112 protein-coding genes, 5 tRNA genes and 1 pseudogene (2 of these 118 running past the window's edge) are annotated in these 111,990 nt (G+C 64.2%); 48 read left to right on the top strand and 70 right to left on the bottom strand.

Annotated features, from left to right (window positions below):
• Together L2Y97_RS07160 and L2Y97_RS07155 are read left to right on the top strand one after the other, a co-directional pair.
• Window positions 1-227 carry the final stretch of a hypothetical protein gene (locus L2Y97_RS07160; RefSeq protein ID WP_247434832.1) on the top strand. 802 nt of this gene lie to the left of the window's left edge, so the window shows 227 of its 1,029 coding nt (coding positions 803-1,029); the start codon falls outside the window, past its left edge; it ends in the stop codon at window positions 225-227.
• Window positions 228-526: 299 nt separating this feature from the next.
• The gene (locus L2Y97_RS07155; protein ID WP_247434829.1) at window positions 527-775 is read left to right on the top strand and encodes a DUF2834 domain-containing protein; all 249 of its coding nucleotides are present in this window, start codon (window positions 527-529) and stop codon (window positions 773-775) included.
• 980 nt (window positions 776-1,755) lie between these two features.
• Here the strand turns inward: L2Y97_RS07155 and L2Y97_RS07150 are convergent.
• From L2Y97_RS07150 to L2Y97_RS07100, 11 genes are all read right to left on the bottom strand, one after another.
• Window positions 1,756-1,842: transfer RNA gene (locus tag L2Y97_RS07150), tRNA-Leu, on the bottom strand.
• Between the two features lie 48 nt (window positions 1,843-1,890).
• Window positions 1,891-1,964, bottom strand: a tRNA-Cys gene (locus tag L2Y97_RS07145).
• 76 nt (window positions 1,965-2,040) lie between these two features.
• Window positions 2,041-2,116 (bottom strand) — tRNA-Gly (locus L2Y97_RS07140).
• 38 nt (window positions 2,117-2,154) lie between these two features.
• Window positions 2,155-2,733 carry a CDP-diacylglycerol--glycerol-3-phosphate 3-phosphatidyltransferase gene (pgsA, locus tag L2Y97_RS07135; RefSeq protein ID WP_247434827.1) on the bottom strand — a complete coding sequence of 193 codons (579 nt, stop codon included), beginning with the start codon at window positions 2,731-2,733 and terminating at the stop codon, window positions 2,155-2,157.
• Window positions 2,734-2,783: 50 nt separating this feature from the next.
• Window positions 2,784-4,607 carry an excinuclease ABC subunit UvrC gene (gene uvrC, locus L2Y97_RS07130; RefSeq protein ID WP_247434825.1) on the bottom strand — a complete coding sequence of 608 codons (1,824 nt, stop codon included), beginning with the start codon at window positions 4,605-4,607 and terminating at the stop codon, window positions 2,784-2,786.
• Window positions 4,608-4,820: 213 nt separating this feature from the next.
• The gene (kdsB, locus tag L2Y97_RS07125) at window positions 4,821-5,609 is read right to left on the bottom strand and encodes a 3-deoxy-manno-octulosonate cytidylyltransferase (RefSeq protein ID WP_247434823.1); all 789 of its coding nucleotides are present in this window, start codon (window positions 5,607-5,609) and stop codon (window positions 4,821-4,823) included.
• A gap of 101 nt (window positions 5,610-5,710) precedes the next feature.
• Complete coding sequence (gene aroA / locus L2Y97_RS07120) at window positions 5,711-7,018, bottom strand: 3-phosphoshikimate 1-carboxyvinyltransferase (RefSeq protein WP_247434820.1); 1,308 nt, start codon at window positions 7,016-7,018, stop codon at window positions 5,711-5,713.
• Entirely contained in the window at window positions 7,015-8,127 is a 1,113-nt protein-coding gene (gene hisC, locus L2Y97_RS07115) for a histidinol-phosphate transaminase (RefSeq protein WP_247434817.1), read from the bottom strand. Before hisC (L2Y97_RS07115) ends, aroA begins: the two co-directional genes overlap by 4 nt.
• Window positions 8,124-9,227, bottom strand: a complete 1,104-nt coding sequence (gene pheA, locus L2Y97_RS07110) for a prephenate dehydratase (RefSeq protein ID WP_247434814.1) — start codon at window positions 9,225-9,227, stop codon at window positions 8,124-8,126. Before pheA ends, hisC (L2Y97_RS07115) begins: the two co-directional genes overlap by 4 nt.
• Before the next feature lie 80 nt (window positions 9,228-9,307).
• Window positions 9,308-10,393 (bottom strand): 3-phosphoserine/phosphohydroxythreonine transaminase, encoded by a 1,086-nt coding sequence (gene serC, locus L2Y97_RS07105; RefSeq protein WP_247434811.1) that lies wholly within the window; start codon window positions 10,391-10,393, stop codon window positions 9,308-9,310.
• Window positions 10,394-10,454: 61 nt separating this feature from the next.
• On the bottom strand, window positions 10,455-11,222 hold the full coding sequence (locus L2Y97_RS07100) for an FHA domain-containing protein (RefSeq protein WP_247434808.1): 768 nt from the start codon (window positions 11,220-11,222) through the stop codon (window positions 10,455-10,457).
• A 126-nt stretch (window positions 11,223-11,348) separates the two neighbouring features.
• Between L2Y97_RS07100 and L2Y97_RS07095 the strand changes: the two genes are divergently transcribed.
• Both L2Y97_RS07095 and infA read left to right on the top strand, forming a co-directional pair.
• Window positions 11,349-11,624: a polyhydroxyalkanoic acid system family protein gene (locus tag L2Y97_RS07095; protein WP_247434805.1), complete on the top strand. Its 276-nt coding sequence runs from the start codon at window positions 11,349-11,351 to the stop codon at window positions 11,622-11,624.
• 87 nt (window positions 11,625-11,711) lie between these two features.
• The gene (gene infA, locus L2Y97_RS07090; protein WP_019466733.1) at window positions 11,712-11,930 is read left to right on the top strand and encodes a translation initiation factor IF-1; all 219 of its coding nucleotides are present in this window, start codon (window positions 11,712-11,714) and stop codon (window positions 11,928-11,930) included.
• A gap of 223 nt (window positions 11,931-12,153) precedes the next feature.
• Here infA and clpA read toward each other — a convergent pair whose 3' ends face one another.
• A complete protein-coding gene (gene clpA / locus L2Y97_RS07085) occupies window positions 12,154-14,421 on the bottom strand; it encodes an ATP-dependent Clp protease ATP-binding subunit ClpA (RefSeq protein WP_247434803.1) in 2,268 nt (755 codons plus the stop codon).
• A 78-nt stretch (window positions 14,422-14,499) separates the two neighbouring features.
• On the bottom strand, window positions 14,500-14,832 hold the full coding sequence (gene clpS / locus L2Y97_RS07080) for an ATP-dependent Clp protease adapter ClpS (protein ID WP_247434800.1): 333 nt from the start codon (window positions 14,830-14,832) through the stop codon (window positions 14,500-14,502).
• Window positions 14,833-14,955: 123 nt separating this feature from the next.
• Between clpS and L2Y97_RS07075 the strand changes: the two genes are divergently transcribed.
• The 3 genes from L2Y97_RS07075 (at window position 14,956) to hflD (ending at window position 17,325) form a co-directional block, all read left to right on the top strand.
• Complete coding sequence (locus tag L2Y97_RS07075) at window positions 14,956-15,444, top strand: NUDIX hydrolase (protein WP_247434797.1); 489 nt, start codon at window positions 14,956-14,958, stop codon at window positions 15,442-15,444.
• Window positions 15,441-16,535: a tRNA 2-thiouridine(34) synthase MnmA gene (mnmA, locus tag L2Y97_RS07070; RefSeq protein ID WP_247434795.1), complete on the top strand. Its 1,095-nt coding sequence runs from the start codon at window positions 15,441-15,443 to the stop codon at window positions 16,533-16,535. The genes L2Y97_RS07075 and mnmA overlap by 4 nt, the downstream gene beginning before the upstream one ends.
• Window positions 16,536-16,698: 163 nt before the next feature.
• Window positions 16,699-17,325, top strand: coding sequence for a high frequency lysogenization protein HflD (gene hflD, locus L2Y97_RS07065; protein ID WP_247434792.1), 627 nt, complete (start codon window positions 16,699-16,701; stop codon window positions 17,323-17,325).
• Window positions 17,326-17,469: 144 nt separating this feature from the next.
• Here the strand turns inward: hflD and L2Y97_RS07060 are convergent, their stop codons facing one another.
• Window positions 17,470-18,432, bottom strand: a complete 963-nt coding sequence (locus L2Y97_RS07060) for a LysR family transcriptional regulator (RefSeq protein ID WP_247434789.1) — start codon at window positions 18,430-18,432, stop codon at window positions 17,470-17,472.
• Between the two features lie 189 nt (window positions 18,433-18,621).
• On the opposite strand from L2Y97_RS07060, the gene acnA reads away from it, so the two are divergent.
• Window positions 18,622-21,366, top strand: a complete 2,745-nt coding sequence (acnA, locus tag L2Y97_RS07055) for an aconitate hydratase AcnA (RefSeq protein WP_247434787.1) — start codon at window positions 18,622-18,624, stop codon at window positions 21,364-21,366.
• 130 nt (window positions 21,367-21,496) lie between these two features.
• Here acnA and L2Y97_RS07050 read toward each other — a convergent pair whose 3' ends face one another.
• Window positions 21,497-21,934, bottom strand: a complete 438-nt coding sequence (locus L2Y97_RS07050) for a hypothetical protein (RefSeq protein WP_247434784.1) — start codon at window positions 21,932-21,934, stop codon at window positions 21,497-21,499.
• 126 nt (window positions 21,935-22,060) lie between these two features.
• On the opposite strand from L2Y97_RS07050, the gene L2Y97_RS07045 reads away from it, so the two are divergent.
• On the top strand, window positions 22,061-23,758 hold the full coding sequence (locus L2Y97_RS07045; RefSeq protein WP_247434781.1) for an AMP-binding protein: 1,698 nt from the start codon (window positions 22,061-22,063) through the stop codon (window positions 23,756-23,758).
• Window positions 23,759-23,792: 34 nt separating this feature from the next.
• Here L2Y97_RS07045 and L2Y97_RS07040 read toward each other — a convergent pair whose 3' ends face one another.
• Together L2Y97_RS07040 and dinB are read right to left on the bottom strand one after the other, a co-directional pair.
• Window positions 23,793-24,197 (bottom strand): PilZ domain-containing protein, encoded by a 405-nt coding sequence (locus tag L2Y97_RS07040; protein ID WP_343218392.1) that lies wholly within the window; start codon window positions 24,195-24,197, stop codon window positions 23,793-23,795.
• 59 nt (window positions 24,198-24,256) lie between these two features.
• A complete protein-coding gene (dinB, locus tag L2Y97_RS07035; RefSeq protein WP_247434778.1) occupies window positions 24,257-25,444 on the bottom strand; it encodes a DNA polymerase IV in 1,188 nt (395 codons plus the stop codon).
• 399 nt (window positions 25,445-25,843) lie between these two features.
• Between dinB and L2Y97_RS07030 the strand changes: the two genes are divergently transcribed.
• The 4 genes from L2Y97_RS07030 to arsC all read left to right on the top strand — a co-directional run bounded on the left by L2Y97_RS07030 (window position 25,844) and on the right by arsC (window position 29,397).
• The gene (locus tag L2Y97_RS07030; RefSeq protein ID WP_247436728.1) at window positions 25,844-26,647 is read left to right on the top strand and encodes a segregation and condensation protein A; all 804 of its coding nucleotides are present in this window, start codon (window positions 25,844-25,846) and stop codon (window positions 26,645-26,647) included.
• Between the two features lie 97 nt (window positions 26,648-26,744).
• A complete protein-coding gene (scpB, locus tag L2Y97_RS07025) occupies window positions 26,745-27,506 on the top strand; it encodes an SMC-Scp complex subunit ScpB (protein ID WP_247434777.1) in 762 nt (253 codons plus the stop codon).
• Window positions 27,503-29,059 (top strand): pseudouridine synthase, encoded by a 1,557-nt coding sequence (locus tag L2Y97_RS07020; RefSeq protein WP_247434774.1) that lies wholly within the window; start codon window positions 27,503-27,505, stop codon window positions 29,057-29,059. The genes scpB and L2Y97_RS07020 overlap by 4 nt, the downstream gene beginning before the upstream one ends.
• Window positions 29,056-29,397, top strand: coding sequence for an arsenate reductase (glutaredoxin) (gene arsC, locus L2Y97_RS07015; RefSeq protein ID WP_247434771.1), 342 nt, complete (start codon window positions 29,056-29,058; stop codon window positions 29,395-29,397). The genes L2Y97_RS07020 and arsC overlap by 4 nt, the downstream gene beginning before the upstream one ends.
• A gap of 195 nt (window positions 29,398-29,592) precedes the next feature.
• On the opposite strand, the gene hisIE is transcribed toward arsC, so the two are convergent.
• Genes hisIE through L2Y97_RS06970 form a run of 9 tightly spaced genes read right to left on the bottom strand, consistent with a single transcriptional unit; the run spans window position 29,593 to window position 36,919 of the window.
• Window positions 29,593-30,186 (bottom strand): bifunctional phosphoribosyl-AMP cyclohydrolase/phosphoribosyl-ATP diphosphatase HisIE, encoded by a 594-nt coding sequence (hisIE, locus tag L2Y97_RS07010; protein WP_247434768.1) that lies wholly within the window; start codon window positions 30,184-30,186, stop codon window positions 29,593-29,595.
• Window positions 30,183-30,953 carry an imidazole glycerol phosphate synthase subunit HisF gene (gene hisF / locus L2Y97_RS07005; RefSeq protein ID WP_247434766.1) on the bottom strand — a complete coding sequence of 257 codons (771 nt, stop codon included), beginning with the start codon at window positions 30,951-30,953 and terminating at the stop codon, window positions 30,183-30,185. The genes hisIE and hisF overlap by 4 nt, the downstream gene beginning before the upstream one ends.
• Window positions 30,947-31,699, bottom strand: a complete 753-nt coding sequence (hisA, locus tag L2Y97_RS07000; protein WP_247434763.1) for a 1-(5-phosphoribosyl)-5-[(5-phosphoribosylamino)methylideneamino]imidazole-4-carboxamide isomerase — start codon at window positions 31,697-31,699, stop codon at window positions 30,947-30,949. The genes hisF and hisA overlap by 7 nt, the downstream gene beginning before the upstream one ends.
• Window positions 31,696-32,286 (bottom strand): imidazole glycerol phosphate synthase subunit HisH, encoded by a 591-nt coding sequence (hisH, locus tag L2Y97_RS06995; protein WP_247434760.1) that lies wholly within the window; start codon window positions 32,284-32,286, stop codon window positions 31,696-31,698. The genes hisA and hisH overlap by 4 nt, the downstream gene beginning before the upstream one ends.
• On the bottom strand, window positions 32,286-33,350 hold the full coding sequence (hisB, locus tag L2Y97_RS06990) for a bifunctional histidinol-phosphatase/imidazoleglycerol-phosphate dehydratase HisB (RefSeq protein WP_247434757.1): 1,065 nt from the start codon (window positions 33,348-33,350) through the stop codon (window positions 32,286-32,288). The genes hisH and hisB overlap by 1 nt, the downstream gene beginning before the upstream one ends.
• Window positions 33,347-34,411: a histidinol-phosphate transaminase gene (gene hisC / locus L2Y97_RS06985; RefSeq protein ID WP_247434754.1), complete on the bottom strand. Its 1,065-nt coding sequence runs from the start codon at window positions 34,409-34,411 to the stop codon at window positions 33,347-33,349. The genes hisB and hisC (L2Y97_RS06985) overlap by 4 nt, the downstream gene beginning before the upstream one ends.
• Complete coding sequence (hisD, locus tag L2Y97_RS06980; protein WP_247434751.1) at window positions 34,408-35,715, bottom strand: histidinol dehydrogenase; 1,308 nt, start codon at window positions 35,713-35,715, stop codon at window positions 34,408-34,410. Before hisD ends, hisC (L2Y97_RS06985) begins: the two co-directional genes overlap by 4 nt.
• Window positions 35,712-36,605 carry an ATP phosphoribosyltransferase gene (gene hisG / locus L2Y97_RS06975; RefSeq protein WP_247434748.1) on the bottom strand — a complete coding sequence of 298 codons (894 nt, stop codon included), beginning with the start codon at window positions 36,603-36,605 and terminating at the stop codon, window positions 35,712-35,714. Before hisG ends, hisD begins: the two co-directional genes overlap by 4 nt.
• The gene (locus L2Y97_RS06970; protein WP_247434745.1) at window positions 36,602-36,919 is read right to left on the bottom strand and encodes a YerC/YecD family TrpR-related protein; all 318 of its coding nucleotides are present in this window, start codon (window positions 36,917-36,919) and stop codon (window positions 36,602-36,604) included. Before L2Y97_RS06970 ends, hisG begins: the two co-directional genes overlap by 4 nt.
• Before the next feature lie 165 nt (window positions 36,920-37,084).
• On the opposite strand from L2Y97_RS06970, the gene L2Y97_RS06965 reads away from it, so the two are divergent.
• Window positions 37,085-37,918 carry a response regulator gene (locus L2Y97_RS06965; protein WP_247434743.1) on the top strand — a complete coding sequence of 278 codons (834 nt, stop codon included), beginning with the start codon at window positions 37,085-37,087 and terminating at the stop codon, window positions 37,916-37,918.
• On the opposite strand, the gene L2Y97_RS06960 is transcribed toward L2Y97_RS06965, so the two are convergent.
• Together L2Y97_RS06960 and hisS are read right to left on the bottom strand one after the other, a co-directional pair.
• On the bottom strand, window positions 37,915-39,813 hold the full coding sequence (locus tag L2Y97_RS06960) for an HAL/PAL/TAL family ammonia-lyase (protein WP_247434740.1): 1,899 nt from the start codon (window positions 39,811-39,813) through the stop codon (window positions 37,915-37,917). The genes L2Y97_RS06965 and L2Y97_RS06960 overlap by 4 nt on opposite strands.
• Window positions 39,814-39,956: 143 nt before the next feature.
• Window positions 39,957-41,345: a histidine--tRNA ligase gene (gene hisS, locus L2Y97_RS06955; RefSeq protein WP_247434739.1), complete on the bottom strand. Its 1,389-nt coding sequence runs from the start codon at window positions 41,343-41,345 to the stop codon at window positions 39,957-39,959.
• 150 nt (window positions 41,346-41,495) lie between these two features.
• Here hisS and L2Y97_RS06950 point away from each other — a divergent pair.
• Window positions 41,496-41,572: transfer RNA gene (locus tag L2Y97_RS06950), tRNA-Pro, on the top strand.
• 92 nt (window positions 41,573-41,664) lie between these two features.
• Here the strand turns inward: L2Y97_RS06950 and L2Y97_RS06945 are convergent.
• The 9 genes from L2Y97_RS06945 to L2Y97_RS06905 all read right to left on the bottom strand — a co-directional run bounded on the left by L2Y97_RS06945 (window position 41,665) and on the right by L2Y97_RS06905 (window position 45,965).
• Window positions 41,665-42,732 (bottom strand): hypothetical protein, encoded by a 1,068-nt coding sequence (locus tag L2Y97_RS06945; protein ID WP_247434737.1) that lies wholly within the window; start codon window positions 42,730-42,732, stop codon window positions 41,665-41,667.
• Between the two features lie 100 nt (window positions 42,733-42,832).
• The gene (locus L2Y97_RS06940) at window positions 42,833-43,516 is read right to left on the bottom strand and encodes a hypothetical protein (RefSeq protein ID WP_247434734.1); all 684 of its coding nucleotides are present in this window, start codon (window positions 43,514-43,516) and stop codon (window positions 42,833-42,835) included.
• Between the two features lie 5 nt (window positions 43,517-43,521).
• On the bottom strand, window positions 43,522-43,746 hold the full coding sequence (locus tag L2Y97_RS06935; RefSeq protein WP_247434731.1) for a hypothetical protein: 225 nt from the start codon (window positions 43,744-43,746) through the stop codon (window positions 43,522-43,524).
• A 1-nt stretch (window position 43,747) separates the two neighbouring features.
• Window positions 43,748-43,951 (bottom strand): Ras family protein, encoded by a 204-nt coding sequence (locus L2Y97_RS06930; protein ID WP_247434728.1) that lies wholly within the window; start codon window positions 43,949-43,951, stop codon window positions 43,748-43,750.
• The gene (locus tag L2Y97_RS06925; protein ID WP_247434725.1) at window positions 43,948-44,232 is read right to left on the bottom strand and encodes a hypothetical protein; all 285 of its coding nucleotides are present in this window, start codon (window positions 44,230-44,232) and stop codon (window positions 43,948-43,950) included. The genes L2Y97_RS06930 and L2Y97_RS06925 overlap by 4 nt, the downstream gene beginning before the upstream one ends.
• A 13-nt stretch (window positions 44,233-44,245) precedes the next feature.
• A complete protein-coding gene (locus L2Y97_RS06920) occupies window positions 44,246-44,602 on the bottom strand; it encodes a hypothetical protein (RefSeq protein ID WP_247434723.1) in 357 nt (118 codons plus the stop codon).
• A gap of 66 nt (window positions 44,603-44,668) precedes the next feature.
• Entirely contained in the window at window positions 44,669-45,172 is a 504-nt protein-coding gene (locus tag L2Y97_RS06915) for a RebB family R body protein (protein WP_247434720.1), read from the bottom strand.
• Between the two features lie 35 nt (window positions 45,173-45,207).
• A complete protein-coding gene (locus L2Y97_RS06910) occupies window positions 45,208-45,525 on the bottom strand; it encodes a R body protein (protein WP_247434718.1) in 318 nt (105 codons plus the stop codon).
• Window positions 45,526-45,632: 107 nt separating this feature from the next.
• A complete protein-coding gene (locus L2Y97_RS06905) occupies window positions 45,633-45,965 on the bottom strand; it encodes an FAD-binding monooxygenase (RefSeq protein WP_247434715.1) in 333 nt (110 codons plus the stop codon).
• Between the two features lie 36 nt (window positions 45,966-46,001).
• Between L2Y97_RS06905 and L2Y97_RS06900 the strand changes: the two genes are divergently transcribed.
• On the top strand, window positions 46,002-46,931 hold the full coding sequence (locus L2Y97_RS06900) for a hypothetical protein (protein ID WP_247434713.1): 930 nt from the start codon (window positions 46,002-46,004) through the stop codon (window positions 46,929-46,931).
• A 3-nt stretch (window positions 46,932-46,934) separates the two neighbouring features.
• Here the strand turns inward: L2Y97_RS06900 and L2Y97_RS06895 are convergent, their stop codons facing one another.
• From L2Y97_RS06895 to L2Y97_RS06865, 7 genes are all read right to left on the bottom strand, one after another.
• Window positions 46,935-47,339 (bottom strand): globin, encoded by a 405-nt coding sequence (locus L2Y97_RS06895; protein ID WP_247434710.1) that lies wholly within the window; start codon window positions 47,337-47,339, stop codon window positions 46,935-46,937.
• A gap of 117 nt (window positions 47,340-47,456) precedes the next feature.
• A tRNA-Ser gene (locus tag L2Y97_RS06890) sits at window positions 47,457-47,549 on the bottom strand.
• A gap of 80 nt (window positions 47,550-47,629) precedes the next feature.
• Window positions 47,630-47,833: a carbon storage regulator CsrA gene (gene csrA / locus L2Y97_RS06885; protein WP_247434707.1), complete on the bottom strand. Its 204-nt coding sequence runs from the start codon at window positions 47,831-47,833 to the stop codon at window positions 47,630-47,632.
• Window positions 47,834-48,135: 302 nt separating this feature from the next.
• On the bottom strand, window positions 48,136-50,769 hold the full coding sequence (gene alaS / locus L2Y97_RS06880) for an alanine--tRNA ligase (protein ID WP_247434704.1): 2,634 nt from the start codon (window positions 50,767-50,769) through the stop codon (window positions 48,136-48,138).
• A 70-nt stretch (window positions 50,770-50,839) separates the two neighbouring features.
• Window positions 50,840-51,358: a regulatory protein RecX gene (locus tag L2Y97_RS06875; RefSeq protein WP_247434702.1), complete on the bottom strand. Its 519-nt coding sequence runs from the start codon at window positions 51,356-51,358 to the stop codon at window positions 50,840-50,842.
• Window positions 51,339-52,382 carry a recombinase RecA gene (gene recA, locus L2Y97_RS06870; RefSeq protein WP_247434699.1) on the bottom strand — a complete coding sequence of 348 codons (1,044 nt, stop codon included), beginning with the start codon at window positions 52,380-52,382 and terminating at the stop codon, window positions 51,339-51,341. Before recA ends, L2Y97_RS06875 begins: the two co-directional genes overlap by 20 nt.
• Window positions 52,383-52,483: 101 nt before the next feature.
• Window positions 52,484-52,993: a CinA family protein gene (locus L2Y97_RS06865; protein WP_247434696.1), complete on the bottom strand. Its 510-nt coding sequence runs from the start codon at window positions 52,991-52,993 to the stop codon at window positions 52,484-52,486.
• A gap of 1,016 nt (window positions 52,994-54,009) precedes the next feature.
• Here L2Y97_RS06865 and L2Y97_RS06860 point away from each other — a divergent pair.
• From L2Y97_RS06860 to L2Y97_RS22510, 12 genes are all read left to right on the top strand, one after another.
• The gene (locus L2Y97_RS06860; protein ID WP_247434693.1) at window positions 54,010-54,510 is read left to right on the top strand and encodes a toxin co-regulated pilus biosynthesis Q family protein; all 501 of its coding nucleotides are present in this window, start codon (window positions 54,010-54,012) and stop codon (window positions 54,508-54,510) included.
• Between the two features lie 20 nt (window positions 54,511-54,530).
• Window positions 54,531-55,559, top strand: a complete 1,029-nt coding sequence (locus L2Y97_RS06855) for a VirB8 family type IV secretion system protein (RefSeq protein ID WP_247434690.1) — start codon at window positions 54,531-54,533, stop codon at window positions 55,557-55,559.
• Window positions 55,559-56,371 carry a TrbG/VirB9 family P-type conjugative transfer protein gene (locus L2Y97_RS06850; RefSeq protein ID WP_247434687.1) on the top strand — a complete coding sequence of 271 codons (813 nt, stop codon included), beginning with the start codon at window positions 55,559-55,561 and terminating at the stop codon, window positions 56,369-56,371. The genes L2Y97_RS06855 and L2Y97_RS06850 overlap by 1 nt, the downstream gene beginning before the upstream one ends.
• Complete coding sequence (locus tag L2Y97_RS06845) at window positions 56,368-57,645, top strand: TrbI/VirB10 family protein (protein WP_247434685.1); 1,278 nt, start codon at window positions 56,368-56,370, stop codon at window positions 57,643-57,645. Before L2Y97_RS06850 ends, L2Y97_RS06845 begins: the two co-directional genes overlap by 4 nt.
• A 7-nt stretch (window positions 57,646-57,652) precedes the next feature.
• A complete protein-coding gene (gene virB11 / locus L2Y97_RS06840; RefSeq protein WP_247434682.1) occupies window positions 57,653-58,690 on the top strand; it encodes a P-type DNA transfer ATPase VirB11 in 1,038 nt (345 codons plus the stop codon).
• Window positions 58,691-58,747: 57 nt separating this feature from the next.
• A complete protein-coding gene (locus L2Y97_RS22515; protein WP_425492832.1) occupies window positions 58,748-59,860 on the top strand; it encodes a lytic transglycosylase domain-containing protein in 1,113 nt (370 codons plus the stop codon).
• A 67-nt stretch (window positions 59,861-59,927) separates the two neighbouring features.
• Complete coding sequence (locus L2Y97_RS06830) at window positions 59,928-60,350, top strand: TrbC/VirB2 family protein (RefSeq protein WP_247434680.1); 423 nt, start codon at window positions 59,928-59,930, stop codon at window positions 60,348-60,350.
• Window positions 60,343-60,657: a VirB3 family type IV secretion system protein gene (locus L2Y97_RS06825; protein WP_247434678.1), complete on the top strand. Its 315-nt coding sequence runs from the start codon at window positions 60,343-60,345 to the stop codon at window positions 60,655-60,657. Before L2Y97_RS06830 ends, L2Y97_RS06825 begins: the two co-directional genes overlap by 8 nt.
• A gap of 57 nt (window positions 60,658-60,714) precedes the next feature.
• Window positions 60,715-63,177, top strand: a complete 2,463-nt coding sequence (locus tag L2Y97_RS06820; protein ID WP_247434675.1) for a VirB4 family type IV secretion/conjugal transfer ATPase — start codon at window positions 60,715-60,717, stop codon at window positions 63,175-63,177.
• Between the two features lie 21 nt (window positions 63,178-63,198).
• Window positions 63,199-63,996: a hypothetical protein gene (locus L2Y97_RS06815; RefSeq protein WP_247434672.1), complete on the top strand. Its 798-nt coding sequence runs from the start codon at window positions 63,199-63,201 to the stop codon at window positions 63,994-63,996.
• A gap of 82 nt (window positions 63,997-64,078) precedes the next feature.
• Window positions 64,079-65,149, top strand: coding sequence for a TrbL/VirB6 family protein (locus tag L2Y97_RS06810; RefSeq protein ID WP_247434669.1), 1,071 nt, complete (start codon window positions 64,079-64,081; stop codon window positions 65,147-65,149).
• A gap of 17 nt (window positions 65,150-65,166) precedes the next feature.
• Window positions 65,167-65,682 (top strand): DUF4189 domain-containing protein, encoded by a 516-nt coding sequence (locus L2Y97_RS22510; protein ID WP_425492831.1) that lies wholly within the window; start codon window positions 65,167-65,169, stop codon window positions 65,680-65,682.
• Here the strand turns inward: L2Y97_RS22510 and L2Y97_RS06805 are convergent.
• Window positions 65,646-65,804 (bottom strand): hypothetical protein, encoded by a 159-nt coding sequence (locus tag L2Y97_RS06805; protein WP_247434666.1) that lies wholly within the window; start codon window positions 65,802-65,804, stop codon window positions 65,646-65,648. The genes L2Y97_RS22510 and L2Y97_RS06805 overlap by 37 nt on opposite strands.
• 238 nt (window positions 65,805-66,042) lie before the next feature.
• On the opposite strand from L2Y97_RS06805, the gene L2Y97_RS22505 reads away from it, so the two are divergent.
• The 15 genes from L2Y97_RS22505 (at window position 66,043) to L2Y97_RS06740 (ending at window position 80,959) form a co-directional block, all read left to right on the top strand.
• A complete protein-coding gene (locus L2Y97_RS22505) occupies window positions 66,043-66,528 on the top strand; it encodes a DUF4189 domain-containing protein (RefSeq protein ID WP_425492830.1) in 486 nt (161 codons plus the stop codon).
• 280 nt (window positions 66,529-66,808) lie between these two features.
• Window positions 66,809-67,303: a DUF4189 domain-containing protein gene (locus tag L2Y97_RS22500; protein ID WP_425492829.1), complete on the top strand. Its 495-nt coding sequence runs from the start codon at window positions 66,809-66,811 to the stop codon at window positions 67,301-67,303.
• Window positions 67,304-67,438: 135 nt separating this feature from the next.
• A complete protein-coding gene (locus L2Y97_RS06800; RefSeq protein WP_247434664.1) occupies window positions 67,439-68,011 on the top strand; it encodes a hypothetical protein in 573 nt (190 codons plus the stop codon).
• A 28-nt stretch (window positions 68,012-68,039) separates the two neighbouring features.
• Window positions 68,040-69,218 carry an XVIPCD domain-containing protein gene (locus L2Y97_RS06795; protein ID WP_247434661.1) on the top strand — a complete coding sequence of 393 codons (1,179 nt, stop codon included), beginning with the start codon at window positions 68,040-68,042 and terminating at the stop codon, window positions 69,216-69,218.
• Between the two features lie 128 nt (window positions 69,219-69,346).
• Window positions 69,347-69,991, top strand: a complete 645-nt coding sequence (locus L2Y97_RS06790; RefSeq protein WP_247434658.1) for a hypothetical protein — start codon at window positions 69,347-69,349, stop codon at window positions 69,989-69,991.
• Window positions 69,992-70,073: 82 nt separating this feature from the next.
• On the top strand, window positions 70,074-71,336 hold the full coding sequence (locus L2Y97_RS06785) for an XVIPCD domain-containing protein (protein WP_247434655.1): 1,263 nt from the start codon (window positions 70,074-70,076) through the stop codon (window positions 71,334-71,336).
• A 46-nt stretch (window positions 71,337-71,382) separates the two neighbouring features.
• On the top strand, window positions 71,383-71,910 hold the full coding sequence (locus L2Y97_RS06780; RefSeq protein ID WP_247434652.1) for a hypothetical protein: 528 nt from the start codon (window positions 71,383-71,385) through the stop codon (window positions 71,908-71,910).
• Between the two features lie 11 nt (window positions 71,911-71,921).
• Window positions 71,922-72,425 carry a hypothetical protein gene (locus L2Y97_RS06775; RefSeq protein WP_247434650.1) on the top strand — a complete coding sequence of 168 codons (504 nt, stop codon included), beginning with the start codon at window positions 71,922-71,924 and terminating at the stop codon, window positions 72,423-72,425.
• Between the two features lie 51 nt (window positions 72,426-72,476).
• Entirely contained in the window at window positions 72,477-73,055 is a 579-nt protein-coding gene (locus tag L2Y97_RS06770) for a hypothetical protein (RefSeq protein ID WP_247434647.1), read from the top strand.
• A gap of 25 nt (window positions 73,056-73,080) precedes the next feature.
• Window positions 73,081-74,367: a peptidoglycan-binding domain-containing protein gene (locus L2Y97_RS06765; protein ID WP_247434644.1), complete on the top strand. Its 1,287-nt coding sequence runs from the start codon at window positions 73,081-73,083 to the stop codon at window positions 74,365-74,367.
• A 94-nt stretch (window positions 74,368-74,461) separates the two neighbouring features.
• A complete protein-coding gene (locus L2Y97_RS06760; protein ID WP_247434642.1) occupies window positions 74,462-75,061 on the top strand; it encodes a hypothetical protein in 600 nt (199 codons plus the stop codon).
• Window positions 75,058-76,530, top strand: coding sequence for an XVIPCD domain-containing protein (locus L2Y97_RS06755; protein ID WP_247434639.1), 1,473 nt, complete (start codon window positions 75,058-75,060; stop codon window positions 76,528-76,530). Before L2Y97_RS06760 ends, L2Y97_RS06755 begins: the two co-directional genes overlap by 4 nt.
• Before the next feature lie 20 nt (window positions 76,531-76,550).
• A complete protein-coding gene (locus tag L2Y97_RS06750; protein ID WP_247434637.1) occupies window positions 76,551-78,230 on the top strand; it encodes a type IV secretory system conjugative DNA transfer family protein in 1,680 nt (559 codons plus the stop codon).
• Window positions 78,231-78,489: 259 nt separating this feature from the next.
• On the top strand, window positions 78,490-78,837 hold the full coding sequence (locus L2Y97_RS06745) for a hypothetical protein (RefSeq protein ID WP_247434634.1): 348 nt from the start codon (window positions 78,490-78,492) through the stop codon (window positions 78,835-78,837).
• A gap of 652 nt (window positions 78,838-79,489) precedes the next feature.
• Window positions 79,490-80,959 (top strand): XVIPCD domain-containing protein, encoded by a 1,470-nt coding sequence (locus tag L2Y97_RS06740; protein WP_247434631.1) that lies wholly within the window; start codon window positions 79,490-79,492, stop codon window positions 80,957-80,959.
• A gap of 143 nt (window positions 80,960-81,102) precedes the next feature.
• Here the strand turns inward: L2Y97_RS06740 and L2Y97_RS06735 are convergent, their stop codons facing one another.
• From L2Y97_RS06735 to L2Y97_RS06725, 3 genes are all read right to left on the bottom strand, one after another.
• Window positions 81,103-81,351 carry an XVIPCD domain-containing protein gene (locus L2Y97_RS06735; protein ID WP_247434629.1) on the bottom strand — a complete coding sequence of 83 codons (249 nt, stop codon included), beginning with the start codon at window positions 81,349-81,351 and terminating at the stop codon, window positions 81,103-81,105.
• A 97-nt stretch (window positions 81,352-81,448) separates the two neighbouring features.
• Window positions 81,449-81,862 carry a lysozyme inhibitor LprI family protein gene (locus tag L2Y97_RS06730; protein WP_247434626.1) on the bottom strand — a complete coding sequence of 138 codons (414 nt, stop codon included), beginning with the start codon at window positions 81,860-81,862 and terminating at the stop codon, window positions 81,449-81,451.
• A gap of 73 nt (window positions 81,863-81,935) precedes the next feature.
• Window positions 81,936-82,691, bottom strand: a complete 756-nt coding sequence (locus tag L2Y97_RS06725; RefSeq protein WP_247434624.1) for a lysozyme inhibitor LprI family protein — start codon at window positions 82,689-82,691, stop codon at window positions 81,936-81,938.
• A 218-nt stretch (window positions 82,692-82,909) separates the two neighbouring features.
• On the opposite strand from L2Y97_RS06725, the gene mutS reads away from it, so the two are divergent.
• Window positions 82,910-85,495: a DNA mismatch repair protein MutS gene (gene mutS / locus L2Y97_RS06720; protein WP_247434621.1), complete on the top strand. Its 2,586-nt coding sequence runs from the start codon at window positions 82,910-82,912 to the stop codon at window positions 85,493-85,495.
• A gap of 276 nt (window positions 85,496-85,771) precedes the next feature.
• Here the strand turns inward: mutS and L2Y97_RS06715 are convergent, their stop codons facing one another.
• The 4 genes and pseudogenes from L2Y97_RS06715 to L2Y97_RS06700 form a co-directional block, all read right to left on the bottom strand.
• On the bottom strand, window positions 85,772-86,614 hold the full coding sequence (locus L2Y97_RS06715) for a hypothetical protein (RefSeq protein ID WP_247434618.1): 843 nt from the start codon (window positions 86,612-86,614) through the stop codon (window positions 85,772-85,774).
• A 204-nt stretch (window positions 86,615-86,818) separates the two neighbouring features.
• Window positions 86,819-87,217: an RNA-binding S4 domain-containing protein gene (locus tag L2Y97_RS06710; RefSeq protein WP_247434615.1), complete on the bottom strand. Its 399-nt coding sequence runs from the start codon at window positions 87,215-87,217 to the stop codon at window positions 86,819-86,821.
• 39 nt (window positions 87,218-87,256) lie between these two features.
• The gene (locus tag L2Y97_RS06705; protein WP_247434612.1) at window positions 87,257-88,159 is read right to left on the bottom strand and encodes an AEC family transporter; all 903 of its coding nucleotides are present in this window, start codon (window positions 88,157-88,159) and stop codon (window positions 87,257-87,259) included.
• A 164-nt stretch (window positions 88,160-88,323) separates the two neighbouring features.
• Window positions 88,324-88,497: pseudogene (locus L2Y97_RS06700) on the bottom strand (hypothetical protein); the annotation flags it as partial.
• A 158-nt stretch (window positions 88,498-88,655) separates the two neighbouring features.
• Between L2Y97_RS06700 and L2Y97_RS06695 the strand changes: the two are divergent.
• Window positions 88,656-89,084 carry a lysozyme inhibitor LprI family protein gene (locus L2Y97_RS06695; RefSeq protein WP_247434606.1) on the top strand — a complete coding sequence of 143 codons (429 nt, stop codon included), beginning with the start codon at window positions 88,656-88,658 and terminating at the stop codon, window positions 89,082-89,084.
• Window positions 89,085-89,245: 161 nt separating this feature from the next.
• On the opposite strand, the gene htpG is transcribed toward L2Y97_RS06695, so the two are convergent.
• Both htpG and htpX read right to left on the bottom strand, forming a co-directional pair.
• Window positions 89,246-91,114: a molecular chaperone HtpG gene (gene htpG, locus L2Y97_RS06690; protein ID WP_247434603.1), complete on the bottom strand. Its 1,869-nt coding sequence runs from the start codon at window positions 91,112-91,114 to the stop codon at window positions 89,246-89,248.
• A gap of 123 nt (window positions 91,115-91,237) precedes the next feature.
• Entirely contained in the window at window positions 91,238-92,128 is an 891-nt protein-coding gene (htpX, locus tag L2Y97_RS06685) for a protease HtpX (RefSeq protein ID WP_247434601.1), read from the bottom strand.
• A gap of 195 nt (window positions 92,129-92,323) precedes the next feature.
• Here htpX and gluQRS point away from each other — a divergent pair, with 195 nt between their 5' ends.
• The gene (gene gluQRS / locus L2Y97_RS06680; protein ID WP_247434598.1) at window positions 92,324-93,193 is read left to right on the top strand and encodes a tRNA glutamyl-Q(34) synthetase GluQRS; all 870 of its coding nucleotides are present in this window, start codon (window positions 92,324-92,326) and stop codon (window positions 93,191-93,193) included.
• A gap of 50 nt (window positions 93,194-93,243) precedes the next feature.
• On the top strand, window positions 93,244-93,996 hold the full coding sequence (gene phbB / locus L2Y97_RS06675; protein WP_247434595.1) for an acetoacetyl-CoA reductase: 753 nt from the start codon (window positions 93,244-93,246) through the stop codon (window positions 93,994-93,996).
• 114 nt (window positions 93,997-94,110) lie between these two features.
• Here phbB and L2Y97_RS06670 read toward each other — a convergent pair whose 3' ends face one another.
• From L2Y97_RS06670 to L2Y97_RS06595, 16 genes are all read right to left on the bottom strand, one after another.
• Window positions 94,111-95,220 carry a catalase family protein gene (locus L2Y97_RS06670; protein WP_247434593.1) on the bottom strand — a complete coding sequence of 370 codons (1,110 nt, stop codon included), beginning with the start codon at window positions 95,218-95,220 and terminating at the stop codon, window positions 94,111-94,113.
• A gap of 83 nt (window positions 95,221-95,303) precedes the next feature.
• Complete coding sequence (locus tag L2Y97_RS06665; protein WP_247434590.1) at window positions 95,304-96,968, bottom strand: ShlB/FhaC/HecB family hemolysin secretion/activation protein; 1,665 nt, start codon at window positions 96,966-96,968, stop codon at window positions 95,304-95,306.
• Between the two features lie 105 nt (window positions 96,969-97,073).
• Window positions 97,074-98,564, bottom strand: a complete 1,491-nt coding sequence (locus L2Y97_RS06660) for a collagen-like triple helix repeat-containing protein (RefSeq protein WP_247434587.1) — start codon at window positions 98,562-98,564, stop codon at window positions 97,074-97,076.
• 284 nt (window positions 98,565-98,848) lie between these two features.
• A complete protein-coding gene (locus tag L2Y97_RS06655; protein WP_247434585.1) occupies window positions 98,849-99,127 on the bottom strand; it encodes a hypothetical protein in 279 nt (92 codons plus the stop codon).
• A gap of 918 nt (window positions 99,128-100,045) precedes the next feature.
• Entirely contained in the window at window positions 100,046-100,351 is a 306-nt protein-coding gene (locus tag L2Y97_RS06650; protein ID WP_247434582.1) for an STAS domain-containing protein, read from the bottom strand.
• A gap of 11 nt (window positions 100,352-100,362) precedes the next feature.
• Window positions 100,363-101,547, bottom strand: a complete 1,185-nt coding sequence (locus tag L2Y97_RS06645; RefSeq protein WP_247434579.1) for a methyl-accepting chemotaxis protein — start codon at window positions 101,545-101,547, stop codon at window positions 100,363-100,365.
• Between the two features lie 19 nt (window positions 101,548-101,566).
• The gene (locus L2Y97_RS06640; RefSeq protein WP_247434576.1) at window positions 101,567-102,697 is read right to left on the bottom strand and encodes a protein-glutamate methylesterase/protein-glutamine glutaminase; all 1,131 of its coding nucleotides are present in this window, start codon (window positions 102,695-102,697) and stop codon (window positions 101,567-101,569) included.
• Window positions 102,698-102,784: 87 nt separating this feature from the next.
• Window positions 102,785-103,447, bottom strand: a complete 663-nt coding sequence (gene cheD, locus L2Y97_RS06635; protein ID WP_247434573.1) for a chemoreceptor glutamine deamidase CheD — start codon at window positions 103,445-103,447, stop codon at window positions 102,785-102,787.
• Complete coding sequence (locus L2Y97_RS06630) at window positions 103,444-104,322, bottom strand: CheR family methyltransferase (RefSeq protein ID WP_247434571.1); 879 nt, start codon at window positions 104,320-104,322, stop codon at window positions 103,444-103,446. The genes cheD and L2Y97_RS06630 overlap by 4 nt, the downstream gene beginning before the upstream one ends.
• Before the next feature lie 3 nt (window positions 104,323-104,325).
• Window positions 104,326-106,038, bottom strand: coding sequence for a methyl-accepting chemotaxis protein (locus tag L2Y97_RS06625; RefSeq protein ID WP_247434569.1), 1,713 nt, complete (start codon window positions 106,036-106,038; stop codon window positions 104,326-104,328).
• Between the two features lie 45 nt (window positions 106,039-106,083).
• Window positions 106,084-106,596 carry a chemotaxis protein CheW gene (locus L2Y97_RS06620; protein WP_247434566.1) on the bottom strand — a complete coding sequence of 171 codons (513 nt, stop codon included), beginning with the start codon at window positions 106,594-106,596 and terminating at the stop codon, window positions 106,084-106,086.
• Window positions 106,597-106,799: 203 nt separating this feature from the next.
• Complete coding sequence (locus L2Y97_RS06615; RefSeq protein WP_247434563.1) at window positions 106,800-108,782, bottom strand: chemotaxis protein CheA; 1,983 nt, start codon at window positions 108,780-108,782, stop codon at window positions 106,800-106,802.
• Between the two features lie 41 nt (window positions 108,783-108,823).
• On the bottom strand, window positions 108,824-109,186 hold the full coding sequence (locus L2Y97_RS06610; RefSeq protein ID WP_247434560.1) for a response regulator: 363 nt from the start codon (window positions 109,184-109,186) through the stop codon (window positions 108,824-108,826).
• A gap of 15 nt (window positions 109,187-109,201) precedes the next feature.
• Window positions 109,202-109,519 carry an STAS domain-containing protein gene (locus tag L2Y97_RS06605; protein WP_247434558.1) on the bottom strand — a complete coding sequence of 106 codons (318 nt, stop codon included), beginning with the start codon at window positions 109,517-109,519 and terminating at the stop codon, window positions 109,202-109,204.
• Between the two features lie 105 nt (window positions 109,520-109,624).
• Entirely contained in the window at window positions 109,625-110,242 is a 618-nt protein-coding gene (locus L2Y97_RS06600; RefSeq protein ID WP_247434555.1) for an FMN-dependent NADH-azoreductase, read from the bottom strand.
• Between the two features lie 165 nt (window positions 110,243-110,407).
• Complete coding sequence (locus tag L2Y97_RS06595; RefSeq protein ID WP_247434552.1) at window positions 110,408-110,839, bottom strand: GNAT family N-acetyltransferase; 432 nt, start codon at window positions 110,837-110,839, stop codon at window positions 110,408-110,410.
• A 72-nt stretch (window positions 110,840-110,911) separates the two neighbouring features.
• Here L2Y97_RS06595 and pdxR point away from each other — a divergent pair, with 72 nt between their 5' ends.
• On the top strand, window positions 110,912-111,990 hold the 5' portion of the coding sequence (pdxR, locus tag L2Y97_RS06590) for a MocR-like pyridoxine biosynthesis transcription factor PdxR (RefSeq protein ID WP_247434550.1). Its footprint extends 364 nt past the window's final position; the window shows 1,079 of its 1,443 coding nt (coding positions 1-1,079); it begins with the start codon at window positions 110,912-110,914; the stop codon falls past the right edge of the window.

The following is a 111,990-nucleotide window of genomic DNA, read 5'->3' as shown; positions in this document are numbered from 1 at the left end:
TCGAGAACGATCCTGATGTGACATGGCTGGCGCCTTTCGTCTGGTTCTCGGGGCTCGACGGAACTACAAGCTGTAAGGGTGTCCGCGACTTGCCTGCCACGCGAGCAGCCTATACGGCGGAGGGCCTGAAGATTCGTGCCTTGCAATGCAATAGCTCTCCCGGCGACGCAGCCTTCTGCCGCGGCTCAGCTGGTGTCACTGCCGCGATCAATTTGCTGCTGCAGTGATCATGCCCCTTAGCGGGATGCACCGGCGAGCACGGCTCAGCCAGGCTAACAGCGCATCGTTTGATACACCGGGGTTGCTATGGGCATCGGAGTAATTGCCTAGCCGAGAGCCGCAAGGAAGCGGCTCGCTGCCTCAGTCAGCTACCTTTGTCGTAATAGGCGGATCTCGGTGTACGACTTCCGCGCCTGGCGCGCGCGGATCCGGTGTCCCAAAATTCAAACCCACATACCCTTTCGGATGAGAGACCGCTCGCTCCTAGCGCCGGTTACCGCTTATCATGAAAGTGCAAAGGGGGCACATGGATCTGTCAGGACCGCTAGCAATGGGCGCTTGCGCCCTCACCCGTCTGGGCCCTTGCCGCACGCCTTGGTGTGTCGCGTGGTATTCGGGCATCGATGCGGCCATCCTCATCGTCTTCTTCGTATTCCTCTTTTTGGATACCGTCAGGCATGAGGGGCGCGCCAAGGCGATTCGCGTCTTCTTGCCACTCGCGACCTTTGTAGGTCTCGCGATCACGCTGGCCGTGTACCTTGCGCTGCGAGGCTAGACAGCAGCCGGGCGTGTCCAGCCTGAGCCCACGATCTGAGACAATGGGATCAAATGCGATTGACTGAATGCCCCACCCTAGCGTGCCTGATGACCTTCTTTCAGCGAGGCCAAGTGATCGACTCGTGGTGCCGAAGCATTGATCGAGAGGTCTTGTTTTGGGATCTCGATGAACTTGAATCGACCAACAGGCTCAATGGGTATCCGGAGACAAGCCCAGGTTACTTTGGCTTTGCATCGGATGGGCTTGGAAATATGTTCGCCGTTCTCCTGAATTCTGGAGCAGTCGTAAATGTTCCCCTGATTGGCACAGAAGAGGTAGTGACCCAATTCGTCGCTACCTCGATGAGCGACTTCATCGCATTGCTTGAACCGCTTCCCTCCGAATCATAGGCATTACCCAGAAGCCATCAATTGAACGTCCCATAGAGCAACGCCGCATGCCGCCATGTCCACCAGTCATTCCGTCCGTCGACTATGTCTCGGTCCGAGATACGGGGCTTTGGATCACCTGCACCGTGTCGTTTGTACCGGGCGATGAAGCGACTCAGCTGACGAACATTGTCAAACACATGAAAGTGTACGACTCGGTGGGGACGCCTCTCCCAGGAGAAGACGGTTTACTCGAACTCCGAAAGACGTGGCTCGGTTATCAGAAAAAGCTGGGACGACACGGTTGCCACGGCACGTGGACACGGATCTCTGTACGGGATGCGGTGGAGTGGTTGCTTCCTGGTGCCGTTTACGCGTCGCGCTTTTCGCAGCACGGGTACGTAGGGGTGATAGATTTTCGGAAGCGCTCGTTCTGGCGAATAACTCAGAGGCGTTTGTCCAAGAATGATCGGCCAATCGCGCGGCGTCCAAAACGGTAAGCGCTCGTGGTCGTAAAGTGACCACATGCACTCGCCGCCATTTTTCCTGCAGTCGGCACGCGATTGCATCGCCAGCGACGTCGTGCCTGGCGATTCGCGCTGACACATCTGGTGCCCGGAGTGGGACTCGAACCCACATACCCTTTCGGATGAGGGATTTTAAGTCCCTTGCGTCTACCGATTTCGCCATCCGGGCGGAAAGAAAAAAGGCGCAACCGCTTACACGGTGCGCCTTGGAATGCGATGGAGGCCGAGGTCGGAATCGAACCGGCGTACGCGGATTTGCAGTCCGCTGCATGACCACTCTGCCACCCGGCCATCGCTTGCGCAGGCGGAGAGTATCCGCATAGCGCTTAAAAAACAAAACCTCGGTCACCCGAGGCTTTGTGGAATCTGGAGCGGGAAACGAGACTCGAACTCGCGACCCCGACCTTGGCAAGGTCGTGCTCTACCAACTGAGCTATTCCCGCGTCGTAGTCCGGTTATTTTAGGGATCTGGAGGAATGTGTCAACTGTTTTTATCACCGCGCAGCGCAGGCCATGCAGCGCGCAGATAATCCAGCCCCGACCAGATCGTGAGGATGCCCGCCACGACCAGCAGGGCCTCGCCAATGTGGTACAGGCGCAGGGTTTCGGCGTCGTGCTGAAGCAGAAGCACCACCAGGGCCACCATCTGCATCATGGTCTTCAGCTTGCCCAGGAAGGCCACCTTCACCTTGGAGCGCGCGCCGATCTCGGCCATCCACTCGCGCAGGGCCGAGACGCTGATCTCACGGCCCACGATCACGGCGGCGGTGATGGCCAGCAGGATGCCCGGCCAGCCCGTGGGTGCCGACTGCACCAGCAGGAACAGGGTGATGGCCACCATGAGCTTGTCGGCCACCGGATCGAGGAACGCACCGAAGGCCGAGGTCATGTCCAGGCGGCGGGCCAGGTACCCGTCGAGCCAGTCGGTGAACGCGGCGAGCACGAACACCACCGCGGCAGCCAGGTTGGCCCCGCGAAACGGGAGGTAAAAGACGACCACCATCACCGGCAGGAGCAGCACACGGAAAAGGGTAAGCCAGGTAGGCAGGTTGATACGCATGGATTCAGCCGGTTGCGGGAGGCGTCGCGCTGGCAGGCGCTTCCGTTCGATCAGGGGTGCAGCATGGCATAGATGCGTTCTGCCAGGCCGCGATCAATACCCTTTACGCTCATCAATTCTTCAACGCCCGCGGCCTCGACGCCGGATAGACCGCCAAACGCCTTCAACAAGGCCGCCCGGCGGCGTGCGCCCACGCCAGCCACGTCTTCCAGCGTACTGCGTTCGCGGGCCGCCTCGCGCTTGCGGCGGTGGCCGCTGATCGCAAAACGGTGCGCTTCGTCACGCACGGCGGCGACGAGGTGCAACGCCGGCGATGAGGTGCCCGGGTGCAGCATCTTGCCGCTCTCGGCCAGCACGAGGGTTTCCTCGCCCGCGCGCCGGCCGGGGCCCTTCGCCACGCCCACTACGCGAATACCTTCCACGCCCAGCTCGCGCAGCACATCCATGGCCTGCGCGACCTGGCCCAGGCCACCATCGATCAGGAGGATGTCCGGCTTCGCCCCACCCTCCACCACCTTCTTGAAGCGGCGGGTCAGGGCCTGGTGCATGGCGGCGTAGTCGTCGCCCGGCGTGATGCCGGTGATGTTGAAGCGGCGGTAGTGCGACTTCTCCGGCCCCTCGGGGCCAAACACCACGCACGACGCCACGGTGGCTTCGCCGCGCGTATGGCTGATATCGAAGCACTCGATCCGGCGCGGCGGCTCGCTGAGTTCCAGCACCTTCTGCAGGTCATCGAAGCGCGCCAGCAGCGTATGCCGGCTCGCGAGCCGCGAAGTAAGCGCGGCGCTGGCATTGCGCTGGGCCATTTCCAGAAAGCGCGCCCGGTCGCCGCGCACGCTCGGCTTCAACTGGACGGCGTAACCCGCGTGCTGCGAGAGCACGTCGGCCAGGATCTCCATGTCCTCCACCGGGTCGCTCAGCACCAGCTCGCGCGGCACCTGGCGCTCCAGGTAGTACTGCGCGATGAACTGCGCCAGCACGTCGCCGACGGAGGCATCGGTGGGCAGGCGCGGGAAAAAGTCGCGCGAACCCAGGCTCACGCCATTGCGGAAGAACAGCACGCTGACACACGCCATGCCGCCATCGAGGCAACAGGCGATCACATCCATGTCGGCGCTCGCGCCCTGCACGAAGTGCTGTGCCTGCAGCTTGCGCAACGCGGCGACCTGGTCGCGCAGTGACGCGGCGCGCTCGAAGTTCAGCGCGGCACTGGCCTGCTCCATCGATTTCGCCAGTTCATCGATCACCGCGCTGCTGCGGCCCTCGAGGAACATCTCCGCATGGCGCACATCGCTCCTGTAGTCGTCGACGCTGATCAGCTGCACGCACGGCGCACTGCATCGGCCGATCTGGTGCTGCAGGCACGGGCGGGAGCGGTTCTTGAAATAGCTGTCCTCGCATTGGCGCACCTTGAACAGCTTCTGCATCAGGCCGAGGCTTTCGCGCACCGCGAAGGTGCTGGGATACGGGCCGAAGTAACGCCCTGCCCCGGTCTTGGCGCCACGGTGGAACGCCAGGCGCGGGTAGTCCTCCCCGCCCGAGAGGTAGATGTAGGGGTAGCTCTTGTCGTCGCGAAGGACAATGTTGTAGCGCGGCTTCAGCGACTTGATCAGCTGCGATTCGAGCAGCAGGGCTTCGCCGGCGGTGCGTGTCAGCGTGACTTCCGCGCGATCGATCTGCGACACCATGGAGGCGATGCGCGGATCCATGGGGGGCTTGAGGAAGTAGTTGCTGACCCGCTTCTTCAGGTTGGCGGCTTTACCGACGTACAGCAGCTCGCCGTCGGCATCGAAATACCGATAGACGCCGGGCGAGGTGGTGAGGTGGCGGACGAAGGCCTTGCCGTCGAACGGGTGCGACTCAGTGTGCTCCATCGGGGCATTTTAGCCGGTGATGGGCAACCGGGAATGAAAAACGCCGGCATGGAGGGGGACCATGCCGGCGCGACCTTCCTTGGGGGAGTGTCGCCTTCATCCTTGAGGTGTTTCCGGCGACAGGGATAGGTTACGGCGGCGCCCTCGTCGGCGCGCCCGGCGAAGTCCGGCGAACGGTGTAGGCACCGCCCGCGCCCCCTTGTGGGTGAAACCTTACAAACCGGGCTGATTTTTCAGCCAACGCTCCGCCCGGGCGAGATCTTCGGGGGTATCGATGCCCGGCGGGAACGGTTCCGGCGTGAGGTTCACCGAGATCGCATACCCGTGCTCAAGCGCCCGCAGTTGCTCCAGCGACTCGGCCTGTTCGAGCGGGGTGCGCGGCAAGGCCGCCATGCGGCGCAGGAAACCCGCACGGTAGGCGTAGATGCCGATGTGGCGCAGGAACGGCACCCCGGCCGGGAGCACATGGCGATCCATGGCGAACGCGTCGCGGGCCCACGGCGCGGGGGCACGAGTGAAGTACAGCGCCCGGCCGTTACCACCCCGCACCACCTTGACTATGTTTGGATCGAACAACTCTTCCGCGTCCGTGATGGGCGTGGCGAGGGTCGCCATGGGTGCCTCGTCGCCCGCCAGCGTATCCACCACCGCGCGAATGCCGGCCGCTGGTGCGAACGGTTCATCGCCCTGCAGGTTCACGACCACCGTGTCCTCGGGCCAGCCGAAGTGGCTGGCGACCTCGGCGATGCGGTCGGTGCCCGAGGCGTGGTCCTCGCGGGTCATGCAGACCAGGATATCGCCCTCGCAGCCGCGCATTTCCGCGGCGACTCGGCTGTCATCGGTGGCGACCACTACCTGGGCCGCCCCGGCGGTGGCCGCACGGGCGGCGACCCGGCGCACCATCGACAGGCCACCGATCGGCAGCAGTGGCTTACCCGGCAGCCGGGTGGAGGCGTAGCGGGCCGGGACGACCACGACGAAGGGGGGTGTTTTGGGGGCCATGATGTGCGGTCCGTAGCCTGGGCAGGTGCACATTATGGGGGGTGTGGCGAACGGCGTCGCCCACAGGGCGGGCTCCTACAGGGAGCCCACCTGATTCCAGCTCACGCGGTGCCTAGGTGGAAGCCTACGCCGTTGGCCAGCTCCGTGAAGCCCGGGAACGATGTCGCCACATTCGCGCAATCACCAATCGTGATGGGCGCCGTCGCGACCAGGCCCGCGATGGCGAAGCTCATGGCGATGCGATGGTCGCCGTGGCTATCAACCGTACCGCCGCCGATGGGGCCACCACGGATGATCGCGCCATCGGGGAGTTCATCGATCAGCACGCCGCACGCCTTCAGGCCGTTCGCCATGGTGGCGATCCGGTCGGATTCCTTCACGCGCAGCTCGGCCGCGCCGCGGATGGTGGTCATGCCCTCGGCGCAAGCGGCGGCCACGAACAGCGCGGGGAACTCGTCGATCATGTCCGGCACGATATCCAGCGGCAACGCCACGCCGTGCAGCGGGCGGTAGCGCACCACCAGGTCGGCAATGTCTTCGCCGCCGCTATGGCGTTCGTTCTCCACGCCGATGTCGGCACCCATCAGCTCCAGCGCGGCGAGCAAGCCAGTGCGGCGCGGGTTGAGGCCCACGCCCTTCAGGCGCAGCACCGAACCCGGTACGACACAGGCGGCCACGATGAAGAACGCCGCCGAGGAAAAGTCCGCGGGCACATCGACATCGACCGCGCGCAGGACGTGGCCGCCCTCGACCTTCGCCTTGCCAGGCGAATACTCGATGGGCCAGCCAAACGCCTTGAGCATGCTTTCGGTGTAGTCGCGCGTCGGGTGCGGCTCGATCACCTCGGTAGTGCCTTCGGCGTACAGGCCGGCCAGCAGTAGCGCGGACTTGATCTGCGCGCTGGCCACGGGCGACCTGTAGGTGATGCCCTTGAGCTTGCGGCCCCCATGGATACGCAGCGGCGGCTTGCCATCGTTCGTATCGATCTGCGCACCCATCTCACCGAGCGGATCGGTCACACGGCGCATGGGCCGGCCAGAGAGCGAGGCATCGCCCACCAGGGTCGCATCGAAGCCCTGCCCCGCCAGCAGGCCGGCCAGCAGGCGCATGCCGGTGCCGGCGTTGCCACAGTCGAGGGGTTCATCGCTACCGCGCAGGCCGTGCAGCCCCACGCCGTGCACGACACGCTCGCCGGGTGCCGGTGTGTCGAACCGCACACCGAGCTTGCCGAGAATGGCCGCGGTGGCGCGGGTGTCTTCACCCTCGAGGAAACCACGGATATGCGTGGTGCCCTCGGCAAGCGCACCGAACATCAGTGCACGATGGGACACGGATTTGTCGCCGGGTACGACGAGGTCGCCGTGCAGCGCGCCCTCGGCGCGGCGGCTTACCCAATCCAGGCGGGTCATGGCAGGTTCTCCAGAAGACGTTGCAGCTCGGCGCGGCTACCGATGCTGACGCGCACGGTGTGCGGCAAGCCGTAGCCCCCCATGGGGCGGACGATGACGCCGCGTTCGAACAGATGTTTTTCGAAGGCGACAGCGTCCTGGCCCAGGTCGACGAGCAGGAAGTTGGTTTGCGATGGCAGTACGCGGAAGCCGCGCGCCGTGAGTTCTTCGGCGAACCACGCACGATCACGATGATTCGTTTCCCGCACGCGCGCCCTGTGCTCGTGATCGCCGAGCGAGGCTTCCGCGGCGGCCAGTGCCACGCCGTTGACGTTGAACGATTCGCGCAGGCGTTCCGCCACCGCAGCCACCGACGGATGGCTCAACATGTAGCCGATCCGCAGGCCAGCCAGCGCGTAAGCCTTGGAGAACGTACGCGTCACGATCAGGTTCGGGTAGCGGCCCAGCAGATGCAGCGCCGTGCTCAGGCCCGGGGCATCCACGTATTCGTGATAGGCCTCGTCCACCACTACCAGCGTCTCCGTCGGCACGCTCGCGAGGAACTGTTCCAGTTCGGCATCGGTGAACCAGGTGCCGGTCGGATTGTTCGGATTGGCGAGGTAGACAATGCGGGTGGCGGGCGTGACGGCTTTCGCGATCGCTACCAGATCGTGCCCGTAGGGCGCCGTCGGGTGATCCGCAGGCAATGCGGGCACCGCGATCGAGCGCGCACCCGCCGCGGCGGCGGCGATCGGAAACACCGCGAACCCGTATTGCGAATGCACGACCGGATGGTCGGCATCGGCGAAACACTGCGCCAGCAGCATGAGCAACTCGTGCGAACCGTTGCCCAGCGTAATGCTGCGCACGGGCACGCCGAGTTCGCCCGAAAGGCGCTGCTTCAGCGCCGCGGCAAGCGGATCCGGATAACGCCAGATATCTTCCAGCACGCGGGTGGCCGCACGCATGGCCAGCGGGCTGGGACCCAGCGGGTTCTCGTTGGAGCCGAGTTCGGAAAGCACAGCCCCAAAACGCAGGCGCAGCGCAGGCAGGTCGTGACCCGGATCGTAGGCACGGAGGGCCGACGTCGCCCGATTGGCGAGCGCGGCAGCATCGAACAGTTCAGTCATGGCAATGCGACAGGGTAAGCGCCGAGCACGCGCACATCGGCGGCGGCAGGTTTCATTTCGTCGAGGGCGGCCTGCAGGGCCGGGTCTTCAACATGGCCGGAGACATCGATGAAGAACGCGTACTGCCACTTGCCCGTATGCGCGGGGCGCGACTCGATGCGGTTCATGCTGATGCCGTGCTCGGCAAGCGGCTTGAGCACATCGAAAAGCGCGCCCGGCTTGTCGCGCACGGACACCAGCAGCGAGGTGCGGTCGTTACCCGAGGGCGGGAAGATGGTGCGGCCGATCACGAGGAAGCGGGTGGTGTTATCGCTGCGATCCTCGATGGGGCCGGCAATGATCTTCAGGCCGTACACACGCGCCGCGGATTCACCGGCGATGGCGGCGGATTCCGGCGACAGGCGCGCCATGCGCGCCGCCTCGGCGTTGCTCGAAACCGCAATGCGCTCCACGTTCGGCAGGTTCACGCGCAGCCATGCCTGGCACTGCTGCAGCGACTGCGGGTGCGAGTAGATGCGCTTGATGTCCTTCATCTCGCCGGTGAGCGAAAGCAGGTTCTGGTGAACGCGCAATTCCACTTCGCCGCAGATCGTGGCCTTGGAGGTGAGGAACATATCCAGGGTCATCTGGATCATGCCCTGCCCCGAGTTTTCCACCGGCACGACGCCAAAATCGGCGTTGCCCGCGGCCACTTCCTGGAACACCTCTTCGATGCTGCCCAACGGCAAGCCGTAGGCGGCGTGGCCGAACTGCTTGCGCACGGCCTGCTCGCTGAAGGTGCCTTCGGGACCGAGGTAACCGATCTTCAGCGGCTGCTGCTGGGAAAGGCACGACGACATGATTTCGCGGAACAGGCGCACGAGTTCCGCATGCGGCAGCGGGCCATCGTTGCGATCGATGACGCCACGTAATACCTGAGCTTCCCGTTCGGGTCGGTAATAGTCCACCGCCGCCTTCAACGGGCCCTTGGCCCGGCCGACCTGCTGTGCCCAACGGGCGCGCTCGCTGATGAGCGACTGCAGTTGCTGGTCGATGCTGTCGATGCGCTGGCGCGCCTCGGTCAGCGTGGCTTGCTTATCGGTGGAACTACTTTTGCTCATGGACATCCAGGCGGCTAAGTGGTTGCAAATGAAACAGTTACCACCGCAAATGCATTGCTGCACTGCGGTGATCCCCGACTTTAACCGTGCCGCGCTGCAAAGTCCCGCATGAAATTCACAAGCACCTCCACCGCCTCCAGTGGAACGGCGTTGTAGAGCGATGCGCGCATGCCGCCGACGGCCTTGTGACCCTTGAGCGCGAGCAGGCCCGCGGCCTCGGATTCCTTGAGAAACGCGGCATCCAGCGCGCTGTCGTGCAACGTGAATGGCACGTTCATGCGCGAGCGCGAGGCCACTTCCACCGGGCTGCGATAGTAACCATTGGAACTATCGATCGCGTCGTAGAGCAGCGCGGCCTTCGCCGCATTGCGTGCGCCCATGGCCTTGAGCCCACCCTGCTCTTCCAGCCATTCGAACGTGAGGCCGGCGAGGTACCACCCCCACGTGTTCGGTGTGTTGAGCATGGAATCGTTCGCGGCGTGCTCGGCGTAGCGGAAGATTTTCGCCATCGGCCGCCCCGCACGCGCCAGCAGATCGTCGCGAATGATCATGATGACCAGACCGGACGGGCCGATGTTCTTCTGCGCACCCGCGTAGATCAGGCCGAAGCGCGACACATCCACGGGCTCGCTGAGGATGTTCGACGACATGTCGGCGACCAGTGGCGCGTTGTCTACCGAGGGAATGTCGTGGAACTCCACGCCGTGGATCGTCTCGTTCGGCGTGTAGTGCACGTAGGCCGCGCCCTCGCTGAGCTGCCAGGTATCGCGCGCGGGAAGCTTCAGGTAGTGGTCGGCTTCCGAGGTGGCCGCCACGCGGGCGTCGAGATACGGCGCGGCTTCGCGCACCGCCTTCTCGCCCCAGTGGCCGGTCACGATGTAATCCGCGTGATCGCCGGGGCCGGCAAGGTTCATGGGAATCTGCGCGAAATGCTGCGTGGCGCCGCCTTGCAGGAACAGCACCTTGTAGTTCGCCGGCACGCCCATGAGGCTGCGCAGGCGCTGCTCGGCAGCGGCGGCCAGTGCCATGAACGGCTTGCCACGGTGGGACAGCTCCATCACGGAGGCGCCGGAACCGTTCCAGTCGAGGAGCTCAGCCTGCGCGCGTTTCAGTACCGCTTCCGGCAGCGCCGCGGGTCCGGCGCTGAAATTCCAGGCTCTGCTCACGTCTCGTCCTCTCGCATGGGTGAACCGGCATTATGCCGCCGCATGCGGGCAAAACGGGGGCTTAGAACGGCGCGAACAGCACCACGGCAATGCCTGCCGCGAGGAGCGCGGCGGTAAGGATCAACCACCACACATCGCCGCGCGAGCCGGCAGGCTCGTCCGCTTCGGGTTCGGCCTCGGGCTCCGGCATGACGACCACGGGCTCGGCCGACCAGCCCGGTGCTTCCAGGATGAAGCGGTGCGTCGCCAGGCCGATCTGGTCGCCGGGCTGGAGCGCGGCGCGCACCGTGCGCACGCCGTTGACCCGCACCGCATGGCGGGCGGGAACGCGTGAGGCATCCAGGATCAGCTCACCATCAACCCACGCCACCGTGAGCAATGCAGCGTCGTTGCCGGGCAATTCCAGTGGCAGCGCGCCATGCGTGGCCCCCAGCTCGAGCCGGTCGCCAATGGCAACAAGCCGGCCCGACAAGGGGCCCGCCACCGGGCGCAAGGCCGCGGTGCAACGCGCATCGGTGGGCTCATGCAGCTCGCGCGCCTCCAGGTCCTCATCATCCCGGATGAGCATGCGGCAGTCCCCAAGGGAAAGGCTGTCTCCGGGACGAAGCAAGGCTTTCTCGCGCACGGGGCGCGCATTCACGTACACGCGGCCCACGCCTGCCGCCACGTCCAGCACCATGCCGCGACGATCGCGATAGATGGTGACGTGCTGCGGCGCGACCTGGCCTTCGGACACGACAAGGTCGTTATCCTCCGCCCGGCCGATCGTGAGCACGGGTCGGGACCAGTGGAAATCACCACGAGCCGAGCTGACGAATTCGATACGCATGGAAGGACCGGACAGATGACGACGCGACTTTAGCAGAGTGCGGTATCTGTTTGAACGTAAAGACATCGGGTCGGTTCAGGCGAGGTGCCTGCTAGACTCCCCCTCCCTTTTCACTCGGAGACCCCCATGGCCAAGATCGATATCCGCCGTGAGCACGGCAAAAGCATCGCCGAAGCACGTGCTGTCGTGGACAAGGTCGCCGAGCGCATGGCCGAGAAGTTCGGCACCAAGGGCGCCTGGCAGGGCGACGCCTACGCGTTCTCGGGCTCCGGGGTAAAGGGCGCGATTACGGTGTCCGACCACGATGTGCACGTGGGCGCCGAGCTCGGCATGCTGCTCTCCGCGTTCAAGGGCAAGATCGAGGAAGAAATCCGCGGGAAGCTGGACCAGTACTTCGCCTGAAACCACCCGGGTGGCCTTGCCCGGGTGGGCATGGCATAATAGGGGACTTATGTGGCCACGCTGGCCCCTTACTCCGACCCGGAACACATGGCAAAAGACGACGTCATCGAAATGGAAGGCACGGTCCAGGAGACCCTGCCCAACACCATGTTCCGCGTGCAGCTCGAGAACGGGCACGTCATTACTGCCCACATCTCCGGCCGTATGCGCAAGCATTACATCCGCATCCTCACCGGCGACAAGGTGAAGGTCGAGATGACCCCGTACGACCTGACCAAGGGTCGTATCACGTACCGTATGAAGTAAGCGCGCGCCCGGCGCCGCCCTTTCGCGAATAGAAAAAGCCGCGGCACGCCGCGGCTTTTTTGTTGCCAGAATTTGTAGGAGCCCACCCTGTGGGCGACGTCTTTCGCCGGGGAGCCACAGGGCCTGCCGCGGGATCGCGAAAGATGTCGCCCACAGGGTGGGCTCCTACAAAAAAAGGCCGCCCTGGAGGGCGGCCCTTTCGTACATCACGAACCGAAGGTACTCAGGCTTCCGCCGTTGCCGGCTCGGCCGACTCGGTTTCCACGTGCAGTTCGTCGCCATCCACCGAGAGGGTGACCTTGCCGCCCTCGGCCAGCTTGCCGAACAGCAGCTCGTCGGCGAGCGCGCGCTTGACCTTGTCCTGGATGACGCGTGCCATCGGGCGCGCACCCATCTGCGGATCGAAGCCATGCTCGGCCAACCAGCGGCGGGCCTCCGGGGTCACGTCCACGCTGACCTTCTTCTCGGCCAGCTGCGATTCCAGCTCGATCAGGAACTTGTCGACCACGCGCAGGATGTGGTCGAAGTCCAGCGCGTTGAACTGGATCACCGCATCCAGGCGGTTGCGGAACTCCGGCGTGAACATGCGGCGGATGGTCTCCATCGCATCCGGCGAATGGTTCTGCTTGACGAAGCCGATGCCGCGACGCGAGGCCAGCTGGGCGCCGGCGTTCGTCGTCATGATCACGATGACGTTCTTGAAGTTCGCCTCGCGACCGTTGGTATCGGTCAGCACGCCACGATCCATGACCTGCAACAGGATGTTGTACACATCCGGATGCGCCTTCTCGATTTCATCCAGCAGCAGCACGCAGTGCGGGTGCTTGGTGATCTGCTCGGTGAGTAGGCCACCCTGGTCGAAACCGACGTACCCCGGAGGGGCACCGACCAGGCGCGACACCGAGTGCGCTTCCATGTACTCGGACATGTCGAAGCGGACCATCTCGATACCGAGCTGCATGGCGAGCTGGCGGGTCACTTCCGTCTTGCCGACGCCCGTGGGGCCGGCGAGCAGGAAGCTGCCGATCGGCTTGGACGGGTCGCCCAGGCCCGAACGCGCCATCTTGATCGACGATGCCAGGGCCTCGATCGCTGCATCCTGGCCGAACACGACCATCTTCAGGTTGCGCTCGAGGTTGCGCAGCACATCGCGATCCGAGGCGGACACCTGCTTGGCAGGAATGCGCGCCATCTTGGCCACGATGTACTCGATCTCGGCCACATCGACCTTGCCGGTGCGTTCTTCTTCCGGCAGCAGGCGCTGGCGGGCACCGGCCTCATCGATCACGTCGATGGCCTTGTCCGGCAGCAGGCGGTCGGGGATGTGCTTCACCGACAGATCCACCGCCGCGCGCAGGGCCTCACCGGTGTATTCCACCGAGTGGTGCTCTTCGAAGCGGGTCTTCAGGCCCTTCAGGATCTCGATCGAATCGGCCACGGTGGGCTCGACCACGTCGATCTTCTGGAAGCGGCGAGCCAGGGCGCGGTCCTTCTCGAAGATGCCGCGGAATTCCTGGAACGTGGTGGAACCGATGCAGCGCAGCTCACCCGAGGCCAGCATGGGCTTGATCAGGTTCGAGGCATCCATGGTGCCGCCCGACGCCGAACCCGCACCGATGATGGTGTGGATCTCGTCGATGAACAGGATGGCGTTCGGCTGCTTCTTGAGCTGGCCGATCACCGCCTTCAGGCGCTTTTCGAAATCGCCACGGTACTTGGTGCCCGCGACCAGGGCGCCCAGATCCAGCGACCAGATGGTGCAATCTTCCAGCACCTCAGGGACCTGGCCCTCGACAATGCGCTTGGCCAGGCCCTCGGCGAGCGCGGTCTTGCCCACGCCGGCTTCACCGACGTAGAGCGGGTTGTTCTTGCGGCGGCGGCAGAGCACCTGGATGGTGCGCTCCACTTCATCCTGGCGACCGATCAGCGGATCGATCTTGCCCTGGATGGCCAGCTCGTTGAGGTTGGAGGCGTACTCGCTGAGCGGGTTGCCCTTGCCCTCACCGCCTTCCTCGCCATCGCGCTCGGCGCTGGAGGGGGCCGCGGAGGACTCATCGCTGATCTTGGCGATGCCGTGGGAGATGTAGTTGACCACATCCAGGCGGGTAATCTCCTGCTGGTGCAGGAAATAGACCGCGTGGCTGTCCTTTTCGCCGAAGATCGCGACCAGGACGTTGGCGCCGGTCACTTCCTTACGGCCTGAGGACTGCACGTGGTACACGGCGCGCTGGAGCACGCGCTGGAAGCCCAGGGTGGGCTGGGTGTCACGCTCGTCGCCGGCCGGCAGTACCGGCACGGTTTCGGCGATGATCCGCTGCAAATCCGCCGCCAGGCGGGGCAGATCGACGCCACAGGCACGCAGGGCGGCCAGGGCTGAGGTGTTTTCCGTGAGGGCGAGCAGGAGGTGCTCCACGGTCATGAACTCGTGGCGCTGCTCCCGGGCCTGCTTATAGCAGTGCCCAATGGTGACTTCGAGATCCTTGCTGAACATACGGACCGTCTCCGATAGCTGTGGGCGGCGGGGTCATTGCCCTTGTTAGTGCCGCATGAACTCCAGATGGGGCACTGGCTACATCTTTTCCATAGTGCACAACAGTGGGTGCTGATGAGACCGTGAGTATTCGTTGACCTGTGTCACCTTGGTTTCTGCCACCTCGCGGGTGAACACGCCGCACACGCCCTTCCCCCGGGTGTGAACGTGGAGCATCACCTGGACCGCCCGCTCCTGGTCCATGCCAAAAAAGCTACGCAAAACCTCAACCACAAAATCCATCGGTGTGAAGTCGTCGTTCAGCAGGACGACCTGGAACAGGGGTGGGCGGGCCGTTTCCGGGCGGGCTGTCTCGATGGCCAGCCCGTGTCCGCGCTCGCTTTCCTGATCGTGTTCGTGTTCCTGGGACATTAATTAAGAACCTTCGGTACGCGATTCGATTATATACACCGGATTTCGAGCCCCTACGGGGTCGATTTCCACAGGTGATGGCACAATATGTCTTTTTCCAGAGCCACCCCTCCCATAAGTAAGATGACCCAGACCGACGCTGCGGCCGAAAACGTGTGGTGCCCCCGTGTGACCGTCGCCTGCGTCATCGCGGAGGGCGATCGCTACCTGATCGTGGAAGAAGAGATCTTCGGCGAGCTGGCCTACAACCAGCCTGCGGGCCACCTGGACCCGGGTGAAAGCCTGCAGGCGGCGGCCGTGCGCGAGGCCCTGGAAGAAACCGGACATACGGTCGAGCTCGATGCCTTCCTTGGCGTGTGGCAGTGGATGAGCCACGAACACGGCGAGCAGGTGCTTCGGTTCGCCTTCAGCGGCCGCTCCGTGGCCCACGATGCCACGCGCACGCTCGATACCGGCATCCGCCGCACGCTTTGGCTGCGCCGTGACGAGATCGAGGCCCTGGGCCCGCGCCTGCGCAGCCCGCTCATTCTCGACACCATCGACGCCTGGCTGGACGGCCGCCGCTACCCGCTGGATACCGTGGCCAGCCTGCTGCCGGGGTCCCGGTCGTGAAAGTCATCCTCGGCGTGTCCGGCGGCGTGGATTCCTCCGTCGCCGCCATCCTCCTGCAGCAGGCCGGCCACGACGTGGAAGGCATGTTCATGCAGAACTGGGAGGAAGACGACCGCTCCGGGCCCTGCACCACCGATGATGACCGCCGCGATGCGGTGGCCGTCTGCGGCCGCCTGGGCATCCCCTTCCACACCCGCAACTTCGCCGGCGAGTACTGGGATGGCGTGTTCGAGCACTTCCTCGCCGAATACGCGGCGGGTCGCACGCCGAACCCGGATGTGCTGTGCAACCGTGAAATCAAGTTCAAGACCTTCCTGGAGCACGCCCAGGCCCTGGGCGCGGAAAAGATCGCGACCGGCCACTACGCGCGCGTAGATTTTTACGAAGGGCGTTACCGCCTGCTCCGCGCCGTGGATGCGGCCAAGGACCAGACGTATTTCCTTCACGCGCTGGGCCAGCGCCAGCTCTCGGCCACGCTGTTCCCGGTCGGCGAGATCGAGAAGCCCGTGGTGCGCGAGATGGCCCGCGAGGCCAGCCTGCCCACGGCGGCCAAGAAGGATTCCACCGGCATCTGCTTCATCGGCGAGCGCGATTTCCGCGCGTTCCTGGCCCAGTACCTGCCCGCGAAGCCGGGCGTGATGGTGGATCCGGAGGGCCGCACCGTCGGCGAGCACCAGGGCGTGATGTATTACACGCTGGGCCAGCGCAACGGCCTGGGCATCGGCGGCCGCGCGGATGCGCCCAACGAGCCCTGGTACGTGGTCGGCAAGGATGTCGCTGCCAACACGCTGATCGTGGCGCAGGGCGGCGAGAACCGCTGGCTGCAATCCACCCGGCTCGTTGCCACCGACGCCACGTGGGTTGCGGGTGCACCGCCCGCCCTGTCGTTCCGCTGTACAGCGAAAACGCGCTACCGCCAGGCCGACCAGGCCTGCACGGTGGATGTGAACGGCGATGCCATCCACGTCACCTTCGATGAACCACAGCGCGCCGTCACCCCCGGCCAGTCCGTTGTGCTGTACGACGGCGACGAATGCCTCGGCGGCGCCGTGATCTCCGCCACCGATGCCGCCTACGGTGGCCTCGCATGAGCCCAGGCCAAGGTTTCGCTACGCCCGCTCCCCGTAGGAGCCCACCCTGTGGGCGACAGCTTTCGCCACGACGCGGCAGGCCCCGTCGCGTCGCCACGAGCGTCGCGCACAGGGTGCACTCCTGCACGTCTTTACCCTTGCGTCCCCATACGAGCTGTTTTTCATGAACGAAGAGCGCGTCCTGGCCCTGGCCGGCGTTTTCCAGGGTGCCGCCCTGGCCCAGCAGCTGGCGACCGAAGGCCGCTGCGACGAGACGGCGTACGAGGCCAGCCTGGGCAGCGTGTTCCGCATCGATGCGGATTCGGTGGCGGGTGTCTACGGCAATGTCGCTGGCGTGCGCCGTGGCCTGCGCACGCTGGTGAACCAGTTCGAAGAGCAAACCCGCGATGTGGCCGTGATGCGCATGGGCGTGACCGTGCTGCGCCTTGAGCGTTCGCTATCGCGACAGAAAGCCCTGCTGAATCGCCTGCATGATGGCATCGTCGCGGCGCAGCGCCAGGTCGAGCATTTTGGCCTTGGCCACCCCAACGTCGCCGCGCGCCTGGCGGAGCTTTACGCCACCACGCTCTCCACGCTGAAGCCGCGCGTGATGGTCACCGGAAACCCTACCCATCTCCAGCAGAAGGCGAACGTCGATCGCGTTCGTGCGTGCCTGCTCGCGTCGGTGCGCTCGGCGGTGCTGTGGCACCAGCTCGGCGGCCGGCAATGGCACATGCTGTTCCAGGGCAAGCAAACCGCCATGCTGGCCCGCGGCCTGCTCACCGGCTCCACGCTGGATAACGGCTTCTAAGCCCCGCCCTCAATGGACCGCACCGCGCCGTAGGAGCCCACCCTGTGGGCGACGCCGTTCGCGAAGCGCAACAGGCCCTGCAACGTGATCGCGAAAGATGTCGCCCACAGGGTGGGCTCCTACGGCGGTCGTGGGGCCGGTATGTCAGCTCGCGGCGTCGAGGCCGGGGATCGTGCCGGCCAGGGTGCGTAGCAGCTCGGCGAAGCCCAGCAGGTCATCGCGCCAGGGCGAGGCACTGCGCCAGTAGAGCGCGATGTGGCGGCCCGGGCGTGCGCCCTCCACCGCCGCAAGCACCACATTGGGAATGGACTGCAGGCGCTCGTGGGCCAGGATCGGCACCAGCGTGTAACCGCCACGCAGCGCCACCAGCGTGGCAAGGCTTTCGATCGAAAGATCCTGGATGCGCTCTGGCCGCGCGGCGCCAGGCATGCCCAGGTCGGATACGCCATTGCCGTGGCTCTCGGCCATCAACGTGGCATCGGAGGCATCCAGGTCGGTCAACGCCACGGTCGTACGGTCGGCCAGCGGGTGCCCCTTGTGCAGCATCAACTCGTAGGGTTCGAAGAACAGGGCGGTGGATTCCAGCCCGGTGACCGTGGCACTGGGCGGGGCCAGCACGGCATCCAGCTCGCCTTCGCCCAGCCGGCGCAGCAGGCCACGCGGCTTGCCCTCGGAAATGGTCAGCCGCGCCCCGGGGAACCGTTGCGGGAACGGCTCGATCACATGCGGCAGCAGATACGGCCCCAGTGTGGACGGCACGCCCAGGCGAAATTCCCCGCCAAAGGCCACATCGCCGGCACGCGCCGCATGCTCCAGGTGCTCGGCCGCGGCCAGCACGCCCTCGATATAACCCAACAGACGCTGACCGGCCGAGGTGGGCACGACCCGGCGGCCGCCGCGCTCGAACAGCGGCATGCCCAGCGCCTGCTCCACTTTCTGCACCTGGTGGGAAAGGCCCGAGGCGCTGATGTACATGGCCCGGGCGGCGCTATTGAAGCTGCCTTCGCGGGCGACGGCCTGGACCAGGGCAAGGTCACGCAGGGAGACCGACGACAGGGCCATCGAAATCATCGAACGCTGCGTGCCATCAAATACGTTTGCGCCCATCCGCCCCCGCCCTCATCCTTTTGCCGCCTGATTTCGCGTGGCCTGCGCCATGAACGGTCCATTCTAGCGGACCCAAGGTCTCACGGCGGTCGCATACCGGCCGCAGACTGCGCGATAATCGACGCTTTGGCGCGCCCCGTTGGGGCCGCCCAGCCTCCCCAGCTAAGCAAGCCACGCCAGGAGTACAGCATGAAAGACTCGTTCTCAGTCGCAGACAAAATCGAAGTCAACGGCAAGAGCCACAAGATCGCCAGCCTGGCGAAGCTGGGTCAGAAGTTCGACCTGAAGCGCCTGCCCTACTCGATGAAGATCCTGCTGGAGAACCTGCTCCGCCAGGAAGACGGCGTGAACGTGACGGCCAGGGAAATCGAAGCCGTGGCGAACTGGAACGCCAAGGCCGAGCCGGACACCGAAATCTCCTTCATGCCCGCCCGCGTGGTCCTGCAGGATTTCACCGGCGTGCCCTGCGTGGTCGACCTGGCCGCCATGCGCGATGCCGTGAAGAAGCTCGGCGGCAACCCCGACAAGATCAACCCGCTGGCGCCGGCCGAACTGGTCATCGACCACTCGGTGCAGGTCGACGCGTTCGGTTCGGAAAGCGCGCTTGAGCAGAACGTCGAAATCGAGTTCGAGCGTAACCAGGAGCGTTACTCGTTCCTGCGCTGGGGCCAGAAGGCGTTCAACAACTTCAAGGTCGTGCCGCCGCGCACCGGCATCGTCCACCAGGTGAACCTGGAGAACCTCGCCCGCGTCGTGTTCACCAACGAAGTGAACGGTGAGTCGTTCGCCTACCCGGATACCGTGTTCGGTACCGATTCGCACACCACCATGATCAACGGCATCGGCGTGCTGGGCTGGGGCGTGGGCGGTATCGAAGCCGAAGCCGCCATGCTCGGCCAGCCGTCGTCCATGCTCATCCCGCAGGTCGTCGGCTTCCGCCTGAAGGGCAAGCTGTCGGAAGGCGTCACCGCCACCGACCTCGTGCTCACCGTTACCCAGATGCTGCGCAAGCTCGGCGTCGTCGGCAAGTTCGTCGAGTTCTTCGGCCCGGGCCTGCAAAACCTGCCGCTGGCCGATCGCGCCACCATCGCCAACATGGCCCCGGAATACGGCGCCACCTGCGGCATCTTCCCGATCGACCAGGAAGCGCTGAACTACCTGCGCCTGTCGGGTCGCGACGAAGAGCAGATCAAGCTCGTCGAGACCTACGCCAAGGCCCAGAACCTGTGGCACGACGCGAACACGCCGGAAGCCGAGTTCACCACCGTGCTCGACCTCGACATGGCCGATGTGAAGCCGTCGCTGGCCGGCCCGAAGCGTCCGCAGGATCGCGTGCTGCTGGAAGGCGTGCAGCAGAGCTTCCTCGACGTGGTCGGCCCGCTCACCGCCAACCGCAAGACCAAGAACGGCGACACCTCGCGCTTCAGCAACGAAGGTGGCGGCACCGCCATCGGCAACGAAGCCAACGGCATTAATGAGGAAGGCGTGCTCGTCCACAAGGATGGCCAGAACTTCCGCATCAACGACGGCTCGGTCGTGATCGCCGCCATCACCTCGTGCACCAACACCTCCAACCCGGCCGTCATGCTCGCTGCCGGCCTGGTGGCGAAGAAGGCGGCCGCCCGCGGCCTCACCTCCAAGCCGTGGGTGAAGCCGTCGCTCGGCCCGGGCTCGCTCGTGGTGACCGATTACCTGAAGAAGACCGGCCTGCTCGAAGAACTCGAGAAGGTGAACTTCTACGTGGTGGGCTACGGCTGCACCACCTGCATCGGCAACTCCGGCCCGCTGCCGGCCGAGATCAGCAAGGGTATCGCCGAGGGCGACCTGGCCGTGGCATCGGTGCTTTCGGGCAACCGCAACTTCGAAGGCCGCGTGCACCCGGAAGTGAAGATGAACTACCTGGCCTCGCCGCCGCTGGTGGTCGCCTACGCCCTGGCCGGTACGCTCAACATCGACCTGACCAAGGATGCGATCGGCACGGGCAGCGATGGCCAGCCGGTGTACCTGAAGGACATCTGGCCGAGCAACCAGGAAATCTCCGACCTCATCGCCGGCGCCATCAGCCCGGAGATGTTCAAGGAGAGCTACGCCGACGTGTTCAAGGGCGACAGCCGCTGGAACCAGATCGCCTCGCCGGATGGCCAGACCTACGCATGGGACGATTCCACCTACATCAAGAACCCGCCCTACTTCGACGGCATGTCCGCTGAAGCCGGCACCATCGAAGACATCCACGGTGCGCGCGCCATGGGCATCTTCGGTGACTCGATCACCACCGACCACATCTCGCCGGCCGGCTCGATCAAGAAGGACAGCCCGGCGGGCCGCTTCCTGATCTCGCGTGGCGTGGAGCCGAAGGACTTCAACTCCTACGGTTCGCGTCGCGGCAACGACGATGTGATGGTGCGTGGCACGTTCGCCAACATCCGCATCAAGAACCTGATGCTCGACGGCGTCGAGGGTGGCTACACCAAGTACATCCCGACCGGCGAGCAGATGGCGATCTACGACGCCGCCATGAAGTACAAGGCCGACGGCACCCCGCTGGTTGTTCTGGGTGGCAAGGAATACGGCACCGGTTCGTCGCGTGACTGGGCGGCCAAGGGCACGCTGCTGCTGGGCGTCAAGGCCGTGATCACCGAGAGCTTCGAGCGCATCCACCGCTCCAACCTGGTCGGCATGGGCGTGCTGCCCTGCCAGTTCCAGGATGGCGAGAACGCGCAGACGCTCGGCCTGAAGGGCGATGAAGTGTTCGATATCACCGGCCTGAACGGCGGCGAATCGAAGACGGCCAACGTCAAGGCCACGCGTCCGGATGGTTCGGTCAAGGAGTTCACCGTGAAGGTGCTGCTGCTGACCCCGAAGGAGCGCGAGTTCTTCCGCCACGGCGGCATCCTGCAGTACGTGCTCCGCCAGCTGGCGAAGGCAGCGTAAGAAAAAAGGCCCGGGCAACCGGGCCTTTTTTTCGTCCCCTGTAGGAGCCCACCCTGTGGGCGACATCTTTCGCGATGAGCTCCACGGCCTGTGGCGTGTACGCGAACGGCGTCGCCCACAGGGTGGGCTCCTACAGCGCTCGCTTCCAGCTTGCCGTGAAGCACACCCACTTGCCGCCGTCCTTCCGCCACCCGGTTTCCACCTGGTAGGCACCGGCGTTATCCGGCAATACGCCCGCGCCAGCGGTCAGCGTGGCCGTAAACGTGGCGACCATGCGTTCGCCGCGTGGCTCCACCGACACCGGCCCCAGCAGCACGTGGATCTTTTGCCCGCGCAGGGCGAACACCCGTACCAGGTTCGCCAGGGCCGGCTTGTTGAGGTCACCGCTGTTGCCATCGAAATCATCGGAGAGGCCCGCCACGGCGGCGCTGCCGCTGCCCGTCTCCGCGCCCGCCGCTGCCGCCGTGATCGCCTTGCGTACCTGCGCATCATCCGGCGCGTGGTGACAGCCGGCGAGGACGGCAGAGGCGATCAGGAGTAAGGTGGCGAGGGTCGTGCGGAACGGCATGGTTTTCCCCTTTTGTATCTCGCTGCGATGCGGCTTGCTGCTATACGCGCGCGTATGCTCCAATCCTTCCGATCGTACGACGGGTTTGCCGTGCGAGCGTCACATTTCCAGGAGTCCGTCCCGTACATGAGCAACGAGCGCCCGTGGCTTGACCACTACCCGGCCGGCGTGCCCGCCGACATCGATGTCAACGCGTACCGCTCCGTTGCGGCGGTCTTCGAGGAATCGTTTCAGAAATTTCGTGACCGTCCCGCGTACAAGAACTTCGGGAAGGTACTGACCTACGGGCAGATCGACCAGCTCTCCGCCGCCTTCGCCGGCTTCCTGTCCGGCGAGCTCGGCCTGAAGAAAGGCGACCGCGTCGCCATCATGCTGCCCAACCTGCTGCAGTACCCCGCGGTCCTGTTCGGCGCCCTGCGCCTTGGCCTCACGGTGGTCAACACCAACCCGCTGTACACCACGCGTGAGCTGCACCACCAGTTGGAAGATTCCGGCGCCAAGGCGCTGGTCGTGCTGGATAACTTCGCACACACCGTGCAGGAGGCCCTGCCCGGCACGCGCGTGGAGCACGTGGTCACCACGGCCGTGGGCGATCTGATCGGCTTCCCCAAGGGCAGCATCATCAACTTCGTGGTCAAGCACGTCCGCAAGGAAGTGCCTGCCTACACGCTGCCGAAGGAAACCCGCTTCAACGACGCCATCGCGCGTGGCAAGGCGCACGCCCTTCCCAAGGTGGACGTGGGCCACGACGACATCGCGTTCCTGCAGTACACCGGCGGCACCACGGGCGTGGCCAAGGGCGCCATGCTCACCCACCGCAACATGATCGCGAACATGCTGCAGGCGGATGCCTGGATCAGCGGTTCGGCGGTCGCGGGCGAAGAGATCATCGTCACGGCGCTGCCGCTGTATCACATCTTCTCGCTTACCGCGAACGGGCTGGTGTTCACCCGCATGGGTGCCATGAACCTGCTCATCACGAACCCGCGCGACATGAAGGGCTTCGTGAAGGAACTGGCGAAGGAGAAGTTCACGGCCATCACCGGCGTCAACACGCTGTTCAACGGCCTGCTGAATACCCCGGGTTTCGCGGAGCTCGATTTCTCCCGCCTGCACCTGTCGCTGGGCGGCGGCATGGCCGTGCAGCGCCCGGTTGCCGAACGCTGGAAGAAGACCACCGGCGTGACCCTGGCTGAAGCGTACGGCCTCACCGAGACCTCGCCCGCCGCCTGCATCAATCCGCTGGACCTTAAGGAATACAACGGCTCCATCGGCCTGCCCATTCCGTCGACGTATGTGCAGATCTGGTCCGATGACGGCACGCCATTGCCCGTGGGCGAAGTGGGCGAACTGTGCATCAAGGGCCCGCAGGTGATGAAGGGCTACTGGAACCGCCCCGACGAGACCGCCAAGGTGCTCGATGCCAACGGCTGGCTGCGCACAGGCGACATCGCGAAGATGGATGCCAACGGCTACTTCTACATCGTGGACCGCAAGAAGGACATGATCCTCGTCTCGGGCTTCAACGTGTACCCGAACGAGATCGAAGACATCGTCATGAGCCACCCGGGCGTGGCCGAAGTGGCTGCGGTGGGCATCGATGATGAGCACTCGGGCGAAGTGGTGAAGCTGTTCGTGGTGCGCAAGGATCCGTCGCTCACCGAGGAAGCCCTGCGCGAGTTCTGCCGCGAGAAGCTCACCGGCTACAAGCGCCCCAAGCAGATCGAGTTCCGCGATGCGCTGCCTAAGACGAACGTAGGCAAGATCCTCCGCCGCGAATTGCGAGACGAGGACCGGGCCAAGCGCAAGGCTGCGCAGGCCTGATAGACAAGAACGCCGCCATCAAGGCGGCGTTCTTTTATTCGTCGGTCCAGGCTTCCAGCGTATCCGCGTAGCCACCCAGCAGCTCCCACAGCGGGGCCTGCTTCTCTTCCGGGATCAGCGAATACTCCATCCCGATCTGGCGGCTGCCGACGCGCACCACGCGCGCCTCCACGTTGATGTGGAGATCGTGGCCAAACACCATATCCAGGATCCAGGTCTGGCCCGGTTCACCGCGCCAGCCCGACGGGCGGCGCAGCAAGGCGCCGGTCGCGGAAATATCCACCAGATCAGTAGGGTGAGCCTCACCGCCGCGGCTCATCAGCACCGCGGTCTGCACCTTCATCCTTGCGTGGCGATATCGCACGTTCGGGCCTTCCTTGTCAGCCATCAGCTGTTCTACCCATCCTGCCTGCCGGCGGTTAACGATCACGGTCGGCATGACCGCACCCCACGAAACTTACCTTCCGTGTCACAAACGGACACATTAGCGCAGTCTGGTCATTCCCGCCCACGCGTCTTAAGCACGCCCGCCCTCACCAGCGCCCCGGCTCCGAAGCGCTCATTAATGCGGTCCTGCACGCCATCGGAGCGTATTTCCCCGGAAGGTGCGGCGAACATGTCCTGTTGTTCATCGCCGTGCCGGGCATCGAACCCCGAAAGCGTGACCCCAAGCAGGCGCAAACGAGGCCGCGGATGCTGGTGCCACCAGACGTTTAGCAAGCGTCGTGCCACCGCGTAGATATCCGGCGTGGCGTTGCCGGGAACGGGCAGCTGGGCCTGCCGGCTATGGGTCACGAAGGGCGGCTCACGTAATTTGACCGACACCGTCCGTGCCTTCACGTCCCGGCCGCGTGCCCGGGCGCCCACCCGCTCGCACTGGCGCAGCAGCCATGCCTCGGCAATGGCCAGGTCATCGACATCCACGTCGAATGTCCATTCGGAGCCGATCGAGACCTCGGGGGCATCCGTTACGACCGGCCGGTTGTCTTCGCCCAGGCACAACAAGCGCAGGGACGCGGCGTGCCGCTCGCCCACCGCCTTGTTCAGGCGCCACGCATCGGCCCGCAACAGGTCACCGATGGTACGGATGCCGACCTTGTGCAGGGCTTCTTCGGCCACCTTGCCTACGGTCCACATGCGGCCGATCGGTAAGGGGTCCAGGTAGCCCCGCACCTCGTCCGGGCGGATATGCAGGAAGCCGTTGGGCTTGGAGAGCTCACTGCCCAGCTTGGCCAGCAGTTTGTTGTGGGCCATGCCGACGGAGGCATTCAGGCCGGTGCGCTCGCGGATCGTCTCTTTCACCTTGAGACCTATCGCCTCGATGGATGAGAAAAGCCGCAGGCTTGCAGTCACGTCGAGGAAGGCCTCATCAAGGGAAAGGCCTTCGATCATCGGCGTCACTTCGGCAAATACGGCAAAGACGATGGCCGAGATCTCGGCATAGCGATCGTGGCGGGGGTGGATGAAGATGCCCTGCGGGCAGCGCCGGTGGGCCTCCGCGGAGGGCATGGCCGAGCGCACACCGTATTTGCGGGCCTCATAATTGGCCGTGGACACGACCCCGCGGCGGCCCAGGCCGCCCACGATCACGGGTTTGCCCACCAGCGAGGGATCATCCAGCTCCTCCACGGACGCGTAGAAAGCGTCCATGTCGACATGGATGATGGCGCGCGGGTCGAGGGGCATGGGAGTATTTTGCCGTAATGGCGGGCCCGGCACAGGGCCGCCCGCTGGACTTGCGAAGGCTCACGCTATACCCTGTATGTCAATCGGGTGAACTTATTCGGGCGTGCCGCCCTCCCGGCCTGCAGTCAGGGCCGCTGGTGGTGTGCTTCCGGCGATTTCTCACAGACGGTGGCCCTCCTGGGGTGTCCTGCGGCCATGCCTTCCGCTCGTCGGCGACGATGCGCGGCATGCCCGGCGAGGTGGCGGTACGAACCGCCGGACGGCATCGATTTGTTGCTTGCGTTCCTGGTCGCTTGAAGGCGGCCCTTCTGACGTGTGCCGATGACTAACGAGACAACCGAAGCTCAGGTGGTCGAACAAACGCGGAATGCCTTTGCCGGTGTTCCCCAGCAGCAGGAAATGCCCCTCGCGCTCGTGCGCGGGCAGCCCGTGCTGCAAATGCCCCAGGACCTGTACATCCCGCCGGATGCGCTCGAGGTCATCCTCGAATCGTTTGAAGGCCCGCTCGACCTGCTGCTGTACCTCATCCGCAGGCAAAACCTGGACATCCTCGATATCCCTGTCGCCGAAATCACCCGGCAGTACATGGATTACATCGAGATGATGCGCGAAGTGATGCGGCTGGAGCTGGCCGCGGAATACCTCCTGATGGCCGCCATCCTGGCGGAGATCAAATCCCGGCTGTTGCTGCCCCGGCCCCCGGCCGAGGAAGGCCTGGAAGAAGATCCGCGAGCGGAACTGGTCCGCCGCCTGCAGGAATACGAACGTTTCAAGAAAGCTGCACAGGATATTGAAGACCTGCCGCGGCTGGAACGCGACACGACCGTGGTGCATGCCTTTGTCGGCGAACACAACGTGGTGCGCGTGCCGCCCCCGCTCGATCTGAAGGAGTTGCTGCTCGCGCTCAAGGATGTGCTCAAGCGTGCCGATCTGTTTACGCACCATGCGATCCAGCGCGAACCCCTGAGTGTTCGCCAGCGCATGGGCGACCTGCTCAACACGTTGGGTACGGGCGGGTTCCAACGCTTTGAAACGCTGTTCGATATCAGCGAAGGCCGGCTCGGTGTGGTGGTCACGTTCCTGGCCATGCTCGAGCTCGCGAAGGAAATGCTCGTCGAGATCGTCCAGGAAGAAGCCCTGGGGCCGATCTACCTGAAGACGAAGGTACAGACGGAGGCCGCGCGCGAAGAAGCGCTCGCCTGACGGCCCAGCCGGGCCACGAACGGGGGGCGCTGCGCTAGCGGCCGCTCCCGCGCACGAACCGATCCGCGCCCTCCGGGGGCGGCACACGCCAAGGCCTATGCAACCCGAACAACTCAAACCCATCGTGGAAGCGGCGCTGCTGGCGTCGACCCAGCCGATGACGATCGTGCAGCTCAAGGCGATCTTCGGCGAGGACGAGGACATCGGCCCGGACGAACTCAAGGCCGCCCTGGATGCCCTGGCCGCCGATAGTGAGGGCCGTGGCGTGGAGCTGGTGGAGGTCGCCTCCGGCTGGCGCTACCAGGTCAAGCGCGATGTGCACCCCTGGGTCTCGCGCATGTGGGCGGAAAAGCCCAGCCGCTACTCCCGTGCCCTGCTCGAAACGCTGGCGCTCATCGCGTACCGCCAGCCCATCACCCGCCCCGAGATTGAACAGATTCGCGGCGTGGTGGTCTCCTCCAACATCATCAAGACGATGGAGGAACGCGAATGGATCCGCGTGGTGGGTTATCGCGATGTCCCGGGCCGCCCGGCCCTGTTCGGCACCACCCGCACGTTCCTGGATTACTTCAACCTCAAGTCGCTGGATAACCTCCCTCCGCTCTCGGAGATCCGCGACCTTGAAGAGCTCAACCCGCAGCTACGCCTCGAAGGCGATGCGGATGGCGTACCGGCCCGAGCCGCCCTGCCCGATCCGGGCATCGAGGGCGATGACGGCGACGAGGCCGCCAACGAACCGCCCGCCGGCGATGACGACATCGCCGCGGCTTCCCACACTGCCGATGAGGCAGAGAACCCCGACGGTGCCGCCGAAGAAGACGAAGGCGCCGGGCAGAACCCCGAGGAGTCACGCGCATGAATGCGCCACAACGTTCCGTACTTAGCCTGAAGCGCAACGACGCCCCCACCGGTGAGGCCGCGCAGCTCGAAGAGCGCCTGCACAAGGTGCTGGCCAACGCCGGGCTCGGCTCGCGCCGCATGCTCGAGCAGCGCATCCAGGCCGGCGAGGTCGAAGTCAACGGCACCGCCGCCACCATTGGCGCCAGCGTCCACGCCGGCGACCGCGTCGTGCTCGACGGCAAGCAGTTCGTCGTCGCCACCGATAACCGCAGCGATGCCGAAGTGCTGGTCTACCACAAGCCGGAAGGCGTGGTGACCACCCGCGAAGACACCGAAGGCCGCCCCACCGTGTTCGAACAGCTGCCGCGCCTGAAGGGTGCGCGCTGGGTCGCCGTGGGCCGCCTCGATATCAACACCACCGGCCTGCTCCTGCTCACCACCGATGGCGAGCTCGCCAACGCGCTGATGCACCCCAAGAGCGGCCTGGAGCGTGAATACCTCTGCCGCGTGCACGGCGAAGTGCCCGATGAAGTGATCGAGCGCCTCAAGGCTGGCGTGGAGCTGGAAGACGGCCCCGCCCGCTTCGACGAGATCGCCACGATCAGCCGCGGCGGCAGCCACAGCTGGTTCCGCGTCACCATCCGCGAGGGCCGTAACCGCGAAGTGCGCCGCCTTTGGGATTCCCAGGGTTTCCTGGTAAGCCGCCTGAAGCGCATCCGCTACGGCACCGTGGAACTGCCGCGCGCCCTGCGCCGCGGCGATTGCGAAAACCTCGACGAGGCCGCGATCAAGGCCCTGCGCGAGCGTTCGGGCCTGGGCGCACCCGCTCCCGTCCTCACGCTGAGCGCCGTGGTGCACCAGCGCCGCGCGCCGCGCCACGTCACCGAATACCGCCCGGACAAGGCATCCACCGGTGCGTGGAGCTCGGCCCGTCACGATGAAGCCCGCGAGCTCACCGCGTTCGATCGCTTGCGCGACGACACGCCGGGCCGTGGTGGCAAGGGTGGCCGTGGTGGTCGCCCGGGTGGCGGCCAGGGTGGCCGTCGCGAAGTGAACGGCAATGTCGATCGTCCGGATCGCGCCAACAAGCCGCGCAAGCCTTCCTCGCGCCGCGTCGCGCCCGGGCAGGAACTGCCGGCGATGCGCACGTGGTTCGCGGGCGATAGCCGCACCGGCGGCGGCAACGCGAACGGCAACGTGGCGGGCAACCCCAATGGCAACCGCAGCGGCGGCAACCGTGGCCCGCGTACCGGCGGCCAGGGTGGCCAGGGCGGTGGCAACCGTTCGATGGGCCAGGGTGGCGGCGGTAACCGCGCTGCTGGCGGCCAGGGCGGCGGGAACCGTGCCTACGGCGCCCCGGGCGGCGGCAACCGCGCCCAGGGCCAGGGCGGCCCGAGCCGCGCCGGTGGCAACCGCGCGTCGGGTGGTCCCGGCGGTGGCGGTAACCGTGGCCCGCGTGGCCAGGGTGGCGCCGGCGGCGGCAACCGTGGTGGCCAGGGCGGCAATCGCGGCCCGCGCGGTGGCAACCGTGGTGGTAACGGCGGTGGCGGCAACCGCGGCGGCAACTTTTGAGTTTGCCCACCCTTTGGCATAACCCGCGATGTTCCAAATCGCGGGAGACGCTCGCGCTGCTCCAGCAGCGCGGCGTTACGCCTGTAATTGTCGAATACCTGAAGACGCCGCCCTCGGCGGCCGAGCTGGATCGCGTGCTGAAACTGCTCGGCCGTGAGCCGCGTGAGTTGATGCGCAAAGGTGAGGATGAGTACGCCGGTGTTCCGGCCGATGCGGACCGCGCCACGCTGATCCGTTACATGGTGGAACACCCGAAGCTGATTGAGCGGCCGGTGTTCATCAACGGCAAGAGGGCCGCCGTCGGCCGCCCGCCCGAGGCGGTGCTCGATATCGTTTGATTCGGCGCTACGTCGCTGCGTATCGGCGTCATCGCGCCGTAGGGATCGCGAGCAAGCTCGCTCCTACCGTAGGAGCCCACCCTGTGGGCGACATCTTTCGCGCAAAGCTACGGTTATGGCGGCGTGACGCGAAAGATGTCGCGCACAAGGTGCGCTCCTACAGGACGGCATGCTGTTGCGGCATGCCGTTGTTGTTTACCGGTGCCGCGAGGCCAGCTTCGCCACCACCTGCTCAAAGCCGATGCCGCGCGCACGCAGCACCACCATCAGGTGGAACACCAGGTCGGCGGCTTCCCCGAGCAACGCGTCATCGTCTTCAGCGACCGCGGCGAGCGCGGTTTCAACGCCCTCCTCGCCCACCTTCTGCGCCATGCGGCGAATGCCGCCTTCGAACAGCTTCGTGGTGTAGCTGCCCTTCGGCCGCTCATCATGGCGTGATGCGACAAGCGCATTGAGCTCTGCCAGGAAGCCCAGCGCCGGCACCACATCGTTACCAAAGCAGCTCGTGGTGCCCGTGTGGCACGTCGGGCCCGCAGGCAATGCGCGCACCAGCAGCGTATCCGCGTCGCAATCGATCTTCAGGTCCACCAGCGTCAGCGTGTCGCCGGAGGTCTCGCCCTTCGTCCACAAACGCTGCTTGCTGCGGCTGAAAAACGTGACGAGACCGGTTTCACGCGTCTTCGCCAGCGCCGCTTCATCCATGTACCCCAACATCAGCACCTCGCCCGTGCGGGCGTGCTGGACGATGGCGGGTACCAGGCCATCGCCTTTGGCGAAATCAGGGTTCATGCACGTACCTCGATGCCCCGCGCGCGCAGTTCGCGCTTCAGGGCGGGAATGGCGATATCGCCGGAGTGGAACACGCTCGCGGCCAGCGCCGCGTCCACATCGGCATCGCGGAAGACATCCGTGAAATGCGCAGGTATACCGGCGCCACCGGAGGCCACGAGCGGCACGTTCGTTACCGCGCGCGCGGCGCGCAGCTGTTCGATATCGTAGCCGCGGCGCACGCCATCGGTGCCCATGCAATTGAGCACGATTTCGCCCGCACCCAGCGTCTGGACCTCTTCGATCCAGTCCAGCGTGCGCTTGCGCAGTGCCTGCGTGCGCGAGGGATCGCCGGTGTACTGGCGCACGCGCCACTCACCATCGTCGTCGCGCAGGCTATCCACGCCGACCACGACGCACTGCACGCCAAACGCATCGGCCAGCTCGCGAACCAGCGCCGGGCGCTCAAGCGCCGGGGAGTTGATCGACACCTTGTCGGCACCCGCGTGCAGCACCTCGCGCGCATCCTCCACGGAACGGATGCCACCGGCCACGCAGAACGGGATATCGATTTCGCGCGCCACGCGCTCCACCCAGTCACGATCGACCCGCCGCCCTTCCGGGCTCGCTGTGATGTCGTAGAAGACCAGTTCGTCGGCACCTTCATCACGGTAGCGAAGGGCGAGCTCCACGATTTCACCGACCACGATGTGGTCGCGAAAGCGCACGCCCTTCACCACCTGACCATCGCGTACATCAAGGCAGGGAATAATCCGCCGGCTCAGCATGAGGCATCCGCCTTCGTCGTCGTGGCCAGCGCTTCAGCCATCGTGAACTCGCCCTGCAGCAACGAGCGCCCCAGGATCACACCCGCCACGCCCTGCAACGCCAGCGCCGCCACATCGGCCAGCGAACGCACGCCACCGGATGCCTGGACATCCAGGTTCGGGGCGATCGCCGCGACATGGCGGTAAAGCGCCGTATTCGGCCCGGTCATGGTGCCGTCGCGATCGATATCGGTACACAGCAGGTGACGCGCACCGGCCGCTTCGTAAAACGGCAACAGATCGCCCAGCGTGCGGTCCTCGTCGGCCGTCCAGCCCGCGCTGGGCAGGCGCCACTGGCCGTCACGGAAACGCGTATCCAGCGCCAGCACGATGCGATCAGGGCCGTAACGCCCGATCCATGCGGCCACCGACTCCGGCTCACGAATAGCGATGCTGCCCACCACCACCCGCGATACACCTGCATCGAGCAAGCGGCGCACGCCCTCTTCGTTACGCACGCCGCCGCCCGCTTGCACGGCCAGGCCGGCCGCGGCGGCGATCGCCGTGAGCGTGGGCAGGTTTTCAAAGCGCCCGGATCGCGCACCGTCCAGGTCGACGACGTGCAACCAGGTCGCGCCATCGGCCGCGTAGCGCTGGGCGAGTTCGACCGGATCGAAGGCAAACGTGGTCTGTTGCTCGTAGTCGCCCTTGAACAGACGCACTACCTTGCCGTCGCGTAGATCAATGGCAGGAATGGGTAAGGTCATAGCAGTAGAAAATTCCGCAGGAGCTGGGCGCCGACGCTGGCCGAGCGCTCGGGATGAAACTGCATGCCCATGAAGTTGCCCGCCGCGACCACGGCCGAGAACGGCGTGCCGTGCTCACTGGTCACCAGCGTGTAATCGCCCACGGGCACCGCGTAGCTGTGCACGAAGTACGCCGTATCGCCCTCACGCAAACCGGAGGTGAGGCAATGGCCGCCCGTGCTGTGCAAGGTATTCCAGCCCATGTGCGGCACGCGCAGGCCTGGGGCCGTCGGCAAGTGGCGCACGGTAGCCGGCACCACGCCCAGGCATGCGGTATCCGCCTCTTCCGAGCGTTCGCAAAGTAGCTGCATGCCCAGGCATACGCCGAGCACCGGCTGGGTCAGGCCGCGCAACACCTCCACCAGACCCGCCTCGCGCAGGCGGCGCATACCGGGGCCGGCGGCGCCGACACCGGGCAGGATCACATGGCTGGCGGCGCGGATCCGGGCCGGATCCGCGGTGAGTTCCGCATCCGTACCGAGCCGCTGCAACGCATAGCGGACGGAGCCGATGTTGGTGCCACCGGCATCGACAAGCACGACGCTCATTACAGGCTTCCCTTGGTACTGGGCAGCTCGGCGCCCTCGCGGCGGATGGCCTGGCGCAATGTGCGCGCCACGACCTTGAAGCAGCCTTCGACCATGTGGTGCGCGTTCTCGCCGACCACGGTGAGGTGCAGGTTGGCGCCCAGCGTTTCGCACAGTGAGCGGAAGAAGTGCGGCACCAGTTCGGTCGGTACATCGCCGACGCGCTCGCGCGGGAACGTGCCTTCGAACACGAAGTACGGGCGGCCCGAGAGATCCAGTTCGGCACGGGCGGCGCTTTCATCCATCGGCAGCGCGAACCCGTAACGGCCGATGCCACGCTTGTCGCCCAGGGCCTGGCGCAGTGCCTGGCCGAGCGCCAGCGCGCAGTCTTCGATCGTGTGGTGTTCGTCGATGTGCGTGTCGCCGTCGCACTTAAGGCTCAGTGCGAACCCGCCGTGTTTGCCGATCTGCTCCAGCATGTGGTCGAAGAAGCCCAGGCCGGTGTGGACCACGGGATCCGCCACGCGATCGAGGTCCACGCTCACTCGGATCGCAGTTTCCCTGGTCTTGCGCACGACGTTGGCGATACGCGGTGCATCGAGCACTGCATGGGCCACGTTGGCCCAGCTTTCGCCCTGCTCGCCCACGCGGAACCCGCGCACGCCCATGTTGGCGGCGAAGGCGATATCGGTATCGCGATCGCCCACCATGGCCGACTGCGCGCGGCTCCAGCTATCGTCGGCGAGCCAGTGCCGGGCCAGCCCTGTGTTCGGCTTGCGTGTATCGCGGTGCTCGTGCGGGAAGCTGCGATCGATCAGCTGTTCGCGAAAGGTGATGCCCTGCGATGACAGGATCCGCAGCAACAGGTTGTGCGGCCCGTCGAAGGTTTCCTGCGGAAACGATGGCGTGCCGAGCCCGTCCTGGTTGGTCACCAGCACCAGCTCGTACCCTGCGCCGACGAAGCGCTGCAAGGCCGCCACCACGCCAGGCAGCAGCGCCAGCTTCTCGTAGCTATCGATCTGCTGGTCGGCCGGCTCCTCGATGATGCAGCCATCGCGATCGACAAAAAGAATCTTCCGGCTCATGCCGCCACCCCTGCGCGCAGGACAGCCAGCACGCGATCGTTTTCGTTGCCCGTGCCGATGGTGATGCGCAACGCATCGCCCAGGCCCGGGTACTTCGTGATATCGCGCACGACCACGCCCGCGGCGAGCAGCCGCTTGTAGGTGCCGGGTGCGTCGTCGAAACGGACGGCCAGGAAGTTCGCGTGCGAGGGAAGCACTTCGCGCACGCCCGGCAGTGTCGCCAGCGCCACGGCCATGCGGGCGCGCTCATTCAATATCTCGTGCACATGGTGGCGCTGCACGCGGCGCCCTTCATAGGAAAGGGCGGCCAGCGCGGCATCCACGCACGGCGACGGCAACGGGTACGGCGCGATGATCCGGCGCAACAGGCCGATCACCTCGGCCCGCGCGACGAGCGCACCGACGCGTGCACCCGCCAGCGACCACGCCTTCGAAAGCGTGCGCAGCACCGCCACGTGGTCGTACGCGTCGATGAGCTGCGTGGCGCTGGGCGTGCCGGAAAACTCGGCATACGCCTCGTCCACCACCAGCAGCGCCCTGCCCTGTAGCGCCTGGGCCAGGCGCTCCAGCGTGGCCAGCGGCACCAGGTTGCCGGTCGGGTTGTTCGGCGTGCAGACGTATACGATTTTTGTCGCCGGCGTCACCGCTGCTAGGAGCTTGTCTGCGTCCAGCGAGCCGTCGGCCTCGAGCGGCGCTTCCACCACGGCAGCGCCCTGGATACGCGCCGACACGGCGTACATGCCGAACGTGGGCGGAGAGATCACGATGCCATCCTGGCCTGCGCGGCAGAATGCACGGGTCAGTAGATCGATCGCTTCGTCGCTGCCGCGCGTCACCAGCACGCGATCGGGCGTGGTGTCGTACAGCTCGGCCAGCACATCGACCAGGCCACGCGGTTGCGGATCGGGATAGCGGTTCAGGCCATCACCGCCGGGGAAGCTTGGCGGGCGGGCCGATTCATTGGCGTTGAGCAGCACGGTGCCACCGGAGGCCTCCATGCGCGCGCTGGAATACGGCGACAAGGCGCGGATATCGGGGCGGGCCAGATCGAGCACACTCATGCGTCCGCTCCCATCGCTTCAAGGCGCAAGGTCACCGCACGGCGATGCGCATCCAGTTGCTCGGCTGCCGCGAGCGTCGCGGCGCACGGCCCGATCGCGCGCAAGCCTTCCGCCGATGCTTCCTGCACGGTCACCTGCTTCTGGAAGCTGGCCACCGATACGCCGCTGTAACTGCGCGCGTAACCGTAGGTCGGCAGCACATGATTGCTGCCACTGCAGTAATCCCCCAGGGATTCTGGCGTCCATTCGCCAAGGAACACCGAGCCGGCGGAGGCGACGCCATCGAGCAGGTCACGCGGCTTCGCCGTCTGGATGATGAGGTGCTCGGGCGCGTAGCGGTTGCTCACGCGCAACGCCTCCTCCAGGTCGCTGACCAGCACGAGTCGACTCTCGGCCAATGCCCTGGCGGCGACATCGGCACGCGGCAGTTCAAGGCGCTGGCGCTCTACTTCGGCTTCCACGCGATCGAGCAGAGTGGCCGAGGGGCTCACGAGCAACACCTGTGAATCGGGCCCGTGTTCGGCCTGCGACAACAGATCGGCGGCGATGAAGCGCGGATCCGCATCGGCGTCCGCGATCACAAGCACTTCGGACGGACCGGCAGGCATGTCGATGGCCGCGCCCTCAGGGTCGCCGGAAACCTGCAACTTGGCTTCGGTGACCCACGAATTGCCCGGGCCAAACAGCTTGTCGCAGCGGGGCACGCTCTCGGTGCCGTAGGCCATGGCGGCGATCGCCTGCGCACCGCCTAGCTTGAATACCTTGTGCACACCCGTGGCGCGTGCGGCGAACAGCACGGCGTCATCGCACCGGCCGTTGGCTTGCACCGGCGTGCATAGAACGACTTCCTGGCAGCCGGCGATGGCCGCCGGGACGCCGAGCATGATGGCGGTGGAAGGCAGTGGCGCGCCGCCGGCGGGGACGTAGAGGCCCACGCGGCGGATCGGTCGCAGGACACGCTCGACGCGCACACCCGGCGCGGTCTCCACGCTGACGGGGGCGGGAGCAGCGGCGCGGTGGAAGCGCTCGATCCGCTCAGCGGCTTCGCGCACGGCGGCTTTCAGTTCAGGGGCGAGGCGTGCTTCCGCAGCGTCGAATTCTTCATCGGTCACGGCGAGCGCATCGAGCGTGGTGCCATCGTAGCGCGCCGTCAGCTCACGCAGCGCTTCGTCGCCACGTGCGCGCACATCGGCCACGATCGCTTCCACGCCGGTGCGCAACGAGGGCGAACGCGACTGCGCCGGCCGTGCAAGCGCGGCGGCGCGGCCCGGCTCATCCAGGGTGTTCCAATCGATCCGCTTCATGCCAGCATCTTCTCCACCGGCAGCACCAGCATGTCGCGGGCGCCAGCGCGCTTCATGTCTTCCAGCTGCCGCCAGCTCACGCTGCCGGCGCAAAGTGCCTGCAACACCACCTGGTCCGGCGCGCCATCGACGGCCGTGAGCGTGGGTACGGGCAGGCCCGGCAACAGGCGGGTGATCGCATCCAGTGCATCACGCGGGGCCTGCATCAGGATCAGGCGCGAATCGCGCACCTGGATCACGCCATCCAGACGGCGCAGGAGCAGTTCGGCGATCTCACCGCGCTCATCGCTGGGCAGCACCTTGTGGCCGGCGAGCACCGCTTCGCTCTCGACCACCACGGCTGCTTCGCGCAGCTGGTTCGCGACGAGTGTGGCGCCGCTGGACACCAGGTCGCAGATGGCATCGGCGGTGCCCAGGCGCGGGGCGATCTCCACCGAGCCGGCAAGGAAGACCACCTTGGCATCGACGTTGTTCACGCGCAGCCAGTCACCGAGCAACCCAGGATAGGACGTGGCGATGCGCTGGCCGTCCAACTGGGCCGGGCTGTCGTACGGTTCGTCGTGCGGCAGCGCGATGGAAAGGCGGCAGCTGCCAAACCCGAGCGGGCGCAGCTCATCGAGCCCCGTGCCTGCTTCCGGGTTGGACAACTGGAATTCGCGCAGCACGTTGCGGCCGACGATACCCAGGTCACACACGCCCTCGGCGATCAAGCCGGGAATATCGTCGTCGCGGACCAGCAGCAGGTCCACGGGCTCGCCTTCGCCAAAGCAGAACAGCTTGTCGCGGCTCTGGCGGAACTTGAGGCCGCAGCGGGCCAGCAGTTCCTGGGCGGGTTCGGTCAGGCGCCCGGATTTCTGCATCGCGATGCGCAGGCGGTCACGAGGCTTCATGCGGTGGGCTCCCGGTTACGGCGGGCGGCAGCGGCCATGTAGCCGCCTGCCCCCTGGTTCAGATAGCGGGCGACGCGCCCGATGGTGGTGATGCTGACGGCGGTGCGCTCGTGGATCTCCCGGTACGAGAGCTTGTCCAGCAGGTACGGCACCACCCGCCAGCGGTCGACCATGACCTCGATCTCGGCCGGGGTGCACAGGTCATGGAGGAAGGCCCGCATCTCATCCACCGTTGAGAGCGCCAGCAGCGCCTCGCACAGGCTGGTTTCGGCCGAGTCGGCCGGGGTTTCGGGGTCCAGGGAGCGTCGCTTCATAATGTACTAACGCGTTAATACGATAGCCCATTGTAGGCCGGCAACTACACCGTGGCAACACACCCCGGAATTCGCCGACAGAAGATTGCGCTTTTGTTCCATATACCCGGCGCCGCGCGGTCGCCAAGATGAAAGGCACATCCGCTGGAGCCAAGAGCCGTACGCATGACGTGTCCCGTTGTCATCGCCGACGATCAGCCGGTCGTCGTCGCCGGAGTCGAAACCATCCTCAAGAAGCATCGGTATACCGTCGTCGCCCGTGTCCACGATACCGATACCCTCCTCCAGGTCATGGAGGATGTGGATTGCGAGGTGCTGGTCACCGACCTCTGCCTGCCCGATGGCCGCCAGGCCGATGGCGTGGCGCTGATTCGCCGCATCCGCATCATCCGCCCCGATGTCGGCATCGTGGTCATGACCCACCTCGCCAACGTCGCCACGCTGCGGCTGTTGCTCGACCTGGGCGTGGCGGCCTTGTTCGATAAGCGCGCGAACCTGCGCGATATGCCGTCGGCCGTGCATTCGGCGAGCCTGGGCCGCACGTTCCTCAGCCCGGCCATCCGGCGGGCGTTCCTGGCGGCCGATCGGGCGAACGCATGCCGGAACAACAGCCTGTCACCGCGCGAAGTCGCGGTCCTGCGTGCGTATTCGCAAGGGCTTTCACTGGCCGATATCGGCGCGCGGATGCTCCGTAGCATCAAGACCATCAGCCGGCAGAAGCGCTCGGCCATGACCAAGCTGGGCCTGCAGAACGATGCGCAGCTCTACCAGTACCTGGCCAACATGCGCGCCGGACTGATCGATGGTTTCACCGAGTTTGACGACGAGGAGGACGCCTTCGATCCCGAGGCCAGCTCGCTTGGGCCGGATGAGGATGAAGACATGGTCGCCGCTGCGCTCGCGGCACCGCCTGCGGCCGGGGCACCCGGGGCGGCGGCGAAGACAACCTCCGCGCCGGCAGACAGGGAGCCCACCGGCGCGCTGGCGGGCAGCGCTTAGGCGTCGCCCGCCACCAGGCGGCCCGAGGCCACCAGATCGCACATCAGGCGCACCTCACCATCCATCGCGCGGTCGCGCTGCATGAAGGCGATGTGCTCGCGCAGGTTCGCCAACGCGCGGCGCACCGTGACGCCGCCATGGAAATCCTCCGCCGATGCCAGCGCATCCATCAGGGCGCGCACCTCTTCTTCGAAGCGCGGGTAATGCGGCGAATCGGCGCGCGGCGCACCGGAAATCTTCGAGGCCAGCGCCTGCCAGTCGCCACGCAGTGCAAGCGTACGGGCTGCGTTGAGCATGTCCTGGCGGTACTCCAGGGCCTGCGCCGCCGTGTACAGCTCCATGGCCAGCACATGGCCGAGGTCCTCGGTCATCTCCAGCACGTGGCGGGCCTCGTTCGCGCCCATGGAGACGTGATCTTCCGCGTTCGCACTGGTCGGCACCGAGTACACCGATGCCGGGTGCGCGCGCGTCGCCAGGTCGTTCACCAGCGCCGCCGCGGTGTACTGCACGATCATGAAACCGGAATCGGTGGCGTCTTCGTTACCGATGAGGAACGCCGGCAGGCCATCGTTATTCGCCGGATCCACCAGCTTCGCGGTACGGCGCTCGGAGATCGAGGCGAGCACCGGAATGGCGGCCTTCACGTAGCTCATGGCGAGCGCCAGCGGCATGCCGTGGAAGTGGCCTGCGGAGATCACCTGGTCTTCGATGACTTCGGCATTTTCCGCATCCGGGAACACCAGCGGGTTATCCGTCACCGCATTGAGTTCCACATCGAACACGCGGCAGGCCTGCTCCCACGCATCGCGCACGGCGCCGTGCACCTGCGGTGCGCAGCGCAGGCAGTAGGCATCCTGCGGCTGGTGCTTCTTGCCACCCTTGAACGGCAGGAAGCGCGAGTAGAACGCCTCCTTGCCATGGCGCTGCGTGGCCGGGACCCAATCCCAGCCGATATCGAAGCGGTAGGCCTGCTCCGCCGGGTCCGCCCACGAATCCGACAGCCACGGACGGAAGCGCGGCACCAGGTGGTACGCGATATCGGCGAGCGTGGAGCCCTCGAGCAGGCGGCGGAACTCAGCGGCCGAGGCGACCTGCCCCGGGTGCGGGCGCAGCGCGTGCACCTCTTCCGCATAAGCGCCGGTACGACCAGCGAACGCATCGAGCGTCATGGCCAGCGCCAGGTCGGCGGTCTTGATCAGGGTTTCCAGGGTGGCCAGCGCGAGCACACCCGTGGCGAGCATCTGCGTGGTGCCGTTGTTCAGCGCCAGGCCTTCCTTGAACGAGAGACGCACCGGCTCGAGGCCCGCACGCTTAAGGGCTTCCGCGCCGGGGATACGCTCGCCTTCGTAGAAGGCTTCACCACCACCGAGCAGCACGATGGCCAGATGCGAAAGCGGCGCGAGGTCGCCACTGGCGCCCACCGAGCCCTTCTCGGGAATGACCGGGATGACGTTGCGGTTGAGCAGCTCAGCGAGCGCGCGCAGCGTTTCGACGCGGATACCCGAATGGCCACGCATCAGCGTGTTCACGCGGATGGCGAGCATGGCGCGCACCACGTCCACGGCGAACGGCTTACCCACGCACACGGCATGGGTGATGATCAGGTTGTGCTGCAGCTCCTCCATCAGCGTGCCTTCGCGCGCCTCGGGGTTGCCGCCCGGCAGCTCATCGCGCACGCGGTGCGCGCCCAGCAGCTTGTCCGCATTGCTGCCGAAGCCGGTGGTCACGCCGTAGATCGGCTCACCACCACCCACCTTCTCCGCGAGGAAATCCGCGGCGCGCTTTACCTTGACCAGCTGCGTCTCATCGAGGGTGATGGAGGCGCCCTGGCGGGCGATGGCGACAACCTGGGCGCGGGTGAGGCTGCGGCCGTCGAGGAGGATGCTGGTGGTCATGGCGTACTACCGTGGGGGTGAGGTGCAACCAAACAAATGAATGTAGGAGCGCGCTTGCGCGCGATGGGGGTTCGCGGCGAGCACCCAATCGCGCGCAAGCACGCTCCTACAGGTTCCGGGAACGCCCCGGCGTTACCGCACAATCAACGGCCGATTTCGGCCTGGGCCAGCTCGACGCGGAGCGTCTTCACCAGATCGGCGCGCGCGACCTCGAACTGGTCTTCGCGGCGCAGGTCCTTCACGGTGACGACGCCCTTGGCGATTTCGTCCTCGCCCAGCACGATCACGAAGCGGATGCCTGCGCGGTCGGCGTACTTGAACTGCTTGCCCAGCTTGCCGCCTTCGAGCACCACTTCCGTGGCGATACCGGCGGTACGAAGCTCGTTGGCCACCGCCAGGTAGGCCGGCATCTGCGCCGCATCCATCTGGGTGACCAGCACGTCCACGGTGCTTTGCGCGGTGGAGACCAGACCCGCGTCGCGCAGCTGCCAGTAAAGGCGGGTAAGGCCAATGGAAATGCCCACGCCCGGCAGGTGCGACTTGGTGTACTGGCCGGCCAGGTTCTCGTAGCGGCCGCCGGAGCAGATCGAACCGATGCCCAGGTGTTCATTGAGCGTGGTTTCGTACACGGTACCCGTGTAGTAATCCAGGCCGCGCGCGATCGAGAGGTTCAGCGCGAAATGCGTTTCGGGCACGCCGAAATCGCGAATGAGGCCGAGGACTTCCTTCAGTTCCGCCTTGCCTTGCTCGAAGGTTTCCGAGCCGCTACCGAGGGCATCGAGCTTGGCGAACGCATCGTCGACCGAGGTGGAACGTACCTGCACGAAGGCAAGGATCTTTGCGGCGACATCCTGCGACAGGCCGAAGGCCTCGCCGGTCAGCGTATCGCGCACGTAATCGGCGCCGCGCTTGTCCAGCTTGTCCACTTCGCGCAGCACCAGCATCTGCTGCTCGGGATCGGCCACGCCCAGGTTCTCGAAGTAACCGCGCATGAGCTTGCGGTTATTCAGCTGGATGGTGAACGCGCCGATGTTCAGCTCGCGGAACACGCTGTAGATCACGGCCGGGATCTCGGCGTCGTAACGCACCGAGAGGCTGTCCTTGCCGATCACATCGATATCGCACTGGTAGAACTCGCGGAAGCGGCCGCGCTGGGCGCGCTCGCCGCGGTACACGCGCTGCATCTGGTAGCGGCGGAACGGGAAGCTCAGGTCGTGCTCGTGCTCGGCCACGTAGCGGGCGAGCGGCACGGTCAGGTCAAAGCGCAGTGCCAGCTCGGGCACACCGCCCTGCTCCTTGTCGGCCGCGTTGAGCGAGCCGGTGGACTGCACGAAATACACCTGGCGCTCGGTCTCACCGCCGGTCTTGGTCAGCAGGACATCGCTATGCTCGATCACCGGCGTTTCGATAGGCAGGAAACCGAACCGCTCGTAGTTACGGCGGATGGTATCGAGCATGCGCTGGAAGGCGATCTGGTCGAGCGGCAGGAGCTCGAGGACACCAGGCATCGTGCGGGCCGGGGTGAGTGCCATGCAATTCCTCTTGGGGCTGTACGTAGGCCGCCATGCGGCAGCCCCATAGAGTAACAGATGGCCGCGGACGGCCCCGCGCGCGGTTTGTAAAAAAAGTGAGACAACCTGTTGCCAAGGGTGCCGGTCATGGCTAATATACGCGGCTCCCGTCGGGGTGTAGCTCAGCCTGGTAGAGCGCTACGTTCGGGACGTAGAAGTCGCAGGTTCGAATCCTGTCTCCCCGACCAATCGATTCATCAAAAACACCGGCCATTGGCCGGTGTTTTTGTTTGTGCGTGCGGTAGCGCCGGGGTCTCAACCTACCCGCGACACCGGGAAATCAGGGCGGGCTGGACAGGGCGAAACGGGATTGCCCTGCCCACACTCCCTGATGACGTCCCTCGCCCGTGTACAAGCCACCGGCGTAGTCCAGCACCTGATAGCTGGGATCCACCGGCAAAGCGGCAAAATCGAACTGACTATCGTCCACCAGGCGCACCTTCCCCTTACCCGCGTCGAAGCGGCCAAGCTGGAAATCGGGCTCCGGCAGGCCAGGCATATCCGACATGCCATCGGTCAACATGACAAGGCCACCGGGCTTTACGGCGGCCGCCGGGTTAGTGATGGACATGCCGCACGATGTCACCAGCTGCAGATCCAGCCGGGAGGCGGGGCCGCCGAGCGCTCGCCGCAACCTGGCCAACGCATTGCGCAGCACCTGCTCGTCGTGATCCAGGCACACCTCGAGCCCCACACTCATGCCATCCCAGTACACCAGGTTATCCAGGAACTGGTCGGGGTTCAGGTTGTAACTGTAAACGGTCGTCGGATCGCGGTTGGCATGCCACTGCTTCGGCGGCCCATCGATCCGCGAGATGTAATGCTTCTCCATCAGCACGTAACGGGCACTGTCATCGATGGGATCGCGCAGGCCACGCAGCATGATCGCGGTGTTCAGCAGGTTCGGGCGGCCGGTGACATGTTGATCCGGCAACGCGGAACAAATGGTCCCCGCCACGATGGTCCAATCCTTGAACAGCGATGTCCCGCTTATGACCCGATCCAATTCTTGCGCGAGATCCTGCCGCGCGGATTCAGGATACGAGCCGAAACTGGTGGCGGGCTCGAACGCGCTTGCACCGACCTCTTCGGGTGACGCCTTGCGGAAATAAAACTCCGGCGCGATGAATACCTTCAGGGTACCGGGATCCTGCATACCATCCTGGTTCTGGTATTTCTCTGCGGTCCAGTAAAGCACGTTCACCAGGCGCTGTGCGCGCGCCTGCAAATCACCATCCGCGAGCGTGATACGCGGTGCGCCGCTCATCGGCTGAACGATGCCCGGGGATGTGGGATAAAACGTCGGCACCATGTAACTCAAAGGCAAAAGCGAGGTGTATCGGGACATGGCTGCATGCTCCGTCATGGGTGGAATGAAGGACGACCCATGAGGCGCGGAGTGGGCTGGGGCTCCGCCGGGTCCATCCGGGTTGGCCGGGTGCCGGCCGCTAGCCCACTTCCTCGATCAGCCAGTAGATTTCCTGGACTGTCTGTAATGCGATGGTCTGGTCTTCCGCGGCGATGGCGGCCAGCGGAAGCAACCCGGGCACGGTGACGCCGGGAAACAGCGTGATGGGCACGCCGTTGGTATCGGGGGAAAGCGGCTTCGGCTCGGGCACGTTCGCAAAGCCGTGGCGCAATGCCGATACCGCGAAGCCCAACGCGATCAGCGCAAGGATCACGACGATCGTCACGATGAGCTTGATCGGTGGCAGCGGGATCTTCTGGATAAGGCTCGCAATGAAGCCAATCGCGATCAGGCAATCGATGTTGAGCGGGCTACTCAATGTGCGCGCAAGCTCCGTCTGCACGAGCTCGCCCGCCTGCTGGCGAATCATCACGCCGTAGCGCTTGCCCTTCACCACCACCGGCACATCGACATGCCGCGCCAGGCGCGTGTTATCGGTCGCGCTATAAGCTATGCGGCACATGCCGGGCACGATGGGCGCCGGGGGCGATACCGTCAGCCAGGGTGCGTCATGCCCGGGCAACGACACCTCGCTGGCGTCCGCGCGCACGATGAAGAAATCGCCCGGCGGTGCTTGCGGCGTGCCCGCCTGCGTGTAGGCACCGGGGAATGCGACGATCGCCAGTTGCTCCGGTAAGGGGCGCGGTGCGGCGTTGTCATTCATGCCGATCACCCTGCGCCGGCCGCAGCGATCGCGGTGGTTTCATAGGCGGCCAGTCCTTCGATGATCGCGCCCGCGCTGAGCACCAGCGAACCGAATATCAGTGGCGTCGCCTGGTTGCCCAGTATCTCCATCATGAAGGTGTAGCCCGCTTCGGCCTCGGGCAGCGCTACTGCATTGAGAGCGTTCGCGGCGGCGAGCGGCGTATCGACGATGGAACCACTGGCGGCCATGTCAGCGCCCCGGTGCCGGCGGCAGGTGGTAGAGCGTGCGGATGCGATCGAGCACCTTGTTGTTCTCTTCCGTGATGATGCGCATCTGTTCGTCGGCATTGCCTTCCACGCCCAGCAACGCGATGTTCGTGGCGACTTTGGTCATCGATTCGGCGATGTCTTCCACCACCTTGCCGAGTTGCGCAATGGTTTCCGGCTGGCTCATGGCGTCTCTCCGGGCGGTGGCGTGGCGTGATGTGGCGGCGCGGGATCGCGCAGCAGGAACGGTTCGTTGACGAAGCGGCCGTTGATATAAGCAATGCAATCCGCGAACGATGCCGGACCACAGACGGCATCGTCACCAGCCGCCGCGGCGGGCAGCACCGAAAGCACACCCTGCACGCGCGCCCTTACGACGCAGTACTCGCCGGCCTGCAGGTTGGCATCAAAACTTTGCTTCAATCGATCATTGATCTGGTCGATGAGCATGCGGTTGAACTCTTCCATGCGGCGTCTCCGCTCATTTCGTGTCGCCGAATGCGGCAGTGGACGCCTTGAGATCGGCGATATCCTGGGCAAGCGCACTGGACGTCAGCACGACGGTCGTAGAGCGCGCGAGCTTCGGCCCCGGTGTATCCACGGTCATCACCGCGCGGCTGAGGATCATTTGCCGCAGACGGTTCAGCGCATCCTGGTGGGATACCTGCGCGCGTGCGGCCACGGCACTGGCGCTCACCTGGTTACCAAGGGCAAGGTCAGTGATCGCCGCGCCCTGTTGCGCAGCCGCCAGTGCATTCATGGTCAACACACTGGGCAAGGGGCCGTTATCCGGGCCACCTTCGGTAATGCTGATCTCGACCGCCTCAACCGTATCCATGTAGCGCATACCCCCTTGGTTGCGGGGCGGCACCGTTGCCGCCCCGCCCTTCTTCCCGCATCACGGTTACCGGGCTTTCCTGATCCGGATGTACGCACCCCGGCTGGTATCCACCCGAACATCCACCGACTCCCGCGTGAAGCTGCCCGGCACGAAGATCTCCGGCAGCTCACCCCTGAGCACGACGATGACCAGGCGGCCGTTTTCGTCGATGGTCAGTTCGAGATCCCGCAGCCGGTGGTGGTGGCGGTGGCCACCCTCACCCTTGGCGAAAGCCTCAATGACCGACTTCAGATCAGCGATGGAATCCGCCAGCTCGTTGTTGGTGAGCACATCCACCGCCGAACGAGCCGCCAGCGGGCCCGGGTCGCTCACGGTAGACACGGCCTTGGCGACCAGTGGCAGCGTGATCTCGTTACCCGCCTGCTGGTTCGCCACCGCGTTTTGCCGACCGAGGTTGTTAGTGGAAACCACGTTCGAATAAGCGAGGTTGGATAACAGGGCGGGCTGCTCGGCGATCGCCTTGAGGTTGCCCGTCGCCACGGCGGTGACAATCTGTTCATCAAGCATGTTCTGCACTCCGATGTGACGGCCGACCTACCGGCTTACTTGCTCGCGAACGCCTGCACCGTCGCCTTCAGGTCGGCAATGGTTTCGGCCAGCTCGTTGTTGGTGAGGATGTCCACCGCCGAGCGCGCCTCGAGGGGGCCGAGGTTGCTGATGGTGTTCGAGGCCTTCGCGACGATGGACAGGCCCAGCTCGTTCATCGCCTGCTGGTTGGCCACCGCGTTCTGCTGCGAGAGGTTGGTGACGGCCACCGTGTTCGAGTAGGCCAGGTTGGAGAGCATCGCCGGCTGTTCGGAGATGGACTTGAGGTTGCCGATCGCAACGGCGGTAACGACTTCTTCGGGCAGAGCGGCCATGGTGTGGCTCCTTAGTGAGTGACGTGATTAATGGAAACGACTTGCCTGCTTGGGCCCCTGTGAAGGGCATCCAGCGCACTCATGCACGATGAATGCGCATGAATTCGCTATGCACCGCCGGAAGGGTTGCTCCCGCTGTCCTTGAACAGCTTTCCCATTTCCTGGGTGATCTTTTCGATGTCCTTGCCCATCTGGTCGATGGACGCCTGGTTCTTGCAGCCACCGGCGGTTTCGATCATCGCGACACACTTGGCCGCGGCCGCCATCTGCACCTGGTTCATCGCCTGCTGCTGGCTCAGGCTGATCTGCTGCTGCATGTTCTGGTTGAAGATCTGCTGGGCCAGGGCCAGGTTCGCCAGGATGGCCGGCTGCTCGCCAATGGACTTGGCGTTGGAAATTGCGATTGCCTGGACGATGTCGTCAGGAAGCTGGCCGGCCATTGGTATCCCCCATGAAGTGGCGATCGCGATGGCGCCATGCATCGCGTCGATGGGGGGATGCTAGGCACGCCGAGGGGGCGGCATAAGTATCGTTACGGTAACGATTTGCCCGTTGTTACGGTAACAACCACGGCGCCCGGGCGCCGTGCGGTTATCGTCGGAGCCCGCGCGATCGCAGGATTGGATTGGCAGGGGGACGTGGTGAAAACGGAAATCGACGAAAGCCAGGATATCGACGAAGGGGAAATACGATCAGCGTGCGCCTCGATCATGGCCAGCGACGCTTTCCAGAAGGCTCACCGGATGAGGCGGCTACTCGATTTCCTCATCCACCAGGCGCTGGCCGGCGAAAAAGCCATCAGTGAGTACGCGATCGGCATAGCCGTTTTCGGCCGGGACCCGGCCGATTACCTCTCCGAAGACCCGTCGGTGCGGGTCCAGGTGGGGCGTCTTCGCCACCGGCTAGCGGCTTATTACACCGATAACGCCATGACCGGCGATGTGGAGATCACCATCCCGGTGGGCCGCTACACGCCCACCTTCCGCCGGGTGGTACGGCACGAGCGGCCACGACTGAAAGGCACGCACCTGATGGTGCAACCCATCCGGCACATTACCGAGCGTGCCGAGGGGCAGGCTTTTGCGAGCGGGTTGTACGAGGAGCTGCTGAACCAGCTCGTCTCGTCGTTCGGCGATGTGTTCACCTGGAGCGCGCCGCCCCTCGTGCTACCCGCCCATATCACCTTCACCGACGGCGACGACACGCCGGCACCACGTCGGTTGATTGAAGGCAGCGTTCGCGTGGATGCGGAGCGTATGCGCACATCGATCCGGTTGATCGATGCCTCGATCAGCAAGGTGACCTGGGCCCGGCATTTCGATCGCTCGGCGCAGTTTGGCATTCGCGAGCAGGAAGAGCTTGCGGTGTCGATCTGCCGGGCGTTGAAGGAGGTGGTTTCGATGTAGCCGTTAATAGGCCTCAGCGAAAGCGCGAACCACTTTGCCCATGGCTTCGCGCCAGCGTGCTTCCAATGCTGGGGTCAGTTGGTCGTCGCGCTCCTTGATCGCCTGCATCAGGCTCTCGAGCCAGTGATCGTGGATAGCTGGTGGCACGGGCGCCCTGCCCTTGCGTGCGTGGACGCGGATCATCTCGTTTACCGGCCCCTGGGCCATGCCGTCGCCGGCAGCCCAGGAGATGGCCAGGCTGATACCGCGGCGCAGGGCCATATGCTGCTTCTGGAAATCGGTTTTGGCGAACAGCGGCGGGATGCCTTCGTCGCGGGCGAGAAGGATGTCGTAGAAGCGGCCGATGAAGCCGCGCGAGCGGAGGCACCGGCCGAAGCTGGTGTGGAGGTCGTTGTAGCCGATGGACATGCGGGGCCTGCGGGTAAAACGGGGAGCGTAGGCAGGCGGGGCGCCGGGGCCGTTGAGCGCGGTCAATTTTGCGGACGCAGAAACGCAAAACGCCCCGTTAGGGGCGTCTTGCGTAACTGGCGGAGAGTGAGGGATTCGAACCCTCGATAAGGCTTTTGACCCTATACTCCCTTAGCAGGGGAGCCCCTTCGGCCTCTCGGGCAACTCTCCATTTTGATCGTTCGCGAGGCTAGTGCCCGAACGAGCCAGCAAGGATACTGATCCTTGCGTCGGCCGTAAAGCTTTTACTGTTACTGGTCGTCACCGGTATGGCCGGCAGGATCCTGGTCGTGTTCGTTCTTGATGCGCTGGTAAATCTCTTCGCGATGGACTGCGACATTCTTAGGCGCGTTGATACCAATGCGCACCTGGTTACCTTTGACACCCAGAACGGTGACCGTCACCTCGTCGCCGATCATAAGGGTTTCACCGACCCGGCGGGTCAGAATCAGCATGATTGATACTCCATAAAATCAGGTATTGGCTTCCCCACCAACGACAACTCACCCCGAGTCTTGCCGCCGATGGATTGACTTATCGACCATCGAAGGCCGATCTGCCTTCCCCGGCGTATTGTGTGCGTGTCGCTGACCAGCTGTCCTGCCTATGTCGACCCGACTGACCGATGCCGAAAAATGCGTTTCGACATTCGGATCATACTAGCTGAGCCAATCAAGGTGGTGCAACGCAGGAACGGCTGAATCCGTGTACAGGGGCGCCTTTACGGCAGCCCCTTTAGGGTCCAGCGGGGGTTCGTTCAGCGAAGCTTGCCTTCGACCCAGGCAGGGATGCCGGCCAGGATGCCGGGCAAGGCCGGGCTATCCACGCCACCGCCCTGCGCCATATCCGGGCGGCCGCCGCCCTTGCCATCGATCTTCGAGGCTACCTCGGCGACCAGGTCGCCCGCCTTGACGCGGCCCAGGGCCGAGCCGCCAACGCCTGCCACCAACGATACGCGGCCGTCGGCCGCGCCCGCCAGGATGACGGCGCAGTCGCCCAGCTTCTGCTTCAGCACGTCCAGGCTGTCGCGGAGGGACTTGGCGTCGAGGCCTTCCAGGCGCGCGGCAACGACCTTGATACCGGCGACATCCGTGGCGGTATCGACCAGATCGGCCGAGGCCGAGCTGGCGGCCTTGGCCTTGAAGGATTCAACCTCTTTTTCGAGTTTCTTCTGCTTATCGAACAGCTGGCGCAGCTTTTCGACCACATCGTCGCCCGTGGCGGCGAGCAGGCCCGACACCTCGCTGAGGATGCGCTCTTCATCGGCCACACGTGCCATGGCGCCCGCACCGGTCACCGCCTCAATACGGCGGATGCCCGCGGCCACGCCCGACTCGGAGACGATCTTGAACAGGCCGATGTCGCCCGTGCGGCCTACGTGCGTGCCGCCGCAGAGTTCGGTCGAGAAATCGCCCATCTTCAGCACACGGACTTCGGCGCCGTATTTTTCGCCGAACAGGGCCATGGCGCCGAATTCAATGGCGTCGTCGTAGCCCATGTGGTGAACCTCGGCGGCCGCATTGCGGCGCACCTCGTCGTTCACCATGCGCTCGATCTCGGCCAGTTCCTCACCGGTGACCGGCTTGAAGTGGGAGAAGTCGAAGCGCAGGCGCTCCGGTGCCACCAGCGAGCCCTTCTGGGTCACGTGGTCACCCAGCACGGTGCGCAGGGCGGCATGGAGCAGATGGGTGGCCGAGTGGTTCAGCACGGTGGCCTGGCGCTGGGCGCCGTCCACCGAAGCACTGACCACGGCGCCCTTCAGCAACGGGGCCGAGCCCTGCCAGGTGCCGAAGTGGGCAAAGAACGCGCCGCCGACCTTCTGGGTGTCTTCCACCGCGAGGGCACCCGACGGGTTGCGAATCATGCCGGTATCACCGACCTGGCCGCCCGATTCCGCATAGAACGGGGTGCGGTCGAGCAGGAGGAAGCCCTCCTCGCCATCGGCCAGCTGATCCACGGACTTACCGTCGCGCACGATGGCCACCGCCTTGGCATCAGCCAGGTCGAGGGCGTCGTAGCCGGTAAAGATCGTCGGCTGCAGCGCGCTGGCCACTTCGGCCGGCAGCTGCGCCTTGGTCGAGAAGTTGCTGGCGGCGCGGGCACGGGCACGCTGCTCGCCCATGGCGCGCTCGAAGCCTTCCATATCGACGGTCATGTCGCGCTCGCGCGCAATGTCCGCCGTGAGGTCGACCGGGAAGCCATAGGTGTCGTACAGACGGAACGCGTCGGCGCCCGGGATGATCTTGCCGGACTTCGAGGCGATGTCATCGAACAGGCGCATGCCGTGCTCGAGCGTTTCACCAAAGCGCTCCTCTTCCACCTTCAGCGCCTGCTCGACGAACGCGCGCTTGGCTGCGATTTCCGGGTAGGCCTCGCCCATCTCTTCAACGAGCGGCGCGACCATCTTCCAGAAGAAGTCACCACGCACGCCGAGCATCCAGCCATGGCGCAGGGCGCGGCGGATGATGCGGCGGAGCACGTAGCCACGGCCCTCGTTCGACGGAAGCACGCCATCGACGATAAGGAACGATGCGGCACGGATGTGATCGGCGATGACGCGCAGCGACTTGTTGCCCAGGTCGGCCGTGTTCGTCAGGCGCGAGGCCTCACGGATGAGGTACGCGAACAGGTCGATCTCGTAGTTGGAGTGCACGTGCTGCAGCACGGCCGCCAGGCGCTCCAGGCCCATGCCGGTATCGACGCAAGGCGCCGGCAGCGGGCTGAGCGTGCCATCGGGCGCGCGATCGAACTGCATGAACACGAGGTTCCAGATCTCGATATAGCGATCGCCATCTTCATCCGGCGAACCGGGCGGGCCACCGGCCACATCCGGGCCATGGTCGTAGAAGATTTCCGTGCACGGGCCGCAGGGGCCGGTGTCGGCCATCTGCCAGAAGTTATCCGAAGCGAACGGCGCGCCCTTGTTATCGCCAATGCGCACGATGCGCTCGGCCGGGACGCCCATCTCCTTGTTCCACAGGTCGTAGGCCTCGTCATCGGTGTGGTACACGGTGACCCACAGGCGCTCGGCCGGCAGCTTGTAGACCTCGGTGAGCAGCTCCCACGCGTAGCGGATGGCATCGCGCTTGAAGTAGTCGCCGAACGACCAGTTGCCCAGCATTTCGAAGAAGGTGTGGTGGCGGGCCGTGTAGCCCACCTGGTCAAGGTCGTTGTGCTTGCCGCCAGCGCGCAGGCAGCGCTGCACGTCGGCCGCACGGACGTAGCCCGGCTTTTCGCTGCCGAGGAACACGTTCTTGAAGGGGACCATGCCCGAGTTGGTGAACAGGAGCGTGGGGTCGTTCGACGGCACCAACGATGCCGAGGGCACGATGGTGTGGTCCTTTTTGCGGAAGAAATCCAGGAAGGTCGAACGGATGTCGGCGGTTTTCATGTGCGATCGTGGCTTGGGGCTGCGAGGATCGCGAAAGGCGCCCAGTCACGAATAGCAAGGCTAGCTGCCTTCAGTCGTCGTCGGGGTCTTCCGCATCGGCGTGGGTAAGAACACGTACTGTGGCGGCGGCGAAGCCGCGACGCAAGAGGAATTGCGCCCGCCGTGCCCGTTCCGCCGGGTCGGCGGAGGCCGATCCGTAGCGTCGGCGGAGCTGATTCGCGGCCAGGTCGTGCCAATCGACGTCCGCGTTTTCAAGGAGTTCGCGGATCCGGGCATCGCTAATGCCCTGGCTGCGCAGCTCGGCGCGGATGCGGGCCGGCCCGTAACCCTGCCCTACCCGGCTACGGACCAGCGCCTCGGCGAAGCGCCCGTCATCCTGGTAGCCCTGGCCTTCCAGCCGCTCGATGGCATCGGCGGCCTCATCACGCGCAAAACCGCCGCGATCCAGCTTTTGCCGGAGTTCGCGGCGAGAGTGCTCGCGCCGGGCCAGCAGGCCCAGCGCCTTGTCGTAAGCCGTGCGGGCCGGGCGATCCGGGGTGTTTTCGCCACCCTGCTCGCCCGCCCCGGGATTACGCCTCCTCGACCTCATCCTGCTCGGCGTCGGCCTTGGCGGCACCCGTGCCCGGCTTCACCAGCAGGCGGGCGCGCAGCTCGGTATCGATCTCGTTGGCGATGGCCGGGTTATCACGCAGGAACTGGCGGACGTTTTCCTTGCCCTGGCCGATGCGATCGCCCTTGTAGCTGTACCAGGCGCCCGACTTGTCGATCAGGTTCTCGCGCACGCCCAGTTCGATGATCTCGCCTTCGCGCGAGGTGCCCTCGCCGTAGAGGATCTCGAACTCGGTCTGGCGGAACGGCGGGGCCACCTTGTTCTTCACGACCTTGACGCGGGTCTCCGAACCGATGACTTCCTCGCCCTTCTTCACCGCGCCGATGCGGCGGATATCCAGGCGCACCGAGGCGTAGAACTTCAGCGCGTTACCACCGGTGGTGGTTTCCGGGCTGCCGAACATCACACCGATCTTCATGCGGATCTGGTTGATGAAGATGACCAGGCAGTTCGACTTCTTGATGTTGGCCGTGAGCTTGCGCAGGGCCTGGCTCATGAGGCGGGCGTGCAGGCCGACGTGGGAATCACCCATTTCGCCCTCGATTTCGGCCTTGGGCGTGAGCGCCGCGACCGAGTCGACCACCACCATGTCGACCGCGCCGGAGCGCACGAGCATGTCGGCGATTTCCAGCGCCTGTTCGCCGGTATCCGGCTGGCTGACAAGCAGATCGGCCACGTTCACGCCAAGCTTTTCGGCGTAGGTGGGATCCAGCGCGTGCTCGGCATCGACGAACGCGGCGGTACCGCCGTTGCGCTGGCACGAGGCGATGGCCTGCAGGGTGAGCGTGGTCTTACCGGACGACTCCGGACCGTAGATTTCCACGATACGGCCGCGCGGCAGGCCGCCGATGCCCAGGGCGATATCCAGGCCCAGGGAGCCGGTGGAGACGGTGTCGATCTGGTCGTCCACGCGGTCGCCAAGACGCATGACGGCACCCTTGCCGAACTGCTTTTCAATCTGGCCGAGGGCACTCGCCAGCGCCTTGCGCTTATTGTCGTCCATCGTAGTTTCCGGTGTGCTTGTGTATAGGTAGGTATCTTGCCGGAGCGGGGTCTCAGGGACTGCGATCCGTCAGACGGTGATTTTGCCACAGCCGGCCGGGCTTACCCGTTCAGCTCGGTGACTATTCCAGCGAGCGCCGCGGCCACCGTCTGTCGGCGCACCGCCTCGCGGTCGCCACCGAAATGGAACACCTTCGCGTGGGCGTAGCCCCCGCGCCGCTTCCAGCCAATCCACACGGTGCCCACGGGCTTGTCGGCCGTGCCACCGGACGGGCCGGCGATGCCGGTGACCGCCACGGCCACGCCGGCGCCGTAGCGCGCCAGCGCACCCGACACCATCTCGAGGACCGTTTCCTCGCTGACCGCGCCGGTGCGCTCAAGCGTCCTAGGGTTCACGCCGAGCAGTGATTCCTTCGCGCTATAGCTATAGGTCACGACGCCCGCCTCGAACCACGCCGAGCTGCCGGCCAGGTCGGTGAGCGCCTTGGAGATCCAGCCACCCGTGCATGACTCGGCGGTGGCGACCATCACGCGCTTGTCGAGCGCCGCGGCGGCCACCTGCTGCGCCAGCGCGTTCAGCGCCGCGTCGTTGTAAGGGGAGTGCGAGTCCATCGAGGTTCCTGACGGTAAAGGGGACGGTTCTACCTTAGCCCCGCCCACCCTGTCGATGCGGCGTAGGGCTTTTCCTACGTCACGACGTGGGCGCCGCCCAATTGCGCAACCGCCGCGAGACGTTCACAGTATCTTTTCGCACGTTGGGCTAGCCATCTGGCTACGCAACCCCACCGCCGCGAAATCGCCCCTCCCGGGATACTCGCACACAGGAAGATCCACGCATGGATGACACCTCCCAGGCATACGCCGCCACTTGCCTATCGCGGCCTCTAGCGATGTCGCACATCATCCTTTTCGCGATGCATGCGCAACGATGTCGGACCGTATCGCGACATTGATCGTCGCTCATGGCGCTCGACTTACCGCGCCCTGCACTGGTCAAAGATTGATCAATCAGCACGCTTCATCGGCACGAACGATCGCTGTCAACTTTTCGTCTTGGGTTTTGTGTTCTAATAAACGTACGCATCCGCATGGTTGCGTGTGCAACCATGTTCGTCGTGTTTTTTCCGTGAAACGCGTCACTTTAATGCGTATCGAATGTGCTGGTCATTTGCACGTTCATGAGCTATTTTTTTGACGCGGTTCTCGAATCGCACCGATGAAGGGGGAACACCTGCAGACCAAAGGCTCGAGCCGATGTCGACGACATCTGTGCTCGCAGGGTTGTGCAGGGGCCACTTCGCTACATCGATTGGCAGGGCGGCAGTCTCGCCCGGAACAGGAAGTTTGAATGGATAGCTTGCACGAAGCGCGGGGTGCCGTTGCCCTCCGCATGTACGGACAACCAGGGGCCAGGCTCGAAGTATCGCCACCCTCACCGGAGCCTCGCTGGCCAGCGCATGCACGTTTTCGTGCGCGCGGCAGCGCTCTGTTGCCGATTACGCATTAACTGACTTTGCCGGGCCCAGGCTCGACGCGGGGCGGATAGCCATGTCCGCCTTTCGAACCATTGTTATTGCTTTTCAACAAGTTATGAGCGCAACGTGAAAATAGGCCAGACCAACCTTGCCATGATTGGCATCATAGTGGTGTTTTCCGCAGCCCTTTCGGGTTGCGGTACAACGCCTGCCCGCGACTTTGGCGGCTCGTGGAAGCCCGTCAACCACTTCGAAGACAAGACCACCGAGATTCCACTCGCGGTCCCGTACACGTATTACGCGGCCCCAATGGACGGCACGCTCAAGACCATGCTCACGCGGTGGACCACCGACAACGGCATGAAGCTTCAGTACAAGCTGCGCTCGGACTTCACGCTGACCAAGTCGGCCTCCGCGATTCATACCTCGGAGCTGCGTGATGCGGCGTCGCAGTTGAGTTCGATTTACTCGGCGCAAGGGGTGGCTGTCGTCGTGAGTGGTCCCGACCTTATCGTCGATGAGATCAGCAGCATCGCACCGCCGCCCGCGCCTGTTGCGGCTCCCGCTGCACCGCCCGCCCAGGCAAAGGCGTCCGATACGCCGGCAGCACCGGCGCCCGAAAACCCCGTCGCCGCTAGCGCGGATACGAAGTAAGCGACTGACGAGGCAGGGGCATGCTTAAGAAAAAGAACTCACCGAAGATCGACGACGTCATTTCGAGCAGCGTCAACTTCGAAGTCACCATCGCGGACGAAGCAAGGCGAAGCGCAAAGCGTGCATGGATGGTCGCTTCGTGCTCGCTGGTCGTTTCGCTGTGCCTTATTGGCGGCTATTTCTACGTCCTTCCCCTTAAAGAGAAGGTGCCGTACATCGTGCTTGCCGATCCGTACTCCGGCACGAGCCAGCTGGCACGCCTGACGGATGACCTGCTGAACCGCCAGGTCACCAGCAGCGAAGCGGTGAACCGCAGCAACATTGCGCACTTCATCCTCGCCCGCGAGTCGTACGACCTGGCGCTGACGAACCTGCGTGACTGGCCGACGGTCATGACCATGGCGGCGCCGAACGTGGCGACGCCATACCGTGCCCTGCACTCGCCGGCGAATCCGAACAGCCCGTACAAGCTGTACGGCACCAACAAGGCCATTCGCGTCAAGATCCTCAGCATCGTGCTGGTGGGTGGCGGCGTTAACGCGACACCCAAGGGCGCCACGGTGCGTTTCCAGCGCACGGTATACGACAAGTCGACCGGCGGCTCCGTGCCGCTCGATAGCAAGATCGCCACGATGGAGTTCGTCTACAAGGCGAACCTGCTCATGGATGATCAGAGCCGCGTCGAGAACCCGCTCGGCTTCCAGGTGACGACCTATCGCGTCGACAACGACTACGGTACGGCCGTGCCCACGGAGGTCCCGCAGCAAGGGGCCGCCGCGCCGCAACCGGCTGCGCCCGCACCGGGCGAGCCCGGCGTCGATCCCGACGACATGCCCGCTGCAGGTGCCGCCGCGCCCCAGGCTGCCGCGCCCGGCGCCGCGCCGGTGCAGGAGACCCTTCAGAACGGTGCCATCCCGCCGGCACCCATGCCTGCCGGCGCTGGCTACCCCGGTGCCGTCCCGCTCGCACAGCCTGCCGCCCAACCGGCTGCAGCAGCCCCTGCCGCCCGTTCCACTGCCCCAAGCGCCGCCAATGGAGGGCGCCGTTGATGAACCGTTCAAGCCTTATGCGCCTCAAGCGCGTCGCCGGGGCCTTCGCCGTATGCGTAGCGCCCCTCGCCGCGGCGGAAACCGCGCCCCCTCTTCCGCCGCCTGCGCTCGTCGGCCAACCCGCTGCCGTCACGACCTATGAATACGCTCCCGATCGCGTCTTCCAGATTCGCACGGGCCTGGGTATCGCAACGCAGATCGAGCTCAGCCCGAACGAGAAGATCCTCGACTACAGCACGGGCTTCAGCAGCGGCTGGGACCTGACGCGTCGAGAGAACGTCTTCTACGTGAAGCCGAAGAACGTCGATGTCGATACGAACATGATGATTCGTACCGCCACGCACTCGTACATCTTCGAACTCAAGGTCGTCGCCACGGACTGGAAGACGCTCGACCAGGCCCGCCGCGCCGGCGTGCAATACAAGGTGGTCTTCACCTACCCGGCCGATACGAGCTTCATGTCGGAAACGAAGAAAGTGGCAGACGCACCCATGCTCGATACCGAGCTGGTCAAAGGCCGTGACTACAACTTCGATTACGACTACTCGAAGACGCGCAAGACCGCGGTGTGGCTGGTGCCGATCAACGTCTACGACGATGGCCGCTTCACGTACATCAAGATGCCTGATCTGAAGCAGTTTCCCACGGGAAACTTCCCGACGATCTATATGCGCGAAAAGGAACACGGTGAGGACTCGGTGGTGAACACCACGGTGGAGGGCAGCACCATCGTCGTCCACGGCACGTATCCGTATCTGGTTATTCGCCACGGTGACAACGCCGTCGGTCTGCGAAGGAACACGAAGAAGTGAGCCCGAACAATCCTTATCACCCGGAAGACGAATCGAACGACGGCCAGGTGCCGCCGTCGGATCATCGCGCCGAACAGCACGATCCACTCGCAGGCAATCCGTATGCCTCGCAGACGCGCCAATCCGCTGCACCCGATCTCGACGGCAATGCACCGCGCCTGACCTCCAACGACATGCAGCGAATGAACCGCCGCGCGCTTGGGTTGCTCGGCGCCATTGCGCTCCTCCTCATCGTGATCGGCTTCTGGGCATTTGGCGGCCTTACGACACCTAAGGAAAAGCCGAAGCCTCGAGAAGAGACTGTCACCGTTCCAGATGCGCCCATGGCCCCTCCGGTGCAACCACTTCCCGCGCCTGCGCCTGCGCTCGCACCTACGCCACCAGCGGAGGCAATTCAGCTGGCTCCCGCACCATTGCCGCGAGATACCCGCCCTCAGCAGCCCGAGGGCCCGCGTGGGCCAACGTTGCTCGAGCGCCGAATTGCAGCTGCGGGCATGGGGACCACCGGCGTAGCGACCGGTGAGGGAGCGGGAGGCGACGCAGGTGGCCCGGGAGGCGGGACCGGATTCAATCTCCCGCCGAATCCGGAAGCGCCAGTAGCGCCCGTTCCGCGAATGAGCAACAACAACAATCTCGCTTACACGGCGAAATCACCGGATGTGGCGTCAAGCGCATCCCCGCTCACGCATCCGGACACGCTGATGCTGCGCGGTACGTTCATTCGCTGCGTGCTGGAAACCCGCATCATCACCGACATCCCGGGCTTCACCTCGTGTGTCGTCACGGAGCCGGTGTACTCGTTCAGCGGCAAGCGCTTGCTGCTGCCGAAGGGTTCGAAGGTGATGGGCAAGTACGAGATGGAACCCGATGGTCCGCGCGTCGCGGTCATCTGGGATCGCATCGTCACGCCCACCGGCATCGACGTGAACATGGCCAGCCCGGGTATCGATACGCTCGGCGGTGCCGGCCACCCAGGCCAGTACAACGCGCACTGGGGTAGCCGCATCGGTGCGGCCCTGCTGATCAGCCTGCTCAGCGATGCCTTCAAGTACGAGGCAGCCGAGCACGGTCCGAGCCAGACGACCATCAGCAATGGCGTCGTGACCCAGACCCCGTTCGAAAGCAACACCGCGGCAACGATCCAGATGCTGGCGAACCAGGCGGTGCAGCGTGCTGCGAACCGTCCTGCCACGGTCACGATCAACCAGGGCACCGTCCTCGCCATTTACGTGGCCAAGGATGTGGATTTCAACGGCGTCGTGGCGCGGTACTGAGGCACGCATGGAAAGCGCACTGGCCGCCGTCGGCAACGACTTCCTTGACTACCAGTACGAAGTGCTGGGGGTGAAGGATTTCCTTGCCGAGCCGGACGTCACTGAAATTTGCATCAACCGCCCCGGCGAGCTCTACCTCGAGCGCCGCGGTGGCTGGCAGAAAGTGGAAGTGCCTTCGCTCACGTTCGAGCGGGCGCGCCAGTTCTGTACAGCCGTGGTGAACGAAAGCAACACCGGCCAGCGCATCACGGATGTGGATCCCGTGGTGTCGCTGACCTTCCCCACCGGCCAGCGCGCACAGTTCGTCATTCCACCAGCCTGCGAAGCCGGCCGCGTATCGATCACCATCCGTCTGCCCTCCAAGCAGACCCGTACGCTGGCGCAGTACAGCGATGACGGCTTCTTCAACGAGATCCTGGAAGGCGCGAACACCATCAGCCAGGCGGACCAGGAGCTGCTGGACCTGCGCGCCGAGCGCCGCTACGCGGATTTCTTCCGCCATGCGGTGCTTAACAAAAAGAACATTGTCGTCGCTGGCGCCACCGGCAGCGGCAAAACGACGTTCATGAAGTCGCTGGTGAACCACATTCCGGCCGATGAGCGGCTGGTCACCATCGAAGACGCCCGCGAGCTGTTCATCGACCAGCCCAACGTCGTTCACCTGCTCTATTCCAAGGGCGGCCAGAGCGCGGCCAATGTCACGGCCAAAAGCTGCATGGAAGCCTGCCTGCGCATGAAGCCGGACCGAATCATCCTTGCCGAGCTACGCGGCGATGAATCGTTCTACTTCATCCGTAATTGTGCGTCCGGCCACCCAGGTTCGATCACAAGCTGCCATGCAGGCAGCGTGGAACAAACCTGGGACCAGCTAGCGCTGATGGTGAAGGCCTCCGCGGAAGGCGCCGGACTCGAGTTCAACACGATCAAACGGCTCCTGATGCTAACCATCGACATCGTGGTTCACATCAAGGCGCATGCAGGCCGACGCTACATCACCGGCATCGATTTCAACCCGGCTCGCGCGCTAAGTGCGGACGGGGGGTAACACAGAAAAACCATTGGTCATGAGACAGGAGTTGTAAAGGTGCTACCAGGACTTGAAATGATGGGCTGTCAAAACCTTGCCGTGCCGGCCGAGGTGATGCAGCACGTCGTCAATGTCGAATCGAGCCGAAACCCATTCGCCATCGGCGTGGTGGGCGGGCAGCTCGTGCGCCAGCCTCAGAATCTTCCTGAGGCGGTAGCGACCGTGCGCATGCTGGAAGACAAGGGCTACAACTACTCACTCGGCGTTGCGCAGGTGAACCGCTCCAACCTGGGCAAGTTCGGGCTGGATACGCCGGAAAAGGCGTTCGCGCTCTGCCCCAACCTCTCGGCCGGCTCCAAAATCCTGGCCCAGTGCTACGCCAGCGCCAACAAGGATTGGGGCAAGGCCTTTAGCTGTTACTACTCCGGGAACTTCACCACCGGCTACCAGCACGGCTATGTCCAACGCGTTTTTGCCTCCATGGCAAAGAGCGGCATGATCGCTGGCGCACGCGCCATCCCAGTGGTGGCAAGCCAGCCAGTGAAGGTCGTCGGCGCCGATGGCAAAGTGAAGACGATTTCCGCCGATGGCGATGCCTACCGGATCGCGATGCGCAGCGTCGCCGATTCCGCGTTGGCCGCGGCGATCGGTCCCGCTGTCGCACAGGCGGCGGGCCAGCCGGCCTACGGGCAGGGCGCCGGGGATCTACAAACGGCACAGGCAGTACAAGCCGCCCAGGCCGCGATGCAGGCACAGCAGGCGCAAGGCGGGCAGTACGCCTATCCGGCCGGTGCTTACGGGGCGAACCAGGGCATCCCTGGTGCCATGCCAATCACCAATCCAGCGCTGACCAGTACGCCGCAGCCGCTGCCTGGCCCCATCCCGACGGATCCGGCCACTGCGGCACTAATGCAACAGATCGGCGCACAACTTCCGCAGGGCAACGTGCCGACGGCCGGGCGTATTCGCACCGATCCCGGTACCGCGGCCGTGATGTCACAGATCGGCGTGTCCGCCGCGTCACCGGCAGGCAACCAAGCCGCCCCCGGTCCCAACGATGTGTTCGTGCCGCAGGTCACCGGCCCCAACGATCCGCCGCCGCAGGCACAACCTGCGGCACCCGTACAACCGCAGAGAGATAACGCCGATCTGCGCAATGGCACCAAGGACGACGCGTTCGTTTTTTAGGAGCTACCCCACCGCGGGCTGCGCGGCTTGCAGCCAACCCTAGCAACCGTAACAAAGGAACTGAAAGATGCCCCTGTCCAACCTCAGCACCACCATCGCGAAGTCCAAGCATCCGCTGCTGAACACGATGCTGCTCTTCGCCATGGTCGCCCTCTGCTTCATGCCCGAGCTTGCCTTCGCCCAGGACGATACCCAGGGCAAGGTCTGCGGGTTCTTCGGCAGCATCAAGACCATCCTGAACGCGGCGTCGATCGTCGTGGTGACCGTGGCAGTGATCTTCTCCGGCTATCAGATCGCCTTTGCGCACAAGCGCATCTCGGACGTGACCCCCGCCCTCATCGGTGGCGTGCTCATCGGCGCGGCTGCCCAGATCGCCAAGACCGTGGTCGGCAACGGCGACGCCAGCGGCACCTCGGGCTCGTGCCCGGAAGTGGGCGTGGTCATGCACACCCTGCAGGTCGCCCTGAACTTCCTGCACATCCATGCATAAGAACGTACTGTTCCGCGGCTGCACGCGCCCACCCATGTTCATGGGCGTGCCCTACGTCCCGTTCTTCATGGGCGCGGGCTCGTGCCTGCTGATGGCCATGTACTTCAACTACTTCTTCTTGCTCCTCATCCCCGTGGTGATCTTCATCATGCGGATGATGGCCAAGCGCGACGAAATGATCTTTCGCCTGCTCGGCCTGCGCCTGCAGTTCAGAACCCGTATCAGGAACGTCCAGGAACACGATGGCATGTGGGTATTCACGCCCAACAACTATCGTGATCGCGCGAAGGAAAAGCGCAAAAAGTAGGCACCCGCCCTGGCACACCGTGCCAGGGCCTTTTCGAGAACCCACGGTACCGCCGCCATGTTCACCCCAGACGCACCCATCGCTACGCACATCACGTTGTCGAGCCATGTCTCCCCGACGGTCGTAAAGACGACCGGCGGCGATTACCTATTGGTGTGGCGCATGGATGGTCTGCCCTTCGTCGGCCGGGAAGAGTGGGAAATCGAACACCGGCACAATTCGTTCAACCGCATGCTGCAGACGCTGCGTGCACCGGATTACCCGAACCTGGCGTTCTGGGTGCACGACGTGCGCCGTCGCCGGCCCATCCGTGATACCTCCAAGTTTGGCCAGGACTTCAACCAGACCCTCTCCGATGCCTACTTCTCCTCGCTGACCAGCCAGAAGCTGATGCAGAACGAGCTGTACCTGACCATGATCTATCGCCCGATCGTGGAAGGTAAGCGCTGGGTCGAGAAAAGCGCCAACATCGAACGGCTCGAGCAGGAGCAGGCGCAAGCCGTCTCCACCATCCTTGAACTAGCCGGCAACGTCGAGGCCGTACTCAAGGACTACGCGCCCTACCGTCTCGGGTTATACGAAGCATCCAACGGTGTGGTGTTCTCGGAGATCCTCGAGCACTTCGCGTACATCCTCAACCGTACCGATGAGCCGGTCCCGGCGCTCAAGGCGCCGATCTACGATTACCTGCCCGTCAGCCGCCAGCGCTTCTCCGCGAAGACGGGCGACTTTGTCCTGACCACCCCCAGCGGCCAGAATCACTTCGGCGCCATCCTGAATCTGAAGGAATACGTCGAAGGTACCTACCCGGGCATCCTGAATGGCCTGAAGTACCTCGATTTCGAGTACGTCATCACCCACTCGTTCTCGCCGATGGGGCGCCAGAACGCGCTCTCTGCGCTGGAACGTACCAAGGGCATGATGATCTCCTCGGGTGACAAGGCCGTCAGCCAGATCATCGAGCTCGACCATGCCATGGACCAGCTCGCCTCGGGCAACTTCGTGCTCGGCGAGTACCACTTCACGATGGCCGTGTATGCCGCGAGCCAGGAGCAGTTATCGCAGAACCTGGCCGCCACGCGCGCCGAACTTTCCAATGCCGGCTTCGTTACCGTCAAGGAAGACCTGGCCGTGACGGCCGCGTTCTACGCCCAGTTCCCCGGTAACTGGAAGTACCGCACGCGCCTGGCCAACGTCAGCTCGCTCAATTTCCTCGGCCTGGCACCGCTGCATAACTTCGCGACCGGCAAGAAGGAAAACAATCCGTGGGGTCCGTGCGTCACGACGCTGCAGACCACCAACGGGCAACCCTACTTCTTCAACTTCCACGCCACTCACCCGGCCGAAAACTCGTTTGGTGAAAAGGCGATTGCCAACACCATGGTCATCGGTAAGTCGGGTACGGGTAAAACCGCGCTCATCAACTTCCTGCTGAGCCAGGTACAGAAGATGGACCCGTCACCGACGATCTTCTTCTTCGACAAGGACCGTGGCGCGGAGATCTTCGTGCGTGCCTGTGGCGGGAACTACCTCGCCCTCGAGAATGGCAAGCCCACCGGCTTCAACCCGTTCCACTGCGAGCGCACGGAAGAGAACATTCACTTCCTGGTGGATCTGGTCAAAGTGCTCGCCGGCAAGAGCGTCTACAGCTCCCGCGAAGAAGAGGAAATCTACCGCGCGGTCGAGAACATGCTCGACACGCCGACGCACCTGCGCAGCATGACCAACTTCCAGAAGAGCCTGCCCAACATGGGCGACGATGGCATCTTCATCCGTATGCGCAAGTGGACCGCGGGCAACTCGCTGGGCTGGGTGTTCGACAACCCCCACGACACCGTCGACCTTACCCGCGCCAACATCATCGGTTTCGACTACACGGATATCATCGATAACCCGGAAGTCCGCGCACCGGTCATCAACTATCTTCTGCACAGGCTGGAAGCCCTCATCGACGGGCGCCGGCTCATCTACGTCATGGACGAGTTCTGGAAGATCCTCGACGGCAAGGGTGGCTTGAAGGAGTTCGCGAAGAACAAGCAGAAGACCATCCGTAAGCAGAACGGCATGGGCATCTTTGCGACGCAGAGCCCGGAAGACGCCCTGGCCAGCGATATCTCTGCCGCGCTGATCGAACAGACCGCGACCATGATCCTGCTGCCCAACCCGAACGCCAGCCGGGAAGACTACGTGGAAGGCCTGAAGCTCACCGAAGCCGAGTACCAGGTGGTCGTCAGCCTCGACGAGCGCTCGCGCTGCTTCCTGGTGAAACAGGGCCATGCGTCCGCGGTGTGCCAGTTGAACCTGCGCGGCCTGGACGACGCCCTCGCAGTCATCTCGGCCTCCACCGACAACATCGAAATCATGCACGAAGTCCTTGCGGCACGTGCCGAGAGCGAGGGCGTCTCACCCGATGACCTGCGCCCGGACCAGTGGCTTGAGCAGTTCTACGAGAACCGCAAGGGTAGCGGCAAGGGCCGCCCCTCGCCCCGCCCTACCCCCACTTCCAAGCGCGTTGCCTGAGCCTGATCGAGGAGAGAATCCGTGAACATTAAGAACATCTCAAAGCCGGTCAGGTCGTATGCACTGAAAGCCTGCCTTACCGCTGCACTCACGGTGACCTGCAGCCTGCACACCGACACTGCCAAGGCAGGCATGCCCGTGATCGACTACACCGCGATCTCCCAGGCAGCCATCAACTTCCAGAAGGAACTGCTCCAGTGGGGAAAGACCCTGGCGCACTACGGTCAGGTCATGCAGCACTACACTGAGCAGGCGGCGTTCTGGCAACAGCAGCTCAACAAGCTTCAGTCACTCGATCTGGACCTCTTTCAGCTCGAGCAGAACTTCACGACGATCGATCAGAACTACGGTGTAGACATCATGTGCCCGGGCGCATCGTCCAGCATCATCGATAAGGTGACATCTTCGCTTACATCGCTGGTCAATCCAAACTCTGACGTCCTCGGCCAACAGAAGACAATCTGCGCAAACATCGTTCGTACAGAGAATCGGAAGTACAACGATACCGTCCTCTACCTTCAGTCATTGCGCAAGCAAACGGACAACTTCCTACAGATCACAGCCATGCGCTTGACTCAGATCGGTAATTCACCCGGAAACACCGAAGGCTTGACCCAGGAAACCGAGCGCTATTCGGCCAACATGGAACTAGCGAAGACCAAATGGGAGTCGAGCATGCAGCAATACGACATTCAGCTCAATCTTCTCAAGCAACAACAGACCGTCCTTGCACGCCGCGCACTTAACGGCCAGGACAGCGTTTGGGGACAAGTGGTCAATACCGTTGCACTGAAGATCGCGCTTACCGGTAACCAGTGACTCGTCGTACAGGCCAACAACGCGCGATCGCTCGCGCAACGACATATTCAGCTGCGACGATGCGGCATCGGGATGAGGGAACATGCAGGACGTAACCGCGTATATCTACTATCGGCTCATATACGACTTCTTGAGCAAGAAAATCGAGACCTTTGGTTTCGATATGATGAGCCGCATCGCGGAATGGGCTGCTGCTTTCGCGCTCATCCTCGTCACTATCTGGATCCTCGTCCAGGGCTACCGTGTGCTCACCGGCCAGATGCGCGAGCCGCTCATGGGCCTTGTCCTGTCCATGGGTCGCATCGCGGTCATTGTTGGCGTCGCCACCACCATGGCTTTCGGTGGGACCGATCTCAAGGTGTTCCTGACCGACACCCTGGACAAACAGGTCCACGAGTTCTTTACGGGGAAGACCGACGAAACGACAAGGGACGCTATCGATAAGAACCTTGGCTGGACCCAGCTCGCACTCGCCACGATTAGTGCGGTGCAAGTTGTTCCAGGTGACCAGGAATCGCAGGACGCGAAATCCCGCGCGGAACTCCTGGCGGCTTTTGGTACGGCTAGCCCCCCCATGGCTGCGGGCGCCATGCTTCTCCTCTACCAATTCGCAATCGCCCTCTTCATCGGCCTTGGGCCACTGTTCATCCTGTGCCTGATATTTGATCAAACTAAGGATCTGTTCCGACGATGGCTGATGTATGGGCTGGGAACGATTTTCTCGATGGCGCTCCTCAGCGTCGTCGCGTCGATGGTGTTGGACCTGATGATTGCCGTAAACGAGGCGATGTGGGGTGCGAAGATCGCTAACAAGCTCCTGGGTACGGATGCCGAAGGCTTGAGTTCGCTGGCGCTGCAGCAAGGCGGCATCGGCCTATTGCTCACTACGCTTATCGTCTCCGTTCCACCGATGGCTGCAATGTTCTTCCAAGGTACGCTGGGGAGCGCCCTAACATACTCCGTATTTAGTGGTACCGGTGGCAGACCGGGCCCACAGGGGCAGCCACCCGGCTCTTATGGTTCTCCGCCATCGCCGGCTGCGACGACAACGGGGCCGCAGATGGGTTCTACCGCAGGGCAGACGTACAATTCGTCCACGCGCATGAACGGAACTACCGCTCCGAATCGCGATGTAACTAAAACGACTTCATAAGCAGTGAACGAACACCCATGAATCTTCGATACGCTTACATAGCACGAGGAATGGCTCTTCTGATCGCACTTCTCGTTTCAAGTGCCACTTTCGCAGAAGGCGGCTGTCCTCCCGGTCAATATCCGCAGCAAGGACAGGGATGGAGGACATGCGTACCAATACCAGGTGCCCAGACCGACCAGGCGATTCAACCCCCGCCTCCCGCGTACGTCTCGCGGTGGGGCGCGGTTGCGTCGACGAGCGGTACGAACGCTGTCTTCGGCATTGTTTCCGATGAGGCGGATCGAGGGGCTGCCGAGCAGGCGGCAGTGTCTGAATGCATCAACCGTGGAGGGGATAATTGCAAGGTTAACTTCGTCTACGCAAATCAATGCGTCGCCGTGATCGCAATTCCAAACCACCCGAATCTACCATTCACCGGAAGCACAGAAGAGAATGCGACCAAACGGGGCCTCGATCATTGCGGCACCGAAGGAATATCCGGTTGCGAGGTCTATTATTCCGGCTGCAGCCAGCCGCAACGCATACGGTAGGTAGTGCACGCCATCTTCTCGCTTTTCTCGCTATGGCGCTTCTCAGCGTCATGGCGAATGGTGTTGGACTTGATGATCATTGTGTCAGTGCCACCAATGGCGGCCATGTTCTTCCAGGGCACGCTTGGTAGCTTCCTGACCTACTCGGCATTCTCGGGTGCAGGCGGCGCCTTTGGGCCTAATGGGCAGCCGGCTGGGTCGTGGTCGTCGCATTCAGTTGCCAAGGATCCACCTGGTCGAGTGGGCAATCAAGAAACATCTCAGTCGCCGGGCGCATTTGCAGGGCGTACGCCTGGAATTCCTCATGCCGCTCAAGCTGACCAAGTAAAATCCGCTCCTCCGCAATACCGAGCCTAACCGATGATGAAGTTTCTACTCGTCCTAATTCTATTAGCTTGCTCATCAGCGTGCTGGGCTGAGGGCGGATGTCCGCCTGGCCAATACCCACAGCAAGGGCAAGGTTGGAGAAGCTGTGTCCCAATGCCGGGGCAAGCGAACGGCCAGCAGAATGAAGTTCCCGCCCGGTGGGCCGACCGTTGGCAAGCAATTGCTACCGACACGACGAAAGCGGTTCTCGGTACATCGAAAGACTTATCGTCGATGAGCGAAGCGGAAGGTTCAGCGATGACCGACTGTAAGTCAAAGGGCGGAACTGACTGTCGAATCGCAATATCGTACGCGAATGGATGCATCGCGATGTCCGTCGGAACGACGGTCCTCTCCACGGGCTACGGGATCTCAAAATCCGAAGCAGAGAAATCGGCCGCGGCCGTTTGCACGAGCAAGGGTGATTCAACATGCTCCGTTTATTATTCCGAGTGTAGCTACGCCCAAAGACTGCAGTGATCGATGACGACTGATATGTGATTCGCGATCGATGATGAAGCGCTTTGCACTACTTGTGCTTTCGTTCTTCTTCGCGCATGTCGCACACGCAGAAAGCGGCTGAAGAAGAGGCGATGAAGAATTGCACAGCGTCAAATTCGACCAATTGTTATGTGTACTTCTCGAAGTGCGTAGAACCCGTCATCCGGTAGCGTAGCATTCTCAGTAGTACTACTGACCACCAATCAATCCTGACGATTCATGATGCAAGAGGTGGCCAAAGATTAGTTCGGAGAGAGTGATGTTTTCGCTGGCAAGGCTTCCTTTGTTCATTCTGCTGATTGTCAGCTGTAGCACGTACGCAGAGGGAGGCTGCCCGCCCGGACAGGTCCCACAGCAAGGGAACGGTTGGATGGCTTGCGTTCCATCTGGCAGTGCTTCACCAAGTGGATCGTCAAGTGAATTTGTCGGCCCTTCGTACGAGGCCCGCTGGATAGCCCTCGCAACCGACAACGCGAAGGCGCTTCTGGGTAAGTCGAGCGAAAGTGGGACTGAAGATGCAGCGAAGGGGAGCGCCATGTCCGACTGCGTGACCCAAGGTGGAACCGCTTGCCATGTTGTCGTAACTGCAAAGAATGGCTGCGTCGCAATGGTTGTTGGCGATCATCGACTAGCGACTGAATCGGCTCCCACAAAGAAAGCGGCCGAGGATAAGGCTACCCAATCGTGCGTCGACAACCCAGATACCAATTGTAGCGTCTACTATTCGGTTTGCGTCGCTCCCATCCTTCGATGAAGCAGGCGTGCTTTTAGTGCTCACCTGTTGTCGCAAGCGTTGGTGATGTCGATGCGTCAATGGATGCACCATGTGAAGAGCCAAATCAATGTCATCCCAGCAGCCCTATAAGAGACCACACCAGGCAAGTTATCGATGAACCATCTACATATCGCGCTCGCTGCCAGCTTCGCCATCGCCTCGCTCTCGGGCGTTGCCCAGGCAGCGCCCACCCTACCCGCCCACCACCGCGACTACGCCACCGCCCCCATCGACGGTAGCCGCCAATGCAAGGTAGGCATCACCACCGACGCCGATGGCATGCACGCCAAGGGCTTGGTCTATGTCACCGATGGCAAAACCATCACCTGGTCGACCACCCTGAAACTGCCGGAATTCACCGAGCAAGCGCGCGCCACGCATTGCGTGCAATCAGGCAAGTCGCTGTACGTACTGGTGCAGGGTGACACCAACACCGCTCCTTCCCTTTCGCAGACCCTGATGAACGTCGCGCAGCTCGATGCCGCGACAGGCAAGGTGCAGGCCATGGAGTATGTGGACCTTGCCGATGTGAAGGGCGCTTTCAGCGCATCGGTGGATACCGATGCCAGTCATTTCCGGGTCACCACCCCGGAAACCATCGAAGTCACGGGCAAGTATGTCCTTACCGACGCACCGGACGCGTCTCACGACTTCACGGTCACGGTGACGATACCGCTGGCCAAATAAATCCACCCGATCCACCAGGAGTTACAACATGGGTAGCAAAGAGCAGTTCATAGCCGACCTTTACCCGGCGGCGCTTAAGGTAAGCAAGGAAACCGGCCTTTCCGTGGAGCTCACGCTCGCGCAGGCCGCCGGCGAAACCGGCTGGGGCGAGAAGATCCTCCCCGGCACGCACAACCTGTTCAACATCAAGGCCGACCCCAGCTGGCACGGGCCGACCAAGACCTTCCAAGTGTGGGAAATCGAGCACGGCAAGAAGGTCTGGAAAGACCAGGAGTTCCGCGTATACGGCTCCTATGAAGAAGCCATCGCTGACCGCGCGAAGTTTCTCAAGGAGAACCCGCGCTACGGCAAGGCTGGCCTGTTCGACCAGGGCACCCTCGGCAACCTCGAAAAGGAAGCTGATGCGCTGAAGAAAGCCGGTTACGCCACGGATCCCGACTACGCCACCAACATGCGCGCGATCTACGCCGGCCGCACCATGCGCCACGGCATCGAACTCGCCACAGGCCACGCACAGGAAGCCGGCCACGCCGCACCCCAGGCCGCCACGAGCACTTCGCTGAAGCAAGGCGCCCATGGCGATCGCGTGCACAACATGCAGGCCGAACTCATCGCCCTGGGATACGCCAAACAACTGGGCAGCACCGTCGCCGATGGCAAATTCGGCCAGCACACCGAGGACGCGGTGAAGGCCTTCCAGCGCGACCACCACCTCAAGGAAGACGGCATCGCGGGCAAGAACACCCTGAATGCCATGCATGAGGCCGTCAAGGCGGAATCGCAGAAGCACCAGGCCGATGCCGCCCACAAGGCCGCTTCCCTTGCCGATCCCGCGCACGCAGGGCACCCCGTGTTCCGCGATGCTCTGGCAGGTGTGCAGAAGATCGATGCCGAGCACAACCGCGCGTCGGGCCCCGACAGCCACCAGCTCGCCGGTGCCGTCGCGGCTTCAGCCATCTGCACGGGTATGCAGCGCATCGATAGCGTCATGCTCAATGACAACGCCACGCGCGTCTTCGCCGTGCAGGGTGAGCTCAACTCGCCCTTCAAGCAGGTCGCAAGCGTGGATGTGCTGCAAGGATTGCAGACGCCCCTGGCGCAGAGCACGCAGCAGGTCGACCAGTACCTGCAGCAAGCGCCCCAGGCACAACACACGCAGAACCCGCAGCAGGTGCAGGCTCCCCAGCCCGTCCAGCCCGGGATGTGATCCAACGGGCCGCCTCCTACCCGGAGGCGGCCCCACCGGCGCGTGAAGTCCCGACACGGCTCACAGCCCATTTCCACGGTTTCACCTAACGTAAGCCACACCCTGCCAACGCGGAGCCCATCGCCACCATGAAACCCGTAACACGCTACCGCCTGGCAGCCATCCTCCTGCTCGCCACGCCAGCCTGGGCCCACGCGCAAATCGCCAACCCCTACGCCAAACCTGCCGCCGCACCGTCCGCTCCCCAGGACAAAGGAACCAAGATGGATGACCTCAAGTCGTTTGCGACGGGTGGCGCCAAGATCCTCGAATCCACCAAGGGCGACCTCACGGGTGATGGACGCCAGGGCGCGGTGCTGATCATCGATCCGCCGGGCGGCGAGAACGCGAAGCTGGGCGAGGGCCCTGCGCGTGACGTGGTGCTGGTCGTGCCCGACGCCACCGGCCACCTGCAGAAGGCCGCGTCAAACCTACGAATCGTCCCATGCGCTACCTGCGGCGGCGTGGCCGGCGATCCCTACGGCTACACCAAGGTCGCCAAGGGCCAGTTCACCATCGTCAACGGCGGTGGCAGCCGTGAGCGCTGGTCCGATGAATACACCTTCACGTGGTCCGCCGCCCGCAAGGACTGGTTGGCCAGCCACGTGGTGCGTAAGGTCACCGATAGCGATACCGGCAAGGAGAAGATCGTGGATCTCTCGGCGAAGGAGCTGGGCGACGTCCCGTTCAAGGACTTCGACCCGAGCCACTTCCAGGAGCCCACCCTGCCCTGATCGTGTTTGTTTCACCACCGCCAAGGCTGGCGGTGTTCGTGCCCAGGGCTGGGCGCTTCAGTAAGTCAAACAGGAGCTTCACATGGCGATTGATCGTGAAACACAGGTCCTCACCGACGCGTATGCCGCCGGTATTCGGGATCCGAAAGAACTGGCCAACTTCATGGCCCAGGTCACCCACGAATCCAATGGGCTGAACCGGCTCGAAGAGAGCTTTCGCTACACCCGCAATATCCAGCAGATTCCCGTGCAATCCGCGTGGCGTGAAGGCGCCGAGCCGCTTGAAGCGGCGCGCAAGGAAGCCCTGCAGGGCAAGCCCGAAAAGCTCGCCGAACTCATGTACGGCGGCCGCAACGGCAACGACGAACCGGGCGATGGCTGGAAGTACCACGGCCGCGGCTACATCCAGCTCACCGGCAAGGACAACTACGCCGCCGCCGGCAAGGCGCTCGACCTCGATCTGGTCAAGCACCCCGAACTCGCTGCCGATCCGCAGAACGCCTCCAAGATCGCGACCTGGTATTGGGAAAACCGTGTGCCCGAAGCCGCACGCGATGATGTCAAAGCGGCAACCAAAGCCGTCAACGGCAAGTACAACGGCCTGGAAGACCGCGAGCAGCGCTTCGCCGACTGGCAGAAACGCTTGACCCCGGAAGTGATGGACCGCCTTGCCAGTGGCCAGGTCGGCCAGACCGCGCCCACGCACACCACCCCGCCCACCGAGCGCACGCTGAAGGACGGCATGGATGGCGAGGACGTCCGCAAACTCCAGGCCGACCTCGCCCGCCTGGGCTACAAAGATGCCCACGGCCGCGATCTGCACACCGATGGCAAGTTCGGACCCGGCACCAAGGCCGCCCTCGAATCGTTCCAGCGCGACCACAAGCTCGATGCCGATGGCGTGGCCGGCCCGAAAACCCGCGAAGCCATCGCCGCACAAAAACACCTCGATAACCAGAAGATCGACAAGGCCGCCCTGACCAACCCGGCCAACCCCGACAACGCGATGTTCGAGCAAGCGCGCAAAGGCGTGCACGCCATCGACACCGCCATGAACCGTACACCCGACCAGGCCAGCGCCAACCTCTCCGCCGCCATCGCCGCACAAGCGAAGAAGGAGGGCCTGAGCAAGATCGACCACGTCGTCCTAAGCGACGACGGCAGCAAGGCCTACGCCGTACAGGGCGACCTGAACTCACCGCTGAAGAAGATGGCCGAGGTGCAGACGGCCCAGGCGGTGAATACGCCGGTGGAGCAGAGTGCGGCGGCGATGGCAGCTACTACACGTGCGCAGCCGGAACCGGCCCAGCAGCAACAGCAACAGACGCAGCAGCCCGGCAGGTAGCCGCGCCGACCCAATGAGCCGCTTCCCTACCTTCACGGAATCCTTCATGAGTCGACTCGCCAACCTTCGTGCTTTCGCTTGCGCTGTCCTGTTTGCCGCCGTCCCAGCAGCGCAGGCCGCTTCGGCACCCAGCATGTGTCACCGTGGCGATGAGGCCATGATGTCCTGCCCCCTGGCCAAGGGCGGCAAGACCGTCTCGATGTGCGCCAAAGCTGATAAGACGTTCTATTACGCCTACGGCAAGCCTGGCGTGAAACCCGACATGGTCTGGCCCACCGATGGCGCGCTGTCGACCGGCCTCACCTTTACGCATCTCATGTACGCCGGCGCCACGGGCGGTAATGCTTTCGCGTTCTCGAACGACGGCTACAAGTACATCGTCTATGCCATCTCCGGCACGGGATTCGAAGATGGCGGCGTCATCGTGAGGAAAGACGGCCAGAAGAAACCGGTCAAAGACTCCGGCTGCGCTGATGGCGCGAAGACTGAATCCGACAAGTCCGAGCTTTACGACGCCGCCAGGGCCCTGCCTGAAGATCCGGACATCGCGGCGCATGGGCTGCCGAGAGGCTGAGGAGACAATCGATGAATTTCCGCGCTCTCATCAAGAGACCGATCGCCGCCATTCTCGTTAGCGCTGAGTTGGCAGCCTGTCAGCCCTCTCAAGGGCCGTCTGCGCCTGCGCCAACTTCACCGCCACCTTCCGCGGCCGCCGTTGTGCCCGGCGCTCCGGTAACGGCTTGCCCTGCCACCACGTTCGACGGGTTTCTGACCAAGTTCACCGATGATTTGGCCGTGCAGAAGCGGTACGTCGCCAATCCTCTCGAGAGCGACACCGTGGATGCCAATGCGGAACCCGAACCCACCACGGTGAAGAAGATGCTCACCAAGGGAGAGGTCGTTTTTCCGGTCATTCCCAGTTCGTCCATGCAAGGCAAGGATGGCCTTGTACTGAAGCAGACGCCCGAAGAAAGCGGTGGCTTTGCGGTTGAACTCGCGAAACCGGACACCGATGACCAGATGACGTTTCACTTCCGCCCGGCCGACGGCTGCTGGCAACTTTATCGAACCGAAGACGATTCACTTTGACCCGACGCCAGTGACCCGATGAGCTTCCTCACTTCGCACAAGGAACCCAGCATGCATCATCCGACGCTCCGTCGCGCCGCGGCAGCCGTCCTGCTTACTGCCACGCTGCTCTCGGCCGCCATCGCCCAAGCCGCTACCCCCGCACAGGCAGCGTCCGCCGCCGCACGCCTCGCGAAGATGGCACCGGGCTCGACGACGTCCTGCAAGGTTGGCAAGGGCGGCAACATCGATTGCCTGGTTGATAGCGTGCAGACCAGCGTTTCGGAATGCGCCGGCGACTACGCATGGGGCCAGGTCGGCGAAAAGGATGGCGTGACCCTGGAATCGACGTTCGACAAGGCCAAGGCGAAGCCCACGGCACACCTGGCCAGCCGCCAGTTCGTGTGTGTGGCGGCCACCGCAGGCAACCACCAGCTGCCCGATCGCTTCTACATCATCGCCTTCCCGGTGAAGAACGTACCCGGTTGCAAGGAGAACGAACTGTGCCAGGAACGCCCGCAGGCGTGGGTAGGCACGAAGCCCGCCGGCCCGTGCCAATGGGTCGGCAAGGAGGGCGATTTCACCGGCGCATGCGCCGCCGGATGGGTGAGCCCTGACAGCATCGAAGTTTTCTCGATGGGTCTGCAGTAATCAAAGGAACGCACAGGAGTTACACATGAGCCGAGATATCTACGACCAGGCCAAGTACCACTTCATGGACCGTGGTGAGCATTACGAATACGGCCGCCCCGACGGGACGACCACGCTGAAGAACGGCAACGTCACCGACCGCAGCCGCACCGAACAGGATCTGGACCACGACGGCCTGCGCGGCGTCGACTGTTCGTCCTTCGTTTGGCGTGGCATGAAAAACGCCGGCTATGACGTAGGCAACGAGCCCTTCAGCACCCATGCGCTGTACGAAGGTAATCACATCACCAAGTACTCGCGCGATCATTTCGATGTCATCTCCGGAGCCGATGCAGCGAAGCACAACGGCGATCTGCAGCCCGGCGACATCCTGATGCTGAAGGCAAAGCACGGCAGCAACCAGCACGTCGCCATCTTCAATGGCTACGACAAGGACGGCAATATCGAATTCATCGGCTCGCAGACCAGCACCGGCCCCGCCAAGGTCACGATGACCGACGGCAGCTACTTCGCGACCAAGATGGAAGTGGTCGGTGCGCTCCGTGCCAAACCCGAGTTTCGTACGCATGAGCCCGTCGCCATACCCGGGCACCCTCAGGCCGCTGCCGCCCCGACCGCCAAAACATCCGAGCAGCATGCAGCCCCTACGCCCCCCTCCACCGCGGCGAAACCCCATGGCGAGGCCCTGCGCAAGGGCGACAACAACGATGACGTGAAGCGCGTTCAGGAGTCGCTGAAGCACCTTGGCTACCACGACGAGCGTGGCCGGGCATTGGTGCCCGATGGCGATTTCGGCACGCACACCAAGGCGGCAGTGGAATCCTTCCAGCGCGCCCATGGCCTCGAACCCGATGGCATCGTCGGCAAGAAGACCTTGGATGCCATCCACGCGCAGGAACGCACGGGCCCGCGACTAGATTCCGAGGCCCACCCAGACCACCCGCTCTTCCGCCAGGCCCAGGCCGCCGTACACAAACTCGATGCGCAGCAGGGCCGTACGCCGGACCACATCAGCGATCGCCTTTCCGCCGCGGCCACCGTTGCCGCTCGCAAAGAGGGCATGACCGGCGTGGATTCGGCCGTGCTGAACCAGGATGGCAGCAAGGTCTATGTGGTGCAGGGTGAGATGAACTCCCCCTTCAAGCAGCTGGCCGAAGTGAACACGCAGCAGGCGATCAACACCTCGATCGAGCAGAGCTCGGTGCAGTGGAAGCAGATCGCCGATCAGCAGGCGGCGACCCAGGCCACGCAGCAGACGCAACACCAGCAAGCCCCGGCCCCGCAGCAACCTGCATCCACGCAGGGCCACTGAGCGCGCGGTTCGCCGCGCATCCGTTCGTCAACCAGGAGCTACCCATGGCAAATGAACTTGCTAAACCCGCCCGGCACGCCGGAAGGAGGAAGACGTGAACCCGACCCGATGGCGACGACATGTCGCTACCGCATCCCTGTTCCTTGCCCTGCCCTTTTCCGCTACCGGTGCCACCATGAACAAGCCTGACATCAAGCTCAACCCGAACCCGCGCATGCGCTACGAAATCACCATCGAGGTGAACGATGCGCCGGGCCCGTTCGACACCGTCGATGCAAACATCAACTACCGGGTGAGCAACGACGCGTGCGTGCCGCTGACGCCGGTCGTCGGCGCCACGGTGGCGCCGACGCGGCGCGAGCCGATCAAGCTCACCCATGCCGGCGGCAACACCTATAAGGGCGAATTCTTCGCCGACCTGCTCCAGGACGAGGATTACTACGGCAAGGGCGTCTGCCATTGGTCCGTGGTCTCGGCCGATGTGGAAGCACGCAAGGGCAAGATGGATTTCGCCTCGTCGGTGTTCAACGAAGACATCTTCAACCACAAGGAAGTCACCCGCTTCTACGCGAACCGTGCCTACGCCGAAGACCAGACCGCCCTGGTCAATAGCGGCAACCCGGATCGCAGCCAGTTCAAGGATCCCGCCAAGACCTTCTCCATCACGCTGCGCGCGGCGGAGAAAGCCTTATGACGTTCCGATCAACTGACTACGCGCTGCTCGCGCAGGAGAGCTACCACGATAGCCAGGTCGATGCCGACGTCAAACTCGATGGCGTTGCGTACAAGGTCTTCGCCACCACCGATGACCCGCTGACCGGCTTCCAGGCCACGGCGTACCAGCGCCAGGATACCGGCGAGGTCGTGATCGCCTACCGCGGCACGGAGTTCGATCGCCAGCCCGTGCGCGATGGCGGCGTCGATGCCGGCATGGTGCTGCTCGGCATCAACGCCCAGGCTCCCGCTTCCGAGGCCTTCACCCGCGAAGTGATCGAGAAAGCGACGCACGAAGCCGAGCTCAACGATCGCGCACCGCAGATCACCGTCACCGGCCACTCCCTCGGCGGCACCCTCGCCGAGATCAACGCCGCCAGGTACGGCCTGCACGGCGAGACCTTCAACGCCTATGGCGCAGCCAGCCTCAAGGGCATCCCCGAGGGCGGTAACACCGTCATCGACCATGTCCGCGCCGGTGATCTTGTCAGCGCGGCCAGCCCGCACTTTGGCGAGGTCCGCACGTACGCGGCCCAGCAGGATATCGATACCCTGCAGAAGGCCGGCTACCGCGATGACAGCGGAATCCTGAGCCTGCGCAACCCGATCAAGGCCACGGATTTCGATGCGCACGCCATCGATAACTTCGTGCCCAACAGCAAGCTGCTCGGCCAGTCGATCATCTCACCCGAGAACGTGGCGCGTTACGACGCCCACAAGGGCATGGTCGATCGCTACCGAGATGACGTGGCCGACATCCGTAAGGGCATCTCCGCGCCGTGGGAAATCCCCAAGGCCATCGGCGACCTGAAGGACAAGCTGGAGCACGAAGCCTTCGAACTCGCCGGCAAGGGCATCCTCGCGGTGGAGCACGGTATCGAGAACGTCGTGCACGAGGCAAAGGAAGGTTTCGAACATCTCAAGGAGGGCTTCGAGCACGTCAAGGACGAGATCAGCGAAGGCATCCACGCCGTGGAAGAGAAAGCATCCAGTGCGTGGCATACCCTCACCCATCCCAAGGAATGGTTCGAGCACGACAAGCCCAAGGTGACCCTGGACCACCCGGACCACCCCGACCATGCCCTGTTCAAGCAGGCGCAGGGCGCGGTGCACACACTCGATGCCTCGCACGGCCGCACTCCCGACAAGACCAGCGACCAGATCGCCGGCTCGCTGGTGGTATCGGCTCGCCGTGACGGCCTCGAACGGGTAGACCGCGCCGTTCTCAGCGATGACGCCAACCGACTGTACGGTGTGCAGGGCGCGGTGGACTCGCCGCTGAAGCAGGTCACCGAAGTGAACACGGCCACCGCCGCGCAGACATCGCTCCAGCAGAGCAGCGTGGCCTGGCAGCAACAAGCAGAGATCGCGCGACAGAACCAGGCGACAAGCCAGGCTCAGCGCATGGAACAGCAGGTGCCCCCGCAGGCACCCGCGCACGGCATGTAATCCATACGGACGAGAGAGAGATGAGTAAAACCAAGGGGTATTGGGCAGCCGGTTTGTTCGTGGCTGCCTTGTTGATAGGCGAGATATTCGCGGGCTGGCTGACGCTGCTGTTCCTGGGGCTGAAAGATGTCGCCCTCGGTTTCACCACCTATATCGCCTACGTGCGGGTGCTGGATGTGCCGCAGTACGGCCCCTATGCATGGAAGATCAAGGCCGCCGGTGCCGTTGGCTTCGGCGTGCCCTTGCTCTGCTGGCTTGTCGTGCTGGTCGTGCTGCTCAGGAAGAAGAAGCAGACCATGCACGGCGACGCCCGTTTCGCCCGCTCGGGCGACCTGCGCAAGCAGAAGATGCTGGACCCCGCTCCCAATGGCGTGCTCGTCGGCCGCTTCAAGGGCGACCTGGTCCGCCTGCCCGGCCAGCAGTTCGTGATCCTTGCCGCGCCTACCCGCTCCGGCAAGGGCGTGGGCGTGGTGATCCCTAACCTGCTGGATTACCAGGAATCCGTGGTGGTCCTCGACATCAAGCAGGAAAACTTCGACCTGACCAGCGGCTGGCGCAAGGAACAGGGCCAGGAGATCTACCTGTTCAACCCGTTCGCGGAAGACCGCCGTACGCACCGCTGGAACCCGCTGAGCTACGTCTCGAAGGATCCGGCCTTCCGCGTGTCCGACCTGATGAGCATCGCCTCGATGCTTTACCCCGATGGTTCCGACGACCAGAAGTTCTGGGTAAGCCAGGCGCGTAACGCCTTCATGGCCTTCTCGCTGTACCTGTGCGAGAAGTGGGACCACGACGAGAAGAACGGCCTGCCCACGATCCTTCGTGACAAGCCGACGCTGGGCATGATCTACCGCCTTTCGTCTGGCGACGGCACCGACCTGCGCGAACTCTACGGCGCCATGTCGCAGAAGCCGTTCCTCAGCCCGAACGCCAAGTCCGCCTTCGCCAACATGCTCTCGCAGGCGGCGGAGACCTTTGCCTCGATCCTGGGCACCTTCAAGGAACCGCTGAACGCCTGGATCAACCCGGTGCTGGATGCGGCCACCAGCGACGACGACTTCCTGCTCACCGACGTGCGCAAGAAGAAGATGACCATCTACATCGGCATCCAGCCGAACAAGCTGGCCGAAAGCCGCCTCATTGTGAACCTGTTCTTCAGCCAGCTCATCAACCTCAATACGAAGGAGCTGCCGCAGAACAACCCGGAACTGAAGCACCAGTGCCTGCTGCTGATGGACGAGTTCACCTCGATCGGCAAGGTGGAGATCATCGCCTCGGCCGTCTCCTACATGGCCGGCTACAACATCCGCCTTCTGCCCATCATCCAGAGCATGGCCCAGCTCGATGCGGTGTACGGCAAGGATGTGTCACGCACGCTCATTACCAACCACGCCCTGCAGATCGTCTACGCCCCGCGCGAACAGCAGGATGCCAACGACTACTCCGAGATGCTCGGCTACACCACGGTGACCAAGAAGAACGTCACCAAGAGCAAGGGCGGCGACACCCACAGCAAGACCGAGGAAAAGCGCGCGCTCATGCTCCCGCAGGAACTCAAGGCCATGGGCACCGATAAGGAAGTGTTCTTCTACGAAGGCATCCCACACCCGGTGATGTGCGAGAAGATCAAGTATTACCAGGACAAGTACTTTACGTCGCGGCTGCTTAAGAAGGCTGAGATTCCGACGTTGGCGGTGTAAGGTGATGTCGATGGATATAACAGCGATAAGTAGTGGTCGAAGCGGGCTCGTCATCGGGCTCGCGACGCTTGCCTGCCTTTCGACTGCGTGCAGCCATCCGCCCTCTACCGCAGTGGGAGAGACGAACCCGACCCCTCATAAACGGTACTCACTTGAGGCCGAGATACGAGATTCTCCCGGCCCGATCGATCGTGTAACCGCAGACGCAACCTACGAGGTCGAGAACACATCCTGCGTTCCGCTCACCCCAGTATCCGGGGTGAGAAAGATCCCGCGCCATGTCATGGCGCTACCTCTAACGCGCGATCGTGATGGCTACAAGGCGGAGTTCTTCGCGGATGGAATGGTCGACGGCGATTATTACGGGCAAGGGGTATGCCACTGGAAGCTCATCTTGGTCGGCTTTCGTGCCATTCGGAAGGCCCGGCAGTTTGACGCCGTCATTCGTCCATTCGGCGAATATGCCCAAGGCAAGACCTCAACATTTTTCGCTAATAATTCCTACGATCGCGCGTCCGAAGGGCAAATTGATACCGGACTCTACGACAAATCGGGATTCAAGCACTCAGAGCAAACTTTTGGCATCGTTCTGACGGTGGCGCCTTGATGAATCCGATAAGGTCATTTTCTCGGTCGCACAGGCGACAAAATCCTGAAGGCAGAGCAGTGCGCCGAACTGCCATCCAGCCGAGCCGAGCGGGTCTGACGCTTCTTGCGGGCCTGCTCGCTGTTAGCTGCAGCCATGGATCCGGTGAACCAAACGTTCAGATCAATCCTCAGCCGAAACAAATCTTTCACCTGCTCGCGTCCATCAAGAACGCTCCCGGCCCCTTCGATAGCGTCGAGGCCACCGCATCCTATGAGGTGGAGAACTGGCCCTGCGTTCCCTTAGCGCCGGTGTCGGGCGTACGAAACGTTCCCCACCACACCCTCTCGTTACCAGTGACAAAGGTTGGTGACGTATACCAGGCAACGTTCGCCACAGATGCGCTGATCGACGGTGATTACTACGGACGCGGAATATGCCATTGGCACCTCACGTCTGCGGGAGTCTCAATACGCCACAAGAACCGGAAGTTCGACGCGTCCGTCGCGCCGCCTTCGGACGGCCGGGAAACATCTACGGCGCCCTACTTCTCCATCGAGTCATACGAGGACTCGGCGGAGTCACTTATCGACACGGGCCTTCGCGACAGGTCCGAGCTAACGCAGCCGGATAAGGCCTTTCAGATTCAGCTTAATGCCAGGGAGGCAACCCCATGAACGAACGAACCAACGAATACGCACACCTCGCCTCCGCCTCTTACGACGAGCGCCTGCAGGTCGGAAAGGAGGTGATAGCGGGAGGCAAGAAATTCGAAGTCATTGACTCCGCCAAGAGCCTCTTCACGGGGTTCTCAGCGACAACCTTCCGAGAGAGAGAAAGCAACAACGTGGTGATCGCATTCCGCGGAACTGACGATCCGCTCGATGGCGCGGTCGACGGAATCATGGTCAGCCACCGAATCGACCTTCAGGCCATCGAATCTGAACGTTACACGGAAGCAACGCTCAAGAAGGCTCTTCCGCGCGGAAGTCATGTCGACGCCCACGATGCGATAACCGTCACCGGCCATTCCCTAGGCGGTGGCCTGGCTCAGCTGAACGCCGAGAAATTTGGCCTGCGCGGTGAAACGTTCAATGCATACGGCATTGTGGGCCTCCGTGGTCACGATCAATCCGGCGGCGACCAGATGATCAATCATGTTCGCGCGACGGATCTTGTCAGTGCGTCAAGTGAGCACTTCGGGCAAGTTCGCATCTACGCGACATCGTCAGATATCGCCGCCCTTAAAGCCGCAGGCTATGGCACGGCCGGACACCACGGCCTCGGAGATATCTACCGCGCCGGGGATGTCAGCGCGCACTATATGGAAAATTTCGACGACAAGCCGGGGAACCCGACTGTCGTTAATGCGGTGACGGCGCATCGGTACGAGGACAACAAGGCCCTCGTTGATGCCTTCCGCCACGACGTTCTGACACGCCGGACCACCCTGACGTCTGACCTCGATCAGCCAACCCTTATCGGCGTTCGCGCTATGCGCGGTCCGGCTGAGGCCGTCGTTACAACGATAGCGGGACAGACTTTGTACACAGCCGCGCAGGCCGAACAGGGTGTACGGATGGCGAACCATGCGGGGCATGACGTGATTAATGCGGCGCGCGGAGTCGCAAACCAAGTTTCCGAGCGCTTTTCCGACCCTCACATCGTCCACGGTCTGGGCACGGCGACGTATGGCGCATCCCTTCCCACGCCTCACGCGAACGATGCGGACTTGCGCCATTTCGACCACCCCGGGCACGCCCTCTATGAGCAGGCCCACAAGGGGGTATCGGCTGTTGATGCGAAGCTCGGCCGGTCGCCCGATGGCAATAGCGAAAAGCTCGCCGCCTCGATCACCATCGCCGCAGCCCGCGACGGTCTCCAGCGAATCGACCACGTCATCCTCAACGGCGACGGTAGCAAGGCCTTCGGTGTGCAGGGCGAGCTGAATTCGCCGTTCAAGCAGATCGTGCAGGTGGATACCGCGCAGGCCATCAAGACGCCGCTTGAGCAGTCGTCGCAGCAATGGCATGGCGCTGTCGCGGCACACCAGCAAGAGGTGGCGCAGCAGGCGGCGAGGAACCAGGATCAGGCCCAAACGCAGGTTCAGACACAAGCGGCCATTCGTCCTCACGGGCCCTGACATACAAAAGGGGCGACTATGCGCCGCCCCTCCCCTGTTCCCGGCCGTAGAGGCTCTCGTTAGCGCGACATCGTCGGCTGACTCTGTTGCCGGCTCTGCTGTTGCTTCTGATCCTGCGCCGGTTGCGCCTGGGTCTGCGCCGGCTACTGCCAGTTCGCCCCGCTCCGCTCGAGCGGCTGTTTCACGGGCTGGGCGGTGTCGACCTGGGCGATCTGCTTGAAGGGTGAAGTCAGGTCGCCCTGCACGGCGTAGGCGCGTGAGCCATCCTCACTCAGCATCACGTGGTCGATCCGCGAGAGGCCTTGGGCATGCGCGGCATTGGCTAGCGCGCCAGCAAAGTTGTGGCTTTGCTGGTCGGTGGTGCGGCCCTGCTTGGCATCTACGTCGCTCACGCCCTACAGGGCCTGCTTGTACATCTCATGGCCCGGATGCCGTGGGTCGACGAGCGAACCACCATTCCTATGCGACGGGCACCATGCCGGCGGCCTTTTACGGGGTGAGGCGAGCCTCGAGCACGGCCGCACGTTGCGCCGTTTCACGCAGATCGCACTGGTTCGAATCGAGCATCGCGCCCGTGCCGCCAGCCTGGTCAGGTGCGCACGCCTTGTCTCGGCTCGCGATCCAGGCGCGTTCCTCATCCCGCAATGCCGTCCGCTGCGCATCAGCCATGGACTTTCGCAGTTTTTGGTATGCCACGTTCAGCCGCTTGTCCTGAAAATCGTGTTCTGTGCCGATACAGTCGTTCAGGGCAGCCGTAACGCCCCCAGAAGCCTTTACACAAGCGTAGTATGCCGGGCGAAAAGGCTTAGCGTCATCGGTGGCGGTGTCACCACCTGTGGCATAGGCGCTGGCCGAAAACAATGAGCCAACGATTGCCACCATTACAAAGACAAACCTGATCACGTAAAGCTCTCCCTAATTGCATATCTGGAAACGTACACCATCGCGCGATACCACGCCGATACATCGATGGCCGTCAATCCAGCGCTTTGCACTTCGTATCCTTGGGAACATCACCACCCTTCGGCTTGCGGCCAAGGACAACGTACCTGTCGAACTTGCCTTCGGCCGGCATACCGGACGTGCGGTACCAGGCGAGCTTGTTGCCTTCGCTGGCCATATAGCCGGCGACATCGCCGTAGGCCGGGCAGGCAGGGTAGCCGCGATCGGCCGAGTCCTCGGCGCAAAAGCGGATAAACACCTTGCCATCACGCCATTCGCCCTTGAATCGGCCCTGGCTACCGGAGTTACGGGTGCCATCGGACCACGTACCTTCTACCTGGGGCGACGTCTTCTGCACGTTGATCTCGGCGTTGTGTCCGGAATTGCAATCGGTGCGGTAGGCCCACTCGCCGGCCAGTGAAGCTGGACCGCTGCCGGCATTGGATTTCATGGAGGCCGTCGGGCGCTTCTCGAGTTCATCGGCGCGAAAGCTGGTCTGCGCGGTCGTGCATTCGTTCTTGACGACGGTGCCAGCGGATACCTTGCACGAGGTATCGCGCCCGATGATCCACTGTCGCTCTTCAACGCGCAGTGCCTTGCGACCGGGATCATCGAGCGATTGAGACAATTTCTTGTACGCGGCGTTGAGGCGCACATCCGCAGCATCGTAGGCGGCGTTCGCTTCCTGCGGCGCGGGCGCTGCCGCGACGGTGTGGGCAAGCGCGAGAGCGGTGAAACCGATTAGCCAGCTGCGGCGACGCGTCGTCTTCGTATCCTTAAGCACGAACATTGGAACTCCTGTGGTGGTCACTCTGATCCCTGCGCGGGACGGTACCAGTCGGGGTGTGACGATGTCCGTGACAAGGCCCGCACTCCACAAGTAGCCGGCTCATGCGCCGATTTTCTGTCCACAAGCCGCCAATAGCCACCGAGCCTTGCCCGAGCCGGTATCATGTACGGCCAGCGCGCCACGGGCGGTGCGCTCTCGTACTTAAGCGTCGGAAAATCATGGCTTTAGCAGAAGACATCGCCTCGGCGGCGGGGCATACGCCGTTCATGCGCCAGTACCTGGCGGCCAAGGCGGAACACCCGGATATCCTGCTGTTTTTCCGGATGGGCGACTTCTACGAGCTGTTCTACGACGACGCCCGCAAGGCGGCGCGGCTGCTCGATATCACGCTGACCCAGCGCGGCCAGTCGGCCGGTGCGCCCATTCCCATGGCCGGCGTGCCTTACCACGCGGTGGAAGGCTACCTGGCGCGCCTGGTGAAGCTGGGCGAATCGGTCGCGCTGTGCGAGCAAATCGGCGATCCGGCCACCTCCAAGGGGCCGGTGAAGCGCGAAGTCGTGCGCATCGTCACCCCGGGTACGGTGACCGATGCCGCGCTGATGGAAGAGCGCCGCGACAACCTGCTGCTTTCCATTGCTGCCGGCCCCAAGGGCTACGGCATGGCCTGGGTGGATCTCTCCACCGGCCGTTTCCTGCTCACCGAAACCAACAGCGCCGAAGGCCTCGCCGCGGAACTCGCGCGCCTGCAGCCGGCGGAAACGCTCGTCAGCGAAGATGTCGCCTGGCCCAAGCTGGTCAGCACCCTGCCCGGCCTGCGCAAGCGCCAGCCCTGGCACTTCGATGGCGATGCCGCCACGCGCGAGCTGTGCCGCTTCTTCAAGACCCGCGATCTGCGCGGCTTCGGCGTGGATGGCCTGCCGCTGTCCGTCGCCGCCGCTGGTTGCCTGCTCGGTTACGTCGAAGAAACCCAGAAGAGCGCGCTGCCGCACCTCACCGGCATGGCCGTGGAGAACGCGGCCGAGACCATCGCCATGGATGCGGCCACCCGGCGCAACCTGGAGATCGATACGCACCAGAGCGGCAATGTCGATAACACGCTGCTCGGCGTGCTCGATGAAACCGTGACGCCGATGGGCGCCCGCCTGCTCCGCCGCTGGCTCAACCGCCCGCTGCGCGACCGTACGCTGCTGCGTAGCCGCCACCAGGCGATCGGCGCACTGATCGATGCGCGTCGCCACGGCACGCTGCGCGAGAAGCTGCGCGGCGTGGGCGACCTGGAACGCATCCTGGCCCGCGTGGCGCTGCGCTCTGCGCGCCCGCGTGACCTCTCCACGCTGCGCGATGGCCTGGCCGCCGCGCCGCGCCTGCGCGAAGAAATCGAAGGCGTCGACAGCCCGCTGCTGCATGACCTCGTGCAGCGCATCGGCGACCACGCCGATACCGCCGCCCTGCTCGCCCGCGCCATCATCGAACAGCCGCCAGTCCTGCTACGCGATGGCGGCGTGCTGGCCGATGGCTACGACGACGAACTCGACGAACTGCGCCGCCTTTCCACCAATGCCGACCAGTTCCTGGTCGACATGGAAGAACGCGAGAAAGCCACCAGCGGTATCCCGACCCTCAAGGTCGGCTACAACCGCGTGCACGGCTACTACATCGAGATCACCAAGGCGCAGGCCGAGAAGGCGCCCACGCACTACACGCGCCGGCAGACCACCAAGAACGCCGAGCGTTACATCACCGAAGAACTGAAGCAGTTCGAAGACAAGGTGCTTTCGGCGAAGGAACGCTCGCTCATGCGCGAGCGCGCCCTGTACGAACTGCTGCTCGACAAGCTGATCGAGCAACTGCCTACGCTGAAGATCGCCGCCTCGGCCATGGCCGAGCTGGATGTGCTGGCGAACCTTGCCGAACGCGCGGAAACGCTGGACTGGGCGCAGCCGGTGCTCACCGATGTGCCGGGCATTCAGATCGAACGCGGCCGCCACCCGGTGGTGGAGAAGGTGCGCGATGAGCCGTTCGAGCCCAACGATATCAACCTCGATGCATCGCGACGCATGCTGATGATCACCGGCCCGAACATGGGCGGTAAATCGACGTACATGCGCCAGAATGCGCTGATCGTGCTGCTCGCGCATGTAGGCAGCTACGTGCCCGCGTCGGCCGCCACCATCGGCCCCATCGATCGCATCTTCACCCGCATCGGTTCGGGCGATGACCTGTCGCGCGGCCAGTCCACCTTCATGGTGGAGATGAGCGAGACGGCGAACATTCTGCACAACGCCACCGAATGCAGCCTGGTGCTGATGGATGAAGTGGGCCGTGGCACCAGCACGTACGATGGTCTCTCGCTTGCCCGCGCCGCCGCCGTGCACCTGGCCGCCACCAGCTGTGCCTTCACCCTGTTCGCCACGCACTACTTCGAACTCACCGAACTGGCCGCGGAATACCCGACCATCGCGAACGTGCACCTGGACGCCGTGGAATACGGCGAGCAGCTGGTCTTCATGCACACGGTGAAGGATGGCCCGGCCAACCGCAGCTTCGGCTTGCAGGTGGCCGCGCTGGCCGGCTTGCCCAAGGCGGTGATCGCCGACGCGCGCCGTTACCTCTCCGCGCTGGAACAGGGCCACGAAGTCACCACCGCCGTCGCCGCCCCCGCCACGCCGGCGCCGCAGATGGGTCTGTTCGCCCCGCCGCTGCCCTCGCCGGTGGAGGAAGCGCTGCGCTCGGTCGACCCCGACGATCTCAGCCCACGTGAGGCGCTGGAGCAGCTCTACAAGCTGAAGAAAATGCTGCGCTAACGCCCCCGTAGGAGCCCACCCTGTGGGCGACATCTTTTCGCGACCACGCCTCAGGGCCTGATTCGTTGCCGCGAAGAGCGTCGCCCACAGGGTGGGCTCCTACTATAGGTTGTGGCTATGGGATCGATCCGAACAATCGAATTCCCCTTGGCAACGGGCGCTCCTATAGTTCGCCCATCACGGCCCCTATCGACTCTCCATCATCGGTGCCGTGATGCCTTCCGCCCCGCCGTTGAGAATTCAGCAGCCCGGTGGCGCGGGCGGGAGGCGTTGTTCTTAATACGGCTTGTTGCTGGTCACGCCGCCCAGACCGTATTGGCGGGCTTCGATGAGCGTGCGCATCAGCACGATGAACAGGTCGGCGCTGAACAGCGACAGGTAGTGCACGCCCCACAAGGTGTTGCCGCGCTCATCCAGCAAGCGCAGCGAGCCGGAGCTCGTGCCTTCATCGACTGACGCGATGTCGCTGATCGGAATCGTCAGCCCTTCGAACTCCACGCCCAACGGGCTCAGGTAGAACGCCCTGGCGGAGATCGCCGGTGCCGTGCGCACATCGCGCCTCGCGTGCCGCTCTTCATCCGATACCGTGTGGAAGACCACGCCTTCGCCCGCTTCGAGCGCGCGTAGCGTGAGCGGCCCTCGCTCGCGCAGCTGGCCCTCGATGATAGCCCCGCGCAGGCGGAACGCATCACCCAGCGTGTCATGCACGTGTACCCACGGCGATTGCGCATCGCGGCGGAAGGCCAACGCGTTCACGTGCCCGCTCTGTTGCCCGGTGCGGTAAAGGTAGAGATCGCCCATGACGGCGAAGGGCACGAAGTCTTCGCTCTTCGTACGGGTGTGGACAACGACGATGCCACGGTCGTGCAGCTCCAGCACCGTCTTCGGCTCCATGGCTTTCCACGCCACGGCCAGGCCGAGGCCCGCTACGCAAAGTACGGCCGCGACAATCGTGGCGATGGGATGCGCGGCAAGCGAGCCGCCGTCGGCTATCGCCACGGGCACGGCGATACCCAGGGCAAGAAGCACACCGGCAAGCGCCAGGATGAAGGCGTGCGATCGCGTCCGCCCGTGCCGGCTGACAAGCCGACCGGGTGCGATGCCTGACGCTGGAACCATGCGAATCCCTCCGCCGGTGGGGGACGTCACCGGAGCAACGGAGAGGCTACAAAATCTCAAGGCTGTTGGGAACAGACAGCGACACCACGCCCTTGTAGGAGCCCACCCTGTGGGCGACGCCTTTAGCGACAAGGCAACAGGCCCAGGTGCGTCATCGCGAAAAGATGTCGCCCACAGGGTGGGCTCCTACAGCGGCGACGTGCTTTACAGGGTTTTCTTTAGGTCCTGGATCAGGCGGCGGTCGCGCTTGTCGGGGCGTGCATCGGGGCGCAGCAGCGCGCCGCCGGTGAGGCGGCGGTCTTCGCGCATGCGCGCACGTTCGGCGACGCTTTCCTCGGTTTCTGCGTAGAGCTTCTGCGCCTCGGGGGCGGGGCCGCGCTTCTCGGAAAGGCCGGCGACCTCGACGATCAGGCGCTCCTCGCCGCGGGTGATCCGCAGCTGGTCGCCCACATGCACCGTCTTCGCCGGTTTGCACGCGGCGCCGTTGAGTTCGACTTTGCCGCCATCAATGGCCTGCTTGGCCAAGCTGCGGGTCTTGAAGAAGCGCGCGGCCCATAGCCACACGTCGGCGCGGACGCCAGGGCTGTTCGATGGTTCGGTCATGCTGAAAAGTGTGCGGCCACGGCGCCGAAAACCCAAGCGTCAGGCAGGCAGGAACAGGTTCCCCAGGGGGATGGTCGCCAGCGACAGCAGGATGCCCGCCCCGAGCACGGTGTTGGCCAGCCGCGGCTCCAGGCCATGCTGATCGGCGAGGATCGCCGCCGAAATCATCGGCGCCATCGCCGCCTGCAGTACGCCCACCGTGAGGATCAACCCGCCCACGCCCGCCGCCAGGCCTACGCCCAGCGCGATCAAGGGCGCCAGCACCAGCTTCCAGCCAAGGCCCGCGACCAGGGCGCCCACCTGGTCCTTCTGCAGGTGCAGCTTGAATTGCAGGCCCACGGAAAACAGCGCCAGTGGCGTGAGGGTCTGGCCGATCTGCATCAGCAGCTTATCCACCGCCGCAGGCCAACCACCGAGCACCCCGACGATCACACCCACCGCCAGGCAGAGGAACGGCGGAAAGGTCAGCACGCGCTTCGCGATCATCGCACCGCTCGTGCCCTTCCCCGAATACATGGAGGCGACGACGATGCCGCCCGCGGCCAGCAACGGGAAGCAACCCAGCTGGTCAGCGATCACCGCCACCGACAGGCCTTCCTTGCCATGCAGCGCTTCCATCATGGGATAACCCATGAACGAGGTATTCCCAAGCCCGCAGACCAGGGTCAGGCAGCCGATCCGCTGCGGCGTCCACTGAAACACCCGGCCCAATGTGGCAAACAACGCCCACGACCCGAAGAAGGTGATCCACATCCCCGCCACCGGAAACCACAGGTGCGGATCGATCGTGACATGCGGTACGAGCGCCAACACCAGCGCCGGTAGCGCGATGTTCAACACCCACCAGTTGATGCCGGGGACGATGCCATCGGGCAGGTTCGCATACCGCCGGCAAAGAATGCCGAGGGCAAGGCAGACGAAAAGGATAAGGAGCGCGGACATGGGTCCGACGATACCGGAACGCGTATCCGTTGGGTGTGCGTAAAAAAGCGCCACTGTAGGAGCCCACCCTGTGGGCGACGCTGTTCGCAGGAGCGCCACAGGATCTGTGGCGTTGTTCGCGAAAGATGTCGCCCACAGGGTGGGCTCCTACAGTCGACGTGTGGTTAGCCCAGGAGTACGCGGTTCATGCGCTGCACGAAGCCGGCCGGGTCGGCGAGCTGTGCGCCGGCGGTGATCTCGGCCTGCTCGAGTAGCAGGTTGGCGAGGTCGGTGGCTTTGGTATCGTCGGTTTCGCTGGCCAGGCGCTTTACCGACGAGTGGTGGGGCCTGCGTTCGAGGGCCCGATTCACCATCGTACGGGGGTTGCGCCCGGAGCCCCCGTACGACCGTATACGAACGCTAGCCATGAGGAAAAGGCACGAATTTTCAGAACGATTCCATAGTTTCTAGCACGCGGATGGGCTAGGTTGGGCGACTCAATCACTGGAGCGGCGAAATGATGGCAATCCGGACTATTGCCGTGCTTGTGGGCCTTCTTGCGGCCTCAGCCACGTCTATGGCGGGTGACGCGGTACGGCGAGACGCACCAAAGGGCATTACTGACGCCTTTTACGGCTGCATGGACCAGGCGGCCGGCGATATCGTCGGGCTTGGCGGTTGCACCACGGCGGAGAAGAAGGTCCAGGATGCCCGCTTGAACAAGGCTTATTCGGCATTGATGGCCAAGCTCGATGCAACGGGTCAAGGACACCTTCGCGCGGCGGAACGCGCCTGGATCGAATTCAACGCAAAGTCAGTCGATGCCGAACTCGACGTCCGCAACAGTGAAAAGACGGCAAACATCGACGCGTCTATCAATGAAGTTTATCGCTACGCAGAGAGGGCAAATACGCTCGAGACGCTCCTCTCGGTCGACAGCGATTGATCTAGTACGGATTCACGAAGAAATGAAAAGCCGAAACTGGATTACCCCAAATCCCGTAGGAGCGCGCTTGCGCGCGATAAGCCTTCCGCGTCACCGCTTCGTTGGCTTATCGCGAGCAAGCTCGCTCCTACAGGGGGTTAGTCAGTGCCGGGATGTCGTGGTTAGCCCAGGAGTACGCGGTTCATGCGCTGCACGAAGCCGGCCGGGTCGGCGAGCTGTGCGCCGGCGGTGATCTCGGCCTGCTCGAGTAGCAGGTTGGCGAGGTCGGCGGCCTTGGTGTCGTCGGTTTCGCTGCCCAGGCGCTTTACCAGCGGGTGCTCGGGGTTGAGCTCCAGTGCCGGCTTCGTGTCGGGTACGTCCTGGCCGGCTTCGCGGAGCAGGCGGGCCAGGTGCGGGGCCAGGTCGAAATCGGATAGCGCCAGGCACGACGGCGAATCGGTGAGGCGTGCGGAGACGCGCACATCGCTCACCTTGTCGCCGAGCAGGCCCTTGGTGCGTTCGAGAAGGGGTGCGGCGGCGGTGTTAGCCGCTTCCTGCTTCGCCTTGTCGGCTTCATCCAGCGGGAACTCGCCCTTGGCCACGTTGCGCAGGCGCTTGCCTTCGAACTCGGTGAGGTAGCCGAGCATCCACTCGTCGATGCGATCGGACATCAGCAGCACTTCGATGCCCTTGGCCTTCAGCGCCTCGATCTGCGGGCTGCCAGCGGCGGCCGCGTAGCTATCGGCGGTGACGTACCAGATCGCATCCTGGCCCACGGCCATGCGGCCGATGTAATCGTCGAGCGATACGTTTTTCTTGTCGCCGTCGCCCTTGGTCGAGGCAAAACGCAGCAGCTTGGCGATGCGCTCGCGGTTGGCCGTGTCTTCGACGATGCCTTCCTTCAGTGTGTTGCCGAAGCCCGCAAGGAACGTGGCGAACTTCTCGGGCTCATCGCGCGAAATCTTGTCGAGCAGATCGAGCACGCGCTTCACGCACGAGCTCTTGATCTTCTCCAGCTGGCGGTTCTGCTGCAGGATCTCGCGGCTCACGTTCAGCGGCAGGTCGTCCGCATCCACCACGCCACGCACGAAGCGCAGGTAGTTGGGCAGCAGTTCTTCCGCGGCGTCCATGATAAAGACGCGCTTGATGTACAGCTTCAGGCCCTTACGCTCATCGCGACCGCCGCCCATCATCATGTCGAACGGCGGCTGCTCCGGCACGTACAGCAGCGTGGTGAAGCTCTGGCTGCCTTCCACGCGGTTGTGCGCCCATGCGAGCGGGTCGTTGAAGTCGTGGCCCAGGGCCTTGTAGAAGTTCTGGTATTCCTCGTCGGTGATCTCGCTCTTCGGGCGAGCCCACAGCGCCGAGGCGGAATTCACCGTGACCCATTCGGTCGGATCCGGCTTGCCGTCCTTCTCTTCCGGCATGCGGATCGGGAAGGCGACGTGATCGGAATACTTGGTGACCAGCTGGCGCAGCTGCCAGCCCTTGAGGAACTCATCCTCATCGGCCTTCAGGTGCAGCACCACCGTGGTGCCGCGCTCGCTGACATTGGTCTCCTCGAGCGTGTACTCGCCCTTGCCATCGCTTTCCCAGCGCACGCCGGCGTCGGTGGGCTCGCCGGCACGGCGGGTGATCACGGTGACCTTGTCGGCCACGACGAAGGCGGAATAGAAGCCCACGCCGAACTGGCCGATCAGGCGCGAATCGGCCTTTTGCTCGCCGGAAAGGGCCTCGAGGTAGCGGCGGGTACCGGAGCTGGCGATGGTGCCGATGTTGGCCACCACGTCCTCACGGGTCATGCCGATGCCGTTGTCGCGCACGCTGATGGTGCGGGCCTCCGGGTCCCAGGTGACCTGGACGCGGAGATCGGCGTCCTCGGTGACCAGGCCGGGATCGGCGATGGCCTCGAAGCGCAGCTTGTCGCAGGCATCGGAGGCGTTGGAGATGAGCTCGCGGAGGAAGATTTCCTTGTGCGAGTAGAGGGAGTGGGTGACCAGGTGCAGGACCTGGGCGACCTCGGCTTCGAATTTGCGGGTTTCCTGGCTCACGGTGCCGTTCCTTCTGGGTAGGACAGAACGGGGATTATGGGGTTTGGGGGGCGAAAGAAAAGTCTTGGCCTGGGCCCGGCCCAAAAAGAAACCGCCCCGAAGGGCGGTTTCACGGGAGGGCGCTTAGCGGGCGTTCTGCAACGCCGCGATGCGTTCCTCGATGGGCGGGTGGCTCATGAAGAGCCGCTTGAATCCCGAGGCCAGGTGGCCTGCGATGCCGAAGGCCTGGATCGTCTGCGGCAGCGAGGTCTCGCCGTGGTTCGCCGACAGGCGCTGCAGGGCCGAGATCATCGAAGCGCGGCCCGCCAGCGTGGCGCCGGCCTGATCTGCCCGGAACTCGCGCCAGCGCGAGAACCACATCACGATCATCGAGGCGAACAGGCCGAACACGATCTGCAGGACCATGACGGTCACGAAGTAACCGATGCCGCCCTCGCCTTCGCGCTCACGGCCGCCGCTCAGCCAGCTATCGATCAGCCGGCCCACGATGCGTGCCGCGATGATCACCAGCGTGTTCAGCACGCCCTGGATCAGGGTCAGGGTCACCATATCGCCGTTGGCGACGTGGCCGATCTCGTGGCCCAGAACGGCCGAGACCTGCTCACGGTCCATCTGCTGGAGCAGGCCGGTGCTCACCGCCACCAGGGCGTTGTTGCGGCTCATGCCCGTGGCGAAAGCGTTCATTTCCGGGGCGTCATAAACCGCCACTTCCGGCATGCCGATGCCCGCTTTCTCAGCGTGGCGGCGTACCGTCTCGAGCAGCCAGCGCTCGGTTTCGTTGCGCGGCTCCTCGATCACCTTGGCGCCGGTGCTCATCTTGGCCGTCCACTTGGAAATGGCCAGCGAGATGAAGGCACCACCCATGCCGAAGATGGAGGCGAAGATGATGAGGCCACCGAGGCCCATGCCGCGCTGGGCCGCCCACTGGTCGACGCCCAGCAGGTGGCACACGATGCTGAGCAGCGCGATGACCGCGATATTGGTAGCTAGGAACAAAGCAATGCGTTTGAACATGGTTGGCTCTCTCTAAAGCGGCTGGCTATATGGCGCCGCCTGCCTAAGTTTTCGGGGCGGACACTGAATGATTCAATGCCAAAAACACGCACCGGCCGTGGCAGGCGGCCCCCAGCGGGGGGCGATCCCCTACACTGTCGCGGCCTGCTCCCTGACACCGTGAGAAACGTCTCAACCGATGCCTGTCCACACCGCATGAGCTACCGGGGACGCTTCGCGCCCTCACCCACCGGCGCCCTGCATTTCGGGTCGCTGGTGGCTGCCATCGGCAGCTGGCTGATCGCCCGCTACCACGGTGGCCAGTGGCTGCTACGGGTGGAAGACATCGATCCGCAGCGCGAGGTTCCCGGCTCGGCCCAGGGCATCCTTGCCGCGCTCACGGCCTTCGGTTTCGAAACCGATGAACCGGTGCTGTTCCAGTCGGAGCGTGCCGGTGCCTATGAGGCCGCCTTCGAGCACCTGCGCTACGCCGGCCACGTGTTCCCGTGCTGGTGCAGCCGCACCGACCTGGTGGCCCACGGCGGCCTGCACCGGGACGGGCAATGCATCGCCAAGCCCGATCCTTCACGGCCACCGGCCTGGCGCCTGCGCTCGCCCGACCGCACGATCGAATGGGTCGACGACCTGCAGGGCCCCCAGGCGGAGAACCTGCGCGAAGTGGCTGGCGATTTCGTCATCCGCCGGGTCGAAGGCCTGTGGGCCTACCAGCTCGCCTGCGTGGTCGATGATGGCTTCCAGGGCATCACCCACGTGGTGCGCGGCGCCGACCTGCTCGACTCCACCGCCCGGCAGATCTACCTGCAGGAACTGCTGGGCCTGCCTCACCCCGGCTACCTGCACCTGCCGCTGGTGCTGGATGCCGAAGGCCGCAAGCTTTCCAAATCGGAAAAGGCGCTGCCCGTCGACCCGGCCAACCCGATGCCCGCCCTGCGCGGCGCCCTGGCCTGGCTGGGTCTGGCAGTACCGGACGTGGCCACGCCGGCGGCGGCACTGGCCGCGGCGCTGGCGGCCTTCGAGCCTGCGGCGCTTCGCCGCAGTAGTCTTACGGTCGCTCGGACGCTATAAAAACAGATTGCCCGCGCGGCGGGCCACTACTTACGGGATCCACGCGAGTCATGAAACACGGCACGACGCAACGCACCGCACTGGTCACCGGCGGCACCGGCGGCATCGGCACGGCGATCGTCCGTTACCTTGCCCAGCAAGGCCACCGGGTCGCTACCAACTTCCGCGACGAGGCCCGTGCGGCCGCATGGCGCGAAGACATGATCCGCGACGGCATCGATGTCGTGATGGTGCCCGGCGATGTAGCCGACCCCGTCTCGGCGGCCAACATGGTGCGCGCGGTGGAAGAACTGGCTGGCCCAGTCGAGATCCTGGTGAACAACGCTGGCATCACCCGCGATACCACCTTCCACAAGATGGATTACCAGCAGTGGACCGAGGTGGTGAACACCAACCTCAACGCCTGCTTCAACGTGACCCGCCCGGTGATCGAGGGCATGCGCTCACGCCAGTGGGGCCGCATCGTGCAGATTAGCTCGATCAACGGCCAGAAGGGCCAGTACGGCCAGGCCAATTACGCGGCGGCGAAAGCCGGCGTGCACGGTTTCACCATCTCGCTGGCCCAGGAAAACGCGCGCTTCGGCATTACGGTGAACACCGTCTCGCCGGGCTACGTGGGTACGGACCTGGTGATGGCGGTGCCGGAGGATATCCGGGCGAAGATCGTGGCGCAGATTCCCGTGGGCCGCCTTGGCCGGCCGGAAGAGATCGCGCACGCCGTGGCGTTCCTCACCTCGGAAGATTCCAGCTGGATCACGGGTTCCAACCTGGCCATCAATGGTGGCCATTACATGGGTTGGTAAGCACCCACGGCACACCACAAAGGTAGGAGCCCACCCTGTGGGCGACATCTTTTCGCGAAAGACCGACAGGGCCTGCTGTGTATTGCGAAAAGCTTTCGCCCACAGGGTGGGCTCCTACACGAGCTTTAGGTCGTCGAGGCTGGTGGGTTCCTTGATGTTTACCTTGTTGTGGTGGGCGCGGAATTTGGCCATCACTTTGTAGGCGACGCGGCGGGCGCGCATCACCGAGCCTAGCGGGCGGTGTTCGACGACGCCGTGCCAGGGGCTGAAGGCCAGGCCATCATCGATGGCGGCGCGGCGGGCATCGTTCCATGCCGGCTGCGGTTGCACGACCAGCCGGGCGACTTCCAGGTACGGGCTTTTCTCTTCAGGCCACGGCACCGACGCATCTTCGATCGGCATGGTGTCCGGGTCGGTGTAGAACTGCACGCGCAGATCCCACTCCCCGCCTTGCGCGGCGAAGTGCTCACGCATCGCATCGCGCAGCCCATCGGGTTTGCCGTTCACATTGAGCGTGGCGTCGGTGAGCCGCGTGAGGTTGGGTGAGCGCGGCGCCACACTTACCTTCACCACGTAATCGCCAAAGCGCATGGGCGCCTGGCTGTAATAGGTATCGCCGAGCGGATGGGTCTCTGGCTGCCCGCCGAGCGCGATCAACGTGCTGCTACGGCTTCCGAACGCTTCGAGCACGCGTTCCGTGCCGCGCAACACGGCCGACAGCGCCTTCTTCGCGCCCTCCGCCCGATCGGTCGTGGCGGCGGTGAGTTTCAGCGAGCTCGCGAACTTCTTTGCCGTGGATGCGATGAACGCCGGACCGTTTACCAGCACGAAATCCTGTGTCGTCGCGCCTTCGCTCCCCGGCAGGCGCGCGCCTTCCACGCCGATGATTTTCAGCGCCATGCCACGCGGCGTGGAAACGCTGTCGTCGAGGATATCGCCCGGTACCGTGGATAAGCGCAGCACCACCGGATACGTCCCCGGTTTCGCGAAGATGCCCTGCGCTAGCTCGCGCGGCAGATCGCCCGGCACCACCAGCTCGCCGGTCAGCAAGGCGTGGCTCTTGGCATGCACGGAACGCCACGCGTGTCCGCTGTTGTCGAGCGTCGTCTGGTTGATGTCGGTGAGCGTCGCGATCAGTTGCTCGACGGTATCGGCTTCGTCCGGCTCAACCTGCTCCAGGGATTCGTGATACCGCAACGGCGGTGGATACAGGGACAGGGGCATGGCACGGCGTCCGGACGAGATGTCCGATCATCGTGGCGCGCCGGCCGTGAAGATGTGGCAAACAGCGGGGCGTAACAGCGGTGTTACATGAGCTTGTAGCTGAACGTCAGGTTCCAGCGCGTCTTGCGGTCGTTGCTCTCCGGCGGCCGGTCGCCGGTGGGTCGGGCCAGTGCAAAGTCGATCGAATAGTGCTTGCCATCCGAGGCGCGGAAGCCCACCGCGGCTGAATCCAGCCGGTCGATCAGGGGTTTCGCACCGTTGAGGTACACACGGGCACTCTGGTAGACAATGTACGGCGTGAGCGAGGTAAGCCACTTCGATGCGACGATGAAGCCACGGTTGATTTCGCCCGATGCGGCCCAGCCGCTGTCACCGGCCGCATCGCCCGGATCGTAAGCGTAAGCAAAGCTTGGGCCGCCGAAGTTGATCTGCTCCGTGGAGGGCAAGGAGTCGTTGCTGTACTGGCCCATCGCGCGGAACACCGTGCCGAAGCCATGCGGCCAGGGATCGGCGAATGCCATGTTCATCGTATAGCGGGTGAACTTCACATCCGGCGTGGCGATGCCCAGTTCCACCGGCAGGTTCGATACCGCACGCGAGTACGCACCGAACGCATCAAAGCCATGCGCCACGGCGAAGCTGAACTGCCGGGAGCGTTTGCCACTCACCTTCAACCAGCTGAGTTCGGTGCTCAGCACACGCACGCTGGATTGCAACGCGACAATCACGCCGTTATCGACGTTGCGGTAGCGATCGTCCTGCTTCGAGGCGTACGTCGACACCGTGAGGTTCAACCGCTCGCTGTTGGTCAAGCGCAGCGGGTACAACGCAGACAGCGCCAGGCGATCCTGGCTCAACTGGTGATCCAGGTAATCCGGCAGCTGGTCGCCCGTATCGGGGCGGCCCCAATAACGGCTCGCATCCACCTTGCCCTGCCAGCCATCGGAGCCGAACGGCTCCAGCCATGTGGCGTTGTACAGGCGCTGGCCACTGCCGTTTGGAAACAGCGTAGAGACGCTCAGCTGCTCACCGAGCGGTGTCGCACCGTTTTCCAGCAAGCTGAAAACACCTTGCGTACCCGGGTGATTGAAATCGAGGCCGTAGCTAAGGTCGTAGCGCTGCCGCGTGACATCCAGCACCAGCGTGGTCGCACCATCGGTGGTCGTCGGCGCGGGCACATTCGCGCTCACCTTCGCGCCCGGCAACTGCCCCAGCAACTGCGTATAGCGCTCGAACGTTTCCTGCCGCAACGGCCGCTCCCCGACCACGCGGGCGGCGATCGCGCGGATGCGCTTATCCATGTTCCCCGCATCGCCGCGCACATCCACCTGCGACACATACCCTTCCACGGCGGTGACGCGTACCACGCCCTGCGAGAGATCCTGTCCGGGAATAAACGCGAACGACAGCGCGTACCCGTGTTTGCGGTAGAGCTCGGTGACCTTGTTCGCCGCTTCCACCAGTTGGCCGATCGTGACTTCCTTGCCGCGCATCGGCGCAAACAACGCCGCCACATCGGAAAACGGGATGGATTTCACGCCCACCACATCGAAGCGCGTGGGGGTGATGCGTTTGGCGAGCAAGGCCTGCAATGCCTCGTTCGGTGCCTGCACGTTCACCTGCACCGGGGCCTGGCGCGGTGTTTCCGTACGTGGGAGGGTTTGCAGTGGGTTGGCGGGCGCGCGTACCTGCGCGTGAACGGAACTGACGACGGCCATGCCAAGCAGGCAACCGATCCACCGGTTCATGAAATTCCTTTGCATCGTAAATACAAGATTGGCGCCGGCGTTGCGCCGCCGGCGCCATTCCCTGAAGACACACGGATAGCGGTATTGCGCCGCCCCCGCCTTGCCTTACCGATCGGCCCCGCGGCGGAGCAATCCCTTCACCCCACCCAGAAGACCACCGATCGGGTCCGTGGACCCTGCCCCGTTACCCGTACCCGCACCTGTCGTGTTGCTCAGCGGGGTGGCAGCGGCGACACCATTGACGACGTTGTTGAGCACGCCGGTGACCGGTGCCAGCGGGCTGCTTGCTGACGCCACCGAGCTCACACCGTTACCCACCTGGGTCACCGTGTTTGCCACCGCACCGGTAACCGGCGCGAGCGGTGCCAGTGCACCCGTACCGACGCTACCTACCGTGGTACCGACCGAAGCGACGGTCTGACCCGCGCCCGCAAGCGTGGTGCCGACCGGGTTGGCATCCGGTGCCTTGCCCACGCCCGTGCTGAGTGTGTTACCCAGCGTGCCCAGCGTGTTGGCGGTGCTATCGAGTGTGTTGCCGAGGGTGAGGCCCACCGGCGCCGCCGGGCTCGATGCCGTGCCAGCCGAGACGTTGCTGGCCAGCGCGTGCACGCCACCGCTCAGGCCAGACGCGATGCCGCCTGTACCCGTACCCACGGCTGCGACGAGGTTGGTGGAACTATCCGGGGCTGCCGCCGTGCCGAGGGAAGCCGCGACTGGCGTAATGACATCGCTGACGGCTTTCGTCAGCGCGTTCGCCGAGCCCGAATCAAGCACACCGCCAAGCTGCGTGCCTAGCGTGCCCACGCCACCGCCGACGTTCGAAACAACGGTGGCGACCGTGCTCGTGATCGGTGCGATCGGTGTACCGACGCCGACCGTGCCCACACCCGTACCCAGGTCATTCACCGCGGCGCCTGCCTGTGTCACGACGTTGCCGACCACATCCGTCGTGGTACCCAGCGGATCGCTGATGTTGCCTGTCTGGCCAAGGCCACTGGTCACGCCATTACCCAGCGTCGTCACCGCGCCGCCAAGATCCTGCACCGCATCGCCCACCGAGTTGGTCAGGCCATTGGTGCCGCCAAGGACCGTCGTTCCAGGCACCTGCACGCCCACGCCGGTGACCGTGTTGCCCACCGAGGCAATGATGCCGCCCAGGCCCGTGGCCACCGCGCCAACGGCGTTGCTGGCTGCGGTTGGGGTACCACCGGTGCCGCCGGTGCCACCGCCATTGCCGCCACCGTTCCCACCACCGTTACCGCCGCCATCGCCACCCCCGGTGCCACCTCCATTGCCACCACCCGTGCCGCCACCGGTACCGCCGGTACCGCCGCCGTCACCACCACCGGTACCCCCCGTACCGCCCGTCCCTGAGCCGCCACCGTTATCCCCGGTGCCGCCCGTCCCTGAACCACCGCCGCCGTTATCCCCGCCGCCGGTGCCACCGGCGCCACCAGGATTCACGGTCGTTCCCGAGCCGCCACCGGAATGCGTCGAACCGTGGCCGCTGCATGCCGACATCGCCACGGCGGCCGCGAATACCGCGCCGGCCAGCAATGTGCGGGAGAAAACTTTACCTACGCCCTGCTCGTTCATGATTCCCCTCCTCATAGGGACTCCCGTGCCACGGGAGTGCAGAACCATGAGACGCCCTTCACATTTTTGAAGTTACGCAAATTAGGCCGGTAAGTAAGCGTACGTAGTGCAATTTCGGCCATCTATTCAGACCGCGCGAAAGAGAGCACAAGAAAACGCCTTCATTTAAGGCACATCTAACAATGTGTACGCCGCAATACCGCTCTCGCCGCACACCGGCCATTGTAGGAGCGCGCTTGCGCGCGATGGGTGTACGACAAGGCCAATCGCGCGCAAGCGCGCTTCTACAGGGCATTTTTCGCCTGCCAATGCCATTGCGCGTGCGCCTGGCCGACGCGCTCCGTACCCAAATGTGTCATGGCAGCAATCGCCTCCATCGACAACGCCACCTGTTTGCAATCCACGCCATCAGCTTCATGGATCAAATCAGCCAGCAAACTCGTCACACCACGCGCGTACTGCAACCACTGCGTCGCTTCGTTCAACAGTTCATGCGCCGACGGATCACAGCTCGCGCTATCACCCGCGTGCCGCACAGGCCACGTATCGTTTACAACATTCATCGCTCGCTCCTTGAAGGGTTACTTCCCACGCATCGCTAACGTGGCACGACAGTCAAAACGACCTGCCATGCCACGGACCATACGATCGCGGGTACACCGGTGGCCCGTGACCGGACCCCGGGTGGCTTGATTGAGGATGCAGTGCGACGACGACCGCCCGTGAGGCACACCAGGCACAACGCCTGCCTCATTCGATCAAGAATTACCTCAAAAACAGACCTCGTCGCGGTCCCTCAACCGTGCCTGCGGCTTATGCAGGCGGCCCGTTAGCCGGTGAGGTGTCGCCGGGGGGATCCGGCGGGCGAGCGAGTGCCGTATAGTCAGGGGTAGCCATAAACAACTCTCTTGTAGTTGGTTTGGTTAGCGAGTCGGGTGTGTCTCACCACGCCCGGCTCGCGACTCTCACCGCACAAAGCGGTGGTTGCCTGCACGGTGTACGTCAACGTGCGTGCGGGCAACGGAAACGACCGTAGCAAAATGATTCGCCGATGTCTGTAAGAACATCGGACATCGTGTGTAGGCGCTTCTACGCACATATCCATACCTGCCGAGACGCGATCGCGCGCAAGCGCGCTCCAGCAGAGCGCGCGTTGCTCTCCTGTCGCTTACCTCATTGTTGGGTGCGCGGGCGGGCAGGCCCTTGGGGCCGACATGAGCGGAGGGCCGCTGGGCGAATCGCGCTTCGCGATGGCGGCGCCTACGGCCCGGTCCGAAGGTCCGCGACTGGCGGGCCCAAGGGCCTGCCCACCCGCGGCTTCCTCAACCCATCCGGCATGAGGCGGCGAATGCCGCTTAACGCATGCATGCGCTTCAGCGAATGAACCGATTGGAGAGGCGCGGCATGCATACGCGCACAAAAAACCCGGCACTTGGCCGGGTTTTCGTGAGCGAGAATCGCGCGCAAGCGCGCTCCTACCGTTAGTGCACGGTGAAGAGCTTATCGAAGCCGGCGATGCGCAGCGTGTTGCGCAGGTCTGCGCTGGCGTTGACGATGCGGATCTCTGCACGGTCGCCGCCTGCGTGTTCACGCAGCAGCATCAGCATGCCCAGCGCCGAGCTATCCATGCCCGTCACCTGCTCCAGGTCCAGCACATAGCTACGCGCCTGCGCCACATCACCCAGGCACGCATCGTGGAACGCGCGGTGGATCGAAAAATCAAAGCGCTCGCCCAGGTGCAGGGTAAGGCAGCCGTGCTCGGTATCGTTATGAATCGTGATCGACATGGTGCTTCCCCTTAGAACAGATCGATATCGCCAGCAGCCATCGACTGCTGCAGCGCCGGGCCACGCGCACGCAGGCGCGCACGCTCACGCTGCTCCGCCAGGCGGGCACGCACGCGCTGAGCACGCGCGCTCAGCTCGCTCGCATCCGCCGGCGCGCAGGCCAGCTCCTCGATATCCCGCGTGCAATCCGCCGTGATCTCCTGCAGCTCGACCAGGCGCGAACGCGTCTGGTGCAGCAGCTGGCTCAGGATGTCCTCGAACTGCAGCGAACGGATGGTGGTGGACACATCGTTGCCCAGGCCACGGTTGATCGTTGCGGCTTCGTCCGCCGCCTTGCTCGTACGCGCGTTGCTCTCGGTGATCGTCGACATCATCGTGTCGATATCGCCCTTGGCCTGCAGCGCCACGTTCATATCCTGCGAAGCCATGCGGCCCACCAGCTCACGCAGCTGCTCCATCGCGGTGCGCGAACGCTCGACGTGCGTGCCGATCTTCTCGTTGAACTGGTTGCTGTGCTGCGCCAGGTTGCGGATCTCGCCCGCCACCACCGCGAAGCCACGGCCGGATTCACCCGCACGTGCCGCTTCGATGGCCGCGTTCAGCGCCAGCAGGTTGGTCTCTTCGGCGATCGTGTTCACGTTCTTCAGCAGCGCGAACACGGCGTCCATTTCCTTCGCCATGCCATCGATGCGGTAGACGATACGCAGGCTCTCGCGCGACAGCTGCACGATCAGGCCCACGAAGTGTTCCAGCAGGCCGGCGGTGCGATCGGCGAAATCCTGCACCGAAATGCCCTTGCCGCCGCTCTCGATGATCTCGCTCAGCAGCTTCTGCTGCTTGCCGGTCTTCTGCGACAGGCCGTTGAAGCCACCGCCGAGTTCGGCCACGGCATCACGCACCAGGTCCAGCGCCTGGTGCAGTTCGCGGCTGGCATGGCCCAGCTCATCGACGATGGCGCTGCGGACGTCTTCCATCGCATCGCGCACCGACTGCTCATCGGCCTGCACGCTGTTGGTCACGACCAGCTCGACCACCGGCTCTTCAAAGCGCGGGCGCAGCGCAATGGCGATCCAGGTAGCCGTGAGCAGCGCCACAACGATAGGCGCGACCCAGGCCGCGTGGAACACCAGCACGGCGACCAGCGCGACAGCGCTGACCGCAAGGCCGGTGATGCGTTCGTTCTTCGGAATGACCATGGTGACGTCTCTTCTTCCTTCAGGTGCCGACGCGAGCCGCGGCGGCGGGAATGGGGGTATGGGCAAGGGCAAGCAAGCGCTCGGCGATCTGGTCCAGCGGCAGCATGGTTTCGGCCGCGCCAGCCTTCCAGGCGGCGCCGGGCATGCCCCACACCACGGAGCTGGCTTCATCCTGCACGAGCGTGTGCGCGCCAATTTCCTTCAGCTCGCCCAGGCCGCGGGCACCGTCGTCGCCCATACCGGTGAGCAGGCAGCCCACGGTGGCGGCGCCGACGCTGGCGGCCATGGAACGGAACAGCACATCCACCGCCGGCTTGTGCCGGTTCACCGGCGGGCCATCGTGCAGGCGGCAAACGTGGCGCGCGCCATCCCACATGACCAGCAGGTGCTGGCTGCCGGGGGCGATGTACACGTGGCCGGCCTGGATGGGCTGGCCATCGCGCGCTTCGCTCACCTTCATGGCGGAGACGCTATCCATGCGGGCGGCGAACGGGCCGCTGAAAGCGGCGGGAATATGCTGGGTAATCACGATGGGCGGTGCCGTAGGCGGCATGGCCTCGAGCACCACGCGGATCGCCTCGGTGCCGCCGGTGGAGGCGCCGATCGCGATGATGCGCTGGCCACCGCGGCTGCCCGGGGTCTGCGCGCGCGGCAGCACGGCATCGGCCGAGAGGCGCGGGGCGACTTCCAGCTTGCCGAGCGACAGGTCGATCTTTTCGATCTTCGTGACGGTGGAGCGCTCGCGCGGATTCGCGCCAGCCGCCAGGCGCACCTTGGCGCAGATTTCCGGCGCGTGCTCCATGAACGTGTTGGCGAGATCAGCGGCGGGCTTGGTGAAGAAATCCACCGCGCCCAGTTCCAGCGCGCGCAGGGTCACGTCCGCGCCCTTCTCCGTCAGCGTGGAGACCATCACTACCGGCATGGGACGCAGGCGCATCAGGTTCTCGAGGAACGTGAGGCCATCCATGCGCGGCATTTCCACGTCCAGCGTCAGCACATCCGGGTTCAGTGCCTTGATCTTCTCGCGCGCGATCAGCGGATCCGGCGCGGTGCCCACCACCTCGATGCCCGGATCGGACTCGAGCATGGCGGTCAGCACCTTACGAACCAGGGCCGAGTCGTCGACGATAAGGACGCGTACTTTCTGCATGGGCACTAGCAACTCGGGTGGCGGGACATCCTGGGCGGGCAAGCCGGCCAGGCATGGAACGGAGGCGGAGCGGTCCGACGGCAGGCGTCAGAACAGCTCGACATCTCCCTTTATCGGATCGTTTTCCAATCGCTTGAGGTACCGCTTCTCGCGATCGGCCAGGTGGGTGTCGTGCGTGGAGCGCAGCTGGCGCACGCGGACCTTGCCGCTCACCGGGAAAAACTGCACGTGGCGAGGGTAGATATCGCCGACATCGGCGGCGCACAGCTTGAGTTTTTCGGTGGCGATATAGCGCTGCACGAAGGCGATGTTGCGCTGGCCGATATCGGTCATGGTCTGCAGCACGCGGCCACCGCCAAAGATCTTCACTTCCAGGTCGTCGCGGTTGCCGCCGGCCTTGAGGATCGCGTTGATCAGGTGCTCCATCGCATCGTTGCCGTAGCGCGCCGCACGGCCCACGGTGGAACCCCAGCTATCACGCTCGGTACTGGCCGGCTCCGGCAGCATGAAGTGGTTCATGCCACCAATGCGGCGGCGCGTGTCGCGCACGCACGCCGAAACGCACGAGCCCAACACCGTGGAGATCATTTCTTCCTGCGTGCTGACGTAGTACTCGCCCGGCAGGATCTTCACCGTCACCACTTCCTGGGCGGGATCCCAGAAGCGGCGCACGTGTTCAAACCCCGGCAGGACGCTCTTCGGGTCGAAGCCGGCGAAAGTCCGCGGCTGCGCGACGAACGTGTCGCTCATGTACGTTTCCGGTAAACCGTGCGGCCGATCAGGTCAAAATCATCGGAGAGTCCGTACATGGATTCCGAGTGGCCGAGAAACAGGTAACCCCGGCTTTCCAGCATGCCGGCGTATCTAGCGAACAGGCGCTGTTTCGTCGGCTTATCAAAATAGATAACGACGTTACGGCAGAAAATGGCATCGAACTTGCCCTGCATGGGCCATTCGTGCAGCAGGTTGAGCGGCTGGATGGTGACCAGCTCGCGCAGGCGCGGGTGCACCTGCACGTAGCCATCGAACGAGCCTTCGCCACGCAGGAACCAGCGGCGGCGGCGCGCATCGTCCACGCCGCCGAGGCGATCGACCGGATACACACCCTTGCGGGCGGCTTCCAGGGCCTGGGGGGACAGGTCGGTAGCGAGGATCTTCGCATCCACCGTGGAACCCAGGCGCTCCATGGCCTCGGCCAGCACCATGGCAATGGCATAGGGCTCTTCGCCGGTGGAGCAGCCCGCGGACCAGATCCGCAGGCGGCCACCGTTCTTCTTCTTTTCCTCGAGCCAGCGCGGCAGCAACTCGTCCACGAGCATGTCGTAGTGGTGCATCTCGCGGAAGAACGAGGTGACATTGGTGCTGATGCAGCTGGCCAGTTCGCCCAGCTCGGCATCCGGGTCGCGGCGCAGCAGATCGCAGTATGCCGCGAAGCCCGGCAGGTTCAGCGCACGCAGGCGGCGCAGCAGGCGCCCCTGCACCAGCTGGCGCTTGTGCTCACCCAGCGAGATTCCGCAGTGCTGCAGCACGAACTCACGCAGGAAAGCGAACTCGGCTTCACCGAGGCTCGGACCGGTCGCGCCCGCCTGCACAGCGGCATCGCCGTTGTTGACGAGCGCGTTCATCGATCAGAACTCCTTCCACACACCGGCGTCAGCGGCCGATTCGGCCTGGCGCTGGGCACGGGCCGGGGCCGGCTGGCTACGGACCGAGGCGAACACCGTTTCCATTTCCTGCTGGGTCGGATCCTTGCGGGCGGCCTTGCTGGCGGTAGCGGCGGCGCCACTCACCTGGAAGAACGACACCTGGCGGCTGAGCTCGGTGGCCTGCTCGTGCATGGCGCGGGCGGCGGCAGCGGATTCTTCGACCAGCGCGGCGTTCTGCTGGGTCATTTCATCCATCTGCAGCACGGCGTGGTTCACCTGGTCGATACCGGCCGACTGCTCGGAGCTGGCGGCGGCGATCTCGGCGACGATATCGGTCACCTTCTTCACGCTATCGACGATCTCGGCGAGCGCCTTGCCCGACTGGTCGACCAGCTCGGAACCGGCCTTCACCTTGTTCGCGCTGTCGTTGATCAGGCCCTTGATCTCCTTCGCGGCACCCGCCGAACGCTGGGCGAGGTTGCGCACCTCGGTGGCGACCACGGCGAAGCCACGGCCCTGCTCACCGGCACGTGCCGCTTCCACCGCGGCGTTGAGCGCCAGCAGGTTGGTCTGGAACGCGATCTCGTCGATGAGGCTGACGATGTCGGAAATCTTCTTCGAGGAGCTGTTGATCTCGCGCATGGCGACGACGGTCTGGGCGACCACTTCACCGCCCTTCTCGGCCTGCTCGCGTGCACCGCGGGCCAGCTGGTTGGCATGGCTGGCGTTCTCGGCGTTCTGCTTGACGGTGGAGGTCATTTCCTCCATCGACGAGGCGGTTTCCTCCAGGCTCGAGGCCTGTTCCTGCGTGCGCTGCGACAGATCATCGTTACCGCGCGAGATCTGCTGCGCGGCGGTGCTGACCGAGCCCGAACCGTGGCGCACTTCGGAAACGATGGCGGCGAGCCGCTCGTCCATCGCCTTGAACGCGGCCTGGAGCTGGCCCAGTTCGTCGCTGCGGGTCACCTGGATATCGTGGCCCAGCTTGCCATCGGCAATCTTGTTGGCGACGTCGACGGTGTGCGACAGCGTGCGGATGATGGAGCGGACGACGAGCACGGCGATCAGCAGGCTGACGATCAGGCCGGCCGACAGCGCGACGACCACGAATACGCGGATGGCGTGGTACTGCGAGGTCTGGTGGGCATAGATACCCTGCGCCTCGGAACGCTTGGCCTCGATCAGGCTGGCAAGCTGTGCCTGGCGGTCCATCAGGATGGGGCGCACGGAAAGCTCGATGATGTCGGAGGCGCCCTCGTCACCCTGCTTCAGCGCATCGATGACATCGCTCTTGGCCGACGCGTAATCATCGTTGGTGGCCTGCCACTTGTCGTAGAGCTTCTTGATGTCCGGGGACATCGGCATCTTCTTGAAGTCATCCTTGAGCTTGTTCATGGATGCCTGCAGCTTGTCGAACTCGCCCAGCTTCTGCGCGACCACGCTCTTGTCGGTGGCCTTGCTCGCGCCTTCGCCGAGCACCACGAACGACATCAGTGCCTGCGTGCTGACCTGGCTAAGCAGGTTTGCCGGGACGAGCTCTTCCTCGTACACCTGGCGCATGCCTTCGTTCTGGAGGTACATGGCACCGAGGCCGACGGCGGCACCGCCGATCAGCATGGCGGCCATCAGGCCGAGCACGCCGTACAGGCGGCCACGGACCGTCAGGGCGGGGATCTTCAGCTTCAACTTCTTCATTACGATTCCAGTTCGAAGGTTTTCGAAGGCGAGCTAACCGTGGCCTCAGGCCACGGCTTTCGTATCGGCGGAGGCCAGGGCGGCTTCCAGCATCTGGGCATCCTGCGGCTGCAGCAGGCGGTCGACGTCGAGCAGGAGCACCATGCGCTCGCCCACGGACGTCAGGCCCTTCAGGTATTCGGTATCCACGGTGGTGCCCATGTCCGGCACGGGACGGATGCCCGAGGGGGACACTTCGACCACGTCGGAAACGGCATCCACGACCACGCCAAACTGGCGGCCGGCGACCATGACGATCACGCAGACGGTGGTGGCGGTGTATTCCTCGCGGGCCAGCCCAAAGCGCAGGCGCAGGTCCAGCACGGGCACGATGGCGCCACGGAGGTTCAGCACGCCCAGCACGTAGCCGGGGGCCTGGGGGATGCGGGTGACCGGCGTCCAGCCACGGATCTCGCGAACGGCGAGGATATCGACGCCGTATTCCTCGTTGCCGAGGTTGACGGTCAGGTACTGCGCGGCTTCATCGGCCACGGTGGCGGTGCTGGCTGGCTGGTTCATTGTGTTCCCACTGCGGATCGGTGCGGCGGTTCGGGACCCCTCAAAGGGGTATCGACCGGGAAATCCAGATCTTGAGTGGAAATTTTTTGCCGAAAACCAACCATGTAGGATCCCACGCTGTGGGCGACGCCGTTCGCGACAGCGCCTCAGGGCCTGTCGCGATGGGGCGAGAAGATGTCGCCCACAGGGTGGGCTCCTACCGGTCAGGCGGCCTTGCGGCGACCCTGCATGCGGACCAGGCCGGTAATGTCGGTGATCAGGGCCACCGAGCCATCGGCCAGGATGGTGGCGCCGGAAATACCGGCCACACGGCGGTAATTGGCTTCCAGGGACTTCACCACGGCCTGCTGCTGGCCGATCAGCTCGTCCACGAACAGGCCGATGCGAGTGCCCTCGCCTTCCACCACGATGACGATGCCCTCATCGACGGCACGGCGGGTACCGCTGCAGCCGAACACATCGTAGAGGCGGATGATCGGCAGCCACTCGTCGCGGAAGCGGAACAGCTCGCCGCCGCCGACCACGCTGCGCAGCGCATCGGGTTTGACCTGCACCGATTCCACGATGGAAACCAGCGGCACGATGTAGGTTTCCTCGCCCACCGCGGCGGTGAGGCCATCGATGATGGCCAGCGTGAGCGGCAGGGTGATGGTGAACGTCGTGCCTTGCCCGTGCTTGCTGGAAATGGCGACGGTGCCGCCCAGGTCCATGACGTTGCGGCGGACCACATCCATGCCCACGCCACGGCCCGAGAGATCGGTGGTGGCGGCGGCGGTGGAGAAGCCCGCTTCAAAAATGAGTTCGGCGACCTGGTCATCGCTCATGCCATCGCCCGAGGCGATGATGCCGCGCTGTACGGCCTTGGCCACGATGGCATCACGGTTCAGGCCCGCGCCGTCGTCGCCTACTTCCACCACGATGGAGCCGCCACGGTGGAAGGCCTCCATGCGCAGCGTGCCGGTATCGCCCTTGCCGGCGGCCTGGCGCTTGGCCGGCACTTCCAGGCCATGGTCGATCGCGTTGCGCACGAGGTGGACCAGCGGATCGCCGATCTTCTCGAGCACGGTCTTGTCCAGTTCGGTGCCTTCGCCACGCAGGTCGAGCACCACTTTCTTGTCCAGCTTCTGCGCCAGGTCGCGGACCAGGCGCGGGAAGCGATTGAACACCGTGCTGATCGGCAGCATGCGGATGCTCATCACGCTTTCCTGCAGCTCGCGCGTGTGGCGGCCGAGCTGGGCCAGGCCCTGGCGGAGCATTTCCAGCTGGGCGTCGGAAACGCCATCGTGGAACTGGCTGAGCATGGACTGGGTGATCACCAGCTCGCCGACCAGGTTGATCAGCGTATCGATCTTTTCGATACCCACGCGGACCGAGCTGGCCTCGCTGTTGGTGGCCACATCACGCACGGCGCGCGGTGCGGCGGCTGCGGCGGGCGCAGCGGGTGCGGCCACGGCAGGCGCAGGCGCCGCCGCAACACGCGGGGTAATCGTGAGGTCGCAATCGCCATCCACCCAATCGAACACGCCTTCCACCGCGGCGCGCTTGGCACCGGCGGAGAGACCGAGCGTGTAGGCAAGGTAAGACGACGAAGGATCCATATCCTTCAGCGAAGGCAGCGTCGAGACATCGGCGCTCACGGTGAGCGGGCCCATGGCCTCGAGCTCGCGGAACATGCGCGCCGGGTCGTTGCCCGTCTTCAGCAGGTAATCGAAGGGGCGGAACGCGATGTCCCACCCTTCGATGGTTTCGGCGGGTGCGGCAGCCTTCGCGGCCGCGGCGCCCGGTGCGGCGGTGCCGCCCGAAACCATGGCCGACAGCTCGGCGAGTAACGCCTGGCTTTCCGCCGTGGCACCCGGCTGGCCCGCCATCTGCAGCGAAAGCATGTCGCGGATGATGTCGCCCGAGCGGAGCAGCAGCTCCACCACGGCCTTTTCCATCGGGCGGCGGCCGCTACGGACCTCGTCCATCAGGTTTTCGGCCACGTGGGTGAACGCGGCGACATCGTTGAAGCCGAACGTGGCCGAGCCGCCCTTGATCGAGTGGGCGGCGCGGAACACGACGTTGATCAGTTCCGGATCGTCCGCGCCCTCATCCAGCGCGAGCAGCGCCTGCTCCATGGCGTCGAGGCCATCGAGGCTCTCCTCGTGGAACGCCTTGTGGAATTGCGCCAGATCGACTTTGGACATGGGAAAACCCTGGAATAAACCGGAACGTTTGGATCAGTGGATTAACCGAGCACGCGGGCCACGGTGGCCAGCAGCTGGTCGGGATCGAACGGCTTCACCAGCCAACCCGTCGCGCCGGCGGCCTTGCCTTCCATCTTCTTGTTCGTGTCCGACTCGGTGGTGAGCATGAGGATGGGCACGCCGCTGTAGCCCGCACGGGTGCGGATTTCGCGAACCATCGTGATGCCGTCCATCACCGGCATGTTCACGTCGGCCAGGATCAGGTCGTACTTGTTCGCGGCCGCGGTATCGAGCGCGTTCTGGCCGTTATCGGCCTCGTCCACGTCATGGCCGGCGCCACGCAGGGTGAATGCCACCATGCTGCGCATGGAAGCCGAGTCGTCTACCGCAAGAATCTTAGCCATCGGTCTGCTCTACCTTCAGTTCACGCCGGCTGGCGCCGGCAGTTCAATCAATGCATTAAGCCCCAGCACCGTGACGCCACGGCGAAGGGTATCGCTGGCACCCAGCCAGGCCACCGGCACGCTGGCCGCGCGGGCATCGCGGCTGAACGCCGCCAGCACCTGCAGGGCCGCCGTATCCACCTGCGCCACCGCGGCGCCATCGAGCTGCACCGCTTTGCCGGCCTCGAGGGCCGCCAGCAGGCTATCGCGCAGGGCCGGAGCCGCGCCGATACGCAGGTCCGCTTCCAGCGCGAGCGGCGCCGGGGTTGCGTCTTGGGTGGGTTTCTTCGCCATGGTTCTACCGTGCCCGGGGGGTCGTTCGAATGGCTTATCGGCCCTTGGGGGGAAAGCTTTAGGCAATGGTTGCGCGATGCACCGGGCGATATATCGCGGACGGGGTCAGGCGGCCGCCGCCAGGCTGTCGAAGGTGGCGAGGAGTTCATCGAAGGCCTGGGCCATGGCATCGGATGCCAGGAAGGCCGTGCCCTGCAGCGGCAGGAAGTGCAGCGTGTGCAGCCCGATACACCCCAGGGCTGCCGTGAGGTAAGGCCGCAGGAAATCCGGCTGGTTGGCGCGATCGCCGGCGAAGAAACCGCCAGATGCCACGGCGATGTACACCGGCCGGTCCTTCAATAGACCGATCTTCTTGCCCTGGCCCGCGGCAGTGAACGTGCGTTCAAAGCGAAGGACCTGGTCGATCCACGCCTTCAACACCGATGGCACGGTGAAATTGTTCATCGGCGTACCGATGACCACGATGTCAGCCCGCTCAAGCTCGGCGATGATCTGCTCGGAAAGCTCAAGCGCCTCGCTGTCCTGACCATGTATCAGCGCCTCCGGCGACGACAGGATCCGCGCGTACTCCTCCTCCGCGTGCGGAATGGGGAACCGCCCCAGGTCACGGCGCACGACGGTCGCGGAAGGCTGCGAATCCAACATCCGGTCCACGATGCCGGCGGAGAGCGCCCGGCTAAACGACTCGGGACGCGGGCTGCAATCGATATGCAGGATCTTCATTGGTGGGTCTCCAGGGAGTAGGAAAGCGATGCCGGCGCCGCGACGATCATGCGTACGCAACGGTCAGGGCGTTGAAGCGGTTCATCAGCTCGATGGCAAAGCAGAGTCCTTCGATCGCCGCACGGGTGAAGCGATCCGCGAGTAGCGCGCGCACGTCCGCCAGCGCTACAGCGCCTGGCTGAAATGCATGCCACGGGCGAGCAGTCCCTGGCGGAAATAGAAGCGTTGGCCCAGTGCGTTCGCCAGCGCGGTATCCAGCACCAGGAACGCGCAGCCTTGCCGGCGGCCTTCCTCGCGAAGTTCGGCAAGCAGGTCCCCACCAAGGCCTTGCCCACGGGTTGCTTCGCTGGCGACCAGGTCATCCACGTAGAGGAACCGGCCATACAGCAGGTTCTCCATGATCCGGTAACCGGCCAGCGCCACCGCCCTCTCGCGATGCCATGCCGCCAGCAGTCGGTAGCCTTGCGCAGCCTGGCGCCGCGCCCTCATCGCAAACGTCGCGGCATCGGGCAAGTGGGGGCGCAGTTCATGCATGACCTCGAAACAGGCCTGGTAATCCTGGTCCGTTTCGATGTGACCGATCAGATAGGTATCCACGGGAGTTCCTTGTTGTCCGTGGCCTACGGTAGGAGACTGATGTCCCATGGCATAGGTGCAAGAATGGGATTTATGACTAGGACATCGACGAAAGGCCTTGGCGCGCTCACGCCCCTCCGCGACCACGGCGCGCCCATGTACCTGCAGCTCTACCACCACGTACGCGACGCGATTGCGGCTGGCCGGCTCAACCCGGGGGACCGGGTGCCATCGGTCCGGGCGCTGTCCAGCGAGACGGGGCTGGCGCGAGGCACCGTGGAGATGGCATTCCAGGTCCTGGTCAGCGAGGGTTACCTGCTGACCCGGGGTGCTGCGGGGACCGTGGTTGCGCCTGGGCTCGGCACGCTTAGCGAAAGCGTCCCGCCGGTAAGCACCTCACCGGCGACGGAACGTGGGCCGGCAACCGCGTTCGCCGAAACGGGCATGGCACCATTCCAGTTGGGCCTGCCTGCCCTCGATGCCTTCCCGCGAAAGACCTGGGCACGCCTCTGTGGCCGCCACCAGCGCAACCTGCACACCTCGGCCATGACCTACCCCGATCCGTCCGGACATGAGCCGTTGCGCCGCGCCATCGCTACGTACCTCGGCATTTCGCGCGGCATCGCATGCACGCACGAGCAGGTGTTCGTCACGACCGGCTACCGCGGTGCGCTTGATCTCGTCCGGCGAACGTTGCTTTCGGCCGGTGATACGGGCTGGTACGAAGATCCCGGCTACCTGCTCGCGCGGATCTTCCTGGAGCGTGCCGGCTTCCGCCTGGCACCGGTGCCCGTCGACGACGACGGCCTGGTGGTCGAGGAAGGCGTTCGCCGCGCCGGTAACGCAAGGTTCGCCGTGGTGACACCCACGCACCAGAGCCCGATGGGCATGGCGCTCTCCCTGCCCCGGCGGCTGGAACTGCTCGACTGGGCCAGCCAGCGCAAGGCGTGGATCATCGAGGACGACTACGACAGCGAGTTCCGTTACCACGGTCGCCCCCTGCCCGCGCTGAAAAGCCTGGATCACGATGACCGGGTGCTCTACACGGGCACGTTCAGCAAAGTGCTCATCCCTGGGCTCCGGCTGGCGTACCTGGTGGTGCCTGCGTCGCTGGTGGGCACGTTCAAGGATGAGGTGACGCACCTGTCCGGCCCGGGTTCCATCGTGCCGCA

Origin of the sequence: Luteibacter aegosomatissinici, from assembly GCF_023078495.1 — a bacterium.
GTDB classification, from domain to species: Bacteria; Pseudomonadota; Gammaproteobacteria; order Xanthomonadales; family Rhodanobacteraceae; genus Luteibacter; species Luteibacter aegosomatissinici.
Note: the sequence above shows the minus strand (reverse complement) of the source record. Positions and strands in the feature narration are given on the sequence as shown.

Bases quoted from the DNA above. Each gene is read 5' to 3' on its own strand.
- L2Y97_RS07155 (WP_247434829.1), top strand. From the start codon at position 527: ATGGATCTGTCAGGACCGCTAGCAATGGGCGCTTGCGCCCTCACCCGT.
- pgsA (WP_247434827.1), bottom strand. From the start codon at position 2,733: ATGCGTATCAACCTGCCTACCTGGCTTACCCTTTTCCGTGTGCTGCTC.
- uvrC (WP_247434825.1), bottom strand. From the start codon at position 4,607: ATGGAGCACACTGAGTCGCACCCGTTCGACGGCAAGGCCTTCGTCCGC.
- kdsB (WP_247434823.1), bottom strand. From the start codon at position 5,609: ATGGCCCCCAAAACACCCCCCTTCGTCGTGGTCGTCCCGGCCCGCTAC.
- aroA (WP_247434820.1), bottom strand. From the start codon at position 7,018: ATGACCCGCCTGGATTGGGTAAGCCGCCGCGCCGAGGGCGCGCTGCAC.
- hisC (WP_247434817.1), bottom strand. From the start codon at position 8,127: ATGACTGAACTGTTCGATGCTGCCGCGCTCGCCAATCGGGCGACGTCG.
- pheA (WP_247434814.1), bottom strand. From the start codon at position 9,227: ATGAGCAAAAGTAGTTCCACCGATAAGCAAGCCACGCTGACCGAGGCG.
- L2Y97_RS07100 (WP_247434808.1), bottom strand. From the start codon at position 11,222: ATGCGTATCGAATTCGTCAGCTCGGCTCGTGGTGATTTCCACTGGTCC.
- L2Y97_RS07095 (WP_247434805.1), top strand. From the start codon at position 11,349: ATGGCCAAGATCGATATCCGCCGTGAGCACGGCAAAAGCATCGCCGAA.
- infA (WP_019466733.1), top strand. From the start codon at position 11,712: ATGGCAAAAGACGACGTCATCGAAATGGAAGGCACGGTCCAGGAGACC.
- clpA (WP_247434803.1), bottom strand. From the start codon at position 14,421: ATGTTCAGCAAGGATCTCGAAGTCACCATTGGGCACTGCTATAAGCAG.
- clpS (WP_247434800.1), bottom strand. From the start codon at position 14,832: ATGTCCCAGGAACACGAACACGATCAGGAAAGCGAGCGCGGACACGGG.
- L2Y97_RS07075 (WP_247434797.1), top strand. From the start codon at position 14,956: ATGACCCAGACCGACGCTGCGGCCGAAAACGTGTGGTGCCCCCGTGTG.
- hflD (WP_247434792.1), top strand. From the start codon at position 16,699: ATGAACGAAGAGCGCGTCCTGGCCCTGGCCGGCGTTTTCCAGGGTGCC.
- L2Y97_RS07060 (WP_247434789.1), bottom strand. From the start codon at position 18,432: ATGGGCGCAAACGTATTTGATGGCACGCAGCGTTCGATGATTTCGATG.
- acnA (WP_247434787.1), top strand. From the start codon at position 18,622: ATGAAAGACTCGTTCTCAGTCGCAGACAAAATCGAAGTCAACGGCAAG.
- L2Y97_RS07050 (WP_247434784.1), bottom strand. From the start codon at position 21,934: ATGCCGTTCCGCACGACCCTCGCCACCTTACTCCTGATCGCCTCTGCC.
- L2Y97_RS07045 (WP_247434781.1), top strand. From the start codon at position 22,061: ATGAGCAACGAGCGCCCGTGGCTTGACCACTACCCGGCCGGCGTGCCC.
- L2Y97_RS07040 (WP_343218392.1), bottom strand. From the start codon at position 24,197: ATGCCGACCGTGATCGTTAACCGCCGGCAGGCAGGATGGGTAGAACAG.
- dinB (WP_247434778.1), bottom strand. From the start codon at position 25,444: ATGCCCCTCGACCCGCGCGCCATCATCCATGTCGACATGGACGCTTTC.
- L2Y97_RS07030 (WP_247436728.1), top strand. From the start codon at position 25,844: ATGCCCCTCGCGCTCGTGCGCGGGCAGCCCGTGCTGCAAATGCCCCAG.
- scpB (WP_247434777.1), top strand. From the start codon at position 26,745: ATGCAACCCGAACAACTCAAACCCATCGTGGAAGCGGCGCTGCTGGCG.
- L2Y97_RS07020 (WP_247434774.1), top strand. From the start codon at position 27,503: ATGAATGCGCCACAACGTTCCGTACTTAGCCTGAAGCGCAACGACGCC.
- hisIE (WP_247434768.1), bottom strand. From the start codon at position 30,186: ATGAACCCTGATTTCGCCAAAGGCGATGGCCTGGTACCCGCCATCGTC.
- hisF (WP_247434766.1), bottom strand. From the start codon at position 30,953: ATGCTGAGCCGGCGGATTATTCCCTGCCTTGATGTACGCGATGGTCAG.
- hisA (WP_247434763.1), bottom strand. From the start codon at position 31,699: ATGACCTTACCCATTCCTGCCATTGATCTACGCGACGGCAAGGTAGTG.
- hisH (WP_247434760.1), bottom strand. From the start codon at position 32,286: ATGAGCGTCGTGCTTGTCGATGCCGGTGGCACCAACATCGGCTCCGTC.
- hisB (WP_247434757.1), bottom strand. From the start codon at position 33,350: ATGAGCCGGAAGATTCTTTTTGTCGATCGCGATGGCTGCATCATCGAG.
- hisC (WP_247434754.1), bottom strand. From the start codon at position 34,411: ATGAGTGTGCTCGATCTGGCCCGCCCCGATATCCGCGCCTTGTCGCCG.
- hisD (WP_247434751.1), bottom strand. From the start codon at position 35,715: ATGAAGCGGATCGATTGGAACACCCTGGATGAGCCGGGCCGCGCCGCC.
- hisG (WP_247434748.1), bottom strand. From the start codon at position 36,605: ATGAAGCCTCGTGACCGCCTGCGCATCGCGATGCAGAAATCCGGGCGC.
- L2Y97_RS06970 (WP_247434745.1), bottom strand. From the start codon at position 36,919: ATGAAGCGACGCTCCCTGGACCCCGAAACCCCGGCCGACTCGGCCGAA.
- L2Y97_RS06965 (WP_247434743.1), top strand. From the start codon at position 37,085: ATGACGTGTCCCGTTGTCATCGCCGACGATCAGCCGGTCGTCGTCGCC.
- L2Y97_RS06960 (WP_247434740.1), bottom strand. From the start codon at position 39,813: ATGACCACCAGCATCCTCCTCGACGGCCGCAGCCTCACCCGCGCCCAG.
- hisS (WP_247434739.1), bottom strand. From the start codon at position 41,345: ATGGCACTCACCCCGGCCCGCACGATGCCTGGTGTCCTCGAGCTCCTG.
- L2Y97_RS06945 (WP_247434737.1), bottom strand. From the start codon at position 42,732: ATGTCCCGATACACCTCGCTTTTGCCTTTGAGTTACATGGTGCCGACG.
- L2Y97_RS06940 (WP_247434734.1), bottom strand. From the start codon at position 43,516: ATGAATGACAACGCCGCACCGCGCCCCTTACCGGAGCAACTGGCGATC.
- L2Y97_RS06935 (WP_247434731.1), bottom strand. From the start codon at position 43,746: ATGGCCGCCAGTGGTTCCATCGTCGATACGCCGCTCGCCGCCGCGAAC.
- L2Y97_RS06930 (WP_247434728.1), bottom strand. From the start codon at position 43,951: ATGAGCCAGCCGGAAACCATTGCGCAACTCGGCAAGGTGGTGGAAGAC.
- L2Y97_RS06925 (WP_247434725.1), bottom strand. From the start codon at position 44,232: ATGGAAGAGTTCAACCGCATGCTCATCGACCAGATCAATGATCGATTG.
- L2Y97_RS06920 (WP_247434723.1), bottom strand. From the start codon at position 44,602: ATGGATACGGTTGAGGCGGTCGAGATCAGCATTACCGAAGGTGGCCCG.
- L2Y97_RS06915 (WP_247434720.1), bottom strand. From the start codon at position 45,172: ATGCTTGATGAACAGATTGTCACCGCCGTGGCGACGGGCAACCTCAAG.
- L2Y97_RS06910 (WP_247434718.1), bottom strand. From the start codon at position 45,525: ATGGCCGCTCTGCCCGAAGAAGTCGTTACCGCCGTTGCGATCGGCAAC.
- L2Y97_RS06905 (WP_247434715.1), bottom strand. From the start codon at position 45,965: ATGGCCGGCCAGCTTCCTGACGACATCGTCCAGGCAATCGCAATTTCC.
- L2Y97_RS06900 (WP_247434713.1), top strand. From the start codon at position 46,002: ATGCATCGCGTCGATGGGGGGATGCTAGGCACGCCGAGGGGGCGGCAT.
- L2Y97_RS06895 (WP_247434710.1), bottom strand. From the start codon at position 47,339: ATGTCCATCGGCTACAACGACCTCCACACCAGCTTCGGCCGGTGCCTC.
- csrA (WP_247434707.1), bottom strand. From the start codon at position 47,833: ATGCTGATTCTGACCCGCCGGGTCGGTGAAACCCTTATGATCGGCGAC.
- alaS (WP_247434704.1), bottom strand. From the start codon at position 50,769: ATGAAAACCGCCGACATCCGTTCGACCTTCCTGGATTTCTTCCGCAAA.
- L2Y97_RS06875 (WP_247434702.1), bottom strand. From the start codon at position 51,358: ATGAGGTCGAGGAGGCGTAATCCCGGGGCGGGCGAGCAGGGTGGCGAA.
- recA (WP_247434699.1), bottom strand. From the start codon at position 52,382: ATGGACGACAATAAGCGCAAGGCGCTGGCGAGTGCCCTCGGCCAGATT.
- L2Y97_RS06865 (WP_247434696.1), bottom strand. From the start codon at position 52,993: ATGGACTCGCACTCCCCTTACAACGACGCGGCGCTGAACGCGCTGGCG.
- L2Y97_RS06860 (WP_247434693.1), top strand. From the start codon at position 54,010: ATGATTGGCATCATAGTGGTGTTTTCCGCAGCCCTTTCGGGTTGCGGT.
- L2Y97_RS06855 (WP_247434690.1), top strand. From the start codon at position 54,531: ATGCTTAAGAAAAAGAACTCACCGAAGATCGACGACGTCATTTCGAGC.
- L2Y97_RS06850 (WP_247434687.1), top strand. From the start codon at position 55,559: ATGAACCGTTCAAGCCTTATGCGCCTCAAGCGCGTCGCCGGGGCCTTC.
- virB11 (WP_247434682.1), top strand. From the start codon at position 57,653: ATGGAAAGCGCACTGGCCGCCGTCGGCAACGACTTCCTTGACTACCAG.
- L2Y97_RS22515 (WP_425492832.1), top strand. From the start codon at position 58,748: ATGATGGGCTGTCAAAACCTTGCCGTGCCGGCCGAGGTGATGCAGCAC.
- L2Y97_RS06830 (WP_247434680.1), top strand. From the start codon at position 59,928: ATGCCCCTGTCCAACCTCAGCACCACCATCGCGAAGTCCAAGCATCCG.
- L2Y97_RS06825 (WP_247434678.1), top strand. From the start codon at position 60,343: ATGCATAAGAACGTACTGTTCCGCGGCTGCACGCGCCCACCCATGTTC.
- L2Y97_RS06820 (WP_247434675.1), top strand. From the start codon at position 60,715: ATGTTCACCCCAGACGCACCCATCGCTACGCACATCACGTTGTCGAGC.
- L2Y97_RS06810 (WP_247434669.1), top strand. From the start codon at position 64,079: ATGCAGGACGTAACCGCGTATATCTACTATCGGCTCATATACGACTTC.
- L2Y97_RS22510 (WP_425492831.1), top strand. From the start codon at position 65,167: ATGAATCTTCGATACGCTTACATAGCACGAGGAATGGCTCTTCTGATC.
- L2Y97_RS22505 (WP_425492830.1), top strand. From the start codon at position 66,043: ATGATGAAGTTTCTACTCGTCCTAATTCTATTAGCTTGCTCATCAGCG.
- L2Y97_RS22500 (WP_425492829.1), top strand. From the start codon at position 66,809: ATGTTTTCGCTGGCAAGGCTTCCTTTGTTCATTCTGCTGATTGTCAGC.
- L2Y97_RS06800 (WP_247434664.1), top strand. From the start codon at position 67,439: ATGAACCATCTACATATCGCGCTCGCTGCCAGCTTCGCCATCGCCTCG.
- L2Y97_RS06795 (WP_247434661.1), top strand. From the start codon at position 68,040: ATGGGTAGCAAAGAGCAGTTCATAGCCGACCTTTACCCGGCGGCGCTT.
- L2Y97_RS06790 (WP_247434658.1), top strand. From the start codon at position 69,347: ATGAAACCCGTAACACGCTACCGCCTGGCAGCCATCCTCCTGCTCGCC.
- L2Y97_RS06785 (WP_247434655.1), top strand. From the start codon at position 70,074: ATGGCGATTGATCGTGAAACACAGGTCCTCACCGACGCGTATGCCGCC.
- L2Y97_RS06780 (WP_247434652.1), top strand. From the start codon at position 71,383: ATGAGTCGACTCGCCAACCTTCGTGCTTTCGCTTGCGCTGTCCTGTTT.
- L2Y97_RS06775 (WP_247434650.1), top strand. From the start codon at position 71,922: ATGAATTTCCGCGCTCTCATCAAGAGACCGATCGCCGCCATTCTCGTT.
- L2Y97_RS06770 (WP_247434647.1), top strand. From the start codon at position 72,477: ATGCATCATCCGACGCTCCGTCGCGCCGCGGCAGCCGTCCTGCTTACT.
- L2Y97_RS06765 (WP_247434644.1), top strand. From the start codon at position 73,081: ATGAGCCGAGATATCTACGACCAGGCCAAGTACCACTTCATGGACCGT.
- L2Y97_RS06755 (WP_247434639.1), top strand. From the start codon at position 75,058: ATGACGTTCCGATCAACTGACTACGCGCTGCTCGCGCAGGAGAGCTAC.
- L2Y97_RS06750 (WP_247434637.1), top strand. From the start codon at position 76,551: ATGAGTAAAACCAAGGGGTATTGGGCAGCCGGTTTGTTCGTGGCTGCC.
- L2Y97_RS06740 (WP_247434631.1), top strand. From the start codon at position 79,490: ATGAACGAACGAACCAACGAATACGCACACCTCGCCTCCGCCTCTTAC.
- L2Y97_RS06725 (WP_247434624.1), bottom strand. From the start codon at position 82,691: ATGTTCGTGCTTAAGGATACGAAGACGACGCGTCGCCGCAGCTGGCTA.
- mutS (WP_247434621.1), top strand. From the start codon at position 82,910: ATGGCTTTAGCAGAAGACATCGCCTCGGCGGCGGGGCATACGCCGTTC.
- L2Y97_RS06715 (WP_247434618.1), bottom strand. From the start codon at position 86,614: ATGGTTCCAGCGTCAGGCATCGCACCCGGTCGGCTTGTCAGCCGGCAC.
- L2Y97_RS06710 (WP_247434615.1), bottom strand. From the start codon at position 87,217: ATGACCGAACCATCGAACAGCCCTGGCGTCCGCGCCGACGTGTGGCTA.
- L2Y97_RS06705 (WP_247434612.1), bottom strand. From the start codon at position 88,159: ATGTCCGCGCTCCTTATCCTTTTCGTCTGCCTTGCCCTCGGCATTCTT.
- L2Y97_RS06695 (WP_247434606.1), top strand. From the start codon at position 88,656: ATGATGGCAATCCGGACTATTGCCGTGCTTGTGGGCCTTCTTGCGGCC.
- htpX (WP_247434601.1), bottom strand. From the start codon at position 92,128: ATGTTCAAACGCATTGCTTTGTTCCTAGCTACCAATATCGCGGTCATC.
- gluQRS (WP_247434598.1), top strand. From the start codon at position 92,324: ATGAGCTACCGGGGACGCTTCGCGCCCTCACCCACCGGCGCCCTGCAT.
- phbB (WP_247434595.1), top strand. From the start codon at position 93,244: ATGAAACACGGCACGACGCAACGCACCGCACTGGTCACCGGCGGCACC.
- L2Y97_RS06670 (WP_247434593.1), bottom strand. From the start codon at position 95,220: ATGCCCCTGTCCCTGTATCCACCGCCGTTGCGGTATCACGAATCCCTG.
- L2Y97_RS06665 (WP_247434590.1), bottom strand. From the start codon at position 96,968: ATGAACCGGTGGATCGGTTGCCTGCTTGGCATGGCCGTCGTCAGTTCC.
- L2Y97_RS06660 (WP_247434587.1), bottom strand. From the start codon at position 98,564: ATGAACGAGCAGGGCGTAGGTAAAGTTTTCTCCCGCACATTGCTGGCC.
- L2Y97_RS06655 (WP_247434585.1), bottom strand. From the start codon at position 99,127: ATGAATGTTGTAAACGATACGTGGCCTGTGCGGCACGCGGGTGATAGC.
- L2Y97_RS06650 (WP_247434582.1), bottom strand. From the start codon at position 100,351: ATGTCGATCACGATTCATAACGATACCGAGCACGGCTGCCTTACCCTG.
- L2Y97_RS06645 (WP_247434579.1), bottom strand. From the start codon at position 101,547: ATGGTCATTCCGAAGAACGAACGCATCACCGGCCTTGCGGTCAGCGCT.
- L2Y97_RS06640 (WP_247434576.1), bottom strand. From the start codon at position 102,697: ATGCAGAAAGTACGCGTCCTTATCGTCGACGACTCGGCCCTGGTTCGT.
- cheD (WP_247434573.1), bottom strand. From the start codon at position 103,447: ATGAGCGACACGTTCGTCGCGCAGCCGCGGACTTTCGCCGGCTTCGAC.
- L2Y97_RS06630 (WP_247434571.1), bottom strand. From the start codon at position 104,322: ATGAACGCGCTCGTCAACAACGGCGATGCCGCTGTGCAGGCGGGCGCG.
- L2Y97_RS06625 (WP_247434569.1), bottom strand. From the start codon at position 106,038: ATGAAGAAGTTGAAGCTGAAGATCCCCGCCCTGACGGTCCGTGGCCGC.
- L2Y97_RS06620 (WP_247434566.1), bottom strand. From the start codon at position 106,596: ATGAACCAGCCAGCCAGCACCGCCACCGTGGCCGATGAAGCCGCGCAG.
- L2Y97_RS06615 (WP_247434563.1), bottom strand. From the start codon at position 108,782: ATGTCCAAAGTCGATCTGGCGCAATTCCACAAGGCGTTCCACGAGGAG.
- L2Y97_RS06610 (WP_247434560.1), bottom strand. From the start codon at position 109,186: ATGGCTAAGATTCTTGCGGTAGACGACTCGGCTTCCATGCGCAGCATG.
- L2Y97_RS06605 (WP_247434558.1), bottom strand. From the start codon at position 109,519: ATGGCGAAGAAACCCACCCAAGACGCAACCCCGGCGCCGCTCGCGCTG.
- L2Y97_RS06600 (WP_247434555.1), bottom strand. From the start codon at position 110,242: ATGAAGATCCTGCATATCGATTGCAGCCCGCGTCCCGAGTCGTTTAGC.